General features: G+C 58.6%; 141 protein-coding genes (1 of these 141 cut by a window edge). 13 read left to right on the forward strand and 128 right to left on the reverse strand.

Going from position 1 to position 103,285, the window contains the following annotated elements:
• Positions 1-58: 58 nt before the first annotated feature.
• Complete coding sequence (locus tag ACNFIA_RS16575; protein WP_416786717.1) at positions 59-574, reverse strand: hypothetical protein; 516 nt, start codon at positions 572-574, stop codon at positions 59-61.
• 121 nt (positions 575-695) lie between these two features.
• On the opposite strand from ACNFIA_RS16575, the gene ACNFIA_RS16580 reads away from it, so the two are divergent.
• Positions 696-983 (forward strand): hypothetical protein, encoded by a 288-nt coding sequence (locus ACNFIA_RS16580; protein ID WP_416786719.1) that lies wholly within the window; start codon positions 696-698, stop codon positions 981-983.
• Positions 984-1,372: 389 nt separating this feature from the next.
• Here the strand turns inward: ACNFIA_RS16580 and ACNFIA_RS16585 are convergent, their stop codons facing one another.
• From ACNFIA_RS16585 to ACNFIA_RS16615, 7 genes are all read right to left on the reverse strand, one after another.
• Entirely contained in the window at positions 1,373-1,651 is a 279-nt protein-coding gene (locus ACNFIA_RS16585) for a hypothetical protein (protein ID WP_017519908.1), read from the reverse strand.
• A 55-nt stretch (positions 1,652-1,706) separates the two neighbouring features.
• Positions 1,707-2,453, reverse strand: a complete 747-nt coding sequence (locus ACNFIA_RS16590) for a hypothetical protein (RefSeq protein ID WP_416786721.1) — start codon at positions 2,451-2,453, stop codon at positions 1,707-1,709.
• 218 nt (positions 2,454-2,671) lie between these two features.
• Positions 2,672-2,869: a hypothetical protein gene (locus tag ACNFIA_RS16595; RefSeq protein WP_024764828.1), complete on the reverse strand. Its 198-nt coding sequence runs from the start codon at positions 2,867-2,869 to the stop codon at positions 2,672-2,674.
• Positions 2,870-2,941: 72 nt separating this feature from the next.
• Positions 2,942-3,442 (reverse strand): hypothetical protein, encoded by a 501-nt coding sequence (locus tag ACNFIA_RS16600; RefSeq protein WP_416786724.1) that lies wholly within the window; start codon positions 3,440-3,442, stop codon positions 2,942-2,944.
• A 389-nt stretch (positions 3,443-3,831) separates the two neighbouring features.
• Positions 3,832-4,107 (reverse strand): hypothetical protein, encoded by a 276-nt coding sequence (locus ACNFIA_RS16605; protein WP_416786726.1) that lies wholly within the window; start codon positions 4,105-4,107, stop codon positions 3,832-3,834.
• Between the two features lie 158 nt (positions 4,108-4,265).
• Complete coding sequence (locus ACNFIA_RS16610; RefSeq protein ID WP_017519913.1) at positions 4,266-4,862, reverse strand: glutathione binding-like protein; 597 nt, start codon at positions 4,860-4,862, stop codon at positions 4,266-4,268.
• Between the two features lie 88 nt (positions 4,863-4,950).
• A complete protein-coding gene (locus ACNFIA_RS16615) occupies positions 4,951-6,048 on the reverse strand; it encodes a hypothetical protein (protein WP_416786728.1) in 1,098 nt (365 codons plus the stop codon).
• Positions 6,049-6,199: 151 nt separating this feature from the next.
• Between ACNFIA_RS16615 and ACNFIA_RS16620 the strand changes: the two genes are divergently transcribed.
• Entirely contained in the window at positions 6,200-6,982 is a 783-nt protein-coding gene (locus ACNFIA_RS16620) for a cold-shock protein (protein ID WP_416786730.1), read from the forward strand.
• A gap of 2 nt (positions 6,983-6,984) precedes the next feature.
• Here the strand turns inward: ACNFIA_RS16620 and ACNFIA_RS16625 are convergent, their stop codons facing one another.
• The 17 genes from ACNFIA_RS16625 to ACNFIA_RS16705 form a co-directional block, all read right to left on the reverse strand.
• The gene (locus ACNFIA_RS16625) at positions 6,985-8,166 is read right to left on the reverse strand and encodes a phosphoadenosine phosphosulfate reductase family protein (protein ID WP_416786733.1); all 1,182 of its coding nucleotides are present in this window, start codon (positions 8,164-8,166) and stop codon (positions 6,985-6,987) included.
• A gap of 77 nt (positions 8,167-8,243) precedes the next feature.
• Entirely contained in the window at positions 8,244-8,843 is a 600-nt protein-coding gene (locus ACNFIA_RS16630; protein WP_416786736.1) for a hypothetical protein, read from the reverse strand.
• Positions 8,844-8,976: 133 nt separating this feature from the next.
• Positions 8,977-9,732 (reverse strand): hypothetical protein, encoded by a 756-nt coding sequence (locus ACNFIA_RS16635; RefSeq protein ID WP_416786738.1) that lies wholly within the window; start codon positions 9,730-9,732, stop codon positions 8,977-8,979.
• 88 nt (positions 9,733-9,820) lie between these two features.
• On the reverse strand, positions 9,821-10,222 hold the full coding sequence (locus ACNFIA_RS16640) for a hypothetical protein (protein ID WP_416786741.1): 402 nt from the start codon (positions 10,220-10,222) through the stop codon (positions 9,821-9,823).
• 14 nt (positions 10,223-10,236) lie between these two features.
• On the reverse strand, positions 10,237-10,524 hold the full coding sequence (locus tag ACNFIA_RS16645; protein ID WP_416786743.1) for a hypothetical protein: 288 nt from the start codon (positions 10,522-10,524) through the stop codon (positions 10,237-10,239).
• 61 nt (positions 10,525-10,585) lie between these two features.
• The gene (locus ACNFIA_RS16650) at positions 10,586-10,825 is read right to left on the reverse strand and encodes a hypothetical protein (RefSeq protein ID WP_416786745.1); all 240 of its coding nucleotides are present in this window, start codon (positions 10,823-10,825) and stop codon (positions 10,586-10,588) included.
• The gene (locus ACNFIA_RS16655; protein ID WP_416786748.1) at positions 10,822-11,418 is read right to left on the reverse strand and encodes a hypothetical protein; all 597 of its coding nucleotides are present in this window, start codon (positions 11,416-11,418) and stop codon (positions 10,822-10,824) included. Before ACNFIA_RS16655 ends, ACNFIA_RS16650 begins: the two co-directional genes overlap by 4 nt.
• Positions 11,419-11,778: 360 nt before the next feature.
• The gene (locus tag ACNFIA_RS16660) at positions 11,779-11,994 is read right to left on the reverse strand and encodes a hypothetical protein (protein ID WP_416786751.1); all 216 of its coding nucleotides are present in this window, start codon (positions 11,992-11,994) and stop codon (positions 11,779-11,781) included.
• 245 nt (positions 11,995-12,239) lie between these two features.
• On the reverse strand, positions 12,240-12,401 hold the full coding sequence (locus tag ACNFIA_RS16665) for a hypothetical protein (protein ID WP_416786753.1): 162 nt from the start codon (positions 12,399-12,401) through the stop codon (positions 12,240-12,242).
• A gap of 61 nt (positions 12,402-12,462) precedes the next feature.
• Positions 12,463-12,750 carry a hypothetical protein gene (locus ACNFIA_RS16670; protein ID WP_416786755.1) on the reverse strand — a complete coding sequence of 96 codons (288 nt, stop codon included), beginning with the start codon at positions 12,748-12,750 and terminating at the stop codon, positions 12,463-12,465.
• Positions 12,751-12,881: 131 nt separating this feature from the next.
• Complete coding sequence (locus ACNFIA_RS16675) at positions 12,882-13,073, reverse strand: hypothetical protein (protein ID WP_416786758.1); 192 nt, start codon at positions 13,071-13,073, stop codon at positions 12,882-12,884.
• A 72-nt stretch (positions 13,074-13,145) separates the two neighbouring features.
• Positions 13,146-14,504, reverse strand: a complete 1,359-nt coding sequence (locus ACNFIA_RS16680) for a hypothetical protein (RefSeq protein ID WP_416786761.1) — start codon at positions 14,502-14,504, stop codon at positions 13,146-13,148.
• A gap of 146 nt (positions 14,505-14,650) precedes the next feature.
• On the reverse strand, positions 14,651-15,091 hold the full coding sequence (locus ACNFIA_RS16685) for a DUF6283 family protein (protein ID WP_416786763.1): 441 nt from the start codon (positions 15,089-15,091) through the stop codon (positions 14,651-14,653).
• Positions 15,088-15,267: a hypothetical protein gene (locus ACNFIA_RS16690; RefSeq protein WP_416786766.1), complete on the reverse strand. Its 180-nt coding sequence runs from the start codon at positions 15,265-15,267 to the stop codon at positions 15,088-15,090. Before ACNFIA_RS16690 ends, ACNFIA_RS16685 begins: the two co-directional genes overlap by 4 nt.
• Positions 15,268-15,378: 111 nt before the next feature.
• A complete protein-coding gene (gene yejK, locus ACNFIA_RS16695; protein ID WP_416786768.1) occupies positions 15,379-16,380 on the reverse strand; it encodes a nucleoid-associated protein YejK in 1,002 nt (333 codons plus the stop codon).
• A 103-nt stretch (positions 16,381-16,483) separates the two neighbouring features.
• The gene (locus ACNFIA_RS16700; protein WP_416786770.1) at positions 16,484-17,230 is read right to left on the reverse strand and encodes a hypothetical protein; all 747 of its coding nucleotides are present in this window, start codon (positions 17,228-17,230) and stop codon (positions 16,484-16,486) included.
• A gap of 133 nt (positions 17,231-17,363) precedes the next feature.
• A complete protein-coding gene (locus tag ACNFIA_RS16705; RefSeq protein WP_416786773.1) occupies positions 17,364-17,813 on the reverse strand; it encodes a hypothetical protein in 450 nt (149 codons plus the stop codon).
• A 163-nt stretch (positions 17,814-17,976) separates the two neighbouring features.
• Here ACNFIA_RS16705 and ACNFIA_RS16710 point away from each other — a divergent pair, with 163 nt between their 5' ends.
• A complete protein-coding gene (locus ACNFIA_RS16710) occupies positions 17,977-18,279 on the forward strand; it encodes a hypothetical protein (RefSeq protein WP_017519933.1) in 303 nt (100 codons plus the stop codon).
• Positions 18,280-18,338: 59 nt separating this feature from the next.
• Here ACNFIA_RS16710 and ACNFIA_RS16715 read toward each other — a convergent pair whose 3' ends face one another.
• Together ACNFIA_RS16715 and ACNFIA_RS16720 are read right to left on the reverse strand one after the other, a co-directional pair.
• Positions 18,339-18,983: a hypothetical protein gene (locus ACNFIA_RS16715; protein WP_416786775.1), complete on the reverse strand. Its 645-nt coding sequence runs from the start codon at positions 18,981-18,983 to the stop codon at positions 18,339-18,341.
• 99 nt (positions 18,984-19,082) lie between these two features.
• A complete protein-coding gene (locus ACNFIA_RS16720; RefSeq protein ID WP_416786777.1) occupies positions 19,083-19,745 on the reverse strand; it encodes a hypothetical protein in 663 nt (220 codons plus the stop codon).
• 99 nt (positions 19,746-19,844) lie between these two features.
• Here ACNFIA_RS16720 and ACNFIA_RS16725 point away from each other — a divergent pair, with 99 nt between their 5' ends.
• Complete coding sequence (locus tag ACNFIA_RS16725; protein ID WP_416786780.1) at positions 19,845-20,033, forward strand: hypothetical protein; 189 nt, start codon at positions 19,845-19,847, stop codon at positions 20,031-20,033.
• A 63-nt stretch (positions 20,034-20,096) separates the two neighbouring features.
• On the opposite strand, the gene ACNFIA_RS16730 is transcribed toward ACNFIA_RS16725, so the two are convergent.
• The 13 genes from ACNFIA_RS16730 to ACNFIA_RS16790 form a co-directional block, all read right to left on the reverse strand.
• Positions 20,097-20,966 carry a hypothetical protein gene (locus ACNFIA_RS16730; RefSeq protein WP_416786783.1) on the reverse strand — a complete coding sequence of 290 codons (870 nt, stop codon included), beginning with the start codon at positions 20,964-20,966 and terminating at the stop codon, positions 20,097-20,099.
• Between the two features lie 184 nt (positions 20,967-21,150).
• Positions 21,151-21,489, reverse strand: a complete 339-nt coding sequence (locus tag ACNFIA_RS16735; RefSeq protein ID WP_416786785.1) for a hypothetical protein — start codon at positions 21,487-21,489, stop codon at positions 21,151-21,153.
• Between the two features lie 89 nt (positions 21,490-21,578).
• A complete protein-coding gene (locus ACNFIA_RS16740; RefSeq protein WP_416786789.1) occupies positions 21,579-23,474 on the reverse strand; it encodes an AAA family ATPase in 1,896 nt (631 codons plus the stop codon).
• Between the two features lie 103 nt (positions 23,475-23,577).
• Positions 23,578-24,252, reverse strand: a complete 675-nt coding sequence (locus ACNFIA_RS16745; RefSeq protein WP_416786792.1) for a hypothetical protein — start codon at positions 24,250-24,252, stop codon at positions 23,578-23,580.
• 94 nt (positions 24,253-24,346) lie between these two features.
• Positions 24,347-24,841, reverse strand: coding sequence for a hypothetical protein (locus tag ACNFIA_RS16750; RefSeq protein ID WP_416786794.1), 495 nt, complete (start codon positions 24,839-24,841; stop codon positions 24,347-24,349).
• Positions 24,842-24,930: 89 nt separating this feature from the next.
• Entirely contained in the window at positions 24,931-25,176 is a 246-nt protein-coding gene (locus tag ACNFIA_RS16755; protein WP_416786797.1) for a hypothetical protein, read from the reverse strand.
• Complete coding sequence (locus ACNFIA_RS16760; RefSeq protein WP_416786799.1) at positions 25,173-25,499, reverse strand: hypothetical protein; 327 nt, start codon at positions 25,497-25,499, stop codon at positions 25,173-25,175. The genes ACNFIA_RS16755 and ACNFIA_RS16760 overlap by 4 nt, the downstream gene beginning before the upstream one ends.
• A gap of 292 nt (positions 25,500-25,791) precedes the next feature.
• On the reverse strand, positions 25,792-26,262 hold the full coding sequence (locus ACNFIA_RS16765) for a hypothetical protein (RefSeq protein ID WP_416786801.1): 471 nt from the start codon (positions 26,260-26,262) through the stop codon (positions 25,792-25,794).
• A gap of 154 nt (positions 26,263-26,416) precedes the next feature.
• Positions 26,417-26,737 carry an Arc family DNA-binding protein gene (locus tag ACNFIA_RS16770; RefSeq protein WP_416786803.1) on the reverse strand — a complete coding sequence of 107 codons (321 nt, stop codon included), beginning with the start codon at positions 26,735-26,737 and terminating at the stop codon, positions 26,417-26,419.
• 143 nt (positions 26,738-26,880) lie between these two features.
• On the reverse strand, positions 26,881-27,270 hold the full coding sequence (locus ACNFIA_RS16775) for a hypothetical protein (protein WP_416786805.1): 390 nt from the start codon (positions 27,268-27,270) through the stop codon (positions 26,881-26,883).
• Between the two features lie 24 nt (positions 27,271-27,294).
• A complete protein-coding gene (locus tag ACNFIA_RS16780) occupies positions 27,295-29,112 on the reverse strand; it encodes a phosphoadenosine phosphosulfate reductase family protein (protein ID WP_416786808.1) in 1,818 nt (605 codons plus the stop codon).
• Between the two features lie 138 nt (positions 29,113-29,250).
• Entirely contained in the window at positions 29,251-29,745 is a 495-nt protein-coding gene (locus tag ACNFIA_RS16785) for a hypothetical protein (protein WP_416786810.1), read from the reverse strand.
• Positions 29,746-29,792: 47 nt separating this feature from the next.
• On the reverse strand, positions 29,793-30,452 hold the full coding sequence (locus ACNFIA_RS16790; RefSeq protein ID WP_416786812.1) for a hypothetical protein: 660 nt from the start codon (positions 30,450-30,452) through the stop codon (positions 29,793-29,795).
• A gap of 172 nt (positions 30,453-30,624) precedes the next feature.
• Between ACNFIA_RS16790 and ACNFIA_RS16795 the strand changes: the two genes are divergently transcribed.
• Positions 30,625-31,191, forward strand: a complete 567-nt coding sequence (locus ACNFIA_RS16795) for a hypothetical protein (protein WP_416786813.1) — start codon at positions 30,625-30,627, stop codon at positions 31,189-31,191.
• A gap of 256 nt (positions 31,192-31,447) precedes the next feature.
• Here the strand turns inward: ACNFIA_RS16795 and ACNFIA_RS16800 are convergent, their stop codons facing one another.
• The 21 genes from ACNFIA_RS16800 to ACNFIA_RS16900 form a co-directional block, all read right to left on the reverse strand.
• Positions 31,448-31,819 carry a hypothetical protein gene (locus tag ACNFIA_RS16800; protein WP_017519949.1) on the reverse strand — a complete coding sequence of 124 codons (372 nt, stop codon included), beginning with the start codon at positions 31,817-31,819 and terminating at the stop codon, positions 31,448-31,450.
• A 32-nt stretch (positions 31,820-31,851) separates the two neighbouring features.
• Positions 31,852-32,115, reverse strand: a complete 264-nt coding sequence (locus tag ACNFIA_RS16805; protein ID WP_416786814.1) for a hypothetical protein — start codon at positions 32,113-32,115, stop codon at positions 31,852-31,854.
• A gap of 120 nt (positions 32,116-32,235) precedes the next feature.
• A complete protein-coding gene (locus ACNFIA_RS16810; protein WP_416786817.1) occupies positions 32,236-32,547 on the reverse strand; it encodes a hypothetical protein in 312 nt (103 codons plus the stop codon).
• Between the two features lie 16 nt (positions 32,548-32,563).
• The gene (locus tag ACNFIA_RS16815; protein WP_416786819.1) at positions 32,564-33,178 is read right to left on the reverse strand and encodes a YkgJ family cysteine cluster protein; all 615 of its coding nucleotides are present in this window, start codon (positions 33,176-33,178) and stop codon (positions 32,564-32,566) included.
• Positions 33,179-33,218: 40 nt separating this feature from the next.
• The gene (locus ACNFIA_RS16820) at positions 33,219-33,458 is read right to left on the reverse strand and encodes a hypothetical protein (protein WP_017519953.1); all 240 of its coding nucleotides are present in this window, start codon (positions 33,456-33,458) and stop codon (positions 33,219-33,221) included.
• 193 nt (positions 33,459-33,651) lie between these two features.
• A complete protein-coding gene (locus ACNFIA_RS16825) occupies positions 33,652-34,068 on the reverse strand; it encodes a hypothetical protein (RefSeq protein WP_416786823.1) in 417 nt (138 codons plus the stop codon).
• Positions 34,069-34,340: 272 nt separating this feature from the next.
• Positions 34,341-35,378, reverse strand: coding sequence for a hypothetical protein (locus ACNFIA_RS16830; RefSeq protein WP_416786825.1), 1,038 nt, complete (start codon positions 35,376-35,378; stop codon positions 34,341-34,343).
• On the reverse strand, positions 35,375-35,788 hold the full coding sequence (locus ACNFIA_RS16835) for a hypothetical protein (protein ID WP_017519956.1): 414 nt from the start codon (positions 35,786-35,788) through the stop codon (positions 35,375-35,377). Before ACNFIA_RS16835 ends, ACNFIA_RS16830 begins: the two co-directional genes overlap by 4 nt.
• Before the next feature lie 91 nt (positions 35,789-35,879).
• Positions 35,880-36,497 carry a hypothetical protein gene (locus tag ACNFIA_RS16840; RefSeq protein WP_416786828.1) on the reverse strand — a complete coding sequence of 206 codons (618 nt, stop codon included), beginning with the start codon at positions 36,495-36,497 and terminating at the stop codon, positions 35,880-35,882.
• A gap of 196 nt (positions 36,498-36,693) precedes the next feature.
• Entirely contained in the window at positions 36,694-37,428 is a 735-nt protein-coding gene (locus ACNFIA_RS16845; RefSeq protein ID WP_416786831.1) for a hypothetical protein, read from the reverse strand.
• Positions 37,429-37,438: 10 nt separating this feature from the next.
• Positions 37,439-38,044 carry a hypothetical protein gene (locus tag ACNFIA_RS16850; protein WP_416786833.1) on the reverse strand — a complete coding sequence of 202 codons (606 nt, stop codon included), beginning with the start codon at positions 38,042-38,044 and terminating at the stop codon, positions 37,439-37,441.
• Positions 38,045-38,089: 45 nt separating this feature from the next.
• The gene (locus tag ACNFIA_RS16855) at positions 38,090-39,073 is read right to left on the reverse strand and encodes a hypothetical protein (RefSeq protein WP_416786836.1); all 984 of its coding nucleotides are present in this window, start codon (positions 39,071-39,073) and stop codon (positions 38,090-38,092) included.
• A 92-nt stretch (positions 39,074-39,165) separates the two neighbouring features.
• Positions 39,166-39,585: a phage protein NinX family protein gene (locus ACNFIA_RS16860; protein WP_370601883.1), complete on the reverse strand. Its 420-nt coding sequence runs from the start codon at positions 39,583-39,585 to the stop codon at positions 39,166-39,168.
• 94 nt (positions 39,586-39,679) lie between these two features.
• Positions 39,680-40,021, reverse strand: a complete 342-nt coding sequence (locus tag ACNFIA_RS16865) for a hypothetical protein (protein WP_370601884.1) — start codon at positions 40,019-40,021, stop codon at positions 39,680-39,682.
• A 299-nt stretch (positions 40,022-40,320) separates the two neighbouring features.
• The gene (locus ACNFIA_RS16870) at positions 40,321-40,815 is read right to left on the reverse strand and encodes a hypothetical protein (RefSeq protein ID WP_416786838.1); all 495 of its coding nucleotides are present in this window, start codon (positions 40,813-40,815) and stop codon (positions 40,321-40,323) included.
• 49 nt (positions 40,816-40,864) lie between these two features.
• Positions 40,865-41,356, reverse strand: a complete 492-nt coding sequence (locus tag ACNFIA_RS16875) for a hypothetical protein (protein ID WP_370601887.1) — start codon at positions 41,354-41,356, stop codon at positions 40,865-40,867.
• Positions 41,357-41,390: 34 nt separating this feature from the next.
• Positions 41,391-41,693 (reverse strand): hypothetical protein, encoded by a 303-nt coding sequence (locus ACNFIA_RS16880; RefSeq protein ID WP_416786841.1) that lies wholly within the window; start codon positions 41,691-41,693, stop codon positions 41,391-41,393.
• A 15-nt stretch (positions 41,694-41,708) separates the two neighbouring features.
• Complete coding sequence (locus ACNFIA_RS16885; protein WP_370601889.1) at positions 41,709-41,939, reverse strand: hypothetical protein; 231 nt, start codon at positions 41,937-41,939, stop codon at positions 41,709-41,711.
• Between the two features lie 176 nt (positions 41,940-42,115).
• A complete protein-coding gene (locus tag ACNFIA_RS16890) occupies positions 42,116-42,823 on the reverse strand; it encodes a hypothetical protein (RefSeq protein WP_416786844.1) in 708 nt (235 codons plus the stop codon).
• A 142-nt stretch (positions 42,824-42,965) separates the two neighbouring features.
• Positions 42,966-43,331, reverse strand: a complete 366-nt coding sequence (locus ACNFIA_RS16895) for a hypothetical protein (RefSeq protein ID WP_370601891.1) — start codon at positions 43,329-43,331, stop codon at positions 42,966-42,968.
• Positions 43,332-43,386: 55 nt separating this feature from the next.
• Positions 43,387-43,620, reverse strand: a complete 234-nt coding sequence (locus ACNFIA_RS16900; RefSeq protein WP_370601892.1) for a hypothetical protein — start codon at positions 43,618-43,620, stop codon at positions 43,387-43,389.
• A gap of 218 nt (positions 43,621-43,838) precedes the next feature.
• On the opposite strand from ACNFIA_RS16900, the gene ACNFIA_RS16905 reads away from it, so the two are divergent.
• Positions 43,839-44,540, forward strand: coding sequence for an ERCC4 domain-containing protein (locus ACNFIA_RS16905; protein WP_416786848.1), 702 nt, complete (start codon positions 43,839-43,841; stop codon positions 44,538-44,540).
• A 63-nt stretch (positions 44,541-44,603) separates the two neighbouring features.
• Here ACNFIA_RS16905 and ACNFIA_RS16910 read toward each other — a convergent pair whose 3' ends face one another.
• The 20 genes from ACNFIA_RS16910 to ACNFIA_RS17005 form a co-directional block, all read right to left on the reverse strand.
• Positions 44,604-44,783: a hypothetical protein gene (locus ACNFIA_RS16910; RefSeq protein ID WP_370601894.1), complete on the reverse strand. Its 180-nt coding sequence runs from the start codon at positions 44,781-44,783 to the stop codon at positions 44,604-44,606.
• Positions 44,784-45,340: 557 nt separating this feature from the next.
• A complete protein-coding gene (locus ACNFIA_RS16915) occupies positions 45,341-45,748 on the reverse strand; it encodes a hypothetical protein (protein WP_416786850.1) in 408 nt (135 codons plus the stop codon).
• Positions 45,749-45,763: 15 nt separating this feature from the next.
• A complete protein-coding gene (locus ACNFIA_RS16920) occupies positions 45,764-46,135 on the reverse strand; it encodes a hypothetical protein (protein ID WP_416786852.1) in 372 nt (123 codons plus the stop codon).
• A 129-nt stretch (positions 46,136-46,264) separates the two neighbouring features.
• Positions 46,265-46,558 (reverse strand): hypothetical protein, encoded by a 294-nt coding sequence (locus tag ACNFIA_RS16925; protein WP_370601898.1) that lies wholly within the window; start codon positions 46,556-46,558, stop codon positions 46,265-46,267.
• 23 nt (positions 46,559-46,581) lie between these two features.
• On the reverse strand, positions 46,582-46,791 hold the full coding sequence (locus ACNFIA_RS16930; protein WP_416786854.1) for a hypothetical protein: 210 nt from the start codon (positions 46,789-46,791) through the stop codon (positions 46,582-46,584).
• Positions 46,792-46,920: 129 nt separating this feature from the next.
• Positions 46,921-47,112: a hypothetical protein gene (locus ACNFIA_RS16935; protein WP_370601900.1), complete on the reverse strand. Its 192-nt coding sequence runs from the start codon at positions 47,110-47,112 to the stop codon at positions 46,921-46,923.
• 3 nt (positions 47,113-47,115) lie between these two features.
• A complete protein-coding gene (locus ACNFIA_RS16940; protein WP_370601901.1) occupies positions 47,116-47,409 on the reverse strand; it encodes a hypothetical protein in 294 nt (97 codons plus the stop codon).
• Between the two features lie 216 nt (positions 47,410-47,625).
• On the reverse strand, positions 47,626-48,228 hold the full coding sequence (locus tag ACNFIA_RS16945) for a hypothetical protein (protein ID WP_416786856.1): 603 nt from the start codon (positions 48,226-48,228) through the stop codon (positions 47,626-47,628).
• A gap of 87 nt (positions 48,229-48,315) precedes the next feature.
• On the reverse strand, positions 48,316-48,660 hold the full coding sequence (locus tag ACNFIA_RS16950) for a hypothetical protein (protein WP_416786859.1): 345 nt from the start codon (positions 48,658-48,660) through the stop codon (positions 48,316-48,318).
• A 25-nt stretch (positions 48,661-48,685) separates the two neighbouring features.
• A complete protein-coding gene (locus ACNFIA_RS16955) occupies positions 48,686-49,447 on the reverse strand; it encodes a GIN domain-containing protein (protein WP_416786862.1) in 762 nt (253 codons plus the stop codon).
• Positions 49,448-49,504: 57 nt separating this feature from the next.
• Positions 49,505-50,074: a hypothetical protein gene (locus ACNFIA_RS16960; RefSeq protein ID WP_416786864.1), complete on the reverse strand. Its 570-nt coding sequence runs from the start codon at positions 50,072-50,074 to the stop codon at positions 49,505-49,507.
• Positions 50,075-50,210: 136 nt separating this feature from the next.
• The gene (locus ACNFIA_RS16965; RefSeq protein ID WP_416786866.1) at positions 50,211-50,687 is read right to left on the reverse strand and encodes a hypothetical protein; all 477 of its coding nucleotides are present in this window, start codon (positions 50,685-50,687) and stop codon (positions 50,211-50,213) included.
• 89 nt (positions 50,688-50,776) lie between these two features.
• Positions 50,777-51,166: a hypothetical protein gene (locus ACNFIA_RS16970; RefSeq protein ID WP_416786868.1), complete on the reverse strand. Its 390-nt coding sequence runs from the start codon at positions 51,164-51,166 to the stop codon at positions 50,777-50,779.
• Positions 51,167-51,175: 9 nt separating this feature from the next.
• Positions 51,176-51,997 carry a DUF6094 domain-containing protein gene (locus ACNFIA_RS16975; protein ID WP_416786870.1) on the reverse strand — a complete coding sequence of 274 codons (822 nt, stop codon included), beginning with the start codon at positions 51,995-51,997 and terminating at the stop codon, positions 51,176-51,178.
• Between the two features lie 95 nt (positions 51,998-52,092).
• Positions 52,093-52,326 carry a hypothetical protein gene (locus ACNFIA_RS16980; protein WP_416786872.1) on the reverse strand — a complete coding sequence of 78 codons (234 nt, stop codon included), beginning with the start codon at positions 52,324-52,326 and terminating at the stop codon, positions 52,093-52,095.
• A 91-nt stretch (positions 52,327-52,417) separates the two neighbouring features.
• Positions 52,418-52,969: a hypothetical protein gene (locus ACNFIA_RS16985; protein ID WP_416786874.1), complete on the reverse strand. Its 552-nt coding sequence runs from the start codon at positions 52,967-52,969 to the stop codon at positions 52,418-52,420.
• A 30-nt stretch (positions 52,970-52,999) separates the two neighbouring features.
• Positions 53,000-53,239: a hypothetical protein gene (locus ACNFIA_RS16990; RefSeq protein WP_017519989.1), complete on the reverse strand. Its 240-nt coding sequence runs from the start codon at positions 53,237-53,239 to the stop codon at positions 53,000-53,002.
• Entirely contained in the window at positions 53,236-53,433 is a 198-nt protein-coding gene (locus tag ACNFIA_RS16995; RefSeq protein ID WP_017519990.1) for a hypothetical protein, read from the reverse strand. The genes ACNFIA_RS16990 and ACNFIA_RS16995 overlap by 4 nt, the downstream gene beginning before the upstream one ends.
• An 81-nt stretch (positions 53,434-53,514) precedes the next feature.
• A complete protein-coding gene (locus tag ACNFIA_RS17000; protein WP_416786877.1) occupies positions 53,515-54,513 on the reverse strand; it encodes a ParB/RepB/Spo0J family partition protein in 999 nt (332 codons plus the stop codon).
• Positions 54,514-54,698: 185 nt separating this feature from the next.
• Positions 54,699-55,055 (reverse strand): hypothetical protein, encoded by a 357-nt coding sequence (locus tag ACNFIA_RS17005; RefSeq protein WP_416786880.1) that lies wholly within the window; start codon positions 55,053-55,055, stop codon positions 54,699-54,701.
• A gap of 544 nt (positions 55,056-55,599) precedes the next feature.
• Between ACNFIA_RS17005 and ACNFIA_RS17010 the strand changes: the two genes are divergently transcribed.
• Positions 55,600-55,800 carry a hypothetical protein gene (locus ACNFIA_RS17010; protein ID WP_416786882.1) on the forward strand — a complete coding sequence of 67 codons (201 nt, stop codon included), beginning with the start codon at positions 55,600-55,602 and terminating at the stop codon, positions 55,798-55,800.
• A gap of 168 nt (positions 55,801-55,968) precedes the next feature.
• Here the strand turns inward: ACNFIA_RS17010 and orn are convergent, their stop codons facing one another.
• The 16 genes from orn to ACNFIA_RS17090 form a co-directional block, all read right to left on the reverse strand.
• Positions 55,969-56,538 (reverse strand): oligoribonuclease, encoded by a 570-nt coding sequence (gene orn, locus ACNFIA_RS17015; RefSeq protein WP_416786883.1) that lies wholly within the window; start codon positions 56,536-56,538, stop codon positions 55,969-55,971.
• A gap of 65 nt (positions 56,539-56,603) precedes the next feature.
• A complete protein-coding gene (locus ACNFIA_RS17020; RefSeq protein WP_416786885.1) occupies positions 56,604-57,452 on the reverse strand; it encodes a hypothetical protein in 849 nt (282 codons plus the stop codon).
• A gap of 5 nt (positions 57,453-57,457) precedes the next feature.
• On the reverse strand, positions 57,458-57,868 hold the full coding sequence (locus tag ACNFIA_RS17025; protein WP_416786887.1) for a hypothetical protein: 411 nt from the start codon (positions 57,866-57,868) through the stop codon (positions 57,458-57,460).
• An 83-nt stretch (positions 57,869-57,951) separates the two neighbouring features.
• Positions 57,952-59,112: a hypothetical protein gene (locus ACNFIA_RS17030; RefSeq protein WP_416786890.1), complete on the reverse strand. Its 1,161-nt coding sequence runs from the start codon at positions 59,110-59,112 to the stop codon at positions 57,952-57,954.
• A 169-nt stretch (positions 59,113-59,281) separates the two neighbouring features.
• A complete protein-coding gene (locus ACNFIA_RS17035) occupies positions 59,282-59,533 on the reverse strand; it encodes a hypothetical protein (protein ID WP_416786893.1) in 252 nt (83 codons plus the stop codon).
• Positions 59,521-59,889: a hypothetical protein gene (locus tag ACNFIA_RS17040; protein WP_416786896.1), complete on the reverse strand. Its 369-nt coding sequence runs from the start codon at positions 59,887-59,889 to the stop codon at positions 59,521-59,523. The genes ACNFIA_RS17035 and ACNFIA_RS17040 overlap by 13 nt, the downstream gene beginning before the upstream one ends.
• 46 nt (positions 59,890-59,935) lie before the next feature.
• Entirely contained in the window at positions 59,936-60,670 is a 735-nt protein-coding gene (locus tag ACNFIA_RS17045; RefSeq protein WP_416786899.1) for a hypothetical protein, read from the reverse strand.
• Between the two features lie 293 nt (positions 60,671-60,963).
• The gene (locus ACNFIA_RS17050; protein ID WP_416786901.1) at positions 60,964-61,425 is read right to left on the reverse strand and encodes a hypothetical protein; all 462 of its coding nucleotides are present in this window, start codon (positions 61,423-61,425) and stop codon (positions 60,964-60,966) included.
• Positions 61,426-61,521: 96 nt separating this feature from the next.
• Entirely contained in the window at positions 61,522-62,076 is a 555-nt protein-coding gene (locus tag ACNFIA_RS17055) for a hypothetical protein (protein ID WP_416786904.1), read from the reverse strand.
• 282 nt (positions 62,077-62,358) lie between these two features.
• Entirely contained in the window at positions 62,359-63,195 is an 837-nt protein-coding gene (locus ACNFIA_RS17060; protein WP_416786906.1) for a hypothetical protein, read from the reverse strand.
• A 76-nt stretch (positions 63,196-63,271) separates the two neighbouring features.
• Positions 63,272-63,508 (reverse strand): hypothetical protein, encoded by a 237-nt coding sequence (locus ACNFIA_RS17065; RefSeq protein ID WP_416786908.1) that lies wholly within the window; start codon positions 63,506-63,508, stop codon positions 63,272-63,274.
• A gap of 276 nt (positions 63,509-63,784) precedes the next feature.
• Positions 63,785-64,225, reverse strand: a complete 441-nt coding sequence (locus ACNFIA_RS17070) for a hypothetical protein (RefSeq protein WP_416786910.1) — start codon at positions 64,223-64,225, stop codon at positions 63,785-63,787.
• A gap of 101 nt (positions 64,226-64,326) precedes the next feature.
• Complete coding sequence (locus tag ACNFIA_RS17075; RefSeq protein ID WP_416786912.1) at positions 64,327-65,088, reverse strand: hypothetical protein; 762 nt, start codon at positions 65,086-65,088, stop codon at positions 64,327-64,329.
• 517 nt (positions 65,089-65,605) lie between these two features.
• Positions 65,606-65,893, reverse strand: coding sequence for a hypothetical protein (locus ACNFIA_RS17080; protein WP_024764874.1), 288 nt, complete (start codon positions 65,891-65,893; stop codon positions 65,606-65,608).
• Positions 65,894-65,957: 64 nt separating this feature from the next.
• A complete protein-coding gene (locus ACNFIA_RS17085; protein WP_416786914.1) occupies positions 65,958-66,710 on the reverse strand; it encodes a hypothetical protein in 753 nt (250 codons plus the stop codon).
• Positions 66,711-66,835: 125 nt separating this feature from the next.
• Positions 66,836-67,342: a hypothetical protein gene (locus ACNFIA_RS17090; RefSeq protein WP_416786917.1), complete on the reverse strand. Its 507-nt coding sequence runs from the start codon at positions 67,340-67,342 to the stop codon at positions 66,836-66,838.
• 134 nt (positions 67,343-67,476) lie between these two features.
• Here ACNFIA_RS17090 and ACNFIA_RS17095 point away from each other — a divergent pair, with 134 nt between their 5' ends.
• Entirely contained in the window at positions 67,477-68,292 is an 816-nt protein-coding gene (locus ACNFIA_RS17095; RefSeq protein WP_416786920.1) for a hypothetical protein, read from the forward strand.
• Here ACNFIA_RS17095 and ACNFIA_RS17100 read toward each other — a convergent pair.
• A complete protein-coding gene (locus ACNFIA_RS17100) occupies positions 68,272-69,396 on the reverse strand; it encodes a hypothetical protein (protein ID WP_416786922.1) in 1,125 nt (374 codons plus the stop codon). The two genes, ACNFIA_RS17095 and ACNFIA_RS17100, sit on opposite strands and share 21 nt — an antisense overlap.
• Positions 69,397-69,609: 213 nt before the next feature.
• On the opposite strand from ACNFIA_RS17100, the gene ACNFIA_RS17105 reads away from it, so the two are divergent.
• Entirely contained in the window at positions 69,610-71,145 is a 1,536-nt protein-coding gene (locus ACNFIA_RS17105; RefSeq protein ID WP_416786925.1) for a diguanylate cyclase, read from the forward strand.
• Positions 71,146-71,193: 48 nt separating this feature from the next.
• Here the strand turns inward: ACNFIA_RS17105 and ACNFIA_RS17110 are convergent, their stop codons facing one another.
• From ACNFIA_RS17110 to ACNFIA_RS17130, 5 genes are read right to left on the reverse strand one after another with little or no spacing between them, the layout of a single operon-like run.
• A complete protein-coding gene (locus ACNFIA_RS17110; RefSeq protein WP_416786928.1) occupies positions 71,194-72,420 on the reverse strand; it encodes a hypothetical protein in 1,227 nt (408 codons plus the stop codon).
• Between the two features lie 13 nt (positions 72,421-72,433).
• Complete coding sequence (locus tag ACNFIA_RS17115; RefSeq protein ID WP_024764881.1) at positions 72,434-72,943, reverse strand: hypothetical protein; 510 nt, start codon at positions 72,941-72,943, stop codon at positions 72,434-72,436.
• On the reverse strand, positions 72,936-73,253 hold the full coding sequence (locus tag ACNFIA_RS17120; protein ID WP_017520016.1) for a hypothetical protein: 318 nt from the start codon (positions 73,251-73,253) through the stop codon (positions 72,936-72,938). The genes ACNFIA_RS17115 and ACNFIA_RS17120 overlap by 8 nt, the downstream gene beginning before the upstream one ends.
• Entirely contained in the window at positions 73,246-74,619 is a 1,374-nt protein-coding gene (locus ACNFIA_RS17125; RefSeq protein WP_416786931.1) for a hypothetical protein, read from the reverse strand. The genes ACNFIA_RS17120 and ACNFIA_RS17125 overlap by 8 nt, the downstream gene beginning before the upstream one ends.
• A complete protein-coding gene (locus tag ACNFIA_RS17130; protein WP_024764883.1) occupies positions 74,601-75,329 on the reverse strand; it encodes a hypothetical protein in 729 nt (242 codons plus the stop codon). Before ACNFIA_RS17130 ends, ACNFIA_RS17125 begins: the two co-directional genes overlap by 19 nt.
• Before the next feature lie 449 nt (positions 75,330-75,778).
• On the opposite strand from ACNFIA_RS17130, the gene ACNFIA_RS17135 reads away from it, so the two are divergent.
• On the forward strand, positions 75,779-76,105 hold the full coding sequence (locus tag ACNFIA_RS17135; protein WP_024764884.1) for a hypothetical protein: 327 nt from the start codon (positions 75,779-75,781) through the stop codon (positions 76,103-76,105).
• 572 nt (positions 76,106-76,677) lie between these two features.
• Here the strand turns inward: ACNFIA_RS17135 and ACNFIA_RS17140 are convergent.
• Complete coding sequence (locus ACNFIA_RS17140; RefSeq protein WP_024764885.1) at positions 76,678-77,133, reverse strand: hypothetical protein; 456 nt, start codon at positions 77,131-77,133, stop codon at positions 76,678-76,680.
• 513 nt (positions 77,134-77,646) lie between these two features.
• On the opposite strand from ACNFIA_RS17140, the gene ACNFIA_RS17145 reads away from it, so the two are divergent.
• The 3 genes from ACNFIA_RS17145 to ACNFIA_RS17155 are packed head-to-tail and all read left to right on the forward strand — an operon-like array spanning position 77,647 to position 80,285.
• Positions 77,647-78,666 (forward strand): hypothetical protein, encoded by a 1,020-nt coding sequence (locus ACNFIA_RS17145; RefSeq protein WP_416786935.1) that lies wholly within the window; start codon positions 77,647-77,649, stop codon positions 78,664-78,666.
• A 10-nt stretch (positions 78,667-78,676) separates the two neighbouring features.
• Positions 78,677-79,726 (forward strand): ParM/StbA family protein, encoded by a 1,050-nt coding sequence (locus tag ACNFIA_RS17150; protein ID WP_024764887.1) that lies wholly within the window; start codon positions 78,677-78,679, stop codon positions 79,724-79,726.
• Between the two features lie 7 nt (positions 79,727-79,733).
• Positions 79,734-80,285, forward strand: a complete 552-nt coding sequence (locus ACNFIA_RS17155) for a hypothetical protein (protein ID WP_370601938.1) — start codon at positions 79,734-79,736, stop codon at positions 80,283-80,285.
• A gap of 77 nt (positions 80,286-80,362) precedes the next feature.
• On the opposite strand, the gene ACNFIA_RS17160 is transcribed toward ACNFIA_RS17155, so the two are convergent.
• From ACNFIA_RS17160 to ACNFIA_RS17275, 24 genes are all read right to left on the reverse strand, one after another.
• The gene (locus ACNFIA_RS17160; protein ID WP_200890650.1) at positions 80,363-80,782 is read right to left on the reverse strand and encodes a hypothetical protein; all 420 of its coding nucleotides are present in this window, start codon (positions 80,780-80,782) and stop codon (positions 80,363-80,365) included.
• A 70-nt stretch (positions 80,783-80,852) separates the two neighbouring features.
• On the reverse strand, positions 80,853-81,401 hold the full coding sequence (locus tag ACNFIA_RS17165; protein ID WP_370601939.1) for a hypothetical protein: 549 nt from the start codon (positions 81,399-81,401) through the stop codon (positions 80,853-80,855).
• On the reverse strand, positions 81,398-82,360 hold the full coding sequence (locus tag ACNFIA_RS17170; RefSeq protein ID WP_370601940.1) for a hypothetical protein: 963 nt from the start codon (positions 82,358-82,360) through the stop codon (positions 81,398-81,400). The genes ACNFIA_RS17165 and ACNFIA_RS17170 overlap by 4 nt, the downstream gene beginning before the upstream one ends.
• 105 nt (positions 82,361-82,465) lie before the next feature.
• On the reverse strand, positions 82,466-84,478 hold the full coding sequence (locus tag ACNFIA_RS17175; protein ID WP_370601941.1) for a hypothetical protein: 2,013 nt from the start codon (positions 84,476-84,478) through the stop codon (positions 82,466-82,468).
• On the reverse strand, positions 84,471-85,880 hold the full coding sequence (locus tag ACNFIA_RS17180; RefSeq protein WP_370601942.1) for a hypothetical protein: 1,410 nt from the start codon (positions 85,878-85,880) through the stop codon (positions 84,471-84,473). Before ACNFIA_RS17180 ends, ACNFIA_RS17175 begins: the two co-directional genes overlap by 8 nt.
• Positions 85,877-86,770, reverse strand: coding sequence for a TlpA family protein disulfide reductase (locus ACNFIA_RS17185; protein ID WP_370601943.1), 894 nt, complete (start codon positions 86,768-86,770; stop codon positions 85,877-85,879). Before ACNFIA_RS17185 ends, ACNFIA_RS17180 begins: the two co-directional genes overlap by 4 nt.
• An 8-nt stretch (positions 86,771-86,778) precedes the next feature.
• Positions 86,779-87,582 (reverse strand): sel1 repeat family protein, encoded by an 804-nt coding sequence (locus tag ACNFIA_RS17190; protein ID WP_416786941.1) that lies wholly within the window; start codon positions 87,580-87,582, stop codon positions 86,779-86,781.
• On the reverse strand, positions 87,554-88,264 hold the full coding sequence (locus ACNFIA_RS17195; protein ID WP_024764896.1) for a transglycosylase SLT domain-containing protein: 711 nt from the start codon (positions 88,262-88,264) through the stop codon (positions 87,554-87,556). The genes ACNFIA_RS17190 and ACNFIA_RS17195 overlap by 29 nt, the downstream gene beginning before the upstream one ends.
• On the reverse strand, positions 88,261-88,917 hold the full coding sequence (locus ACNFIA_RS17200) for a hypothetical protein (protein WP_024764897.1): 657 nt from the start codon (positions 88,915-88,917) through the stop codon (positions 88,261-88,263). Before ACNFIA_RS17200 ends, ACNFIA_RS17195 begins: the two co-directional genes overlap by 4 nt.
• Entirely contained in the window at positions 88,901-90,172 is a 1,272-nt protein-coding gene (locus ACNFIA_RS17205; RefSeq protein WP_416786943.1) for a hypothetical protein, read from the reverse strand. Before ACNFIA_RS17205 ends, ACNFIA_RS17200 begins: the two co-directional genes overlap by 17 nt.
• Position 90,173: 1 nt before the next feature.
• Positions 90,174-90,551: a hypothetical protein gene (locus tag ACNFIA_RS17210; RefSeq protein WP_017520033.1), complete on the reverse strand. Its 378-nt coding sequence runs from the start codon at positions 90,549-90,551 to the stop codon at positions 90,174-90,176.
• Complete coding sequence (locus ACNFIA_RS17215; protein WP_416786945.1) at positions 90,532-93,477, reverse strand: VirB4 family type IV secretion system protein; 2,946 nt, start codon at positions 93,475-93,477, stop codon at positions 90,532-90,534. The genes ACNFIA_RS17210 and ACNFIA_RS17215 overlap by 20 nt, the downstream gene beginning before the upstream one ends.
• Positions 93,470-93,949 (reverse strand): hypothetical protein, encoded by a 480-nt coding sequence (locus ACNFIA_RS17220; RefSeq protein WP_416786948.1) that lies wholly within the window; start codon positions 93,947-93,949, stop codon positions 93,470-93,472. Before ACNFIA_RS17220 ends, ACNFIA_RS17215 begins: the two co-directional genes overlap by 8 nt.
• Positions 93,937-94,260: a TraV family lipoprotein gene (locus ACNFIA_RS17225; protein ID WP_017520036.1), complete on the reverse strand. Its 324-nt coding sequence runs from the start codon at positions 94,258-94,260 to the stop codon at positions 93,937-93,939. The genes ACNFIA_RS17220 and ACNFIA_RS17225 overlap by 13 nt, the downstream gene beginning before the upstream one ends.
• 9 nt (positions 94,261-94,269) lie before the next feature.
• On the reverse strand, positions 94,270-95,796 hold the full coding sequence (locus ACNFIA_RS17230; RefSeq protein ID WP_416786950.1) for a conjugal transfer protein TraB: 1,527 nt from the start codon (positions 95,794-95,796) through the stop codon (positions 94,270-94,272).
• The gene (locus ACNFIA_RS17235; RefSeq protein ID WP_416787438.1) at positions 95,793-96,587 is read right to left on the reverse strand and encodes a hypothetical protein; all 795 of its coding nucleotides are present in this window, start codon (positions 96,585-96,587) and stop codon (positions 95,793-95,795) included. The genes ACNFIA_RS17230 and ACNFIA_RS17235 overlap by 4 nt, the downstream gene beginning before the upstream one ends.
• Positions 96,587-97,219 carry a hypothetical protein gene (locus ACNFIA_RS17240; protein WP_037012922.1) on the reverse strand — a complete coding sequence of 211 codons (633 nt, stop codon included), beginning with the start codon at positions 97,217-97,219 and terminating at the stop codon, positions 96,587-96,589. The genes ACNFIA_RS17235 and ACNFIA_RS17240 overlap by 1 nt, the downstream gene beginning before the upstream one ends.
• 1 nt (position 97,220) lies before the next feature.
• Positions 97,221-97,598, reverse strand: a complete 378-nt coding sequence (locus tag ACNFIA_RS17245) for a hypothetical protein (protein WP_037012921.1) — start codon at positions 97,596-97,598, stop codon at positions 97,221-97,223.
• A 2-nt stretch (positions 97,599-97,600) separates the two neighbouring features.
• A complete protein-coding gene (locus tag ACNFIA_RS17250; RefSeq protein ID WP_416786953.1) occupies positions 97,601-97,984 on the reverse strand; it encodes a hypothetical protein in 384 nt (127 codons plus the stop codon).
• Between the two features lie 3 nt (positions 97,985-97,987).
• The gene (locus tag ACNFIA_RS17255; RefSeq protein WP_370601950.1) at positions 97,988-98,338 is read right to left on the reverse strand and encodes a hypothetical protein; all 351 of its coding nucleotides are present in this window, start codon (positions 98,336-98,338) and stop codon (positions 97,988-97,990) included.
• Positions 98,339-98,439: 101 nt separating this feature from the next.
• Complete coding sequence (locus ACNFIA_RS17260) at positions 98,440-98,781, reverse strand: hypothetical protein (RefSeq protein WP_017520043.1); 342 nt, start codon at positions 98,779-98,781, stop codon at positions 98,440-98,442.
• 36 nt (positions 98,782-98,817) lie between these two features.
• Positions 98,818-100,629, reverse strand: coding sequence for a type IV secretory system conjugative DNA transfer family protein (locus ACNFIA_RS17265; protein WP_416786956.1), 1,812 nt, complete (start codon positions 100,627-100,629; stop codon positions 98,818-98,820).
• A complete protein-coding gene (locus ACNFIA_RS17270; RefSeq protein ID WP_416786958.1) occupies positions 100,604-102,814 on the reverse strand; it encodes a helix-hairpin-helix domain-containing protein in 2,211 nt (736 codons plus the stop codon). The genes ACNFIA_RS17265 and ACNFIA_RS17270 overlap by 26 nt, the downstream gene beginning before the upstream one ends.
• Positions 102,815-102,816: 2 nt before the next feature.
• On the reverse strand, positions 102,817-103,285 hold the 3' portion of the coding sequence (locus ACNFIA_RS17275) for a hypothetical protein (RefSeq protein WP_416786961.1). Its footprint extends 23 nt past the window's final position; the window shows 469 of its 492 coding nt (coding positions 24-492); its start codon lies beyond the right edge, outside the window; the stop codon is at positions 102,817-102,819.

Consider the following 103,285-nt stretch of genomic DNA (forward strand, 5'->3'; position numbering starts at 1 on the left):
TTAGGACTCAGAATTTATGACAACCCCAAATATCATTGATCTGAAATTGTCTTACAAATCAGATTAATACATGATTATTTAGGATTTCCAGGATGCCCCTGGGGTAACTAAGCTGGAAACGCTCCCTCCACATCAGCGAAAAATCAAGGGAGGCCATGCCGCCACAAACGATATCAGGCAGCACCACGAAGTCCGCCTCAGCACCTAGCAGATCCACTGCTCTACCGAACGCGACCTCGTCGAATGGACGGCCTTGCTGAAAGGCCGACCAAGCGCCGTTGTCCAAGCAGAAGGGTAAATTTTCTGTTCGCAAAACCCCTGCCGGGCTCACCAGAAGCCGCCACCCAGCCTCCCTCATTGCAGCGAGGTTCTGCTTGGTGCCGGTGCGCGACGCGTAGGAAACCATCTCCTTCCGCATTACCGGCAGTCGCTCCTCACACTCGGGTTCCATATCGGCGCTGCCGTCCATGTTGTAGTAGTCACTGTAGGCGAGCTTGGCCTGGGCGTAGCCGACACGAGTACCGTCGAGGTATGGCTTCATCCAGTTGGGCGGCGTGTAGGCGACTTCTTGCATGACCATCTCCATGAGCGAATTTCATGCACATGTTGGACAAGAATTTCTGTGCCACTAGCCGGGTATCATAGAAATTTCACCAACCGAGGAAGGCTCTCAAATGCGCTACGGGAACAGCACAATGACTACGTACTACGAGGGTGTCCAAGGTGCACAGACAGAGCCCTGCGTTGTGATTTTCAATGATTCCGAACTGAAGATTGAGTACCTGCGTAAGGGGAAGCCTTCGACCTACCGAGGTGTACTTGGGGGCGACAAGTACCAGCTCCGGTACTGGCCCGAAAGCGAAGGTTACGATGCTCAGGCTTCACTGTGCCGGCCCGACTCGGATCTCATGGATGGAGAGTGGAGTGAGGTGGAAAACGGGGTTCGTTCCAGTGGCACCTGGGAAATCGAACTGCGGGAGTGAAGGGCCGCATTCAGCGGCCCGAGCCGTGCCTTCTACGCCAGTCTTCCATGATGCGGGGTGGAATCTGGGCGAACTCCGCAAGATCCTCGATCGTGAGAGGGCGGGTGAAGCGTTTGTCCCTCCACGACTCGCTTGGCGTACTTACTGCGGCCTGCTGTGGCCTTAGCCAGTTGAGGGCTTGAGCGGCATTCTGGAATGCATGCCGGCCCGTGTAGCCCAGGGCGGGGCCAATGACGATGCTACGGATCTCAACACGATCTCTGGGTGGGATGGTGTCCAACAGCGCGATCAACGGGCCGGCGGGCCTGCAGATGCTCGGGAGACGCCCTGTCCTCCGAAACTGGGCGTACATGTGGGGGTTCCGAGCAAGCAAACGGAGGGCATCACGATCAACCATTGAGGGATGCCCCTGCTACCGGGGGAATGCCGGCAAGAACTTCGAACGTTCCTTCATGCGAGTAGACGTTGACGCTACGGCCCGTCGGGAAGGGCTCCCCCTCAAGGACAACCGCGCAGCGCCAGTTTCCACCAGAAGTGTTCAGGGTGTTCATGACGCGCCCCCGGACGACCGTCTTGAGGTGTTCCGTGGCGAGAGGGGTGAACACAACCTCGTCCATCGGTTTGACGGGACAGAGGGTCGTTACGGTGAGGCTAAGGGCAAGTTGCATGGCATGGCTCCTTTGGATTGGAGCCATGATCGTTGCGAAGGGAGCGTGCCAGAAGCTACGCCATCTCAACCGTCCAGCGCAGGTGATCCGGAATGCTGGCGATGAAAGTTTGCGCAGCTTCTGATGCCAGCCACTCCCGATGCTCGGATACCAAATTCTCCAGTTGCTCCACGTTGGTGGTTTGGATGTTGAACCAGGTATCCCAGGTGGCAGGGTCATGCGAAGCGCTTGAATTGGCCGACCCGCAATCATTACAACTCAGATTGAGCAAGGTGTAGTCGCCGTCCACCGCGTAGGTTCGGTCCCCAATCGTGATCCGCGCAGTAGGGTAGTAGCTGAGGACGGTACCGACCATTGCGACCAGCGCCGCCAGCTCGTTGAAGGCAGTGACCAGCTGGCTGGGCTTGGGGTTCGCCAACTGATTGAGCTCCAAGAAGCTATCTCGGGCCATGTTGATCAGGGATGCCGTAATGCCGGTTTCAATCGCTACGGGGTCGAAGTGTGCTGGCACCGGGGCTGCGAGCCATGCGTTCAGCATCTCAAGCTCTTCAAGCACATCTTCGTGTCCTAGGTCAGCGTCGCATGGGTAGAGGGGGTTTTCGAAGTCGAGCGAGTTTTCACGGGCTTTGATCTGGAAGAGAACCACCTGGCCAATATGCCGGTGGAATACCAGCGCATGGCCGAAGACTTCTACATAGCTCCCGATAGGCATAGTACGCAGAGTAGCCCCTACCTGTGCCTGCCTTTGAAGAAGGGTATTCCAGGCCAGGTTATAGTCGGATTTGAGTTCAGCACTGAGCATTCGTAGGACTCCAGGTGGTTTGAGACTGGCCAGGCACGGTGCCCGGTGTTGCCAAAATTTGGGGCCGCAGCGCTCGCCGACTATCAGGGGGAGGGCTTCTGAGGCTGAAACCAGTTTTATCCGGAGTGGTGCGTGCCAGAAGCACGATGAACGCTTGGATTTGGATGCGAAAAGGGGGCCTCAAGAGGCCCCCTTTGGGTGGTTTCGCGAGAGCTGTCTTAGCCTTCTTTGCGCTCGCCCTGAGCACGGTCGTCAAAGGCAGACATGCCGCCGGCGAGGAAGGCGCAGATGAGAGCTGCCACGGATGCCGCAACGATGATCGGGCCTTCTGCCCAGTGCCCGTAATTGACGGTGAAGAACTGCAGGCCGGCTGCGAGAAGTGCGAAAACGATGACGGTCAGAATGCGCAGAATCATGGTGGTGCTCCTGTTTGATTTCCACCAGTCTCAGTGGCGATCAGTTGTGCCAGAAGCACCCCAAAGAGAAATTCAGGCTGCAGGTATTGCAGAGTGGTCGAGGATACCGGCGTGGTGGATGCCCGGAGTTCCGAGTGATGCCTCCAAAAGTGCGTTGGCCTGCCGCGAGGTGTTCACCCACCAAGCTAGGGCGGTCAGCATCACGCTGTGTGCGCTGACATTGGTTTCTGAGCTGATCTCTGCAATCCGCTTCCGGATATAGGGCGTGTACCGGAGCATGAAACTGATTTTGTCGGAAGGAACTCCCGGCTCATCCGTGACCAGTGGGACCTCTTCGAGCACTGCTTTGACCGCAACTTCTTTCAGAGGGCCGGCGATCAGCTTGAGGACTGCAGTAGTCTGGGCTTGATGGTCCAGCCAGCGCTCCAGGCCCATGACGCATTCGCCATTGAGACTTCTCTTGTGCAGCTCCGCCAGCTTGGAAAGGCCTTCATGGCAATCGCTGTTTAACCGCACAGTTACCTTCGGTGCGCTCCGGGAGTTGAAGTCCGTCTCGGTGTTCAGGTCGTCCATAGAAACTCCTACATCAGTGGTTCCACGGCCAGTCATGGCCGTAGACGTACATTGTGCCCAGCAATTTGGCAGATTGCCCGCAAAATGCCGGGACTGAGAATCTGCGTCGACTCGACGGGCATAGAGCGTTGACCGTCGGTCTAGGCTACGTCAGCGAGTACCTCTTGAATTGCCTGGGCAACGCGCTGCTCTGCGAAACTGATCTTAGGCAATTGATCCCAGATGTCCTGCAGAAGTCGGATACGCGTGCTTACCAGTGAAGGCTCGGCATGTCGTGTCGTGCGCAAGTGCAGGTAGAGACAGGTGCGGAGTTCGCTTTCACTTGAGGTCCCTGCGACCAGGTTGGCGAGGGCTGCTTCAAGTACGTTGCGTGGGATCGGGACCACGGTCTAGGCCGCCGTGATCTGGTGGTTCTCCACGCGGAATCGGCCCGCTACGTTGCCGCGACCAGGGATGCGGATCAGTTCCCACGTTTCGGACTGACCGGGCTTTGCCGATTGGCATTCCGGAGTGTGGCAGCGCCCCAAGTAGTTATGGCGAGCCCCCAGAAACTCCGCAGTGACGGAGTCGGCAGTACGCCGGGTGATGTGTCGAACCTGAACAAGTTCGCCGGCGAGGTTCAGGGACGGGCCGTGCTGGGCCAGATAGGCTTCGAGTTGGGTCACAGGATCACTCCAGAAAATCAGATGAGGAAAGTCTTCCGATTGCAGGCCGAGATTCAAGCCAAGACCGTGGGCTGAAAACCCAGCAGCACGGCCAGTGGGCTAGTTGGGAAGGGGAAATCACTGCGGCCTCAAGCGAGGCCGCAGTCGGGGCAGATGGTTCAGGCCAGCTTCTGTTCCTGTTCGGTGAGGCTGGCAATGAACGCGGGTCGGCTGAACATGCGCTCGCAGTAGCCGGCCAGTCCGCGCACCTTGGTGAGGTTGATGCCGGACGATTTCACTCGCCACAGCAGAGGGGCGAGGGTGCAGTCTGCAATCGACAGGGTGTCCGACATGAAGAACTGCTTCTGCTCAAAGAGAGGGGCCAGTTCCAGCAGGGTGCTGGCCAGCTCCTTGCGGGCTTCGATGCTGCCGGCTTGGGCTGCATCCAGCAGCGGGTACAGTTCGCGGTGAATGCGGCGCGCCAGCATACGAGCATTGGCGCGGGCGGTGGTGTTCGTCGGCAGGAGTGCCGGGTGCGGATGACGTTCTTCCAGGTACTCCGCAACCATGTCTACTTCGTGCAGGGCGAGGTCGCGCTCAGCCAGCGCCGGTGCTTGCATGGTGGAACCGAACTGCGACATCAGGCGAGCGTTTGCCGGGACGGCTACGTCTAAGATGCGTGCGTCAATGGCCTTCTCCGCCAGTACGAGGCGGACGATGTGGGAGCGGTAGCAAGTGCTGTCGGAGAAGATGGTCAGGGTGTTGACGATGCTCATGGTATGCCCTCGGTGTTTGATTCGATGGGCATAGGATCAGGCTGTAAAAGGTGTGCCAGAACCACCTCTCACCATTATTTCTGCGTCATTACGGGACAGCGAGACTAGGCCGATGCCCCTTACACAGATTCACGAAGCTCCGGATCAAGGCCGCTGAGTCCCGCGCATCGACCTCAAACCCGGCCCGAACTTCGGTGCCCGATTTGCTGTACTTGATACCGATTGATTGAGCACCGACAAGACCGCGCAGCTGTTCGGGGTTGGGCCTGAAAGTGAAGCTCACATAGCCATTCCGAGTTCGGGAGAAGGGGACAGGGAACCAGCCTCCCACCTGCTTCCCGTCGGCAACAATCGTGGCTTCGTTTAGGGCCTGAGCAAGACTCGGCGAGTACCAGGCTTTGAACATGGCCGTCAGTTCAACGCCATCCCCTTCAGCGCACGCCAGCGCCAGCTTGCCGGTCCCCTGAATCCTTTCCTGCTCCCCCACAAGGGCAACGGCGCCGGCAACATCTTTGACCTGCCATTGCGCGGGTAGCGTGCCAGCGTTGACCAGCCCAAGGTCGAATGCTTCGACTGGGGTCAGGTAAGCCATGCTTCCGTTGTCTGCGGACACCATGCGCTCCATCACGCTGACGCTGATCCCCAGCGAGGTCAGGTGGTTGGCAATCATCGTGGAGACGACTTGGCCTGTTTTCAGATCGTTGGCCTGATCGCCTCCCGAGCTGATGAACTGATGCAGTCCCAGCTTCGAATCCGCTTCCAGGAAACGGAAGCGCCCACCGGCAAAGGCGAAGGGGCAGGCACTCTCGCAACGTCCCGGCAGGCGGGCAGTTCCTTGGCCTTGCCGACCCACTCTCGTTGAAAAACCTCGCTCTCGAATCAGCTGGCCCAGCTCCATTGCGGCCAGTAGATCGCCGCCGGGGGAGTCGAAGAAGACCATTCCGACACCAGCGCTATGCAGACGCCCCAGTTCCTTGAACCGGGCGACTGTCTCGCGCTCGATGTAGCCAGAGATGAACACCTCCGGATAGCTGCCAGGGTCGTCAATGCGGCTGACCGTGGCCGGAGTAAAACGATGGCCATCTCGCCTGGTGCTCTCGGTGGCGGCGACTGCGTGGATAGCGAAGGTTGCAAGCAGGAGGATGAGGATGCGATTCATGGTTTTGACTGACCGTTCGAGATGCATCCAGACTGCCGCTGTAGGGGGCGTGCCAGAAGCCCGCAGATCCTTGCACAGACCGGGCTGCTCGGAGCATCAAACCCATGCTCTGGAAACCGAAGTACGCGAAGTCGCGGTAGTATTGCCGCCTGATATTCGGGACGGAACGCGGTTCAAGATGGAAGTACAAGGACAGGGGCAGGTGAAGGGGCGCATCTCTGGTGTGGTCAGAAGTTTCATGGCCGGTAGGGGTTTCGGTTTCATCCAAGGAGAAGACGGGCGCGACTATTTCGTGCACATCAAGAGTGTCGCCGGCGGCGAGCCGCTGGTTGATGGGCAGTCCGTTGAATTCGAAGGTTCGCCCAGCCCTAAGGGGTACCGCGCAACGAATGTCACGCCAGGGGAGCTGCCTCCGCCTCCGGGGCAGGCCTACGAGTCACCCCACAACTTCATCTGGACCAAAGATTCCCAGGCCCGAGGTTTCGACACGATCTTCTTCCTGGGAACCGGCTGGGCAGAGTCGAATGATCCCAACCGTGCGCGGGAGATGCTCAAGCAAGCAAGCGAAGCGCGTGGCGGTAATGCGGTGCTCGACGTCCGCATGGAGAAGTTCAGCCGGCAACAGGGCTGTTCCAATTACTACTACACAGTTCACAGGTACCACGGCACCTATGCCAATGTTCAGCGGATCATCACGACCACTGACCAGGGGCTGATCGCACAGTCACTGAAGTGGCAGGAAGATTTCAATGTGTGGATCGACCAGCTCAACGGGAAGGGGGCCGAGGAGGAGCCGCAGGGCAGCACCAGCCTGATTCCTCCCGGTGCGATTGAGCATGGGGCCAAGATGCTGTGGAGCTGGACCATGACGATCGGGAAGATCCTGGGCCTGACCTTGGTCTTCTTCTGGAGGCAAGGGCTCAAGCTGCTGCGCAAGCAACAGCCCAAGGACGATGCCTGACCTCAGAAGGGCCAGGCGTGCTCCGAGGGATCGATCTGTTTTACGGGGATCAGCAGGCCCGAAGGAAGCTCTTCGTCGTCTAAGTCCAGTGAGCTGGACCGGCCCTTGGATGCTGCCTTGGCCATCAGCTCCTCGTAGCGAGCGATGATGCCGTGCGGGTCCCGGTAGCTGATATCCAAACCCAGCGCGCCCGCGACGGTGCCGCGGACCTCCGCCAGCAACTCGGCCTCTGCCACAGTCGGAACCGCCACCGGCCAGCCCTTCACATACCGCAAATGCTTGGGCAGGCGAGCTTCCGCAATCTGGCGGATCTCTGCCTTGCGCTTGGCATCCTCAAGCCCCTGAAGCATCTCTTCGCCCAGCAGATCCGGACGGACGTCGCCCAGCCACTTCCCCGATTGGAAAGAGAATGTCGAGGTGATTTCCAGATCGACCATCTCGCGATAAATCGCATGGTTGTCTTCGCACTGCGTTGAGGACATCAGATCCCCGGCCGAGGCTAGGACGCAGAATGAACAGCTCACCCGCGTCATTCCGTACTCGGTGTACGCTTCGTGCCTGGCCAGGCCATATGACTCAATGAACGGGATCACTTCGGCCCGTTTCATGTCGATAATGGCGTTCCAGGTTGCACCTTCCCTTCCTCTGGACACGATTTTGCTGTCCGGTTTGCTCACCGGCTGCTTAGCTCGGTTGGCACTCTCTTCACGGCGCACACCAACAACGTTGACCACGTCTTGATTGGGAAACCGTCTCTTGAGCGCGCTCGATATGGGGTTTGTTTTCTTTTCTGAGGTACAGAAGCGAAGACTGGCCGTGGACCACGGAAGAATTACCTGAACGCATTCCAGGCTCTGGTAGCGCGCGACATTCCTCCGCCAGCGTGTCAGCCAACGATCCATCATGTCGCCGTTGCCGCCACGTACGACTAGCAGTTCCCACCCGAGAAATTCGGCCATTTCTTGACACTTGGGTAGGCTCTGGAGCCACTCAACGCGACCGAGGTCAGCATGGACGGCCAGGCGTGGGCCGGTATGTCCAATCGAGTTCAGATGCTCATGAACGGCCAGTAGGCATGCCTGACTGTCCTGACCTCCACTGACACCCACGGCGACGGCCGCGTTCGCGGAAAGGAGGCGCTCGATGTCGGGGGTGGTGGAGATGAATCGGGGTTGGAAGGTCATCGCCTTTGATCCTGGCTTCGATGTGATGAAGCCAGGATCGCCGCGTTTGAGTTGTGCCAGAAGCGGTAGAGTCAGACCTATTCGTCGTTGGCCATCCGGATATCGGAGAGGTCGCGTACTGCGATGATCTCCCCCAAGGCATCCATCAGCACCAGCTGGAACTTGGTCAGTACCAGGGTGCCCTTGGTTACAGCTCGGTACCAGTTCGATTCGTCATCAGCGCGATGCACGAAGCCGTACTCTGAGGGGGCCACACTGAATCGGCCGCACTCACTGATGGTGGGGTTGCGGATCTCGAAGTCTTCATGGACGAAGAACAGGTCTTCAACGTCGCCAAAGGCCTTGAAGGTCACCTCGACAAGGGTCGGGTTGTTCAGCTGGTCGGCAACCCAGGCCTCGCCGTCGAACTCCCAACCTCGGGGGTCAATACAACTCATCTCTTCGACTGCGATCCGGCCGTCATCATCGACGGAGGCAGCATAGATCTCGCCACCCACCATGAAGTTGATCTCCTTGATCGCAGGGGCATGGGGGCAGGCCAGCAGGATGCCGCGCCCCGGCTTCGGTGCCAGGATGGCGGCATTGGCGTCCCAGAAGGTCTGGAAGCCAAGGTTATCAGCCGTGAGGGTTCTTATGGGGGCGGTAGGAGCGCTGTTTTGCGTTCTGAGGAAGGGCATGGGTAGATCCTGTCTGTGTGTCGGTCCAAACAGGATCAGCGCACCTTGGGCGTGCCAGAAGCCTTAGGCAACCAACTCGAAGTGGTGCTGATGGTCGATTCAAGGTAAAGGGGCAGAATTTGGTCGACCGTGGTTATTGCTTCCGCCTTTGCAGTGGGGACTCGCAGAGATGAATGGCCGGCATGCGTTCAGGCAGAAGAGCTCGGACCTTGCGCTGTGCGCGCCAGACCTCCGAGACCGTTTTGAGCCCGTAACTCACTTCGTGCTCGATTAGGTGCTGGGCTACACGCTCGCGCCTGGCATCCTCGCTCGGAATCGACGCCGCAATCAAATCGGTGTCGTATTTGACCATAGCCAGGTCAAACCAAGTGCAGAGGCTGAACTCGAAGCCGACATCAACAGCGCGTCCCGTCGGGAGCGCTTCGTTCCAGGCTATGCGCCGGCTTTCCCACTCTTCCTCGCTGATAGAGTCAGGTTTGTCGGTGCTGTTCTGATAGACGTAACGGCTGAACCCAACTGACTCAATGAGATCGGAAAAGGGGTCGTGATTGCTCCAGTAGGTCAACATCAGGACGTCGCCGCGGTGAGGGATGACTGAGACTGAACAGGTGAAGTCCCAGTCAAGGGTCTTGAGCGTGTCTTCTGGGTTCTGGCGGGCCTCGTCGAACCGACTGCAAACAGCTTTGGCTGACCAGTGATCCCGGTCTTCGTCGATCGGTGTGTAGTTCTCAGCGAGGTCGCGGCCGAAGACGATCTTTCGCGCCAGAACCTTGGCCACCGCTTCCTGGCTAGCACGTACAAAATCTGGACGGAGACGGACCAGTGTTGCCAGCGCTTTCTCAAGCGTGGCATTTCGCATAATCCGGCCGTGGTGAATCTTGGTGCTCATGGGCGCCTCCCTATGTGGAAGCGCCCATGTTGCTGACGGTACAGGTGTGCCACCAGCCAAAGGCCTGGGCTGAAATCCTCGCTTTCCTTCAGGCCAAGAAGTGCACCAGGAGCGCCAGCGCGGGGGTGAGCATGACTACCGATGCCACTGTCGCGACCATGCAGATCAGTCGCCAGCCCCGCACTCCAAAGGCCTTGATGAGTGCATGTCCGCGGGACTGCTGGAGTGTGTTGCTTGAGGTCATTACGGCTGAGCGGAAGAGCATGGTCAGCACCAAAAGCAGCGCATGATGGATCACCAGAAGAGCAACCCCTGCAGTAGGACTTTCAGATGCCAGCCCGGCGGCGGCGAGGAGGGCTAACAGCTGGGGGAGGCGGTCCAATAGCATGCCCAACTCCAGATTCACGGCGAAAGCGCAGGCTTGGTGTGCCATCCGCTCGATGAAGTTCCAGAAGGTCAGCGATGCGATGGCCATGACAATGATTAGCATGGTGGGCTCCAGACTCAGGCCAGCACCAGGACGCGACCTTGATCGACCGCGAAGTCGACGATCTTTCGGCCGTGGCCAGAGAGGGACATGACCGCCCAAACCTCTGCATTCGGTCTGCCGATCACTCGGGTCTTAGGAGAGGCCATTGCAACGTATTCTGCCCGCTTCGACTTGAAGGTCGCGAACAGGCTGAGTTCGCCTTCACGGCGGATATTGGAGACTGAGAAGATTCTGTGACCCACGGTCAGGGTTTTGGATGAGTCCAGGACCTGTTCGAGCTGGGTCTTGCTTGCAGTGGTCATGTTGACGTCTCGGAGAGGGGAGGCCGACGACTCCGGCTCTCCCGTGGATCAGAAGTTAAGGTCAGTTCGCCAGCGCCAGGACGTTCGCCGGCATCGTCTTCAGCAGTGATTTGCCACTCAGGTTTTTTCCGTAGTTGCAGCGGACGAAAACACCCTTCGGGCTATCCCAGTAGCGCACGACTGTGGCCTTGTTGCCGGGGAGGCTGTCGGCGTAGAAGACACGTGTTTGAACAGCCAGCCCGCGCCGAAGGAGGGTGACGTCCAGCTCCTGAATCTGCAGGGATGGATAGAGTTGGGTCATGCTGCTGCTTCCTCCGTGGTACCCACAAAGGCCGCCCAGGTGTCATGGGAGAGGGTTTTGATGTTAAGGGGGCGCCCTTCACGACTGAACGGGAAAAGTTTGTCGGGCACCAGCTTGTAGCGACTGAGGGTGATAGTGCCCTTGGTTGTGGAGATGCTGGTGCACCACCAAACCTGATGACCATCGAAGCGTGGCATCAGGTCTTCCGTGTCGTGTCCGGGGATCAACACTGCAATGCCCGGCGCAACACGGTTGTCCTTCCAAACCTCGCTCGACGACATGGCCACCAGCGGGGCCTTGAATGGCTTCCAGTTCGATGCCTTCTCCCAAACGCGGGGGAAGGTTCCGCCTGCAAGACAGGCCATCGAGTAGTGCTGATCAGAGAAGGGGCGGAAGACGCCAACCGAGGTGGTCACCTGCAGGCGCTGCAGTGCTGCGACTTCGTCCAGGCTGAAAAGCATCTTCCCCTTGATGGCGATTTCCATCGCACTGTGGAGCAGCGTGGAGCGATCGCGGTCGCCGACGGACTTTCCGATACCGCGATGTGCTGCACGCAGGAAGGCTAGGCCGGCGCTGATATCTTGTTGAGACATGTTGATCCCCTCGTTTGGATTGAGGGAATCTTCAGGGTGCCCAGCCTGTGCCAGAACCGGGCAGCGCAGAATATTCTGCTTGTCCTACTGATAGTTCAGCAGGTCGATTTGCGGATTATTCCGGTCGTGATTTGGGGTACGAAGTGGATGGCCCAGCTGGCGCTTAATCTCGGCCAGCCACGCCTTGTAAGGGGTATTGGTTCTCTCCCCCCAAGGGTATGCCTCGGTCAGAGCCTGCCGAAGTTCCTTCATGTCGTCCCGGCCTACGCGGCGGATGACGTCTGCGATGATCGGTGCTGCCTTATCTGCCCATGACATGGTTTTGCGCCCTAGGCCCGTGTTGCGGGGCTCTGATTTATTCTACTTCAGCGCTTTGTTCAGACCGTCACGCAGACAGCGTGCTTGGTCCTCATAACGTTCAGAACGGTCTAGAACTTGCCCGCTGGCATTCGTGATTTGCCAAAAACAGTCACCCGTTTCAATTTCGTCTACTAACAACTCCAACATCTGCTTGTTGTCGATCTGCACGCTATAAGAGAGCTCGAAATTTTCAACCGTTTCCTGTTCGATTCCCATGGAACTTTCCCTCAAAGAGTTAGAGTGCAGCAGCGCTTCGCATCTGCACGGGTTTCAGGTCAGGGATTAAGGGGCTGTGGGGCCATGCCCGGCGACAAAGCCCCTGAGCGTCCGGAGTGCCCAGCTTATCCAGGACCACGGCCAGCCAGGCGGCTAAAAACATGCGCGGCTTCCTCCTGGGCCTGGTTCCAGTCCGGGGTGTCGGAAGCGTCCCCACGGGGCTTTTAGTGGGCTGGCCTTGGAGCTCAGATCTTGGCGGCTTCCTCACCATTCAGCCGCTGGGCTTCCAGGGCGGCGGCGCTTTTGCTCGTATGGTCGCTGATTGCCTCCCATTGTTCGCCCTGCGGGCCGCAGTAGTAGCCGACAGTCCACAGGCCAGGCTCTGACTGAACAAAGGTGTACTCCATCGCTCTCAACTCCAGTCGGCAGGCGCAGGCTCTATGCTTTGTGACCGTCCCTTCATCGACTTCAACTCGGAACGTAGTTGCGCGAGCACTTGCATTTTTGCTCGTAGAAGGCCACTGCGTCCGCGTCGGACATATTGGTCGGGCAGGGTTGCAAGGTCTTCAGCTTGTGGATGCACGAACAGCCATCCTCGAAATACTTTCGGTTCAGCTTGAGCCGTTCTTGCTCTCTGTGCTCAAGCGACTGAGCTGCTTCAGACAGAAAGCTTTTGCCTTTGCCGAAACCAGCACCCTCCGCCAGTATCACGGTGATTTCTTCGCCTGTTGCAGTTTTCATTTCAACGAAAGCCATGGTCTTTTCTCAGATAGCTGGTGGGCAGGATAACGGCCCGGAGAGCCAACCCAGCGTGATGCTGGCATTTTTCCACATCACCAAGGGACAGTAGCGCCAAACTGACACCGAATAAGGGCGAAACAGATAGGCTATTCGACGCACACATCGAACCACTGTTCGCACTTGTCGCAATGCGTCTGGCCTGTCGCAAACAAGTAATCGCCTCCAGGCTCGAAGATCGCGCCCGAATGCGTGTCGTCGTGTCCGCAGTAAGGGCAGACTAGCTCGACGGCCGGCATTTCTATCGTCACTTTGCGGCGTTCGGTGGCTTGTTCGGTCATCGGGCTTGCTCCGGCCGGCGGTGGGTAGGTTATGCCCCTTGATCACAAGGGGCGGGTTCAGGCGGAGCGGGATTACGCTGCCAGGCCGAGAGAGACCATCTTGATAGCGTTCTCGAACTGATCCTCGATGCGTCGCAGATCGTCAGCTACAGAGCGGTCCAGGCGCTCCTCCACGAACCGCGGGAGGAAGAGACTGTAGGGCTTGCCGGGCTTCTTCGGACGCATGATCTGATTCGACTTCACGGTGATGATCCTGCCTCGCCAAGCCTCCCGGTTGAGGTGAATCTCCAGGCGCATTTTCTTCGTGAAGCCCGAGACTCCTACAACCAGTTGGCCACAGGAACTCTTGCAGAGCAGCGAGCCGAAGGTCTTGGCGTTCGCTCCCTTGCCCGGGAGGAAATCAACAACCTCAAGCTCGCAGTGCGCTTCCAGCTTGAGCTTGATCTGGTCCTTACTGGTGCCGTCAAACCACTCAGCAGACCGCTTTTTCAGGATCGTCCCTTCGAGGCCCAATTCCAGCTGCTCGACATAGTGGGCGATTGCGTCCTGCAGCGAGTAGACCAGCTTCGTCTCGATCATAGAGATGGCGCTGTTGGCGAGGGCTGCGACCTGGTCAGTCAACTCAGCAAATCGAATCTCGTATGGGGTCTCGCAACGGCCGCGTTTCTTGACGGACGAAAGCGGGATCTGGTCCCAGAGCTTGATGATCGGGCGGCAACCCAGGTCGAATTGTCCGCCCTGGATAACCGAGTTGAGCATGCCGTTGCCAACCTCGCGGGGCAGAATCTTGCCGTCGCACTCGACCAGCAGCTCACCGTGCGCCTGGCCGGTGCGGAGCTGGCTGAGACCAGCGATCAGAGCACTGAAGTCCACTGCAGGTATCGGGGTGCCAGCGCGCGTGGTCAGCGTCGCATCTTCGTCCTCGACGGTGACGTTGACGAACATCCCATCCGCTTTGATCTGCGAGTAGATCCCCCCGGCCCAGTCCCATTCGGACAGGTTCGTGTGATGCGGCAGGCTGCAGCGCATGTAGCTGAATTCAGGGATCAGGCCCGAGTGGACCTTGTTGACGCTACTTTCAGAGAACCCGGCGCGCGGGTCCTTGGAAATGATGCGCCAGAGCAGCTCGCTCGATTCGGGGTTCAGGCTGGTGAGCGCATCTGTAACGGCGGCTTTGGCCCGGTCTCCGGTGAGTTCGCGGCTTGCCAGCTGGTTGAGAAGTTCCCACGTCCCATCACCGAATTCATCCAGGCCGAAATGGTCCGCCCGGGCCGGGCGGATGCCATACGTGATGAATGGGTTGAGCATGTAGATCATGGTCCGCTGGAAGGCCTCGCTCTCGACATTGGTCTTGAGGAGCGCCAACTTGTCGTTGGTACCAGAGGTGTTCGCGATCTGCTCTAGGGCGTGGTAGATGGCGGTGCTCAGCACGTTTGGAATCTCCGGGGTGGTTACTTGAGATGTACCGGAGGCCGATCTGTGGTTCCAGCCAAGTCCGGTGGCTGGAGACCATTCTTGGCGAATCGAGGCGTGACAGAAGCGGGGCAGTAGCGTTGTAGGGCTAGGCGTGCGGATGCTCAGGAGAAGTTGTCCCGGCAGGGCTTTAGAACCGGATCTTCGGGGGCAACGCCGTTTGCTATGGCCATCTCTGCATAGCTGTTGAACAGATCGACTCCACCGTCGGACACCTTGGACAGGTCGATATTCCTGGCGATCAGGTTCATCCGTACTTTCAGGTTGTGCGCCGAACCTCGGAGAAGGAACCCCGCGCAAACAGTCGGCTTGCTGCTGCCCGTAGTGTGGCAACCAAAAGTCCGATCGCTCATGTCATACGCGGTGTGTGCCGAGAGACGAAATGCTTCAGCTGGGAACACGCCCACAGCATCGCGACGCCAAGGGCAGTCTTTACAGGGGACCTTGCAGGTGTTCTTACGGTCGCTTTTGACAGTGACCACCTGGTGGTTCCAGTCCGCATACCTTGCATCCAGAACTTCCGGTTTCGAGTCATTGCGAGTCATAGAGGCGCCGAGCGATTGGTGGGAAGAATGACGGCCGAAACCCCGGTCAGAAGTGCAAATGTTGCGGCCACCGCGTGGAAGTTCGAAGCAAAGGCTACTGGAAGGGCATTGGCCAGCCAAGTTGCCGCGAGGGCGGCGCTGCCGAGAACAGCAATGAAGAGGACGGTTAAGTGCATGGAGGGAACCCCTGACGTAGATTCCCTCCAGTATCTGCTTTGGGTGGCGTGCCGGAAGCCCGAAGCTAGGCCCCGGCGGTGTAGGGGAGGACGGGGCAGTAGGCCCCAATGTCAGGCCTTGATTTTGTCGAGCTGAGTCTTCAGTTGGGTCGGGATGTTGCGGATGATCAATATGTCGCGCTCTTTGTCCCACTCTACCTTTGACCCTAGGTGGTGGGCCTCGAAGGAGATCGCCAGCCCGTCAGCCCTGCCGGTGAAGCGCTGGAATTGCTTGATCGTCTTCTTGTCCGGGGGAATCTCCGGTGCCAGGCCGTAATCCTTGTTTCGGATGTAGTCGTAGAAGGCCTTCGGCCGCTGCTCGTCGATCAGCTCGGAGAGAGCATCCAGAACCAACGGCTCACCCAGCTTGGCTTGCGACTGCGCGTAGTCCACGAGGGTGTCGGTTTTCCAACGGGCCTCGTTTTCTGGCAGATCCTCGCTCTCGACATAGTCCGAGAAGGCCTTGAGCAAGGTGCGGGTCTCGCTCGGTGCGTCGGCCCCTTCCTGACAGCCCAGAAAATCGCGGAAGTAGTCGAAGCTGCGGCCAGTCTTCTTGATGAATGAAATGTACTGGCGCGACTTGGGGTTCTTCTGGAACTCGGAAAGGTTGATACGCGCTGCAAGATGCAGCTGGCCTACGTCCAGGTGCCGAATTGCCGTGACGTCCAGGCCCTCTGTGAGGGCCACTCCGTCGCGCTGATGCAGCAGGGCAATGACAAGGTAGTCGGTCATTCCTTGCTGGAGATGCACGAAGAGGACGTGGCCACCAGTGGTTACGACGCTCTCGTTCATGAGCTGAACCAAATGCTCGACGGCCTCATGGCTGAACGCGACGAAATCTCGGCCTCCGTCGAGGTACCCAGTCAGCCACTCACGGAACGGATAGGCGCCGGAAGGCTCGTGGAAGAAGCCCCAGCCCTTGCCGGCCTTGCCGTTGTAGGCGTCGAGGAGATCAGCAACCAGGTTGTCGGTCGCCTCGCTCTGGCACAGCAATTCATCTCGGGTCTGTAGCGACGCGGGGTTGCCGTCGGGTTTCTTGTCCACGAAGTGGACGATGCTGCATTTGATCGGCATGGGTGCCTCTTGATCAGTTCTGAGGGGCGGTTGTAGTGGGGATGACGCGTGAAGGTGCCGGCCAGATCCTAACGGGCGGATTCTGACCGGCTACCTGGGGGCGTCAGAAGTCGAAGTTGATTTCGCACACACGCTTGGCGGTAAACCGAGCGCTGGGCTGGTCGAATGCGAATTGGTTCGTCGGGATACTCAGCAGGCAGATGCTGTCGCGGAGTTCGTGTACTGAACAGATGCTGCGTTCCTCCAGCACGGCGGTGGTTGGCTCCTCTGCCTGGTTGGACACCAAAATCAGCCCCGACGATTCGAGTCGAATTTCAGGGGAGGCCTTGCAGATTGCTCCCTCGACCTCCAAAAGCAGCTTGGGCAGAACAGCAGTCCTCAGTTCAGGATGTGCGATCAGTTGGGTGAACAACGTGAACACCCCAGGGCGTTTAGGCCATCCGTGGTTGAACAGTTCGCCAGCGAGATAGACCTCCTGGCTGATTGCATCCAGGGCAACCACGAGGTCAAGGTCGCGGTATTCCGTATCAACAAAGAAGCCGTCGGCGCACAAAAGCACTTCAGGGCAGGGCGTGTCGGAAGCGCGTCTGGTCACCAGGACCTTGAAAGGGAAAGCCTGATTTCTGGAGCCGAACTCCTCGTCGATGAATTCATTGGGGCCAATACCAATGTAGGCATCCAGGCCTAACCAGCAGCTTGCCCCCAGTGTTGCCAGGCCCCTGTACCCGCTGTCGAAAACTGCTTGTGGCGAAAACGCCTCCTGCAACTTCTTTACCGCTGTGTCGGCAGACTCCTCGCCGGCGAGCAGGTAGGGGTATCCATCGAGCAGCTTGGGTGAAAAGTTGACCATCGCCTGATTCCTTTTCGGCTGGAAGGTGAGTGAAGTTTGCTCGGTCCTGGGGGGGCGACGCGGCCAAAGTGGACTGCTGAAATCCCTGAACCAAGGCGAGATTTTTCGTGGGCTGTGAGGGTGGGCTTGAAACCTAGACGGCAGTGCTGTCCAGGCGGCGCAACAGGTTCACCTGGTCTGCTCGGAATACGACAACCTCGAAGCTGCCGTCCTCATAGGTGGCGAAGATTCCGTCGTGGCCGAGATCACGGAGCCGTTCCTGAATCTCGGGGCCGAAGTGGCCGTCGGTTTCCGCCGCCTTGCGGATGAGCGCCTCTGCTTCCGCATTCGGGAAAATGGTCAGGACCAGAGGCACCGCAGGGTTGTCCAGGTCGTAGTCGTTCTCGATCGTTGCTGTGCAACGGAATGGGTTCTGCCAGGACAATTGGACTTCCCACACTGAGCCGCCGGGGCCGGCATATTGGGTGGCGCATGCCTTGTCGGCGAAGTACAGGCCCGATCCGAAGCTTCCGCGTCTCGCAGGCCTGAGCTGTGTGGTTGAGGAGGTAGTGCCGCGGTAATACAGGTCAGCTAGGTGGGTCATGCTGGGCTCCTTGTTGAGCCAACATGTTCCGACGGGATCTGGTGTGCCACGACCACCCTACGGGTTGAAAAACTTGCGAGTAGCCGGTTCTGGCACGCGGCCATGGGTTGGATAGTTACCCCATCACGTGGTCACTTCCGACCCTGCCGCTTGGAGCACCAACATGCAGAACAACAACTCCACCACTAGCCACGAACAACGCTACAGCGAACTGCTAGGATCGATCTCCTGGGAGTTCGACAACCCGCCTCCTTCGTTCGCCGAGATGAAGGCTCATGTCCAGGGCCTGCTTGAAGATGACGGGGAGCCAGCTTCGGTGGCCCGGAGCTTCAAGGATTTCAACGCCTTCTTTGCGTGGTTCGACGCTGTCACAGCGTTCGACCAGATGGATGCTGAGGAGTCCGCGGAAGATCTCCGCGTGCTGCTCGAAGTGGTGTATGAGTCGATCTGCTCTGAGAACTCCTGATCCAGAAAGAGGAAACCCGACATGCAACGGCGATGCATGTCGGGTTTTTTATTGCCTGGTCACTCCTTCGGCTCTTCATCCCCAAGGGCGGAGCCTTGGGGCTTGGGACCGCAAGTTTCCCCTTCACCACTGGTAACGAAATCGCTTTCAGCCGCCGGCAGGAGCTGGTTGGTCTCTTCAGCGTACTGGCGGATAGCTTGGTTTACATCGAGGTCAGCTGAAGCGAACAGCCTTCCACCCAGTTGCCAGCCTGGGTAAGCAACAACGCCCCCCACGAAAGCGATGACCAGCGACGTGAAAACGATCCCTCCAAACTCAGCGAAACGTCTGCCAAATCTGGCAGCGATGCTGGATGACGGTAGGAGGGAAGCGGAAGTCTTCCGTTTGAGTGCACGCTGTTCTTGAAGTGCCAGCCGAAGGCGCTCACACAGTTTTAGAGCCTCGCCTTCGACGTTGAACCAGGCGATGTTGGTGTACCCATTCTTTAGGTAGAACAAAGGGCCGCCATCAGTTGGAATCCCCTGTTCTTGTGCAACTTCGAAGTGCGCTTCACCCCCGAAGCTAGTGGCAACCCTGAAGCAGAGGCCTTCGGCATGAATTTCGATCTGGTCTTCTTCAACATCGATTCGGATGTCTTCCGCTTGGCTAAGTACCCGTTTGCCCCTGATGTAGTCCATTCGATTGCCCTGGATGTCGGAAAGCACCTAGTCTCCCGAAGCACATGCGCTGTTCAAGTCAAACACCCGTGCTGTTTTTCCAGGGCCTGGGAAAGAAAAACCCCGCCGGAGCGGGGTTTGTTTTGATCAGCTCACTTTCTTCGTGTAGTCCTGATAGCTGAAGCCTTGCACCTGCTTGAGTTGGAGTTCCAGGTGACTGACCAGCTCGGCCTTGGCACGATCAAACTGCTGCTCACGCCCTTCCAGAGGGGCTTCTCGGGACGGAACCATGTAGCCATCGACCAGGCGCTTGGCTTTCTCATGGTCGTAGCGGTTCAGGGGAGCTTGAGAGGGGGAGGTCGGTTGCTCAATTCCGGCGGTCACGTCCTGGTGGCGTTTCCACTCTGCTTCAGCGTCAGCCACCATGCGCTGGGCGTGATCCGCCGGCTTGCACTGACGGAATACCGGGCTTTCCAGCCAGCGCTCCATTTCTGCTCGATGCTCGTCCAGGTCGTCAGCGGACAACCCCTGATAGTCGCTCTGGAAAAACCAGTTGACGTCATTCAGTGCACACTCGTCGCGCCAATCATGGGTACTGAAAACATGAACCTCACCCTCATAGTCGGCGACAAACAAGAACTCGCCTTGCCCCAGGTCCGCCATGGTACCCAGCGGCATGTTCAAAAGGATCTCGGCAACCTTGAACCCAACCATCTGCATACGCTCATAAGCGATCCGTTCATCTTCATGCGAAGAGTAGCGGTTGATGGTGCGATTGAGTTCGAGGGAGTTCGGGTTGTTGGTGGTCATGCTGCGGTCCTTCGGTATGGATTCGATGGACCACAGAATCAGGGCGAAGCAGGCGTGCCAGAACCGGGATAGAGAAATATCCGTCGATCAGGCTGATCCGTGCTCCAGATCTACGAGGGCCTCAGGAAACGCAATGAGGTGCTCATGGGCAAAGGTCTCGACCCTGATATTCCCAAACGAGGAGCCGAGCTGGCGTCCGAGTTCGAATACCTCGATCAGGTTTCGAGCCCGAACGCCGACGCAGTAGCGATCAGGGCCGACGAGGCTGGGAGCCGCGCTGTCCCGTAGCCCCAGGGCGTCAAGGCGCTGGATCAGGCCCCGAGCGATGTCGTTCCCTGGCCTGAGCACTGATCAGGCTTCCTGAATCGTTACGGCAGGCACCGGCGCACCTGGCAGGTAGTGCTCCGGTCCGATCGCTGAGGGAGCAATGCGCTGAAGTGCCCACCCATCGACGAACAGCCAACCGTCCCTTTCCTCGAATGCGCCAGCGAGCAGCGATTCTCGGTAGCGAACTGCGTACGAATCGACTTCGGCACTGGTGGGTACTGCAGGTAGGCCTTTGCCCTCCCGGGTTTGAGCTTCCTTCTGGGCCTGTGCCAGTCTGATGTGAGCTGCGGAGCGGCGCATGCGGTATCGGAGCGGGTCAGTCTGATCTTCAATGCCTGGATCGATGGCAGTCAGTTTGACCTCGTCACTCAAGGCCGAGATTGCAATCTCGATGTACGACCGCCAGTGCTCGGCATGGTGACGGCACTCGAGGTCGAGCTGCGCGCTAGTTGTAATCCGGCCCGCGCCGGGGGCGTAGTGGGCAATGAGGCATGCCTGCGACTCGTCAGCCCGCATGGGTTGATGCCAATAGCGCCAGCGGAAACCCAGTTCATTCCAGCCAGGCTGAGACACGATCAGCTCCAGGGCGCTGACTCGCTCTACCACGCACCAAGGTGTCTGTTCGATCAGTACAGCATCCATCTTGGTGCCTCCCAGTTGGACCTCCAAAGCGAAGGGCCCGTCCAGGGGCGCCATGACCTTGTCAGACTCCACGGCCGCATACCAGGGGGACGAACACGAAAGTGGAGGAGGCAGCACCAGTGGTTGCTTGCCTTCCAGTAAGCGCTTGTAGAGTGCGGACTTGGCGGGGAGGTAGTTCGCCTGGCCGCCGGTCGAGGCTACGACTTCGAGATATCGCTTCCAAACCGGGCAGTCGGTGGCGGGATTTGACATTGGGAACTCCGGAGACAGGGCAATTCCTGGATGGTAACGGGCTACCGCTGCTCAACCACTTCAAACCTTACTGCCGTTTTCCCCGAGTGATCTGTCCTAATTGATGGGCCCGTGACTGATCACCTGCTGCCAATTTCAAGAGGTAATTGTTGAGAGCTATAGCGGACGTTTTGAGCTCGGTAGCTCATTGAGGTGCCACCGTGCCGAGGTGGTAGGTCTGTCTCACCTTGCGCTGGACCATGTCCATCGCTTCTTCGGCAGTCAGCGTGGGGAGGGAGGTGTCACGGTAGACGACGTGGACGCCACGCCCCACCAGAATAGCGGTGCGCCGCTCGGAATTTACCCGAAGGCAGCAGGCCTCGATCGGGAATCCGCCGGCGGCGCGACCCATCAGGGCAAAAATGCTCTTGGCGCAGTCCTCAGGTTCGGTGAAGTCAAACTCCCGCGGGATGGGTGTCGATTCGGAAGAGGCGATGACTTCGGTGGACTGTCCGAACAGCAGATGGGCGTGTTGCAGGTTCATGGCGGTGCTCCTGTTTGGCGTAGGAGTAGCATCCAATGCCTGCGGGCGTGCCAGAACCGGGCAGGGAGGATTCCCCGTCCGGCGATCGATCAGGCTACTGCTCTGGCGGGGATGGGCGCTGAAGATTGCCCAGACTCCAAGCCGAGCACCTGGTACACGTTGTCGCCGTTGATGGTCTCCTGCTCCAGCAGGGTTGCGACCAGTCGATCCAGAGCTTCGCGGTTGGATGCCATGATCGCCAACGCCCGTTGATACTCGACCTTCAGGATCGACTCTGCTTTGTCGGTGATGTCCCGGGCATCCAGTTCAATCCCATGATCCCGGAGAGCGCTCAGGCTCAGCAGGCTGTCGTTGTCGGCCATTCCGTAGCTATGCACCATGGCCAGTGCAATCCGAGTAGCCTCCTGCAGGTCGCTGGCGGCCCCGGTAGAGACCATATCAAGGACCTCTTGCTCAGCAGCACGGCCTCCCAGCGCCATCGCAATCTGGTCCTGTAGCTCGGATTTCAAATGCAGCTGCTTGTCTTCTGCCGGAAGTATGACGGTCACGCCCTGGGCAGGTCCTCGCGGCAGAATCGTGATTTTCTCGACGCGGCCAGTGCCAAGAATCGCGCCGACCAGTGCATGGCCTGCTTCATGAACGGCCACCCGCTTCCTGTCCTGCTCACTGGAAGCGCTGCGGGCCTCGATCGCCTCGCCCATCCGCTGGATCTCGATAGCCTCGATTACATGGCGCATCTCGACCTCCTGGGCACCCTCCCTTGCTGCCAGCAACGCCGCATTGTTGGAGATGAACGCGATTGCCGCCGGCGAAAGGCCCATGCTGTTCTTGGCTAGGCTGGTGTAGTCCATATCCTGGGCTGGCTTGGTACGGCCGAGGTAGAGCTTCAGAAGCTCGCTCCGGTCTTCAAGGGTGGGAAGTCCAACATGGATGGTGCGGTCGATCCGGCCCTCACGGCGCAGCGCCTTGTCGAGTGCATCCGCGTTGTTGGTCGCGGCGATCAGCATCACGCCGGCCGCCTCGCTGAAGCCATCAAGCTCAGTGAGAAACTGATTGAGAATTCTGTTGTTCTCACCGTCAGCAACCCTGGATTGCGATACCCGCGCCCCGAGGCCGTCTATTTCATCCACGAAAATGATGCAGGGCGCTTTGCGCCGGGCCTCACGGAAAAGTGCACGGACCTTCTGAATGCCCACTCCGTAGAACATGCTGCTGAACTGGCTACCGTTGGCTTCAATGAAATCCACGCCACATTCATTGGCCAGGGCCTTGGCCAATAGGGTTTTACCCACGCCAGGCGGTCCGAGGAACAACACGCCCTTCGGGGGGCGAGCATTCAAGCCTGCAAAATCCTTGGGCGCGCGCAGCCAGGCGGTCATGTCCATCAGCGTCCGTTTTGCTTCCTCACATCCGACCACGTCATCGAAACGGATCTTCTTGTTGGCTTTGCGCTTTCGGGCCGGGAGTCGCGTGCTCAACATGGGCCAGAGCATGCAGACGAAGAAGACAAGGATTGTCAGCTGCACCGCGGTGGTCAGAGAGGCGGATGCGTCAATCTCGGTCGGAAGCTCAAGCTCCTGGAGTGAGAAGGGTGGCGTCTTCTGTTCGAGACTCACATTCATGAGCAGGCGCGTGATCACGTAGAAGCCGTCCGTCACGAGGTAGGTGCCATTCTCCTTCGTCGTGACATACAGCTCTCGGCGGCCTAGGTCGATCTCCTGAACCTTCCCTTCCCGCAAGTCGCTCAGCAGCCTGTCCCAGGGCATGGGGTTCTTGGTCCACCGCGACGGGTCTTTGGCAATCTGAGCCATGATCGTGGCTGAGGCACCCTCAGCCAAAGGCGGGGCAGGTGGCGCATTCAGGTGGAAGTGGTAGATCAGGAAGGCGCCGAAGGCCGCTAGCGTGATCCCGCAGCCGGCGACGGACTGCCTGACCGACGTCTTGCGCATAGAGCGCCGAACGCGCTGGATGATGGACTCTGTCATGGGTTTCCTACGAATTCAGGCCGGAAGATGGCCGCGCTGAGCGCAACTGAACATGTACAGGTGGGTCGTTCAAGCCAAACCCACCTGTGGAATGCGTTGATGGTCAGAATCCCATGCCGAGCTGCTCGGAAAGGGTGGGCCGGGGATGTTTAGGAGCTGGCTCTTCTTGCGGTGGCGTTTCTCGCACGTAGACGGGCTCTGCCTGCAGGCCCAGTTCAACCTTGAGTTTCTGAACTGCCAGAAATGCCACGATGTAGGGGCGGGTTTGCGGGCCGTGCATGCCACGGATGCTGAGGTCCAGCCCACAAGAGCCTTTAGCGTCGGCCATCAGGTACCTGGTACCGGACTTGATCACTTGCACGAACCCACGGGCGTAGTTGTCAGCCGCGAATGCGGCCAAACGATCCACCTCGGAGAATCGGCTCGAAAGCTCATCGAATATGACCTTCAGCCGGCGTTCTGCTTCGCGCAGTTCGTCCTGCTTCGGGTCTACCCCGGCCCAGGCCAGAATCACTGCCCAGGTGCCCGATTGGGTACGGGGCAGGTGAACACCCGTCACCTGGCTGAACACCGCCTTGCCGACGTTGTTCAGGCCGTTGGCAAGCGCAGACAGGCCGTAGGCATTGCGGCTCAGAATCGACTCGGCGAATAGACGGTGGTAGTCACTGACCCTCGCGGCATGGCCTGTGCGCGAGGCCAGCTCTTGTGCGTAGAAGGCGGCGATGCCGTCGACAGTTTGCAGGTCATGGGTAGAGGGGAGTTGGAGAGCGGCGGCCATTGGTAGGTCCTTGCAGTGTTCGGAATGAACACAGGATCAGGCGCTTCGCCGCGTGCCAGAACCGTGGGTAGGTCCCACGGCTTGGCGATTTGCCTTACAGGCGCTTAACGGTCACATCCAGCTGCAGCTTCGGATCTTTGTCACCATCGGTCCCAAAACTGGCCTTGCCATCCTCATCGACTATGACGTCGCGGCCCAGAGTGTATGACCTAACGTTGGGGAGCTTGAGTTTTACTCCCAGAGTTTTAACCTCGTTTGGGGTCTGAGCCTCCGTATACAGGCCTTTGACAAACAGTTTGACATCGCCGGTCGACAGCACGCGGGCAGTGACATCAGCAGTAAACCCGAGGTTGCGGATTTCTTTCTCAACCTTTATTCCCTTCGAATTGCCGGACGCGCTGACGTCAAACTCCTTGGGTTCCGTCTTGCTGAAGTGGGCCGTCTCACCCGGACCGACTTCTTGGGTTTGAGTGCTGAGGACCTGGCCGTCTTTGCTGAACACAGCCTGGATCTGCAGGCGGTCGGTGGCATGGGCAGTAGACGCGACGCAAAGCGTTGCAGCCAGTAAGAGCGACGAAACTTTGTTCATTGAATCTCCAGTTCGAGGTTTGTTCCTGCGGTGCAGGAGGAGCTGTTCGAAGCTCCTACGAGCAGATACGGCACGCAGTCGACAAAACTTTAACGAACCTGAGAACTTTTTCCCGAGACGTCATCAGTGTGCGCGGTACTGGCGGCGCCCCGCCCTAGGAGCACAGCTAGGGCCAGCCATACCACAACTACGATCGCCAGGGTCACCATCAGCCCGACGATGCGGTCAGTGTCTTTCGCCATGTCCATGCCTGAGATCGCATAGACCCATTCACTGTGGAATCGGCCGAGGTAATACCCGAGACCGAGAAGCACAATGGTGATCAGCTGACTCATTTTTCTGCACTCTGGATCTGTATCTTCAGGAACTCGATGGCTGCATCAAATTGGCGAGTCGTGTTGCGCAAGTCGAAGCGCATCACCGAAAAGATCAGCTTGACGTCCCCGCCGAACATGCCGGAATTCGAAAGTACGTCAGCCAGGCTGGTCTCACCGGCATCCTGGGATGAACCCCAGCTGAATTCCGGATGCGAGGCAGTGAGCCAGTTAATGCTCTCCGACAGGCATTTTCCGTTTTCAATCCCTGCCTGCAGGGCCAGAAGAGTCGCGATTTGCGTTGGCAGTGGAGCTTCGGTGGTTTGTTGCCGAGAGGAGTTCATCAGAGGCATTTCCAGTGTGATGTGGTGATATGGAACGCCTATCGTAGGAATTCTGCAGCCTTGCTTCGAGCGAAGTCAGGTGGCTGAAATCCATAGCCAGAAACGGCGCGGACCGCACCGCACCGCTAGCCTGGAGATGTGAGGAGCCGAACACTGCTTAAAGTCGAGTATTCGGATTAAAGCGTTCGGCGCAGCACTCGAAGTTCGCTCTTGGCGAGAAGCCAAGAAAGACTGATCTCTGAACGTGAACACCGCTTGGCTGAGCTTCAGCACTCGCGCTACTTAACGCTACTCAATCGAGTCTGAGGAGACGTGCAGAGGCAGCATATTGCTTACCGCCGGCCTGCCAGTAGATGAACGTCTCGCTATGGCTGATATCGCTGGTAGTCGTGGACCAAGTGCGATTGCCGTCCGTTACGTTCGGATTGAACTGATCAACGACAAAATCCATGCCGATCACATCGGGGTTTTGGCCGTCTATTTTTGGATGTACCGCGACGATGAAGCCACTGCGGTAGCTGGGTTTGTCAGGCCCTCCAGACTTGAGTTCCAGATCTCGCCATTCCCCTGTGGAGCCGACGAGGGTTGTGATTGTGGGGGAGTACAGGATGGACTCCTGTTTGCCCGGGCCGATCTCCTTGATCTTCACCTCGAAGGTGGCAACGTGGTGTTTGGCAGTTTCCTGCTGGCCAATGGCTGAGCAACCTGCAAGAGTCAGCAATGCCAGCAGCGACGCGGCGGCAGTAATGCGTTTTTTCAACATGGGACTCCTTGTTCTTTCCAGGAGCGCCAACCGCTTCCTGGTACGACCCAAACCCGCGTATGGCGGGCAGTAGGAGGGGGAGCTTGCACTTTTTCTCTGGGCTCCCATTCGATGGAGCCCAGAACCTGCAAGGGCTTACCAGCAGCGTGGTAACTCAGCTGGCCTCGGCGAAACGGCCAGGCTGTGCTGTGGGATCAATCAGAACCACGAGGGCGGATTGCTGTTTCAAATCCAGCATTCGGAATCGAGCGATCAGGCGCTGCTCGTCCGAAGTCAGCTCCCCGGAAGGCTGCATCAGCGGCATGGATTTGGGAGATTCGAGGCTCAGCTCCAGCCTGGAGATAATCTCCGAGTTCATGCTGCGATGACTCCCTTTGGCGGCTTCGGCCACGCGCTCACGCATCCCGTCAGGCAGGCGAAGCACGAATTTGTCGGCGGTGCGGGAGGGGGCGAGGGGGTCTCGGAGTTTGTTCACTGAATTTCCTTTGCTCTGTCCACAGTCAAGCTCCTGAGTCACCTCAGTGCTCGCTCATGGGGTTGGTAGTCTATCGGCGGATGCCGGGCATGCGAGTCAAACAGCGCCTCTGGTTTTCCAACCCGCGCTGTTGGACCTCGCCGCTATTCCCTGATCGGATTGGTCGCATTTTCGTCTCGAATCGCCCGGCACAAGTCCAACAGCGCTTCGCGCACTTTCGGGGAGCGACCACCCCCGGAGAATGGGACGCAGAACTCCACGTCTGCCATGTCGCCGTCGTCACTGATCACCGCGACGCAGACGTCGGAGTCCCCATCCAGGATCAACCGCAGTCGGCCCTTGCCCATGTCCTCTCGGCGCTCGAAGAACTCTCCCAGGGGGAGGGGAGCTCCCTTGTCCTCGCACTGTTGCTTCAACAGCTCGCGTGCCGCTTCGATGACCTGGCCGCCGAAGAGTGTGTCAGCGAAGCGGCCGCCCTCCTCGGTGATCATGTCCGCGGCCTCTTCGATTGCCAGGCTGGTGATCAGTGCCATAGGTTCGTCCTCGATATTGGGGAGTTACAGGAATAAGGCCAGCTGGCCGACCAGGGCCGCGCGCTGCTCTTCTTCTTTTTGCTGAAATTTGGTCTGTAGGGTTTCAACCAGCGCGTGCGGGTCATGGAGGATCGGCAAGAGCCCATGGTTCCAAGCCTGATTCCCCACTCGCATGATTCGATCCCACTCGCTTAGGCTGCCCTTGTACAGGGTCACCGTGCCGAGGCCGACCAGGTAATGGACAACTCCTGCAGGGTTATCCAGGACGCTTACTCTCTCCAGCGCGTAGTCCCGGTCGAACTCCCAGAACAGGGCAGCGCCTTCCTCGTCGATTTCGAACTCTTCGCCGGTGTTGGCGTGCGCCAGGATGGTCCCGTCGCCCATTACAACGGTCGACTCACAGTCAGCTACCGCTGCATCGACGTCTCGGAAGCCTCGCCAGGCCGAGTAATACTCCTCATCGGCGAACGGGACTTCGGCGCGGAAGGACACGTCTTTTTCGGTGAACGTCGGAATCGAATCCAGGGCAGGAATCTCGTACCGTTTGCCCTGCTCGTAGACCTCTTTCCAGGTGCGAACGGCCATGAAGCTTCTTTGATATTGGTAGCGCCCCCAGAGAAGGTCCAAGGCGATGATTTGGCGCTCGTTGAGCACCTCAAAGCGTGGTGCGATACCCAGCTTACTTGCAGCGATCTCCTCGCGGACCTGAATGGTCAGGATCAACCGGAGCAGCTCCAACGTGTATTGGGGACTGTAGGCGTTGGGAAGTATCTTGATTGTCCCTTTCGACTCATCAACCGTGCGGGCTAGCCAGCAGCGCGCCGACGGATCGAAGTGGCGCGCACGCATGTAGGCTCGCAATTCCAACAGCGGTTTCATGAAGGCGTTCTTCCCGCCTTCGGCCTGCACCATGTTCTCGGCGCTGGTGTCTCGGACTCCAATTCGAGTGCAAACCCAACATCCTGTGCGGGCGCTGCACGGGGCTCGGCTCTGCTCGCGTCCAGAGATATAGGCCGTGACCATGCAATCTCCACCGTTGGCCTCACGGTAGATTTCGACCAGCTCGTCAAAGTCTGAGTAGGCCTCGATCGTCCCCGACCGAACATGCCCGATATAGGTAAAGACGTCGAAGGTGGTCCAGTCAGCGATGGGGCTCAGAACCAGTTGGCCGTCATCCATAACATCGACTGCTTCGGTGGCACTCTCCCCACGCTCGGACATCTTCGCAGCCCGCGAAGCACTCTCCTCGAACCGAGTGCCGATGATGCTGAAAAGGTTCGCGGCCTTGGCTTTCACTCCGTCTTTAGCGGCTACCCAATCGCGCACTTTTCGCTTGATTCGGTTCAGTGCCGAAACCTTCATCATCATGGAGCACTTCGTGTTCGCTCCAACCGACATGATCGTTCGCCCGGCGAGTACAGAGACGAGATAATCGTTGGACAAACTAGGGGTAGCCAACCAGACGCGGGTATCGATTCCAGTGGCCTTGCCATATGCCTCGATGGCCTTGAGCTGGCCTTTGTTGTAAATCTCCAGCACAGGGTTCTCGACCCCCGTATTTGAGTGGACCACATGCAACGTGGGCACGGCGAACCCTTCTGCTTTCAGCTCGCGCAGGGCAGTGAAGGTGAGGTTCAAGCAGCACGAAGAATCCTTCCCTCCCGAGTAGGCGAGGCAGGGATGACGACCCTCTCGAACCTGTTGCTTGATGGCTTCAACCGCAGCCTTCACCTTATCGTCAAAGGTGAGGTCCATTACGGGTACGAGAGCCGGTGCAGGCTCCGCGACGTCGAAGAGGCCGGCCTGGATGGACTGGGACAGCTTGGTCTGGGCGGTGGTCATGGCTTGGTGCTCACTGCACTGAAATCTGGAATGGGCTCAGTTTCTAAGCAGTCGCCGCGTGCCAGAACCCGGCAGGTAAAATGATCGCCGGAGCGCATCCTCTCCAACAAAGACGTCGCGCCAGCAAGTTGGATGACTTCAGTCCAGGAAGCGCCGGATCTGCGCCCACTCGTGATGCTTCTCCCTTGGCAAAGTCAGGTCCTGAGCTTCGGACTGAATCAGCTTGCCGTCGCGCATCACGAGGTCCATGCGACCGGCCAGCGCCTCCAGCAGTACATCGTGGAGGTTGCGCAGGTGAAGCGCCTCGTCCTCATCCCCATGAAGAACCGCTTTTTCACAGAGGCGCACGAAGAGCATCGCGCTGGCGACCAGTGAGAGGGCCTCCAGGCTGATCTCAAGGTCCTGCTGGCATCCGTAGCATGCCGCCACGACTTGCTGCTGATCCGGCAGCACCATGGCCACCGCTCCGTTGGTGTACTCCCTCAGCTCCCACATTCCGCCGGCGAAGCGGCCGCCCATCATGCTGTTCATCACGGTGTAGAGGTTGTTCGCGTAGTTCGCGCTTTGGCGACCGATCTTCAGGTGCAGAAAGTGGGAGGCCTGTTCGTTGGGGATGATCCGGTAATTGGACATGTCGATTCCTTGGTGGAGAGTGGCCCGGGCCGACCAGGGCCTTGCCGTCAGAACACGATCTGATGGGTCCCGATGCGCTTGGCCGAGACGACAAAGCAGGAAGGGTGGTTTTTGCTGAGGGGGTCAGGGTCTACGCCGGCGTATACACACAGCTTGCGAAGCGCTGCCTCGACGGCAATCCGCTCGTCCAGGGCGAGGATGTGCAGGACCTCGTTTTGGCTCTTCGATGTGAGCCTGCAGGTGACCGCGTAGAGGTCCCCGAAACTGTCGATGACCTCGACGTCACAGCCATCGACATCCAGCCCGTTCACGACCGGCCTGAAGGAAGCATTGAGGTCAGCTGCCAGCTTCTCGATGTAGCTTTGGTCTCCGCTGGTGACCACCACTGCCTTTTGCTCATCACCAGAGGGAGCTAAGCAGAGCTCCCAGGTCACTCCCAGCCATTCACCGGCCTCGGAAGCCTTTTCATAGAAGGGATGGTGTTCCGCCGGCAGCTGATCGGCTTTCGCGAGCTCATAGACCAGGACGTGCTCGTCGTCGGAGTAGACCGCCAGGCCGGGGGCGAGGCCAACGTCGTGCTGGATGCTCTCCAGCAGCTCCAGGTCCTGGGCGGGGTGGAGCATGCGGTGAATGATGTTGCTTGAGGCGAGATCATCACCCATTGCCAGCTTGAAGGCTTTGCGGGTGAAGGCGTGGTTGTAGGACATGATGGACCTGCGCGGTGGGCTTGATGGGCCTATTACATCTGGGCAGGAGGTGTGCCAGAACCGGTCGGGAAATGGGAACCACGCTTTGGATGGAGCCCGGTCCGCTGTCTAAATAGCCTCTTGTACAACGGCTGGTGCGCGGTGTACCGGCCAAGTGCGTTTGGGGGCCGAGATGGCGAAACCAGAAGTTGACTGGTCGGTGACAGTAAATGGCGTGGAAGTGGGGAAGGTGAACCACGAAGTGATGGAGGAAATCCGTCAGGCGGTGCGAAATAACCGGGGCACGTACCTCGCCCAACTGGAAGAGTTGTTCAAAGCCTCGATGCGGATCGCGATGCAGACCTGCAAACTTGCCCCCGCCGTGACCCTGATGCAAGTGGCGTTTGTGACGATGGCTTCTCCGCTCCAGCTCGACCTGCTCTTTCTGAACCAGGCCCCCCACTTTGTAGTCGCAACCTTCGTCACTCTTGGCTACATGACCTCGGGGGTGGCAGTTCTCGGGATGCTTGCGTTTGGCAACCAGTTCGGGTTCCAGGACCAACGAACCGTTCGAGAGATCCGTGCTGTGCGGCGTTACCTGGGCGTTCCTGCGGATGGCGAAGTGCTGCTGGAGCCGGTACCGCGACATCCTGAACCGCCAGCACGGGACTGGAAACAGATCATCCGTGATCGGGTACAGGTAGCGGTAAAGCGCGTTCTGCAGGCTAGGTTGAAGCGACGGGCGGCGGAGGAGGGGTGAGGGCCGTGATGGGCCGGGTGTCTACCTGGCCCATGTCTTCCCTAGGCATCAGGAAATCCTGACCAGGTATCCGGTCAGGGCGTTGTCGATGCAGGTTGTCTGTGTGTTGCCGGCGGCCAAAAAACACCCAGCCTTTCCATCAGGAGCTGCAGTAGGACCCAGCTTGACCCGGAGGAATCCATCACCGAATTCCGGACGAAACCGCTGCACCCAATCGCTACGGTCCTGGTCAGTGAGTTTTGGCCCCAGGGCCAGGTCAGAACAGCAGTTCACCACTTTCTCCTAATAGCTGGGCAAATTGTCTGGCTTCCAGGAGTTCGGCCTCAGACCAAGCGACCATACCAACAACCTCGCATTGCTCGATCGGTGCAATCGCACCTGCAATTCCGGTGAGGCTGAGGTGGGTTGCATCTGCGCGGACGCACCATTGCAACCTGGTGCCATCCCTTTCCCGGCAGGAATCGAACAGGATCTCCGCGATGAAGTCGTTACCGAAGTCGGGCTTTTTCTCGACCCGCCGCATGTAGCCGGAAACTCGATACCTGCCGGGTTCGGTTCCAAAGCTGTTGGTACCGTAGTGGACTATCGCGCCCACTTCGGGGGCAAGGATTGCTGTTGTTTGAGGCATGGAAGCGGCTCTATTGAAGATTTCCGCCATGCTCAGGTGGAACTGGTCGTGACACCACCCGCGCCTGCGAGCTTACTCAAGAGAGCTTGGATCGACTCCCTGGCAATGTCTTCGGCCTGCTCCAGCGCGTCCTTATGGCCCTGCTGGTAGGCTGAGCGCAGGTTCTTCGCGTTGAACTCCGGGTCAGACCGTAATCCCCGGATCGAGTTGCATAGGTCCTTGCTGAAGGTCTCGAGCAGGGCGAGGACCTCGGACGTAGGTGATGCTGGCGACTGACGAAGATGCTCGCTTTCCATGGCAATCCTCTCGGGAGCACGACAGGCAATGGTCGGTAGGGCGGGGCTTGACCCCACCTACCTATTTCAAGCTCTGATGGCGCCGTTGAAAAGCGAAAACGGGGGGCTACTTTCCCGCAATCAAGCCGCTTCGGTTGGCCTGTGGGTTTGCACCTGCTTGATTTCGGCAGTTTTTCGGGGAGTGAGAGCACGAATTCGGTTCGAGAGCCCATCGGCCTTGTCGACGTTGTAGGTCGCCGAGAAAGCAAAGAGGATCATCCCTGCCAATCCGATGTATTCGAGGATCGGCGCTGGCGCGTTGTAACCCAGGACACCGAAGCCGATTGCCGATCCAGTCAGCAGGAAAGACAGGATGTCGACCTTCGAACGTTGAACCTTGAGGTCTTCAAGGGATGCGGAGGGCTTGGTCGGTGTGGTTGGGGTTGCGTCCATTCAGTGGCTCAGTCCGTCAGAGGGTGGGGAAGAAGTACCGGATATCCTCGAGCCCGGCTTTGTGCATCTCGGCCATGTAACTGAACCAGAAATCCTGAAGATTTAGGTTCACCGCTGCCGAAAATTCTGGCGGTACCCTGGTATCGCACATGACGCTGGTGCCAGAGATGGAGAAGTGCAGCCTGCAGGCCATAGGCCGGATCGCGTAGATCGAACAACTACTGTCCTTCAGGAACGGGCATGGCTGGCGGAAATACTGCTTCGCCAGCGTTTCAGTGTCATCAGCAGCTTCCGTCGGTGAAGGGGCGCGCTTGCGGCCGGTGGCTTCAGCAATGATGTCGGCCTCGATCTCATTGATCGCAACCGAGATGTGGCAGCAGTGGCTGCAGGACTTCTGGCAAGCCGCGTGGGGTGCAATTGCGCTAGCAATGCGATCGCCGAGCTTGCGGAGCCGGATGTACTTTGCCTTGAGACTTCCCTTCTGTTCCCCGATCTCAGCCGCCATCTCGCCCACGTTGGTGATCCACGGAGCATCCTGGGCGATACGGAAAGCATTTTCCTGAGCAACAGCTTCTAGGAACTCGCGTTTCGGCAAGGTGCTCAGGTCGATCGCGGGAATCAGGTCGGTCATGGCCAGGCTGAACAGGGTACAGGGGACGGCAATCATACCCTCAGTGCTGCTGACTTCCAGAGGGGACCGAGCACTGCTCGAGGTACTTTTCAGGCGGAATCCCAGTGAGTGCGGAGAAAGTCGTTTCGATGACCACCAACTGCCGCCTCCAGCTCGCCAATGAGAATTCCAGGTCATGCAGGCCCGGGGTCCGCATTAGAGCCGCCTGGTCAAGTTCAATGAAGGTGAGCACCCGTTCCCGGGAGCGGAGAAGCTTTTCGATCTGATTCAAGTCTTGCATTGCGGGTTCGTTCCCTGGTGAAGAGGCTCCGAGTGTTGGAGATGCTGAAAATCCAGCAGGAAACGGGCCAGCGGTTTTTGGCCCGTTGTTGGGTGGCGGTGAGCGGTCCCTGATTATTGGGGTTGAAGCATGGCGCGCTTGTCTGCCACTACCTGCAGCAGAACAGGGCACGCTGCCGTGATAGGTCTGGCCGTCATTTGAAGACGTCCTCAGGGTTCCCAGCGATGATTGATAGCACGCTGCCCTCCTGACGCACCTTGGCCATGGCGACTTCTTCATAGCCCCAGATGTTGGAACGGTCGCTGATCCGCTGCGGGCCCAGGGAGGAGATCCAGATTTGCCGGCCGGTCATGACGTAGTCGCGCATGTCCTCGACCAACTGTCGGAGCGTGCCCCCGTGAGTGAAGCCTCTCCAGGCATTCCCGAAGGTGGCGGGGTGGGTATACACCCGAGCTTTGGAGTAGTGATCGTGGAACCACACCTTGCCCCGGTGATCCAGCTCCAGCCTGGCGGTGGTGTCGGATTTCTGGTCGTAGAAGAAGCGCCGGCCGTGCCGGGCGATCACTTGGATAAGTTGGTTTGCATGCTCTACGCGTTCGGCCTTGCTCATCTGTTCACCTCCTGTGGTGGGATTTGGGAGGTGACATCGTCAGCTTGGGGATAGCATGCCACCAGCATTTAGCCGATGAAGACTATGCCTATGGTGTGGGTATTCAAGCGAAGTCGGGGGGCTGTGTTTCTAAGTGTATAGCCGGCCAGCCGTAGTTTGAGGTCGGGACGCGGACACTTCAGTTTACTTTCTTCCAGCCATTAAAAAGCCCGCTTCCAAGACGCGGGCTTTTGCTTTGAGACTCCATCCACTCCTCACTCGGCTGTGGTGTCTCAGGCTGTAGGTTTCTTCTGCTCGGCCACGATGCGATCGAGGTCGCTGTACATGCGATCCAGGGCCCGCATTTCGTGTTCCCAGTAGGAGCGGTCGTCACGATCAGGGGCCAAGCTCACTGGCTCGAGCTCAATGAGACGCTCAAACGCGGCGCGCCAGCTTCGACGATGACTCAGCAGGTTGTCCGGAATCACCAGCACCCCATTCTTGATCTGGGACGCGAGATAGAGTGCGTTGGAGCCGACGGGCACTACCTGGCGGCCGTAATCCGTGAGAGTGCAGAACGAGGCATGATTGCCGCGACCGCACTTCGCCACAGGCTCCACACCTTGAATGGCCTCTGAGTCGGTTTCGCTGAGCTGGTACTGCAGTTGAGCCACTGAGTCACGAAGCTCCCGGATCTCCATTTCCATCCCGCCACACTGCAGGCGGAGGTCCGTATTCTCTTTCGCCACGGCCTCCCGCAAGTCGTCCGCCGGCAGGCAGTAGACGGTACGGGCTTCGTACCCCTTGGCTTGAGATCGCTCAGCCTCCTCTTTACTGCAGTCCTCCCAGGGTTCATCAGCGTCTTCGCGCCACTGGTGGATCGGCTGGGAGGAAGGCGTGCCGATGAGCGCCAGCAGCTCGGCTTCGCGTTGGTTCCAGAATGCCCGGTCGCTGTCATAGCGGTAGTCGGAGGTGGAAAGCTTCAGCTCTGCAGCGTAAACGGCCTTGACGGCGTCTTCGTAGCGCACGTATTGGCCAGTGCTGGCGGCCGTAACCCCAGTGCCTCCTTCCACCAGGTCGAAGCGCTGGATGAGATCCAGGCTCGACGGGGCATCGTGGGCGAGCAGGTCGCCCGGACGTTCGGCGAAGGTGAGCAGATGCACGATCGCATGGTTGAACTCGTGATCGATGTCCGCGTCTTCGCATTGGGTACCAGCGCTCAGGCACTCCTGCAGCATCTCAACCACTTCCTGACGCACTTTCGGGGACCACGCTCTCGAATCGGCCGCGAAGCGATTCGGTTTCGACTGGGTTGGTGCAATGGTGGTCATGCTGTGTGCTCCGCGACCTGGGCGAAGTGCTCTTCAGTCAAGACAACCGCCTGGACCTTTTCGATCAGGTAGAAGTCCGGTGGGCAGTGGCGCCGCGCCCACTCCTGCAATGGTTTCAGGAGCTCGCCCAGTTCGGCTTTGGCTTCTTCGCAGGGCTCGGGATAGCCGTCCACGTGCTCGCCGCAATCGCTACCCTCGGCCTCCTCCTGCATGTGCATCAGCAGGTCATCTACGTCGGGGAGAAAGCCAGCCGGGTCCGGATAGGACTTCTCGCCGCGGTAGACGGTTGCTCCCACCTTCAGGTGCTTATTGCCCTTGATGACGGCCGCAAGGGTCTGGTCGCTCCAGTCCTCACTATCGGTGCTCCAGGTTTCTTCGCCATCGCGGGGGTCACGGTACTTGTCAGTCATGGTCGATCAGATCTCCTTGGGAAGCTCGCCTGGCCAGTAGAACACCTGGACTAGCCGCGCCCTGTTCAAGTCTTAGGTCCTAAATTCAGGTTCAGCGCTGCAAGTTGTCGATCTCTTGCACGCCGAACTCCACCAGCTTGTTCTGGAGAGTCCTGGGCGCTACTTCACCGAGCTCATCCGGGTTGAAGATGGCAACGGCGAAGCCCTTGTCGCGAAGCATGCCAACGGTCTGGTGCGTGGTTTGCAGGCGTTCCGCAACCTGGATGCTGACGTGTTTGTTGTCGACCACCGCCGGGGTGTCGCCGGTGATGCCGCCATTGCCGATCATCGTGTCGATCGCATGGCTGAGTTGGGCTCCGAGCTGGCTCTCGGTAACGCGGGGGCTGCCACGCTCGCCGTCATTGACGTCGACGGTGCCGCTGATCACAGCGATGAACTGGAGCTGGCGCACACCGGGAACGCCCTCCGGCACAGACACGGCGGCCGGCATGCTGGCGCTGGCCGGAACCAGGGTGTCATCGAGCAGGGACTGGATCTCACTGTGTACCCACTGCCAGTAGCCGGAGATGGTCTCGTCTGCTCCTACAGCGGTGATCCAGTCCTCGCGGGTGAAGGTGGGATGCTGACCGCCCCCAGCCGGGCTGAACTTAGCCTCCAGCTGGTCGGCAGTCAGGTTGATGTCTTGGTTCGAGATGCTGTGCAGTTGCATTGAAGAGAGCCTCGTTGGTTGTTGATGAGGCACATCTTCTGAGCGGCACAACGGTGCCAGAACCAGGGGAAGCAAATTCAGTTCAGGCCCGATTTTCCAGGCTAGAGATGGACGGGAAAGCCATAGGACGCCGGCACGAAATGACTCGACGATGGAGCTAATCACCGGCTGACCGGTTGATCAATTCACACGCTGATCAGCCAGGCGTTTTGGACATCCCGGCTGGGTAATACAGCCATTTTTGATGGGGCGCCGCGACCTGCTGAATGAGGATGCGAGTCCGTCGCTTGTCTAAAACTTTGACGGCGCCGAAGTGTTTTTGCGAAGGCTCCCGGAACCACAGTTGTTGGCCCTTTTGAATCTCGCGCATGCTCAGCGGCTTTTCGCCGGTTGATAGTAGTCCAGACAGCCTGTTCAAGCCTTCCTGGCTTGCCCTGATTGGGCGCAGATCAATGTTGAACATCATGCACTGATCATGAAGCGCGGCCCTGATTTTCTCGCCTTCTCCACTGGCATGGATGCGGTCGAGGATGGCGTAGAACTCCTGGTTGTGCACTGAACCATCGTAGCGGCGGCCCAGAATGACCTGGACAAAATGGCCAAACTCATGCGCCACGGTGTGAGCGAGGATGTTCAGCAGGGTCAACTCACCGCCGTAGTAGCGACGCTCATGGAGTTCTCGGGAGGTGAGCCAATTACACATCGTCTCAGGGTCAGACTTGCTGACCACCATCTGCTTGCCGTACGTAATCGTCATGCTGGCGTCATTGGCAGTAGCACGCCGATGTTTGAGGTATGTGTGCTTACCGCTACCTACACGAAAATCCAGATCAGCCGTGGGGTTGTGCTTGGTTGCCCAACTTCTTCGGGGCTTCCACAGAACTTCATCTGTGACCTTGCACATTGCATTGGCGACAATTCGGGGATTCATGCACGGATTCCTAGAACTTGATGTGTGTAGGAGCATCGACCAGTTTGAATCGGTACGAAATGACAGTGCCGCGCTCGATGCCTCCCCAGGCCACGATCTGCTCTGAGGGCTGGTCCGGCACTACCAACGTCCGCATAAGCAGAGTGAGTTCTTTCGCAGCATCCAGCAGCCACAGAGGCACGTAGTCCGGTTGAGGTCGGACAGCATCGACAAAGAGTAGGTAGGCGCGGTGAAGCTCGACGCTGTATGCGAGGCCGACATACTTTTGCCCGATCAGCCAGTGCATGCACACCAACTCGTAGCGCTCACTGTCCGCGCCGATACCATCCCCGAGGGCGTGCCGATAATCGGTCAGCATCGTCTCAGCTTCCGTCTGCGCGTCAGCCATCGGACTTTTGCCCTTGCCGCTGGAAGTGATGTTTCGCCGTTGGATGTCGGCGTCGAGATCCTCAGCGACTTTGATCCCCCATTCCACCCACTCCCGGCGCTGCCAGTAGCAGGGCTCATCATCAACCGGCGGCCTGACTTCGTACTGACGGCCGCGGTTAACTGAGCGCATTGCGCCGATCAGCTCCTTCACTTTCTCCCGCGAAACAAGCACCAGGTCGTTGCTCATTGTCCAAGTCTCCTTAGGGAGTGACTAGGATAACGACCGGCCGGGCTAACATCGGCCCAAAACGGGGGGCTCTGTTGCCGCGGCGGCTTGATTACGTGCGGAGGCCCGCCGCTTCGGGTCGGGAATGTCCCGCCATCCATTGGGCAGAAGGCAGCGCAAATCGTATCCAAGAACGAACAGACCAGCTTCGAATGCGTGGCACCGTTCGCCAATGTCCAGATCCGGTCCGCCGTACCAGTTTGTTTTCTGAAGCACGGCCCGAATGATCCAGCCGAGGATCAGCTGGCGCTGGGCCCAGAGATGTGGGCTTTGATAGCTCAGCTGGGGCGTTCCCTTGTAGCCCATGCTGAGCAGCGCAGGATTGCGGATCTGCCGTAGGTGCTCTGCATTCGCATCGTCCAGGCCTGGCCCCCAAGCGAAGCACCGGTGGTTTGCAGTGCCGACGCCCTGCCCTTCGGGACTAGCCCTGTAGAGGTGGTAGAGCATCGCGATCGCTGCACCGACACGGCCGTCATAGATCGGGGAACCATCCGCGCAAAGCAAGGCGTGCACCTTCGTCATGCCGGAGTTGAACTTGTAGAAGACAGTCTTGCTCAGCTCCCTGAGCCTCTGGGGGCCGGCAGGGTTCAGCAGCGCAGCACGTACCGTGAGGTAATCCACCAGTTGGTTTTGGCGTTGCAGGCCTTCTAGGAAATCTTTCGAGGCAGGGACACCGCCCCAATCAAGAATCGCGGAGCAGACTTCCAGTGTTTTCAGGTCATTCCCGGCTTGAACTGCAGCGCGAAGATCAGCTCGGTACCCTTTGAGCAGGGCGGAGACTGTTGCCCAATCCCCTTTCCATTGGTACTTCGCCGTGACCGCTTCAATCCCTTGGACGCTCTCGTCAATTTGCTGAGGGACGAAGGGGCTCCGCCGAAAAATCAGGTGCGCCTGAATGGTGGGGAGAGTCTTGATCAGCCAGGTGACGAATTGCTCGATGTCAGGCTGAGCGAGGAATTCTGTTTGGTTGAAGTCTGATCGCCGTTTCATGTCCGATCCTTGGATGAGAAGCGGGGAGGGTACTCCCTAGCATGCCAGCCGGCGAGGGGCTTCCGCCGTCGAAAGCCCGTTCTCAGTTTTGGTTACGACGCTAGCAACTGCGGGACCTGAACGACCTGGCCCAACTCTTTCGCGACGATTGCGCGGCAGGCAGCAACTTTGATGCCCTTGTAAGTCTGAAAGCTCGTCCCCGAATCGAAGCAATGTGCACTTCCCCAGAACTCGGGTTGACCGCTCGCGTCTCCAGATTCGTGATTGCCCAACACAACGGATCGCTTCTCAATGAGCGGGCCAAGCTGGCTCCAGTTAGTCGAGGGGCTGTATTGAACGCCAATCTTGGCCATCTGCCCACCCGGTGAATCATCCCAGACCCAATAGCCTCCGTTCGCATTGTTGCCGAACCCCATCGGATCGTACCGAATCGGTAGCTCTTCAATCGTGGCTATCACCCAGTCCAGTGCCGGGCCAATCAAGGCATCGGTTTGCACTTCAACCATAGTCATCGTCGTCTTCCCGTGTGGTCATAAATGGATTCGACCCTGAATGGCCGTGGGAAGATTTGACGACACGTTGGTGCGTGCCACCATCAGTCGTCGGTCAATACCACTCTGTGGTGCCGTCCTTCTGCCGGCGCTCCCCGGAGTGTGCTTCTCGGTGCCAACCTTCGGGGCGGGTTTCGTAATCCTCCCAGTCCTCCAGGGCGCAGAAGGTGGCCATTCGGTCGCTGTAGCACCAGCGCCGGGAATAGCTCTGGCAGGTGAGGTCAGCAATGATCGCGTAGGTGAACATGAACTTCATGACTCCAGCGACTCGACCGCAAGGGAAGCGCTTCGCTTCGAGCAGGAAGCCCGTGGCTTTCATCCCCTCGATCTCGGCATCGGTAGGAGGCGGCAGGCTGGTGGGGTGACTCCCCAGCACGGTCTTGGGCTGTACTCTCATTGCAGTCAGACCCCCAAACCGAGAGCCCGGCGTGCTACCTGCAGGCCACACCCAGTCTCCGCGCGATACTTCCGGATGGCCTCAATCGACTGCCCGGCCTCAATTAGCTTCTTGCACTCGTCCATCAGGGCGGCGGGGATTGTCATTCCGTTAGGGCCGATGGTGTCCATGCTGTGGTCCTCAATCTGGAGTTGGTTTCGACCTTGAATGGCCGTCAGAGGATTTGAATGCCCGGTGGAGTGTGCCACCAGCGCTGATGCCAGGTATCCGCAAGAGCTGCACTGGCACCCATCATGCCTCTAGGTGGCCTCGGCGTCGGTGATGTCTTTGCACTTCCGAGCAGCTGCTGCCAGCTTGCGCTCGATGCTGGTGCCGTTGGAGTCGGCCCAGTCTTTGAAGCTGAATTGTGGGTCAAGGCGACCCAGGATCTTGGCCGCGGCCGCGCAGGCCTTCAGTGTTTTCTCGTACGCAACCAGAGGGATGCACTGCAGATCTTCCTGGCCGGCACGGAACACACTCAAGCGGGCGGTACGCCGAGAGGAACCATCCTGCTCACGTTCGCTGACCACACGGCAGCGGCGGGCGGCGTCGGCAAGCGCTCGTTCGATGCTGTAGCCGGTGGGGCCTTCCTCCCAGTCCTTGAAGGCCAAAGTCGGGTCGATCCGCTTGAAGGCTTCCAAGGCCGAAGAACAGGCCTCAACGCTCGCTTCGAAGTCCTCGGCGGAAACGCAAGTGATATCAGCTGCACCGCTGCACACTTCAATGCGGCGTGCTTTCTGAGGTTTTCGGGCCATCCAGTCAGTCCTCTTCATCCGTCCTTGTGAATGTCAGCCTCATAGTGAATCACAGCGCTGCTTGGGCAAACTGCAGAGCTGCAGTGGTGACCAGGCGCTCAGCTTCCTGAAAGTGGTCGCCAGCAGTGGTGTACTCGGCACAGGTGAGCGCCAGCCGTTCTAGCTCGCTCCCGGCTGCGAGCAGGCCGGTCCTGCGCCAGGACAGAAGCTCGCCGGCGAGCTGGCGAACATACAGCTTCGCAATGTCCTCGGCTCGCCGACTGCTTTCCTGCTTCAGGGCTCGATCCAGATCAGCGAGGATGACCTCGTTGTCTATGGGAGTGAATTTGCGACTGGTGAAGACCTTCAGGATGTCGTCGGAGCTGGGCATCTCGCCGTGGTTGATGTTGATCGTGGCCATGCCACCAATTTGGGCGGTGGCGTTCAAGAACGCCACTTTGGCCACGACATCGTTGCCCTGGTAGTCCTCGGCGAGCGTCCCGTACGCGAAGCGCTGGCCCACCAGAGGGGCCTTAATCGAGTGGAAAATGCTGATGTGCATGCCTTTCTCCTTGATGGGCCATGCCAGGCCCGGATTATCGCCTACGGGATGCCTGGAACGCCTGTGCTTTCTGGTCAAACTCATCGCATGCAGCTGCATCCGCGGGGGAGTAGTGGTACTCATCCCAACCGCCTGGATTGGCCCCTTTCCAACTCTCTTCCGCTGCTTCGAGTGTCAGGTGACCGGTGGAGACCCAGTTGAAGTCCTTACCGTATTCCACATCCCACTCCGGGTCGAAGTCATCATCGTCAGTATCGACCTCCCAGAATTCGTAGAAGGCGCGGTTCCATGTGCCGTCTTTGGACTGCCAGATAATGTTTTTCCGGTTGAACGACATAGGGCAGGCTCCGGGTTATAGGGTACGGTGGACTTGGAACGCCGGCGCGGCCAGCTTATGGCCTTCCGGGACCGGAGTGACGGACACGTCGCCCCGGTTGCAACTGATCTTCACCAGGGCTCCAACCTGATCCTGGGCATAGACCGAGTGCCCAGACGACATAGCGGCAACGAAGCGCATGTTGCCGGTGAGCAGGCGATAACCGAGGGCGGTGAGCTGTTCGAGGTGAGAAGGCTTGGCACTCATGGGATTCTCCTGGCAAGTGCTCGTTTCTGATGTGGCCATGTTCGAGCCGTACCGTGCGTGCCACCACCAGGCCCAGGGTGTATTTTTCGTCTGAAGCTGGTTGGTTTTCAGGCTTTAAGTGCGGAGGTGAAGCGGGCGGAGCGCCGGCCGCTGTTTTGGCGGACGGCGCTGCAGGCTCAGATGAGGACTTCGTGGATGCCGTTGTGAGTGCAGGCCTCGGCTTTGTAGCCGGCGGCAAGGAGAGCTTTAGCCAGAGTGCTTGCGTTGGAAGGGGTGTTCACCTGAATTGCCGCTCGCTTGACGGCGGTTTGCACCCGCACTCCGTGCAGCTTAATGCCCAGCACCTTGCAGGCCGATTCGATGCACTGCTGGAACTCAGGACTCTGAGCGGGCTTGTCGATCAGCTTGGCAGCTTGGGCGAACTGGTATTCCTTGACGGCGCCGTCGAAGTCCACCGGCGTATCGAACGGCACGTTGTAGAGTTCGAGCGGAACGTGGCCGGCCCAGGTGGATTCGAATACGTCCGGGACGTCCTCTCCGAAGACACTCCAGACGACAGCCAGGCAGTAGCCGTGAAGGGGATCAGCAACGCAGAAAGTCGGGTAGGTCACCACGGCGTCGGTGAAGGCCTGACGGATTGCAGACTTTTTCGGCAGGGTCACAAGCCAGTAGCCGTTTCCGGCATCCTGAGTTGAGAGGCGCAGGCGGATGACCTCCGGCCAGATGTCATTGAGCCGGGTGAGCGGGCTGAAAGACTTGCCGCGATAGCGGATTTCGCCTTCCCAGAAGTCGAAGGGTGCCCAGTCCGGATCTTCACTGAAGTTGCCCAGCGCCAGCGCGACGTAGAAGTTGAGAAGGTTCCCCTGAAGAGCCAAGGATTTCATGCGTGCATCCAAGTTCGTTGAGATGCACCCATGATCAGATCCGATCGGGTGTGCCAGAACCAGGTCATCTGGTCTTCTGGCTAAAAGGTTGCGCGGATTCTGAGGTCCGAATATCCGGTATCAACCAGGGCGCCGATGGGCGTTAGACGACTTCAGCCACCAGATACTGAGATTCGGACTCGAAAAGGCCCACGACAATGTCACGCCCTTCCCGGGCCATCCGATGGGCATCGATGTAGTAGCCGAAGCGCTGAGCCATACCTGGGTTTTGGGACCAGGACCTCGTAATTACGTCAGCGCCTTCGCTGCAGTCGACTAGAAACTCATCGGTGTCTGGCTGGTGTACGAGGAACCCCAGGAAAGGCGAGCCAGGCGGTATACCGAGCTCGTCCCGGATGTCATCAAGAGTCCGCTCTACCAGGCCCAACTCTGCGGCCGCTTTGTGCTTCGCAGCGATGGACTGGGCTACACGTTCTTCCAGGGTGCCGCGGTTCTTGGCTTGTCCCATCAGATTCCTTCCTTGTCTCTGAAATGTGTTCGAGCTTGCGGGGTGGAGCCCGCAGTCACTTCGTTGCCTTGTCGATCGCGAAGCCGTCCCGCACCCACGTATAGATCCGGTACAGCGTAGAGGGGACAAAGTAGGTGACGAGGGCAATGGCGGCCACGATGACCCATCCACCAGATTTAATGCGCACGAAACCATCTGTTTCGATGGCAACCCAAAGCACCCAGCATGCGGCTACCACTATCCCCAGGATGATGCAGACTCTGCGCACCCCTTCAGGTAGTCGTTTCATTTTCCAATCCTCGTCCTTGATTTGTCATTCGGGTGTAGCCGCCCCATAGGATCGGTTCGGGCTGCGTGATTCGGATTCTAACTGAGTTGTCGGACCTGCACCCTAGCCCCACCGAGTCAACCATTCTCGGCCCCGGGAAACGGAATGGCCACTCTGCCTGGCGGTTGAGCTGGTAGCCGGTATATTGAGACTCAAAGCCTACTGATTCAGGTAATGCAATGGTCAAGGTCTACGTCGACGCGCGCGAAATCGCCTCGCGCATCCCAGATGCCCTGCGTGAGCTGGGGGCAGAGGTGGAGATCGTGAACTTGGAGGTGGGCGACTACGTCCTGAGTGCTGACCTGGTGGTGGAGCGTAAGACCGCGATCGACTTTTGCGTGAGTGTCATGGATGGGCGCTTCATCAACCAGTCCGGAAAAATGGACCTGAACTTCAAGCGCAAGCTCTGGCTGATCGAAGGGGACGTGTTTGCGGTGCGCAGCAAGATCGCGCCCGAAGCACTGGAGGGGGCGTTGAGCTACCTCGCGGTTGTCCTGCAGCAGACAGTCCTTTGGTACAAGGGCAGCAGCAGAGCCGCGGCGATGATCTACAGGCTCGCCAAGCATGAACAAGATGGATTGGGCTACATCCCAGCGACACGCAAAGGGAAAGTGCCCCCCGGCGTCGGCCAGTCTCTGTTCACCCTGGAAGGACTCAACGGCTGTGGCCCGGTCGCCGCGCGTAAATTGCTCGATCACTTCCGCTCCGTGCATGCGGTAATGAACGCCTCGGTTGAGGAGCTGTGCGCAGTGAAGGGCATCGGCCCGAAGAAGGCCCAGGCCATACACGACGGGATTCACTTCCGGGTTCCGGAGGGCGAGTCGATTGAGGACCAACCATCGTTGCTGGCCGATCCCCCGGCCACCGAACCACTGGTCTGATGAAGACCTGACCCCAAAAGCAAAAGGCCCCGCTTCGCGGGGCCTTGCATGAGGGGGATAGTTCTACACGTCATCCCCGGTGACGAATCCCGTGAAGAACTCCAGCCAAAGCCCGGCGTTGTCGTCCCCCAGCACCAGGGGATAGTGCTCGGGGTTCTCCGCATGCGATTTGCGATACTGGGCAGCGAAAGCCTCAAGGTCCTGCTTCATCTCTTCTACAAACTGGTCGAGGCTCTGTGCCATGTTGGTACCTGTAGTCCTTCTGGAGTCATCGCCAGGTTCAGCTGGCGCTGGGGTGCATGGGAGAGTGGCCTGCTGACACCTGCCGGCGCGATGTGCCGCCGCTGCGAGGGCGCGTCTTGCGCTGTCCCAGCCTCATCCTTGGGGCCGTGTCCGCGGACGGGGCTACCGGGTTCCGGTCAAGCCACTCTCCAATGAGTCCATCTTGTTTCGATAATGGCGAACCTTATTCAGCTCAGAAAGCAGGTCTAGAACAGTCGAGGCTAGGTGGTCTTTCCCTGGACAGTGGTCAACTGTCTGTTGATGCGCCTGCAAGGCCACGTCAGCGACCTTTATTGCCTCCCATGCTGCATTGCTTGCACTCGAACTGTGTTGCTCCAAGGCCTCCTCTCTCAGTCTTACTGCGAGATTGCGCAGCGCCTTGGCGTCTCTTTCCAACACTGGTATCAGCCCGCGAGGTGATCGAACAGGTAGCACCTGCATGTGCTGCCAGCCCACACCCAGTTGCCCGGCAACCTGATCTTGAGCCAGCAGCGCGCGTGAAAGTCTGAAGATCCTTGTCATTGCTCCGCACCAATCAATAACGGCAGACTCAGCTGCCAGTTGGCCACCGCCTCATCTAGGATCTGCGCTGCTTCCTCGTCGTCGGCGTCACAGCCGCGGCCGGCACCCAGCGCCTCGGCGTTCATCTGCTTCAAAGCCTCCTCGCCGGCGTTGGTACCGCTCATCCTGTCGATCGCCAGCCAGGCCTCAAGGTCCTTATCAGCTAGGAACCGGTAGGGGTCGACCACCAGGCCGCAGGAGAAAGTGAAATCCTCGTTCTGGATCAGCGCGCGGCAGTTTCGATCATCGCCCAGGGCCATGCCCAGGTCGCAGACCTGAGCGACACAGCACAGTCCACATCCGTTGCAGGGGTCACCCTCAACCGGTTTGTCCAGGACTACGGCGTCAATCAGTTGCCAGCGCATGTGCAGTTCGAACCCTCAGTTCGGGAACCAGATGGAGAAGATGATCATTATGGGCAGAATCCCAAGGGCAGTGGATGTCATCGACGCAGCATCTGCATCTCCGGGCAGCTCAGGCAAATTCAGGCCATCTTTTACGACTGCAAGGCAGAACACATTCAGCAGGACCATGACTACCAGCACCAGGCCGCCGGCTGCAATCCAGCGGAGCCGGGCCTGCTCAAGACTGACTCCGCGGCTATAAGCCACAGTGCCGTCGAGGATGGGAGGTTCAAATGCCTGGAAGTCGCCAGTCATGGCGAGCGTGACCAGCGCGAAAGAGCAGAAGGCCGCGATCACCAGACCGGAGATGGCCAAGCCGATAGCCGGGGCAGAAACGGGTAGCTTCATCTTGAACAACCTTGAGGTTGCAGTGGGCGGGGGCATGGGAGAGTGGCCGGCACTGCCAGGCACTCTCCGATACCCCCCGGAAGGGGTAACGGGCCTGCTGCGGGGACCCCGGCAGGCGCGGGTGATGATTTAGCTGGGTATGGCCTGCAGCTCGTTGAGCTTGGCCATCTCCTTGTCGATCGACTTTCCGTTCTTCTTCCGCCAGGCGATCTTCATCTTGTAGAGATCGATCAAGCCGGCGTGGGTGCAGCGGTAGTAGTCGCCGGAATCATCGGAGCCGCATTTTTCGAGATGGCCCAGGGCGACCCGCTCCTCGACGATTCCGTCCAGATCACTGAACCGAGCAGCCTCCATCGGTGCGACGTGGAGTGGACGCTCCAGGCTGGCCAGCCAGAGGACCTTTTCAGCGTTGAATTTGGCCATTTATCGTCTCCTGGGCCTGTGGGTTATGCCGGGGTGCAGTGGGAGATTTCCACGCAGCCGGAGATGCCTTCCAGGAACACAACGGCGGTGTGGCCTTCCAGAACCTGAGCCGGGGTGGTCGTGACGGTGCGCTTCGGCTCAGCGCCCTTGAACGAGCGGTAATCCACCGAAACGCCTACCTGGTTGGCGCTGTTCCACTTTTCGACTTCCATGGCGGGGTTGGGGCGGGGCATGTTCAGTTCTCCTATTCGGTTTCGGTGTTGGCAGTAGCGGACAGCACGCTGTTTGGCCGTTATGCGCCGACGCCTGCGTGCTCTCCGGTAATGCCAGGGTTTCCCCCTGCTGCAGCAGGGGGAGGGGCTTCACCACTTCTCGACCAGTTCGCCGGTCACTGCGATGCGCCAGGTGTAGCGCTGGCCATGTTTCTCATGGTCGGGAGGGCAGCTGTAGGTGACGCTACCGTTTTGGTTCAAGCTGCGTGGCTTGGTCATGCGTCCGCAGATCGGGCACTCGAGCGACGGATAGTCGTTCTTAGTTTCAACCGTAGTGGTCATCGCTTACTCCGTGTCAGCCAGAGGGGTTGGCCCCTTCGCTTCGGCCAGCCACTGACGGAGGGTGCCGACGAAGACGCCGGGCTTGTCTTCCTCCTGCCAGGGCTTGTCGAGCAGGTCGCCTACCACTTCGACGCACTCGTCGATTTCGTCTTCTTCGACTTCGTGGATGTCGCAGTGCAGCTGGCGCGCTTCCGCCTCGTCGCCGGCAGCGTAGTAACAGGTGTCGTTGATCAGGTAACAGCGCAGGGCCAGGGCCTTCACGACCGGCTGGCCGTCCAACGTCAGTTGTTCCATCATGGTTCTCCTTTGGGTCGCCCCTTTCGGAGCTGGATAGTCTCTGAGCCGCGGGTTATTCGGTCCCGGCGATGATCGCGCGGGCCCAAGCGCGGGCTGCGTGGAACGAGTAGCCCCTGGCCGGCTCGTCTGCAAAACCGCCGTAGCGCCAGCCTCGTACGTGGTGGAGTAGGGTTTGTGCGGCTTCGCTCATGTCAGTGCCCCCTGGCGTGTGCTTGGTTAGCAGGACTCGCCTCGGAGCAGGCCGTCTTCGCCAAACTCCGATGCACCGTCACCACCATTAAATTCGCCATCCAGGTGTGCCAGAACCAGTCCGGCACGCGGGAGGAGTCCAACGAGAACGCCCATGCCTTCATGCGCGGCCCCGCTGGGGTCGTAATTCGAGTTGTTCTTGGTTCGGGCGTCTTGCTGCCCGGCCTGATAACCGGAGATGTAGGTGCTGCGCAGTCGCTCGTAAATCGCGATGCGAACTTGGTCGCCAACGGCGCAGTCACCGCTATCCGGTCGGCGCTTCTTCGCGAACGTGTTCCAGAGACTGATCAAGCCAGGCTCGGTGAAGGTAGAGACCGACTTTTTGCAACTCGGACAGGCGGCCTTGAGGAATTTGCCGAGGGTATTGCTCTCATGGGTAACCTCGGGAGGTCGCTGCTCCCCGCAGCGGCACAGGTTGTAGGTCGGCGGTGCGGTGAGAACCGCAATCTCCGCCAATGCTGCGGACAGCTCCTGCTCGGCCTTGTGAAGACGAGCTTCCAGGTCGGCAAGGGTGGCCTGGGTGGTGGCAGACTCCGGGGAGGGGGAGGCTTGTTCCTGCTTGTTGCTCATCTGGTCGGTTCCTGTGACTGAGGTTGATGTGGTCTGGTGCTGCGTGACCACATCTTCGTCTCGTCTAGCTGTGCCAGAAGCCCAGCCTCAACTGGCTTGCGGAGCGCTCTGCTGACCCAGCGCGAACCACTGTTGAGCGACGTCGTAGGATTCGCCGTCAACTCCGTGGCGATCCCAGAGATGATGGAAGTCCGTCTTGGCCGGCATCGCTTGTGCAGCCAGAGCTGCCGCGTTGATCGTCGACTCAGCCACACCCAGGGAGGCAACGTTGCCGGTGTACTCAGCACACAATTTCGCGAGCTGGCGCACCTTCCCGCCAGGGAGCAGGATGGAGGTCTCTTTCCAGGAAAGAAGCTCGGCCGCGCACTCGCTCAGGTGCAGCTTGGCGAATTGGTTGGCACGTTCACGAGCATCGAGAAGTTGAGAGTTCATGGTGCTGATCCTTGTTGGCCGAGGATTACTTGAATTTGATCTTGCCGGAGCCGGCTACACGGTGATCGCGCTGTGCCGGGTTGCCGTAGATCACGATGTCGCCGGAGCCCGCCACGCGCGCACGTGCTGATTGGCTGGCGGATGCTTTGATGTCGCCAGAACCTGCGACGCTGAGGTCTACCGCTGCTGCAGCTAGGTCACGCGCATCGACATCGCCAGAGCCGGCGATGTCGACTTCCAGGTTGTGGACGGTGCCTTGCACAGTCACGTCTCCCGAGCCCTTGACGCTGACCTCGAACTCTTCCTGCTGCAGGCCATACAGGCTGATGTCGCCGCTGCCTTTGACTCGGACCTGGGGCGCAATCGGCAGGCTGATAGCCACCAGAACGCGACCTGCACTGGTGGAGTTGCCTCCGACATTGATGGAGCCCTTAGGCCCGTTGAATTGGATGTGAATCCCGCCGACGTGGATGTCTCGGCCAACCACGATGTTGCCGTTGCCAGAGACATTGATGTTCCCGCCGCCGGCAATGATCACGTTACCTTCCCGCTCGATGATCAGTTTGTCGCCCGAGATGCTGGTCAGGACCCGCTCCACCGCCTCTTTCGTTTCGCCGGCCACTACCAGTCGCGGGGTCTCGTCGCGAAAGAAAACGACATCTACAGCGCCCTTGATGTCGAGTTTCTTCACCTGAGTAATCGGCCGGGAGTCCTTGACGTAGTCCTTGGCGCGGTCCCATTCGGTCCCTTTGGCTTCGGGTGCAAATTCGGTGAGAGGGTTGGTCATGAAGAGCTCCTTCTACGGCTCTATAGGTGCTGTGGCTTGAGTTCGTATGGGAGATGATCAGGCCGATGCGGGCGTGCCAGAAGCGGCCACCTCGTGGTCCATCAACAGGATTGCCCCTTCCTCAGGACACTCATCGTGGTAGGCGTACAGGCCCGTCTCCGGAAAATCGGCGTCCATCTCATGGGGCTCGATTACCAGTGTCTGCTCAAGCTGGTCAGGGGTACCGTCTGGAGCCAGGAACTCCAGTGCGTTCTGCAGTTGGTAGCCGTTCATTACCAGGCTTGGTCCTTGGAACGGCTCAGCATCCACGTCGTCTGCATCGAACGCGGCCATGCCCTGGGTTGGCAGTGGCTGAGCCGGTTCATGGTCGACCAGGAAAATGGCGATATCGTGGGGGTGTCTCTCGTGGCGCGCGTACAGACCGGACTCCGTGCAGCGAAATTCCTGCTTGGCGTCGTGCAGCTCGATCACCAGACGGTGGGGCAACTGCTCCGGAGTGCAGCCCGGGGCCAGAAACTCCAGTGCATTGCGGAGTTCGTATCCGTTGATTGCTAGGCCAGAGGCCTGCGAACGCGGTGTTGCCACGGCCTGGGCCCCGGCTTTCGAAGGTGACGGGATGAACGACATGTTGGCTCCACTTGATTGGGGGTGGGCGCTGCGGTGCCACGTGCGACCCGGTTAGCGCTGAGGATGATTTTCTCGCCGCTGAATTTTGGGTACCAACCAAACCAGCCCCCTACGATCCCGGGGGCTGGGTGATCGGTCAGAACTTGCAGGGGACGTCGACGAGCACTGCGGCGCTGATGTGGCTGAGGGTGTCGAGGTAGTTCTCGCCCATCCAACCGCCGATGCAGCTGTTGAATGCGTCGCCGTCGAAGTCGAAGGGCTCGGCCTCGGCAATGGTTCCGTCGCGACTGAGCCCCAGGCCGATAAGATCGCCGTTATCGGTGAGGTAGGCGTAGTGGTAGTCGTCCAGGCGCAGGGCCTTGTCCGGATTGCCGGTAAGGATGCGGCGGTATTCCGCGAGACAGCTCTTGAAGGTGTAAACCTGTACCTTGAGTTCGCGGAAAATCTGGACCACCTGCTCGCTGGTCAGGCCGAGGTCCTCGTCTCCATTCTTGAACCACCAGCGCTCGAATGCGTCTTCATCGGCGAAGTCGTGTATTACTTGGAGGTAGAGGTCCAGAGTCTCGAGAACGCCGACTTTGGCATTTACCAAGGGATCAGTTGTGATGGTCATAGTGGACTCCTTTATTCGATGGAGCCCAGCGTAGAGGTAGAGGGGGCGTGCCAGAACCAAGTAGGGAACAATCTGGGCTGATGCCCAGGTCAGCGCCTGTTGAACAGTAGTTTGAGCTGGCGCTTGATCCTTCCCAAGATTCCGATCTGGCCGGTGCTGCGATTCCACTGGCCTTGACCCAGATACGTTTCGAGCACCAGGTGCGGTTCAGCGCGCACCCGGAAGAGAAAGGCACTGATGGTGCGGCAGTGGTGGCATACCCCGTGGCCATCAATCATCACTACGTTGGGCAGCACCTGGTTCCAGCTTCCCCTGAAGTCCTGATTTCGGATCTCGCTCTGGCAGCAGCTGCATCGCGGCCGCACCGTCCTGAGCTCGAATCCTGATGGGAATGTGAAGGGGAGGTGGTCAGCGATCACCTCTCCGGCCTGGAACTGGGCAATCATCGCCTGCAGCTTGTCCTGGGAAACCTTGGTCATCACCAATCCTCACGCTGCCAGCATGTCGAGCTGCTCCGGCTTGGCGTAGCGGCCGGGGGCGGTGCGGCGGGCTGTCATCTGGCACACCTTGCGCACCTGGGCCTTCCAGTTCGGATTTTCGGTAGGGCGGCGATCTGCGACGTAGGAGTAGATCTGCTCCAGGGACGCCTCACCGTCGAACAGGTCAAGCGCATCAGCGACGATGGCGCGCCAGGTCGACGGGCCCTGCTTCATTGCCTCGTGGATGTCCTTGGGCAGGCTCTGCAGGTACGCCAGCTCGTGATAGAGGCTAAGGCCGACCATCAGCCGCTGCTGGTCCTTGGTGAAGGTCACGAATGCCAGGGGGTACTTGAGCCCGTCGTAGAGGTTCCGAGGCAGCATTTCCTGCTGAATGGCCCAAAGCTCGTTGTAGCGGCACACGCGCGCCGCGGTCTGCAGGAAGTAACAGGGCAGAACGAAGCCCACTTGGCCGTTATCCATCAGCATGCCGTGCACGCGATCGAGCAGGCGCTCGATGAACTTGGTCTGGAAGGGTGGGTTGCCCAGGACCAGAGTGGGCCGCTCCTCGACCTCGATGTCGAAGAAGTCGCCGGTGACCACTCTCCGGCCAGTCAGCTCGCGTGCTTGCTGGGCCAGGCTCGGGTCGATCTCAATCCCCATTGCAGGGACATGAGCCGGGATTGCCTGGAGGAACCGGCCAGGCCCACAGGTCGGTTCTACCACGAAGTCGGTACCGGTGAGGTGGCTGAAGTTTTTCCGGACGATTGCTGCTGCAGCCCAGGCGGGCGTCGGATACTGGCCGAGGTCGATCTGGGTGATGTCGTTGCTCATGGGGTGAGTCCTGGTCCGTGATTTTCTGGACTCAGGATCAGGGCATGTCACCAGTGCCACCACCGGGCGAGAGAGCGCCGGGGTTTACAAAGTTGTCATGACAGCAGGATGCCCAACTGCAAGCGGAACGAGATCAGCAACCAGACGACTACGAAAAATGCGAGCGCCAAGCCGGTCCAGCTGAAGGCCAGGTACCCAATTTCCCAGCTTGGCCGGATGCGTTTCGCCTGCCGGAACGTCAGAACAGCCAGGACCATCGCCCCCCCGTTCAGCCCAAGGTTCCACCACGCTCCATCCGTCGAGAGTAGGAATTTGATGAAGTCCAACATGTAGCACCCAATGCGTTCGATGGGAGCTGAGGCTGATTGCGTCAAGCGAGGGTTTCAAGTCAAAACCCCGGCCGCGAATTCCAACCTGGTGCTATCGCGAGCGGAGGTCGTGATTCTGGAAGAGTGCTGACAGTGCATTGATTGCAAGATCAAGCTGGCGCTCGTCTGCTCCAGGTCCAGCAAGCTCCCGTACCTGTTCCTTGAAGGTAAGGGGCACAGCAGCTTCATTTCCAGCCTCGACATGCGCCAGGCGGTTCTCCAGAGCTTCGAGGACATGCTTCAGCGCCTGAAGCTGGCGCTCATCGTCTGCACGGGAGGGCGAATCCCAAACATCCTCACTGAAGAGGTATTTGTTCGCCTCCGAAGACATGGGCTGACCGATGCGCTGGGCGTGGAGGAATGCTTCGCGCCGGTTCAAGTAGGTACCGTCGGCCAGGTAGAAGCCCTGCGCTACCCCGGCGCTCCCAATGGGCAGATCCAGGCCAAGGACCTCGTGACCGTACTGGATGCAGTGAGTGTGTCTGTTGGGCCTGGGCAGGGCGACCATTACGTCCCCCTTGATCATGGCCACACCGATGATGGGGAGGTCATTATCGGGGAGCTGCCCCACGGGAAGTTCGGACGCCTTCGGCTGTTCTGCCACAACGGTGGCTCCTGGAGTGGGGAGGGGTTACTAGCTCAATGCGGCCTGGAGGGCGGCGACGGCCTCTTCGTACAGTTCTTTCCGCCAGTATCGACCAGAGTAGTGCTTGCGCTGCCTGACCCTTGCCATGCCCAGCTCGTAGCCGCGGAGAGTCTCACTGACGGTAACGAAGCCTTTGTGCCCGCCCTGGCCGACAGCGGTGATGATCACCCCAAAGGATTCATCAGCTTCGGCCGACCAACCTTCAGGGAGGGTGATGGGTAGGTTCATTTCCGGTCTCCGGCATTAGCGATAATTCGCAGGCAGTGTTTACAGGTCACCTCATCGTTATTCAAGGTGACTTTTCGCATGTATCCGCACTTGGTGCCACGCAGGCCCCAGGTGTGATAAGCCTTGGCGATGGCCACCGGCATCGCTCGCTCCGGATCAAAGCTGTAGGCATGGACTTTTGAGGCCTGGGCCATAAGTGGATTCCTTTCTGAGGGGATGGAGTCTGAATAGCGCCCCCAGTCCTCTGGGGGCGGTTGTCTCGTGCTGGCGCTTGATCAGCCAACTTTAACTGCTGGCGCAGTGTCGCCCTGGGACGATTTGAACACGGCGCGCAGGTTGGCCAGAGCCTTTGCCAGTTCCGGGAGATCCAGGTCAGCGCTGGTCAGGGTCAGTTCCAGCTTCACGCTCTCCGGAGCGCTAGCCATGAACGGCAGAGCCTTCTCCAGCTGATCGGCCAGCTGTGCCAGAACCGGGGCAGCGACGCTGATGTCCTTGCGGCCGTACAGAGCAGACGGCGCGGCGAGGGTCTTCGGGGTGATCTTGTCGGAACCGTTGCGCTGCGCTTGGGCGAGTTGCTCCTGCATGTGCACGACGGTGTCCTGGCCTGTGGCCTTGCAGTGGCGCTCAGCGTTGAGGGCGGTAGTCACCGAAGCCTGCCCATTGGCGACCATCTCTTGCACCTCCGGAGCGACCTTGAGGAGGTCCAACATCTTGCGCACGTGGGGTTCTTTGCGGCGGATTGCCTTGGCTACGCCCGCCACTGTGAAGCCGTGATCTTCGATCAGCTCGCGGTAGGTGTTGGCGAGGTCAAGCGGAGAGACCTGTACCTGTTGGTTGCTTACCAGCTGGCGCACGAGTTCGCTGGCGCGGCCACCTTCAACCTGGTTGACCCACACGCGCTTGATATCGGCGCCTTCAGAGATTGCCAGGGTCAGACCTGCGTAGCGGGTGAAGCCGGTCACCACGCGCAGCTTGCCGTTCTCAGCGACGACACCCATCGGCTCGACGTAATCGCCGGCGGCGTAGGAGTCGGCGAAACCACGCACCGCCTCTTGGTCGAACTCGCTGCGGATGGCTTCGTCGATGTTGCACACCAGGAGGCCGCAGGGCATTTCGAAGGCATTGTTGCGCTTCGGCTCCAGGTCCAGGCCCATCTGGCCGCTGGTGATCATCTTTTTGGCAGTGTCGTGAATGCTGCGCAGGGAGTTGCAGCCAGCCAGGGCGGTCATGGCGATATCGGAGATCATGTTGCTGGCGATGGTCTTGGTGGTCATGGCGGTGTCGCTCCTGTTCGGTTGATGTGGTCAGTTTCGGGGTGACCGACGCGTGCCAGAACCGGCGCCGGATGATTTTTTGGTGGGCCAATGTCTCCTGCGATCACACTCTTTCACCCCCAAACGTAGGGGCCGGAAATGCAGAAGGCCCGCGCGGTGGCGGGCCTTCGTGGAGCGCGCTGTGGTCAGCGCAGGAACAGGCGGCGGGCGTAGCTCTGGTCGATGCTCTTGTTGACCGCGGCCAAGAAGGCCGGGATTTTCTCCGCGATCTGCTCACTGGTCATGCCCTCCGGCACGTTCAGCCAGTCGGTGCTGAGGACGTTGTCACCCTCGCTGATGTAGTTGCCTACCAGCTGGAAGCCGGACGAGCGCGGTTCCAGGCTCAGCGATGCGGTCTTGGTGCCGACGATGGTTTCAACCTCCAGACGGGCCACCACGCAGCAAATTTCCATGTCCTGTTGGCTGGCTGCTGCCCAGCCATTTGCTACCAGGTTGGCGGCGATGACTTGCTTGGCGGTGAAGTATGCGGGGGTGAATTGCATGGAGGCTTCCTTCTGTGGAGTAGTTCGGTTTCGATGAGGCCATCATCTCCCGCTCTAATGCGTGCCAGAACCATCCAACCGAAAACGTCACTCCAGTCATGTGCCCGCTAGCCTCCACGCACACAACCCCTGATTTCTTGAAATGCCCGCTTTTGGGATTCCAGCCGGGCGCATTCGGCTGGGCCAGCGTGGGGCGTGCGGTATGCTCGGTTTGGTATATGCATGAGCTGCAGACGATCAGTCCCGAAGCTCTGCCCCCAACACTGATCAACTTGGAGTAAACCGCATGGCAACCCCTTCAGCAGCCAACAGGCGCCCTGAAGGTACGGCTGGTCGCCCGCTTGACAGTGCCGAGCCGTTACCGAGTAAGAAATACACATGTCATGGGCTGCGATATGCACTCAGCGTTGCATGGCACCTTGTCACGGGTAAACTCACCGTCCGGCTCGCAATCTATGCTTTGCGAACCAGGCCCATAGCTGTTGCTGGTAAAGGCGGAACGTGGGTTATCGACCCGGACTTCACCCCCTGAGGACCCCTCACGATGTCCCACACAAAGTACATTCTGCTCGTGACTGGCGCAGCCCTTTTCCTCAGCTTGCTGCTCAAACTCTACACCTTGGTCACAGCAAGTCTTAGCTCGCTGCCGTGGTTGCCGTACGCTGCATTCCCGGCCTTCATTGTCTTCGTTGCAATCTCACTCCACATTGGCGGCGTGGTGCCGGTCGATCGGACGAAGAAGTGATCCCGTGGCTCATCCTGCTGCTCCCGAAAGCCGCCTCATGGCGGCTTTCTCATTCCCTCCTGATGGATCGGCAAACGTGAGCGGCAGAAAGGCTACCGCCTGCGCGGGTTGGTGTAGGGATTTTTCATCCGAACACCAATTCCGCGGTGGCGGACCATCAGTGCGGGATCATCCTGCGAGGAGCGGCGCGAGCAGGTCGCGGTAGGTGCGGGCTTCCGCTACCGATTCCAGGATGTCATCCAACGCTCGGTGGCTTTTCCGCTTCACCGGCTCGAACTCGGAGCTGATTGTCTTGAGGAATTCCTTCACTGCGCTGATATCGAGATTTCGGTAGTGAAGGTGAGCGTTCAAGTCCGGTAGCTGGGCTTCAAGGAACATGCGGTCGAACTGGATACCGCTTCCGCATAGGGGAGAGGCCTTGGCCAACACTCCGTGCTCCGCCAGGAAGGACAGGATCTGCTGCTGGGCCTCGGCAAGATCGATCTTGGACGCCGCGACGTCGGCGAACAGCCCGTTGCTAGTGTGCATCCGACGTACCACCTCATCGCAGAGGGGCAGGATCACTTCCAGATCGTGGTGGACTACCACACAGAGCTGCGCCAGCACGTCAAAGCGCTCATCGGTGATCACCACGCCAAGCTCGAGGATGCGGTGCTGGTACACCATCTTGCGATGCAACTCGGTGAAGCCAGTCGACTCAAGGTCCAGCCATACCAGCCGGCGCGGGGCGATGCTCATGGGACGCTCCTGATTTGTGGGCATGGAGGCATTGTCCTCGGCTGGTGCGGTGCCACCAGCAGACGTCAGGTCGTAGGCCAGGTCCCCAACGACTGCTTCAGGTACTGGACGAAGTGCGTGTCGTGCAGATGCTTCAAATCCGATTCCCAGTCGTCAATTGCAGCCCCGAAGTTCCCGGGCTTGCGCTTGGCGTTCCGGCACAGCGCGGCGATGGTGTTGGCCATCTTCAGAAGCCGCACCAGGCCGCCTGGAGCACCCCACTCGCGAAGATAGGTTGCAGAGAAGGGGGTTTCGTTCAGGTCTGATATCAGGAGCTGGTCCAGTATCCGCAGCCGAGTGTGCAGCGGGGCTCCGCTTTGCCCTACGTGGTACCCGTGATGCGCCAACATGCCGGCGGTGACCCACTCAGCGTCGAACAGAGCGCCCAGGCCAACCGGCGCGTCGGTGCGGGGCCATTTCAGGTAGTCCAGCAGATAGGCCCGCCAGTCCGCGGCCACGGGTTCGATGGCCTGCTGGATACGCTCTAGGGTGTCCAGGGTGATGATGAGCTTCGTGGCCTCGAGCCGCTTGTATACGGTTGGGCTGATCAGCAGCCGCCGCGCGCGCTCTTCGTCGTATGGCGCATTGTCACGACCAAACTTGCCATCATCTTTGAACGTCACCGGCAGGAACAGGATGAAGTAGCGCCTCAGCAGGCTGACCTCTGTCGCATTACTGGCGAGCGTGCAGAGGTTGGTCATTGCTCCCCAGTCCCCGGCTCTGCACTGCTTCAGGACCTGGTCGAAGTGAGCCTCCAGAAGGCATCCAACGGCATGTATTCCGTCCTTCAGGCACCCGACACTCTTCACTACCTGAAAGGCCCTGAGGTCGTTGCTCAGTCCCTTGCCCGGGTTCAAGCCGGGGAGCTTGCTCATAACGGCTACTGCGCCGGCGCGGACTTCTTGCGACCGCGCCAGGTGAAGAATGGGCCAAAGAGGGCCAGGATCGCAGTCACGCCCAACAACGCAACAGCTGCAGGCTTGCCGCCGGTAAGGCGGTAATCGTCGGGGCTGTAGGAGAACGGGAAGGCGCCCGCAGGCAAGCGGATATACACGGACCCGGAGCCGTTGGGCTGCAGCCACCAGCTGTGGTCGAGATTGGCCTCCAGTCGACCCTCCACGCGGCATCCATCATCGAACGGGAGCTGCAGGGCAACACAGGCTTCCTTGTCAAGGACCATCACTTGGGCTTTTTCGTAGACCTGGAGGGATTGGGCGACTTGGATACCCCCCCAGACAACAAGTAGCGGCCAGGCGACGGCGATGACCAATCCGAAAATGCTGTTGCGCAAGGTTTCACTCCTGAATCTGTGTTTTGGATGATAGGGCGGCCGGCGCACCCTGGAAATGGAACGGGGGCCGAGGCCCCCGTCATTCATCCCCGGATGTCTGCCGGGAAGTATTGCGGCAACTGGCACCCCGGCTCGCCGGCGATGCAGATTGAGCTGCCCTTGTCCATGTAGTCCTCATGGGTACCAGCACCTATGAAGGCCGAACCATCGCCATGACAGTTCACGCCGTCGTCACCCTCGTCAGCGCAGTAGGCCGGCTGGCCTTCCCATTGAAAGATCACGATCTTGTCTGGACCGTAGTTGCCTGCCCGGGTGAGCTGAGCTGGCCGGATGGCCGGGCCAGCGGTGTGGCCATCGCCAACAGCCTGGTCATCGGAGGGCAATCCGGAACTTGGCTGTTGCGGAGCTGCGGATTGGGGCTGGGCACCGTTCTGTTGGGCTGCGTGGTATGCCTCGGCTTGAGCCAGGGCGTCAGCCTCGGCCTTGTTGAATTGCTCGTCGTGCCCTCGCAGGTACTCTTCAGTCGAGATGGCAGCGCCGCTGCGCTCTTTTGCTTGCTCGTCAGGAGTTTTGGAGCCCGAGCCCATGAAATCGCTGTTGGCGTACGGATCAGCGACAGGCTTCGGGGCGACGCCGGCGATGTCACGCTGCTTAGCGCGTTCACGCTCCTCCGCAGCAGCCAGGTACGCATTGAAGAGACCTTTCATCTTCTGTACTGACTCCGGGCCAGCCTGACCAGACTTCTCGAAAAGCGCGTACAGGTGAACTTGGTCCTGCAGGTTTTCCAGCATGTCGTAGGTGTGCTTGCCGTCGGTGATCTGCATGCCAAGCACGCCGTTCACCATCGCCCAGGACTTGAGGAAGCGCTTCGGAATCACAGTGAAGATGAGCTTCAGCTGCAGGCCATCGCCAGCGTCTGCGACAGCCTCCACTACGGCCAGACCAGTGGCCATCGAAGTCTTGATGGCCACTGGGTCCTGCGAATACCGGATCTCTACATTGGAGAGCAGCTTGTTGTTCTCCAGTGCATCCTCGAGCTCCATTGAGGTGTCGATCCCGGTGGATCGCAGGGCCCGGCCGATGCGTTCATCGTCTTGCCCTCGGTAGCCTGTGAACGGAATCAGGTCTTCGGGGGTGACCTCTTCTACAGCGTTCAACGCGTTGTTGGTGAACAGGTAGAAGGGGATGTAGATGCCCATCGAGAAGATGGTGAGGGTGAGCCAAATCTGGAAGAGCTTGCGCATGCGTCGTCCTTGATCGTTGGTTTGCGTGGGAGGGAGCATATCCGACAGGGCTGGCGTAGTGCCATCCAGACCAAAGGCGACCGTTTGGTCCGGACGACTAAGGCTCAGCCTCAAGGGCGATGGTTGTCGGATGGTCGGCGGCCACTTGATCTCTGGTCCGGGCCCGAATCTAGGCGTTGAAACGCCGGGCAGCAGAACGCAGTCGCTGGGCTGCACGGGTCGGATGGTCACCGACGGCGCTCCACTCTCGATGCCACCAGGCAATGATCTCGCCGGCAGCTTTGGCCGTCGGCGCCGATGTTACGGCCCGGACCTCCGCCGCGACGGCTTGCCACCAGCTAGAGCCTTCTGCGTCTTTGACGTCAGGATCGATCGCCGCGCGGTAGATGGCCTTTACTTGCTCCAGGCTCAGTTCGGGCATTTGGTCTCCTCCAACTGGACCTGCAGGTACTTCACCATTGGGAGTTCGTGCTTGCCGTACCTGTCGTACTCGGCCAGGCGGGCGGAGATGAAGCCGGAGAGGGCCTCCTGCCAATCTCGGCTGCTGACTGAATACGCATACTCCTCGTAGAACCGAACGATATCCCGGTGCTGGGTATGCCCATAGGTGCAGCTGATGTCGCGGGCGACCTCAGGGGATGTGCCGAGCTCAACCAGCCCACTCTCCAGGTCAGCCGGGAAGGTGGTTTGACGAACCCAACTCAGCGCATTGAAGAAGTGCGGGCCGATCCGGAGAGTTTGCTGGGGCTGGCGCACCTGTGTTGCCTGTGAGGTCATCTTCTGGTTCCTGTTATTGGGGTTGGTTTACGCAGCTTGCTGGCGCTCAGTACGCCGAATGGATCTGGCCTTCGTTGGCGTGTACGTCCAGGGGAACAATGGAGAGAGGCGGGTAGGGGCCTTTCTTGCCCTCAAGCGCTCTCCGCACCGGGGCGGTGTCGCCTACGCCGTAGTTCAGCCAGCAGCTTTGCGCGCTGTTGCGGCTGTAGGAGGTCTGGAAGTCGCACTGCACCAGGAAGTTGCCGATGTACGAGGTCTTGTTCGGGGTGAGCCTGAATGGGGCCGAGAACTTGGGCGAGGTGTAGGTGGCGTATTGCTCCTCGGTGTAAGTCACCGGGCCTGAGCTGCAGGTCGACCTGGAGGTGGAGTAGTAGCTATCCGAGCGTTTGCCGTCCGACTCTCCCGAGTAAGTGCATTCGTTCCGGTACTCCCCCGTCGGAACCTGAACGTCGTGGCTGAAATACTGCAGTTCGAACTGATACAGCTCGTAATCCCGCGGTGTCAGCGGCAACACAAACGTGCCGTCGTTCTTGAACCCATTCCGGATCGTGATCTCTACCGCGTGGGTCTTGGTTGCCGCATCTCGGAAACGAAGAGTCAGGCGTTGCCCATGCGGATCTCCGAGCTTCCCGTCGAAGCCGGCTGTACCTACGGCGTAGGTGGGCGGGTCACTCTCGCGGAGCTGGTACCAGCTGGAGATATTGTCCTGAGCGGTGCTGGTGCAACCCGACACCAGCAATGCGGCTGCGGCCGCTGCACAACCACGAAGAACGTTGGTCATGAAAGTCCCTATGCATTCTTGGATGGACGAACCGCATCGCCGCGGCGTGGCCGGCAGGGCGATGCAACTGTCGAGGGTCGTACCACAGCGCGCTAACCGATCCTGAAGGATTCCAGGCCCGTTCCACCCTAGGAATGGAGCCTCGCGCCGGGCCGTGAGCCAGGTGAGGGACAAGCGCCCCTGCTCCTTGGGCATTGTCCAACGGCTATCGCGCCGATACAGCTGAGACAAGCAAATGGCCATTAGTTCCCGACCCGCCCATGCTACTACCCTCCAGCACCGTCAGGGGGCGCCTACGCGGCTTGCTGGCGCTTGGCTTTGCGAGCAGCGATGCGCTGCTGGATACGCTCCCGGGCGGCCAGCATTTCCTCTCCGGTGGTCGGCAGAGACAGCTTGATCTGGTTGATCCGATGCAGCTCGTGATCGTGCATCCAGTCCATCACCGACTCGAGAGTGCCGACGTCCTGGTATGTGCGTGCACCGCCCAGGCCGAGGACACCGCGGCAGCCGTAACGCTGGCGTTGCTCTGCTACATCGGAGATTGCTCGCATCTCGGTCAGCATCTCGTCGAACGTCCGGCGCGCCCTCATGTGCTCGCGGATCTCCAGACTGCAGACTGCCAGCAATGGGTCATCCAGGGCGACCACGGCATCCGGAAGCAGGCCGGGCGGACACATGGGCAGGCTAGGCCAGAGGCTGGCGGCCGGCGCACTGAAGTCGAGGGCGAACTGTGCGGGTGCGGTGATGAGTTGCATGTGAGTACCTCCTGAAGTGATGAGGGAATTGTCTGGCCAGGCGGGCCGTGCCAGAACCGCTGGCCACACCTCACTGCCTGATCCGGGTTCCTTACCTCAACACTCCCAGTCAGCGGCCATGTCGGCGAGGCCCACATGCCCTTGCTTGGCCTGGTATTCAGCGAGCACTGCGGCACCTGCTGCCTCCGGGGCGAGGCGATCGCTCCATGCCCCCATCAAGGCGCGAGGTTGGCTGTAGGAAACCACGCCGGCGTCTTCCAACGATCCACCCAGCTGCTCCGCGATGTACTGATCCACCGCGACAAGCCATTTGGTGTAGGGCAGCTCCAGAGGCTTCACCGGGGCCAGCCAATCGGCCTGGATGCTGCCGATGAACCCTTTGTGGAAGTTCTCGTAGTAGGCCTCGGTGTAGTGTTCGTGGGCCATGTTGTACTGGTCCGCCAGGTGCGGTACGAACTGCAGAATCACTGGAGCGTGAGGGCCGTAGTGGCGGAGCTTCAGGACGTCGTTGGATGCCAGATCGTGCACCGCATCGATGGCCGCCTGCTCGGCTTGTTCGGCCTGCTCCTCGCACCCTTCAGTGCGTGCGAGGACGATGTACTTGCCCCACAAGAGGCGAGCGGCGAGTGCTTCTTCGAAGGCTGCGTTCATGGGATGGCTCCAAGACAGTTCGTTTGCGATGGAGCCATCTTCTGGTGGACCTGGGCGTGCCAGAACCACCACTACGGGGGGAGGCACCTGGGGTACTTGCCGTCCACGGGCGATCAAGTCGTATCGTAGGGGCTGGATTCCAGCCTGGAGCTGTTCGCCATCAGGCCGGTTTGTCGTGGCGGTGGCCGTGTTGCTCCATTGCGCCCCGAAAAAAGGAACCGAACTCGAACTCCGGGTCGGCGCCGATCTTCGGGTGCGAATTCGGAGCCAACCTTACGCAGTTCAGAACGGAATGTCGGTCAGAACGGCGTCGCACATGGCGACAATTACCTCGTGTGCCGAGGAGTAGCTTGGTACTCGAAGCCATATCGCGCAGACGGCCGCCACTTCTGTGACGTGCGAACCGCCCTGCCTACGCAGTTGCACCTCGACGGTGCTGTACCACCAGTCACCGCGCGCCAAGGCATCAACTTGCGCCGGCCCGGCCTGGAGTGTCCCGTGGCTGGTCTCAATCTGCTCCCCGGTGTCGGGCTTGAAGCTCACATCGAAGATTCCGCCCTGGTACGCCACCCGAAAGACCTTTGACTCATCCCGGCTAAAGCTTCGTAACAGTTCCCGGGCTTCGTCACTGCCCAGGTTGAGCCAGTCGGCAGGGTCGCGACCTTGGCTTGGATAATCCACTTCCCCTGAACTACCTGCTCTTACCGCCTGCGGCGGCTCGGCATGAACAAGGTCAGGCGAACTTTCCATCAGGCGCTCGATCTGCGCCTTCCGCTCACGGGTTATGTGCCGGCCCGCGAGCAGCTCCTTAGCTACAGCAATAGCGGTTCGTCCTTTCGGGTCGATGCGGCCTTTGTGCGACAGGAGTATGGACTCGGCTGTTGCTCGGACCAGTGCCTCCGCGTCCGCGAGCCATTCTTCGGGACTCTTCGCAGTGCTGAAGAGTTTCTTTCCGGCTTCCAAACACTGGCTTTCGGTATGGAGTGCCGCCGGCGCGATGCCAAGGCGGCCGGCAATGGCCTTCCGGAAGGGCTCTTGGGAGGGCATCGAATCGAGTGGGACACCACATGTGTCCTGGAACTGAAGGTGGGGTTTGAAGCTGAGGATCTTGCCGGTCATCTTCGGCGGCTCCTATGAGATGGAAGCCGCCATTCTCTTGGCTGGAGGGTTGTGCCAGAACCAGAGGGCTATGCCCTCAGGATTCGCTGTCTGGGTGGTAGTTGGGACTCAGCTTCCGCCCCTCTGCCGTTGCCATCCAGTAAGGTGCGCGCGTTTCGCGCTCTACGAGCTTCATCCGGGTCAGGGCCGTCATGGTGTCGACATTGCACACGCGATTGCCGTTGATCTCGACAGCCGCGCCGTGGGAGACGCGGGCTCCCCATCCCTGACTGAGCCAGAGCATCACTCGTTGCTGAGCTGGACTGAGTTTCATCGAAGTCTCCATCACGTCTGGAATTCAGGCGTTCAATAGGGGGGAGATATCGAAGTGGTCCGCTGCATACGCTGCGTTGCAGTCCCACAAGAGTTTCCCTTCACGGTAGAAGAAAGCCCGATCGCCCTGGACCAGCATTTCGCATTTGGGCCAGATCTGTGAGTGACCATTTGAGGCCGCTCCGATCAGCGTAGCCTCTCTGCACTCTGCGATGTACTTCCCGTCATCGAGCTTTGCCTCTTCGATTCGTGAACGCTTGGCCAAGGTCTCATCTCCTCAATTGGCTGAAGAGCTGGCCGCAAGGCCGTTCTTAAAGGTCAGACGTAGATGGCCAGTTTGACCTTGGCTAGTAGATGGCTGCTCACGTTGAGCGTTGCTCAAGCGCACCGAACGCCCATCCTCTAGCAGCCAACCCTCCCACTTAAAGGCGTAGGAATTCGGAACAGCGCCTTCAACCACTTGGCCAAAGAACTGCGACTCCATCGGGACTACCTGATCCTTCGTGACCACGCACTTAATGGGGCTCCCAATAGTTAGCACTCCCCCCTTATTAGCGACGTCTTCGTCGAGTGTTTTGATGCTTGGATACGGGGTGCACTCGATCACAGAGCCTGCAGGGATGTTCACCTGCTGATCGGCGCAGGCATTGCTCGCTGAGACCGCTGCCAGCAGCAGCGCAATATAGGGCCAGTTCATGTGTCGTTTCTGCTTGATCATGGGACTCAACTGCTTCTCTTCCTAGGAACTAGGGCCGATCTTCAATGCCATCGTAACGAGGGATGTGATTGGCTCAACCATCGGCCGGCGTTTTGGGGCTTTCACTCCGAAGCCCGCACCTTCTCTTTCTTCACCTTCTGCGACACTTCGCCGGCCACCCCAGCGGTCACCACGCCAGCGCCTGGCGCGATGTTGGTCACCGTGGAAGTGACAGTGGTGGAGATGTTGCGGGTATAGGCGTCGATTGGCACGCCGGCGCGCATGTGAGCCGAAACCACCTGCGGAGTTACGACCGTACGGGTCACCGTGCTGCTGATGGTACGGAATAGGTTCCCCAGGGCGGAAACGATCGAGATGATGGTCAGCGCGGCGAAGGGGATGGACAGCCACATGACGCTCATCTTGAACAGGGCGTTCTGCGTGGTCAGGCCGTTGAGGGTGCGGCAGTAGAAGATCGTCGCAACCAGATAGCAACCGGCAAGGCCAGCTATGACTGCTGGGTCCCGAACATTGAGCGCGAACCGGGCGATCAGCAGCCCGTAGATCACCGCACTGGCGAGAACATCCGGCAACAAGCACTTGAGGCCTTCCAGGGCTCTCCCGATGTTGTAGATCACGAAACCGAGGACGATGATCCAGCCAATGACCGGAATGACGCCCAAAGCCATGACCAGGAAGGAGAGCAGGATGCCCCCGATGATGTTGTGGTGAAGGTCATTCTTGATCAGGAAGTACACGAAGTACACGAACGAGAGAAGGACGATCGAGGCGATAGACACGCCGGCGATTTCAGGCGGGAGGAAGAAGCTTGGACCTCCTACAGCAAGCATGAGGGCCAAGCACAGGTATCCACTTTTGTTCATTGACGGTCATCCGTGAGGGAGAAAGCAGCGGGCGCGCTTCTTCAGGGTATTGGTTGGTGATTGGTGGGTGATGCTAATAATCTGCCATCATCGCTGTCGAGCAGCGGTTGCATCCGGCAGTGTTCGGCACGGTTCCCCAAGTAGTCGGCGAATTCTGGCAAAAGATGACTCGCCGCAGATGTTCGGCCGTGATCGGTGCGTGATCGCATTGACCTGGGCCAGCAGAGCTCTACCCGCATCGGTGAGCACATACGCACTCATGGACCCGTACTGAGGGGAGCAGTGGCCATTCTCTTTCCGCACCAGGCCTCGGGAAGTGAGCGTTTCACACGCCTGCGTTGCGGCGCGCCGGCGGGCAGGTAGATACGTCCAGTTACGGCCGACCTTCCAGAGGGGTGACTCATCGTCCCGGAGATAGCGGAGCGGTCCGAGCGAGCGCAGCACGATGAATTCGTGAAGGCTCAGTCGCGGGGAAGGGGTGGAAGGTGCATGTTGGGTCTGCATGGTCGGTTCCTGATCACTTCACCGGATGACCTTGGGCCGCGGCTTTCGCTCGGGCGAGTTGGATGTGAGGAGCCACACGCTCGGCCTCGAGGTCCATGAAGATCACTTCGTCAGGCATCGACTTCACGTGGTTGATGATGTAGCGACACGGTGACTTCTGGTTGATCACATCAAAAATCGACTGCCGATCCCGTCCCTCCACTTGCTTGAGAAGGCGCTTTCCAGTTTTCACAACGGCAGCGTCGGTCCTGTGGATGGTGGCGGCCAGGGCCAGATTGAGGATGATGTCGATGGGGCGCACAGGGAGCCTCTGGGTCGGATTGCCGGATGCCCGGATGGTAACGGGCCGCCGGCGTAGGTCAGGGTCAAATTGCGGGGCTGGAATCTGGGAGGCGTGCAGGCGCTGGCACCGCCGCCCCTTGCTCCGCGAAGAACTCTGCGATGGCATCCTCACACTCGATGGCATGCGGGCCTGCCCAATCGCGAACCCAGTCCGGGGCCAGCCGGGCCAGGCGAAGTGTGTCGGACTCATCGCTGTCGTCGGTGAGGCGCAGCGCCTGGTCGCGGCCCATCGCCAGAATCTCCTCTGTTACGTCGATCTGGATGGGGCCGGGGTCAACGGCAATTGCATAGTCGTTCTGCCAGGCCTGCGGGTGGAAGGTCACCAGCAACCGACGTTCCGATGCTGGCGCTTGTTCGGCTTGTACCTCGGCCTCTGCGGCCTTCCAGCGCCACAGCGACGGCACTTGCTCGAGCAGAAGGATCACTTCACGGCCCTGGGACTGCTCGTTGTGGCTGTAAGCGCTACAGATCAGGTCGAGCACTTCCAGGTCCAGCGTCTCGGCCGCAGCACACAGTTGATCGCTGCTTTCCGTCACTAATTGGGGGTGCAGCTGCACCACTTCATCCAGGGAGCCGAGGTAGGCCTTGAGTGCATCATCGGCCTCCAGGCGCGGGGCGAGCTGGCACAGGTACTGCTGGAGGGCCTTGCGCTTGGTCTCGAAGAACAGAGGTCCAATCAGCGCGTCCATCACCGGCTCACCCAATGGGTAGTCGGCGTAGACCAGGCACCAGGGGTGGTCATGCTGCTGGGAGGTGGGTTGTAGAGTTTGGGTCATGGTCCGCTCCGGTGTGAGTTGATGGAGGCCATGATCAGTCGAGGTGGGGCGTGCCAGAAGCGGGTGGGGGAGCCAGGCCCGGCAGGATGGATCGGCAACCTGCCGGCCTGGCCGAACGACATTCGTTAGAGGGATACACCTCGCAGCTGAGTGTTCAGGATCAGTTCCAGGTCATCGCCGTACAGCTGGCGCAGGGTTTCCTGGGTCTTCTCAGAGTAGGGAGCGAGAACTACGCGGAAGGTCTCCGCCACGTCCCCCTTGATGCGGAACAGTGTGTTGCTCTTCAGCAGGCCCTTGGCCTTATTGAACCACTCCACCTCGTCTGCCATCTGCGGCAGCGCCTGCTCCAGGTACTCGATGTCGTTGTCGGCATCGATGCGCCGGGCTGCTTCAGCGTTGAGCTTGTAGCCCTGCTGCTTCAGCGCACCGGCCAACGCCTTCACCTGGCTTTGATCGAGACCGATGGACAGGGGGTGATCCTCTCCGGGGTCTTGGATGGTGCCGAGACGCTTCCCGTTGAGATACACGATGCAGGACCAGGCGATGCCTTGGGGAAGCTCCTGCATGTTGAGATCCCGCAGGCGAATGCGCGCCGCGGAGATCGCGTTCAGATTGCTGAGCATGGTTTCCATGGTGAGATGCCTCTGTGATTGATGGCATCCCAATCCTCATGGCCGATTTCGCGTGCCAGAATCACCCCCCAATGCAATCTGCTGGAGATGCTCCTCAAGGCAACTCCGAGCCACCCCGATCAGGAGTAGTCACCGTGCTGGAAGTGGAATCCGAACGTGCGATTGGAGAAGTGCCACGTCATGACACGACGAGCACTTCAGTCCTGATCGTCGGGGACAGAAACGACAGGGAGTGTGAGGTTGCAGTCCTCCTCGTCACTCGACGAGAGGTGGTGACAGCGGACGGGGCGTCCCTAGAGATCACCTATCAGGCGATCAGCAACAACTCCCCCTTCAATGGGAGTGGTGGCCTGACCGCCGGCGTAAACAGAGTGAGCAATCCCCCGAAGGCATCGCTCGGTGGGGCTGATGGGCACGGCAGGAGGTTTATTCACGTTTCGCCCGATGCGCTCCAGGGACACCGGGTAGGCACGTATCTCCTCGCCGCCGCTGCCCAGTTCCTGCGCCAATTCCCAACCGCGGTGGTCAACTCGATCTCGCTCAGTGAAACCGAGGCTGAAGGTGACAACCTGATCCGAAGGAACAGGGGGTACGACCAGATGGGGTTCATCTTCGACTACAGCGATCCCGAACAACGGACCGGACGCTCACGCCCGATGCCGGCCAGTGACCTGAAGGTGGTCAACACCTGGGAGAAGAACATTTCGGAGATGACGGTGCCCGAGTACATCAAGCACTTGCGTGCACAGGTGCAGCTTCACCTGGACGGCCAGGCTAACGCTGAGGGGGCAAGGGACCGACTAGCAGCCGAACTGGCGGCCGCCCGGCAGTCCCCTCTCCTGTGGGGTTTGCGCACCTTCATGTCGAAGCCCACGACCCTTTTGGGGGTTGCTGGGGTGCTAATCGGGCTCTGGGGTCTCTACGAGGCTCTAGGCGGCATGCCCGTTTGACCCCTCGTAACCGTCGGTGAATTCGTCGAACGCATCACCACGGCCCCGCGCAGGGGCTTGCTGGGCCATTTCCGTCCTGAGCAACAGGATCTTCTCGAACGCTGCGTTCTCGGCGTCATGGTACGAAGGCCAGGTCGGCTCTGCTTTGCCCAATTCCATATCCAGGGCTAGGACGAAGTTCGCCAGCTCGAATCCGTCCCGAAGTGCATGGCGATCGCCAATCTCATGCCAGTCTCCCAGGTCGATCACCAGCTTTGCCCCCTTGCGTTTGGGGGTGGCGCTTCGGTCTGCTTGCCTGACTCTGCGGGTAATGGTCGCTTGATGGTAGGACGGGAGCCCGTCCAGGACCGAAGCCAGGGTCTGAATTCGAGCGAACCGTGACTGCCAGGCATCGCGCGACGCCTGAGCCTGCGCCAGGTCCCGTTCTGCTGCCCGGCGCTCGAACTCCGCCGGCGGCATCAGTCCGCTCTGTACCTGTTTCAGCCAGCGCTGGTCCTCCAAGGGGAGATAACCAGGCCGGGTGGAGAGCAGCACGGTCAACAACAGGGATTCGTGACCATGTTGCCTGAGGTGAGCGTAGAGGTCAGCGACGGTAGCTGTTGGGCTCAGCACCCAATCAGGGTCCAGCGCTGCAATTTCGGATCGAATCCTCCGGCAGGTCTGTTGCGTATCCTCCAGGCATGAAACCAGAAGATCGGGCTTGAATTCCCCTGCCTGGAAGGTGAGCGGTAGCCGGGCCACGCGGTAGGGAAGGGCGTCTGCCTTGAGGGCTGGCGCGGTCAGCTTCATCCCGCCTGGGAAAGTGAGGCTATAGCGGTTGCCGAGCCTGTTTTTAAGCACCTGGTCAAACGCTTTCGCCTCGACCTGAATCTGGCGAATCCAAGGCGCCACGGCAAAGCAGCGGTCGAAGCTATCGAACTGGCGCTTGGTGTATGAGCCTGTGCGACCTTCGGGGATGATGAACCACCCGGCTTGTACGGCCTCGACCACGGCACGGACTGACGCGGGCGTAGCGTCATCGCATACGCCCTTGCTGGCTAGCAGCCGGCGTGCGGCCTGTAGGCATTCCGGGTTGGTCAGCGCTTCGCGATTGATCTGATGCATTTCGAGTCCTCCGTCATGCATTCATCCTCTCGCGTGTATTCGAGTGCCAGAACCACCCGCCATTCCTTGAACTGCCTGATGACGAAACCCGACATTGCGCCACGGCTTTGAGTCGCCTTCAGTCTGAATCGCCACAGCACTGCGGGTTCAGGTACGGACCTTCGGATTCGGGGCACTCCCTGGACACTATTAGGGCGAGGAGACCCTCCCCTGATGATCAGTTCCGTAAACCATGCCCTACAGACGTCCTGGTGGTTACAGGTGCGGCCGAGGCCGACGCTTCGCCATCTGGATGTCCTTCGCCAGATCCTGGCCAACGCGGTGCACGCCCTCTCTGGCATTGCCGGCGGGGCGGACTATGCAGCCAGTGTTCGAGGGCTACTCGCCGTAACCAATCGAGCGTCCTCGCTCTCTGACGCCGTAATCTCCGAGGTCGATTGCATGATGGAAGAACTTCAAACCATAAGCCGTAGAGCGAATGACACATTGGCCAAGGGCAAAGGACCAGCTGCCCTTTTCGTTCCTGGTTTTGGTGACCGGTCGCAGGATTTGGCCCGCGGACTCCAGGCAATGGGGGCGAATGTGCTGGCGCTGGGGGTTGGAATGCAGATCAAACCCGAAGATCGGGAGGCAATTCGACGCTCAAGCATGATTCTGGTCGGCTCTGGGTTGCTTGGTGATTCCGAGGGCCTGGCCTTCGTTGAATCCCTCGTTGCAGCTTCAGAGGCAGATGCCTTGGTGGTGCTGGTTGCCGAGAGTGGAGCCCTATCCTTCGAGCAGCGCCGGGTAGCCACGGTGTTGGGCCAGGTTCGAATCCTTTCCCAGGATGACGATATCCGTCAGCTCAGAAGCCTGTTCAGGAGTAGGAACCGTGATATCGAGATTGAGGGGTATCGGGTGCTGCTGCTCGATGACTCCAGAACTGACGCTTACGTCGCTCAGAAGATCATGACCGAGGCAGGGCTGGTGGTTGAGCACATCCAGCACCCAAGTCAGGTACTGGACGCGATCAGCAGGTTCCGGCCGGACGTGCTTGTCAGTGACTTCCACATGCCGGACGCGAATGGTGACGTTGTAGCCTCAATCATCCGGCAGGATCGGGACGTGACCATCCCCATCATCTTCCTCAGCCGGGAATCGAATGCTGAGCGTCAACTGCTGGCGCTGTCGAGAGGGGCTGATGGCTTCGTGCAGAAGCCATTGAAGCGCGACGCCTTCATTCGGGCGCTGAAGTCGATTGTCAGCCGATCTAAGGCTGTCGAGTCGAGGATGCGGCGTGATCCCCTGACGAACCTCCTGAACCACGGCCAATTCATGACGTCGGCCGGAGCTGTCCTCACCGAGGGTCGCCCAAGCTCCTTGGTCCTCATCGACATCGACCACTTCAAGACGGTCAACGACACCTTTGGGCACCCAATCGGTGATCGGGTCCTTGTGGGCCTGGCTGAGGTGCTGTCCGATTCGCTTCGCTCCGAAGACCACGTCGGCCGCATCGGGGGAGAGGAGTTTGCCATCGCGATGGTCGGCGCGAACCAGGAACAGTCGAAGAGTGTGGTGGACAGGCTGCGGACGGTTTTCACGTCGATTCAGTTCCAGGCCGAAGATGGGAGCTCGTTCAGCTGCTCGTTCAGCGCCGGCGTGTCCGACCTCCGCAACTCGGTGAAAGAGTCGATCCGATTCGCTGACGAGGCGCTGTACACAGCAAAACGGAATGGTCGGGACCGGGTGGAGGTTTCCCCCGGTAGCTGACCACCAAAAGAAAAGCCCCGCATTGCGGGGCTTTTTTGTTTCCGTCGATCAGGCCTGGAGTGTGGAGTTTCGAGTTGGGAATTCACGCACATTGTCGCGCACAGGTTGCGGCTCAACATCCAATGCCGAAGATTCGATCCCTACATCCTCATCGACGGGTTCAGCCTCGTGAATCAGTCCCAGAAGGGCTCGCTCCATCATCTCATCGGTATCGAACTCGGCAACCGGGAAATCGAGCGGCATCTCGACCTTCTCCAGCAGGTGCTTGAGGTCCCCGTGGGTCAGGCAGGGCTGGATACGCATCAGCCTGACGAGTTGCAGGATGGTTTCCTTGTTCATTTCGGCTGCGGCAAGGCACCGAGACCAGACGTTTTTGCGGATCATGCCAAGGCGCGCTGCCTTGAGTGTGGCCTCCGCTTCGCTCGCCGGAGCCAGGAAGGCATGGCGGCCGTCACCAAGCATCAGGAACTTCACCGCCAGGTCGTCGAAGCTCTGCAGGTCATCGAAGGCCGCCTCACTTGAAGTGCCTCGGATGACATGTTCCGCCGCACTGCCGATAAGGAGCATGTGCATGCGCCAGTTGATGAACTGGCTGGTGGCGATCAGGTTCATGTCCGAGAAGATTTTCGCGGTCCGTGCGTTGAGATCGAGGTCAGCAAAGAACTCGCCATCGATCAGGCAATTGCTGCCCTTGTAGGCAATGATCCGGCCAGCTTGGTGCATGGCCAGGCGAGTGGTGTCGGCCATTGTCACTTGAAATGCCGGCCGTTGAGCTGGGGTCTGCGCAAAATTGGCAGGGAGTGCAAGCGAGTTCGACATGCCAGAAATCGGATCGGTTTCGGGTTTTGCCTCCTGCTTGTTGGATGTTGCCCAGTACGCCATCCCGAGAATGGCGACAACCAAAACGGCAGAGATGCTGTACCCGAGGTTGTCCAGGACAGTTCGATAGACCCCAGCTGCACCAACGAAGACTGCCAGACAACCCGACGCGGTTGCCCAAACGAAGGTCAGACCCCGGGAAAATCCGTCGCTCATCGACTTGCCCAGACTGCCTTGCTCGGACTTGACGATCGCGGCTACCAGGAAGCCGAAGGCGATTACGGTGGAGAGGACGATGGCAGCCGTCGTTGCTGTCTCAACCAGCTCGCTCGGTCGGTCGTTATAGGTGAACAGCGCCACGACGTAGAGACCTACAACCAGGCACGACAGAAAGAACGGGGGCACCCAACCCGGCAGTAGCCGGGTGGCCTCCTTGAGATTGCTCATGCTGCTCATCGTCACTCCTCACTTACGCTTCTGCGGCGGCCGGTTCGGCGGCTGGGGTGGGTTTCTTGTCCGCGGCGGGGGCTGGCTTCTGCTGCGATTTGGATTGCGCAGCTGCAGCTGCAGGTTGCGGCTGCTTCGCGGCCCCGATTTGACCTTGCGCTTGCGGGCTCGCCTTTTTCTTGCGCTTTTGCTTGCCCGGCTTCGACTTGGCCGGTGCTACCTGCTGCACCTTTTCTTTGGCATCAGCTTTCTGAGCGGCACGGATGGCCTGGCGAGGAGCAGTGCGAGTCAGATCCAGGTCAATTCGGACCTCACGCATTTCGGCCTCGAATTGGGCTACCGCGCGCTCCCAGCGCTCGGAAGCCTCATTGGCCCGGCGGCGGGTATCGGGGCCAGCCATTTTCATCGCCAGAATCGAGGTATCGATCCGGGAGGCCTGGATTGCCAGTCCCACAAGGGTCGCAGTACGTTCCCCGGTGATTCGAACTTCCTTGGTGGGAACCTTGATTTCAGTGCTGCGTGTGTCAGCCATTGTTATCACCTTGATTGCTTGGGCCAAAATAGCGGAGGAAGCCCCAGTGCGAAGTGCGCTGGATGCAGGAGTTGAAAAATGCCTCGAGGTCGCGCGAGTGCTTGAGGTAAGAAGCGGTGTCGTCAGGCACCAGCGCTCCCCACACGTCAACCCAGATCAGATGCCCCACTTTGTGCGGCAAGTAGCAGACCTCCACGTGCCGATACTCTGGAGTCCTGAGAAAAATCTTCCCGACCCACAGAATCAGAGTGACCAGGATGATCAGCGTGAGGATCTGTCGAACGGGGCTGCTTGCTTTTCCTTCAGCCATGGATTGTTTCCTGTGTGAGCGTGATTCGAATTCCAGTCCGTTTCAGGACCAGGTCCAACGCTTCAGCTACTTCCACACCACCGTTGATGAAGGTGTTCAGAAGGCGGACTGCTGCGGTGTCCTGCGAGATACCAACGCCCAGGGTCAGACTCCAGTCCAGCCAGTGTTTGGCTGAGACAGGGGAGAGGAGGGGAACCAGGGCGTGAATTTTTCTAATGCCGGCGACGTTGGGTGGAGACTCCATCGAGTACGCATGGCACATGCGGGCCAGGAACTGGCCGGCATTCATTCGATTGTCGATGAGGCTCGCGAATACAGCCGTCTTACCCGCCTTGCGTAGAGCATCTGGATCGTCCATGCCTTCGCCGAGCGGAATAATGGAGGTCACGATCCCGGCAGATTCGCAGTTCCTGATCGTGGTGAGACCGCCGTCGTAGCCAGCAGCGTCCCCATCAACCATATGCGCGAGTTCGGTAACCCCTTCGCTGGCGAGGTGAGCCGCTTGTGCGGCATTGACCGAACTCTGGCCGATAGCAGTGCCCCAGAACCCCATGAACTGGATCGACCATCCGTCAAAGGTTCCCTCTACCGCGATCAGCGGACCTGGCTTCCTCATGCTGAACAGGTAGGGGACGTCTTTCTTCAGGCTGTCAGCAAAACGGTACTTCTTATTCCACTGGTCACCCTTACCCGCGGGAAGGCGACCCCATAACCGTACGTCACCGTCGGGGTGAGGCCAGTAACCGATCACCCGATTATTCATCGCGCGCCGGTACTTGGAATGGTCATGCTCTTCGACCAGGACATAGCCCTTGGCAATGGCAACGTCCTTGGAAATTCCACGCTCCTCGAGAAGGCTCATGACCTCCTCGGCTGTGGTATAGGCACCGAGCCGCATCGTTGCCATCTGGTCGTCAGAAAAGCCACGATCGCTCTGTAGATCCTGAAGGAGCTTTGGATACTTGCGCGCGAGGAGCTGAGTCACCTGGATGATGGCGCGGCCAGGGGTAAGGGCGGCCGGGGCGTTGTTGTGGACCACGCCCTCGGGGTTACTGCTGGAAGGAGGCTCTACACGAGCTAGTTGGCACAGCCGCTCAACAATCTCTTTCCTGGAGTACCCGGAGGCCTCCATGACATCCCAAAGGGATGTCTGCTTCCCACACTTGTTCTTTCGTGGGCAATGGATGAGGTGGGAACCTGGCAGGTGGAACGCCTCGTGCTTATTACAGGCAGGGCATACGAGGCGATACGAGCCAGACGTCTGCAACTTCGTCGGCTTCAGATGGTCGAGTAGGCCTTCCGCCACCGCATCAATCTCGGGGTAGACCTTTTCGTGTAGGAACTCGGTTATTGACTGGCGCTGCATTCCGCCACTCCTGCCACCGATCGGATGAAATCGGTCGAGGCACCTACTTCAGCGGCGATCTCTTCCAGCTTGCGCTTCAAACCGCGGCGTACTTTCCAGGTCTGTCGGTTGGAGAGGTTCAGAATCTCTGCGATGGATACAGAGCACTGGTTCTCAATGACGGCAAGACGAAGGATGTGGTGCTCGCGGGATGTGAGGCGGTGGCGGATCTGCTCAATGTAGCGGTGACAGGTCTGGCCAGTCTCATCAGGGAGGAGGGTACCGTCAGCTAGGAACTGAGGTGCGTACTCCAGCGCTTCAGAGAACTGAGCAGAGGCGAAGTGGTAGTCGGACTCCATCGAGTGCGACCGCGGCCCAAGGTCAGAAACGAGGTCACCCATATTGATAGCTGTGCTACCGGGGATTTCCTCGAACACCGAACCTATGCCTTCACAGCGGATGTAGGCCAGCGCAGCCCCGATGACAAAGGTGGCACGGCGATGAGGTTCGACATCCTTGTGATGCTTGAGCGCGGACACAACGGCCTTGTGCAAGCCGATGTGCAGGATGGACAGGATCTCGTCGTCGCTCAGGCTGGCGCGCAGCTTGGAGCGGACTTCGGCAATCCACTGTTGTCGTGACTCGGGATGGCAGACGATCTTCCACGGATCGACCTGCAGGAACTCGTCATGAGTCATCCCGGTCAGCCAATTATTGCGCTGAGAGCGCATGGCCCCTCCTCCGGCGAGAAAAGCCGGTCCTAAGCGTCGCGGTGTCGGACTCCGACACCGCAACAGTCTCCAATCGACACTTCGTCGACTGGCCCCCCCCTCAACTGGTGAGCGCAGCTTTTCTAGCTGTCGCCTTCACCCACTCCGATGGCCATCCGTAGATTGTCCCTCGGTAGTTCGACGCGATTTTATGGGTCAAGAAAAGGACAGGCAACCCAAAAAAACAGGCTGAAATCCCGCGAAATAGGCGGGTCCGAGCCTGATTTGGGGACAAGCACGCCTACTTTGTGTGAGGTGGGTCAAAAGCCAAAAGTGGCGCAACGCCAGTATCCATCGGGGTTTTGACGCCTGGAATTCGACGGGGTGTTCAACAAAAGATTTACCGATCCCTGGAAAACATGAGATGCGGCGTTATGGTCACCACATCAGCAAAATGGAGAACAAAACAGATGATCGGTGTACTCAGCGACGCAATGGCAGCTGTCGTCGCCCATGACAACGCGAATTCGAAGCGTATAAGGGGGTGGGTTGCCGACCGGGTCGAGGGGATGCCGGCGCTGGTCTCTCTGGTTTACCAGGACAGCGGAGAGGTGCTCGGGGAGGTCGTTTGGATGGACAGCACCGGAGTCGCAGACCTGGAACTGGTGGTCTGCTACCTCAACAATCGGATTGGGGTTGGCGCCCAGACCATCGATGCGCTGAAGAATCTCTACTGCAGCGGCCGCCCCATTGACGTAACAGGTGTAGCTACTCGCCCTGCTCTCACCATGCACTGAATGCTGCCTATATAAAGAGTGCCTTCAGATGTAGTGGGTGAATAGCCGTGAGGAGGGCGGCTTGAGCAGAACTGCCTGATCGTGGGGCAGGAAAGCCAAGACTAGAAGTCTAGGGCATCTCGTCACTTCGGGTTGGGCAGTCATGCTGATGCACCAATCTCGCGCCAACCGCCATTGAAGCGTTCGCATGACAACGCTACCAACGCTGGCTATGTGGCTCCATTCTCAGAAGGCTGTACGGAAGCGGAGACAGTGCTCTGCCGTACGGGTTACTACTTGCTCGGGCGGTGAGCCATATGCGCTCCGACCCCAGCACCTCGCGCACTTCATGCCAGGCCTTGTACTGGCACCTGCATAGAGTTTCTTTTCCCTCCAGGAGTGCCAATGGTGCAGAGCTTCGACATCGACCAGGTCTACAGAAGTCTCCGCTCTCGATCCAACCGCAGCCATTGATGAGCGCAGGCCTCGCTGAGATCTCGACGAACGACGCTGCGTGTTTGAACGGCGAGGTCAAGATCTCCCAACGATTCCCCACCTTCAGCTGGCTTCATGGCAGCACCCGCGGTGAATGTTTACAACTGCTGTGGCTGCAGCATCACGGTGACGGCCAGGTCGCTACAAAGGTCGGCCACTACTGCTGCATAGGGAGAGAGAGGAGTGCAGAGGGGCAGGATGAGTGCAGCGGGGGTAGTTCTGCTGATCTCGTTCACCACCTCGATGAGTTGGCTGCTCTTCAATCCTGCGGGTATCTCAAACCGCTCCAACCTCATCCCTTCCAGGAGGGGTAGTGCCCTGGGCTGGGATTGAAATCCCACACCATCCAGAGACCCGCCAACGAGCACCAGTGCAATTGGCTTCTGGCGATCGATCCCGGCTCGAAAGTGATCAAGAGTCTGCTGCAGCCAATAAGGCCTTCTGTTTGCTTCCTGGCCGTCTGGAGGGAGTGTGGACTTAGCGAGTTTGGACAGCGTCTGCCGAGATATGCCCAGGTAGCGCGCTGATTGGGTCGTGTTCAGCCGGTTTTGCATTTTTACTTCGTCGGATGATTGTTGATTTTGTAAAACCACGCGGGAAACCAAAAATCATGGAGTTCCGCATAAATACATTAGACGGGGTTTTATGGGAAAATCCAGGAACGCGAATTTCTGGAAAATTGGCGCTCCTGTTTTTCTCCCGTCCATTTCGATTTACCAAATTAACCAAAAAAGCATGCATACGGTAGTCAAAGTGCTGATTCGGTATTTGCGCCATTCCAGGCTGCGGAACCAAGGGGCTTTGTTCGGCGCAATAAGGGATTCCAACGCCACCACACGGCTATCTGCGGCAGAAAGGGGGATTTCTCCGGGGATTCAGAGTGCAAGGTGGCAATGTAGAAACGGAGCATTGAGCGGCCCTATTCGGCGACTAGCGGGGACTGACGGGGTTGGTAGGGAATCGCAACGGCGGATATGGGGATGCTTGGGTTGCCAACGGCTAGATGAGGTGTCCCAAAAGCCCTCAACGTTACGAAATGGACGGAAAACGGCGATCGAGGTGAGGTTGTGAAGAAAGAAGTCAGGGATAGCCTCTCAAAGGACTTCGTACAGCAGCTCGAAAGGGCGCTGGCAGCGCGCGAAGAAACACTCAACTCGATCGAGCAGCAAGTCCTAACGATGGCTGCAGTGGCCAGCGATCTACTGATGGGCCTGGAGATCGAGCTCTCTCATTTTCCGCTCACCATTGGGGAAAAGACCTACTCCACTTTTTGGAAGTGGAGTCCTGCGAAAAGGTCTGCTGGATCACTGCGCCTCTACTTGAAGTGCAATGACTACGAGACTGGGAGGTTGGCTAGCCGGCGAATGGTGATTCAGCCAAGCGCGCCGGGAGACGTCGGGCCAATCCTTGAGGACCTCTTGGGTAAGCGACAGTCTGGTCATCTCCTTCGAATGATCAGCGAGTTTCTTGATCACTCGGATCGAGCTAGCCGCTGGGCTCACCAGCTCGCCGGAGCTGAGACCATTCGTACAGAAGAGTTTGGGTCAGTGATCAGTGCCTGGGTCGGGTTACTAGCCGAAAACGCAGCGCCTGCTGCAACCCGTCTGAGAGAACTGATCACCAGGTTCAATGCAGTCGATGACGAACTTCGGCATGCCGTTTTCGAGTTCAACGAGTCGAGTCAGCCTGTACGATACGGGTCGATTATCTGCAGGCCGGATGTGTCTCCAAGCGATCCGCTTGGGCCAACTGAGCCTGTTTTCCGAGTTGTTACCTACTTCAATCGGGCGACTGGAAAACGGCAGACCACGCCGATCGCTGAGTACAAACGCGGCCATATCCTCAGGGAGTTGAGAGCGTCACTGACTACAAAGCTTGGAAGAGAACCAGAACCCGCTGAGGTTGAAGGGGCTCTGCAGGGGCAACGTCGGAGGTCGACGTCCCCCTGGATTACCAGGGAGGTCATCTCCCACTGCTACCTCGGTAAGCACAGCAGCAACATTCTTCGGCAACAGAAAAATATCGCAGCGTTTATGGAAGAGTGGCTCGCTCTTCGCGGGCAATTCCAAGCGCTGTTGGAACCATGAGGGGATGTACATGACGATGAAACTCGAACAGCTGATTGCCATTGACCTGGGCAATGGTTCGACCTCCTACAAAGCAGGAAACGGAAAGGAGGGAGAGTTTCCTTCCCTCGTTGCGTCTTACACGGGGACAGGGTTGGGTGGGGCTCTGAGTAAGGATGCTTTTCAAACCAAGAATGGACGCAAGTACCTGGTCGGCGATGACTGCCGAGAGGAAGGGGCTCGTTCGCGAAGCACCGACTCGAGCTTCTACAAGTCGGATGAGATCCGAGTCCTCTTTCTGAAGGTCCTCAAGGATGTGGGGATCAAAAATCCTGTCATCGTCACAGGCCTTCCCACCGAGTTCGTGAACACTCACTCGGCTGACTTTGAACGTGACCTGAAAGCCTGGGCCCGTGAAGATGGCTATCAACCCGAGATGGTGAAGGTTCTGCCTCAGTTTGCAGGGCCATGGTTCGATCCGGACCTCCTCGATGAGGAAGGTAAACCGATCGACACCACTGCGATGAGTAAGGGCCGGTGGGGAATCATTGATATCGGCTACGGCACCATTGATGGAGGTGGATTCAACAATGGCCGGGTAAGCGATACACGCTACGGTGAGTCCAGCGGTGTCTCGGACATTCACAAGGACATTTACACGTCGCTCAGCAACCCGGAGCAATTGAATGACCTGATCGCGAAGAAGGGCGCGAAGCTGCCGAAGGGTTTCACCCTCGACAGCCAGATCAATGAGTACACGATGGATGTCTGGCTTCGTGAAGGACACTTCATGTGGCGTGGCACCAAGATCGACATGGAGCCCATCAGCCTCCCAGCTTGCACGAACTTTGCTGATCAGGTCATTCCGCGTTTCATCAAGCACCTCTGGGGGTCGACCGACTTCCTGAGCGGGATGGTCGCTGCCGGCGGCGGGGCAACCATTCTGAGATCCCACATGAAGCGCCACATCACCTGCCCGATCTACTGCGCCAAAGACCCGGACAAGTCTGTGGTCCGGGGCTACTACCGGTACATGATCCTTCAATACTTCAAAGAGCATGCTGTGGTCCGGCAAGGGTGACCGGTAGATGGAGAAGGTAGAGATTCGAGCTGCCCTTACGCCGGGCCACCATGACGCGCTGATCGAGGCCCTGGGGCAGCACAGCCGAAAGTCTGGAAATCAGATGGTGTTCAGCATCTCGGAGGCATGCCTAAGCCTCTGGCCGGTTACTCTGACGGACTACACTCCGCCGGCGCACACTGATCAGCAGTTGGTTAAGGTCAAGATGACCCTTCGAAGCGATCAGTACCCTGACCTCTATAACCGCTACAAGAGCTTGGGTCAGGGAATCCGAGGCATCGTATTCCTCAACATGCTGAACCGACACATGGCCCTGAGCATCGGGGCACCTGAAGAGGTCATGAAAGCCATGACCGACTACGCCAACGGCCGGAGACCGGTGGCTGACAACGGCACTGCAGCATCACCTCTTGGCCAGCACGGCGATAGCGTTCAATCCCGAGTTGAACCGATTGAGCCGGCTCCTGATCAGGAACCGCCGCAGCAGCCCGCAATCGTCTCTCCTGCTCAACCAATGTTTGTGCCTGACCCAATGGCTGACATGGACTTCGGCCTCTGACCTAAGCCCCAAAGAAAAAGGCTATCCCGGGTGACCTGGATAGCCTTTTTCTTTATTGGTTGTTGTGACCTGTGGGACTAGTCGGGGAGGTGTACCCAGAAAAGGCCATCAGCTCGGACCGAGACGCGGAAGCTCGGCCGGTGCACACCAAACCATGCTAGTGCGTAGTTGAAGAACCCAGCGTTGTCGGCGGAGATCGGCGGATTGCTCCCATCAACTCCACGGAGAGTCATGTCGACCAGAGGCGAAGCCGACGAGCCCCCCAGAAGTACGTCAAAGGTCAGAGTTTCCCGGGGCCTTGCAACTGCCGCGGTGGCGACCAGGTCAACGAACGTGGCCATCGGTAGCGCCTGGAACGATGCACCGACAGTAAGCTTGGCTACCATCCGCGATACGAAGGGATTTGCGGAAGAGGTCCACTCCTCAACCATCTCGTTGACTGAGAACGCGTCGTCCTGCTGTAGATAGCTCGTGTCAGTATCGTAGTCGTCATGCATGTGGTTGCTGCGCATCGCTGTCACCAAAATTTGTTCGTTGCCGGTAGTGGCACACACTCAAGCTCGTAACCTATGCGGATCGAACCAACGCCTTCCGGTACACCTTCATGTTTGAGAACCAACCATCCGCAACTTTCCTGATCTCACCAACACAGAGCTCACCGGCTTGCGCCTGATGAATCTCTTCGTTGAATGTGCCAAAAACTGGAAGCGGATGGACGCCATGAATCGCAAGGGTCTCCCGGACAGTGTTTGCGGTGTCCTCGTCCAAGCCAGGCAGCACGTCGATGGCCTGAAAAATGGCAGCCTCTGTCTCGCTAGAATCCACCGGTGCTGCAAAGGGGAGGCTCATCTTCTGTACGACCCTTCCTGGGTATGCTTCCAGCACCTTTGGTTGAAGCTGAGCCACCTGGTTCACTCTGGAGATTACCGCCTCCGGAGTAATGGACCAGGGGCGAGGAGAAGAAACTTCTTCTGCAAGGGTGACTACCTCAACAGCATAAGGGAGCAGAGCTTCGGGCGAACCGCTCAGAGATCGGCGAACGAGGTTTCCCTGCAGGTCGAGGATGAAGGCAGCAATCAACTGTCCTCGATCCTCGAAGAAAAGTTCACCGATCAAAGAGCCGTCCCCTGTAGTGACTGCATTGCCTTTTTCATCTCCTCAATCGCTACCTGTTCTGCACTGCTGCCATGGTAAACAGCGGCCGGGAATTGAATGTATGGATTCCGTTGAAGGCCCTCGAGTTTGATGTCATCGAGGTCGGTGCCAAAGGTTTCTGCAACCCCACGAAGAATATTTGCCCACCCGGCATCATTGCCAGCCTGCGGAAGCCACGCTCTCACTACCTCGTTGTTCGGGTTGACCAGGAAGATCATGGTCGGCCACCAATCGTAGAACTCGGCCTTCTCACCATCACCAGATCCGAAGCCCTTTGACTTTGCAACGTACAGAGCAGCTTTCCCCATGCCGTCTTCAGTGAAAAGGGTGTAGGGCCTGGTCCATTCCATGAAAGTCTTGCCTTGGCCAGACTCTGCTTTGAAACGGGCCGCCGGCGAGTAGAAATACCGATCGACGCAATTGATGAATCCTTGTCCACACTTTGCACCGTCGAAGGTCATTCCAACGCCCAAGCTGCGCTCAGCTTTTTTCTTCGTCATGGCCGGCATGAGGCTGTAATTGAGGTAGTTGTACTTGAGATGGAACCCATTCTGCTCCAGAGCTTTCTTCGTCTCGAAGAGGGCATTGCCTTCTCGGATTGCTCGGTTGTGGGCATCCTCGATGCCAGTCGAGCCAGCTATAGTGGACTTAGCGTCGGAGTAAGAGTTCGACACTACCCAAAGAGTCCAGTCCTTGGATTTCCAGTCGTTGACCTCGCGAACCCGGAATTCAGTGCCATACAGTGCTTCAGGGTTTTTGGCATGCACCATCTCGTAAACGAAAGAGGCCGGCATTTCGAACTTCGGCGTGCCTTCGACAAAGCCGTTAGAGGCCAGCCCATTACCACCAGTGGGTTTACTGTCTCCGCACGCCGCAAGGACGCTGAGACTGACAACGAGTGCGATCGGCATGGACTTCATTTGAGTTGACCTCCTAGCTTCGGATGCGGACCTTTATACCGGCTCAAAATCGGATTTCAACCAAGTAAAACGTCAGAAGGCCCCTTCCGGGGCCTTCTTCATTTCTCAGATGAGGTCGTCAAGGGACGACCTACCAGGTTTTGGCGTGCTTGAGCCAGATGGTGGAGTAGGTGCCTTTTTGGGCGTAGGGATCTGAATCGGCATCTTAGGTGCACCGCGAGCAGCCGACTGCGCCCCTGGAGAAACTCCAGCCAGATTGTTCGTCGCAGCGGCGTTAGACGCTTGGACTTTTGCAAGGGCAGCACTACCACCAGTTGCTCCGCCAGCGACATTTGAAGCCCCTCCTGCTGCTGCACCCGCGATTGAGCTGGTACCACCACTCAGTACCTTGCCACCGACCTTGATGAGCGACCCAGCTATAGCCAGCCCTGTTGCGGCAATTCCAGTAGCGGCACCACCAGGGTTGAATCCGCTCATGCTCTTCACGTCATCCCAGAGCAGGATTTTCGCAAAGATCAGCTCTACAACAGTCAATCCCATGAAAACGACATATTGGCCGGAACCCGCAGATATAAGAAGCGCTTGGTTTTCAGCATAGTTGCCCATGTTGTATCCCTGAAGCGCCTCGTTATTGACGGCAAGCATAGTAGAAGCCATGGTCAAACAGAGGTCGTTGATGAAAACCACGATAAAACAGAAAGCAACAATTTTGACAGTTGTTAGCAGTACGCGAAGAGATGTGAGAGCCGCGATGATGCAAACTAATGGGAATGCAATCAGCATTAGCGCTGCCAACATGGCGCAACCATTTATCATCATCGGAATTTTGTAAATTAGCATCCATTCCTTGAACTTCATTCCGAGATCCTGCAGCTCCGTGTAAGAGCTGTTGAGGACTCGATCTGTCAAGTTGTTGTTTGACATTTCGTCGCCGTTGTAAATCTTCCCCCCATAAGTTGCGAGGGTAGAGCGCCCCGATTTTTTCTGTGCAGCCGCACTTTGCAGGTCATCCAGCATGATCATGGCGGCATCATTACCATCACGCATCCGGGACGTTCGCTCAAAAGCAGGAGCGTACTTGTTAACGGCTGCATGGAAATTTCGCTGCGCTGTATCGATCATCAGGAACATGTCTTTACAGTTGCTTGGGTAAAAGTTTTGGATTCCACCGTCAGGAGGCGCTTCTTTAAATCCTTTGTTCAGATAGTGACGATACTTGGAGTCAGCCGCGTTTAACAGGGCAGGTTCATTACCTGAATCAGCCTCAGGGAACAGTTTTTTTGCCCAATAAGTTTCCGACGGGACCTGATATCCTGCTGGGGGGGTCGTCTGGCCGTCATAGGGGTTCTTGTCAACGGGGATCTTTTCGAGCATTGCCAACCCTCGTTGAGTCCCCTCTTTTACTTTTGAAGCCCCGTCTCGATCGAACAGCGTCGCATGTACAGGGTCACTAGCGTACTCAGGATTATCACCAGTGATTTTGTCTACAAATGAGCGAGAGTCCTCGAACTCAATCTCAGGGGCTCCAATACCCGTTGAACCGAAGAAACCAACGTATCGACCAGCCTCCACAGCGTCTGCGTTATCACCATTGGCCTCGATGAATGCAGGTTGGCACTTGGCTAGATAGTCGGCGTACATTGGATAAACGGGACTATCTATAAAGCGCTTTAACGTATTTTGATCTGTGACGTGATAGGCTCTGGAAAAAGCCTCTTTGTTAAGTTGAGATCCGTTAATGGAGTCTAGATTCTTTTTGAATACCGTGTAGATATTGCCAATGATGGTAAGTGTCCAACCGGCGCCGTTTGCCAACTTCACGCTTCCGGCGGCTCCTGGAAATGAGAAGTTGTTTATGGAAAGCAGGAGATAGATCAAACATGCTCCAGTAATCCCCGCAACGGTTGACCGTAGCTTGTCATCAGGCGCTTGAAACATTCGTACGCCGGACCAGGCAATTGCAATCGTCCCCAAGATGCTGCCAGCGGTTATGGCCAGTACATAATGGTAAGCCTGCCACATGCTGAGGTAATGACCTACTAAGTCGGCAAAATTCCCATTTACCAACTTTAGAAAGTCATAGTCTTTTATGGAGTCAGCGACTTCTGCGTTAGCCATTGGTCAGTGCCTTGGCGGTATCCATGATCAGCTTGCTTCTCTCCTGTTCATGCTTGATTTTGTTTTGCAGCATTTCATATTCCTTACGAAGAGAAGAAAGAGCCATGGTGTATCGGGCAGTATCGCTTTCAGTGAAAGCTTGCTCGTCTGGTTGATTCGAAAGGCCGGTCATCACGCCCATTTCAAGCTTGGAGATGATTTCATCGAGCTCTTTCATCATTGCAAGTGTTGCAAGGTTTCTTTGAGATTGAGCGAACATGGCCGGATTCTTGCGACCAAGGTCGCGCATCATTAGAAACTCAGGCTCTGTTACAACCACGCCAGCGCGATTTACAAGTTGCTTATAGGCGTCACTTTGATCGAACGTTTTGGGATCGGCCTGATACACATTTGTGTACAGGTCAAGGTACTCGCCAGTAAGTTTCTTGGCCTCATCTTCAAGGCTGATCGTGCGTGGAATTACTGTTCTTGCATCCTCCTCGGTACTGTAGGACGGGAGGAGTCCGGAGAACTTTTTGATGTCCTCACAACCCATCTCGGATGCGGCTAATACCAAGGCGGTTTTTCCATCCTCGGCACTACCGCCGCAACTCTTGCTTGGAAGCCCGGCAGTGTTCGAGCCGGACCCCGAACCAGACCCGGAACCACTGCCACCACCAGAAGAGCCAGAACCTGAGGTTCCGCCACTGGATGAACTGCTGCCCGAGCCTTTGACGCCAATCAGGCCGCCTGACTTTCCAGCAACACCGCTCATCAACGACGTCGCGCGGCTCGTGATCTTGTTCTTGGTCTCTTTCATCCGGGTGATGAGACTGCTGGTTATACCGTCACCAGACATACACTTCGGTGACTTGTAACCCTCTTCCACGGTGCAGTCTGCCTCTGCAACGACCTGCAGGTTCTCCTCATAGGCCTTGTCCGCGCGCTGGCGCACACCGCTACAGGTGAGGTTCGAAAGATCAAGGCCGAACTGACCAACTGAGTTGAGTTCGTCGATGACGGACTTCACGGTAGGCTGACTGTACGCAAGGTACATGATGGCCAGGGATGGAGCGTTCTGGATGAACTGCTCAACCATGTTGCCGTACTGGCCCATCTGGCCATCGAGCACCGTGCCCAGATTCAGACCATCACAGCCGACACCTACCTGGGTGGAGCCGTAGGCGCCAACGATGAACTGCTGCTTGTCTTGGAAAGGGGTGAAAGTGTCGAAACTTGTACTGCCACCTCGACCAGCCTTGTTGACAGCGCTACCGCTCACCTTTGCACCAAACAAGCCGGTGACGTCATCCATTCGACGACCCCAGGGCGTATCGGTAGTGTCTTCAACGGCGAGAGCTGTAGTGACGCTACCGGAGAGGGCACATCCGATGAAGAAGACGGTCAGTTTATTGAGTTTCATTTGGCGTCCTTCTTCGCAACGGTGTTGTTCTTCACGTAGGTCATGGCCATCAGTCGCCCTTCGAGCTGATTCAAAGTCCGGTTGCCCACCAGCGTCTCTCGCCGGCTGACCTTCATGTTGTCGATCCAGGTGATCGGCCAGGCCGTGATCCCCATTTTGGTGACGTTGTCTTGCTCTGCTTTGGTGAGCATCCGGCCAGTGAGACCGCGGCCTGTAACCTTCTCTGCAAAGACCTGCGCGTCACGATCCAGCTGGAAGATTTTTACTTTCAACTTCGGGTACTTCTGGACCAGACGGCTGAGGGTTGCCAATTGTCGATCGCAGACCGGGCAGGTGGATTCGGTGAACACACTGATGCTCAGAGAGTCCGTATCGATCGGTTTCACCGCGGCCGACTGCTCCATTGCAGCATCGAGTCCTTTGATGTTCTGCAAATCGCCGCGCTGCCACATCGCCATCTGATAGAGATCGGCTGCTTGCTTGTACTGTCCCCAGGTCTGGTCCATGTATGTGACCAGCTCGTTAGCAGCTTGCGGGGTTTGCTCCAGCTGCAGCTTGATCACTGCGCTTGGCGTGCCAGGCTGGAAGTTGAACTCGAGCCCGTTGTTGTTGGTGATGCGCAGCGGCGCATTGGGGTTCTTCTTGGCGTTGCGATTGAGCTCGGTGCAGTTCTTCATCCACTCCATGTGTTGGCAGTCGAGGATGTTCGGCAGCTTGTCCAGCTCTGCGTTTTCACGGTCCCGGGTGTTCTGGTTCACCTTGTCCAGAGCTGCGGTTAGGGCATCGCTCAGGACATCCTGACCAGAGGGAACGTTGGACATCACAGTGTTGGCGTTGAAGATGAACCCGCCGGCGATGAAGGCGAGCCCGATTTTGAGCTTCTGATTCATGGATGACCTCAGTTCAGGATCGATGTCAGATCGGCGAGCAGCGATGCAGGGTTATTCAACACCCGTGGCTTACCGTCCTTGGGAATGAGGACCAGTGCCGGGGTACTGCGCACTCCGAACTCACTGGCAATTCGGCCGCCCAGATCGGGTTGAAACCCCTGCGTCGGTAGCTGGCTGGACTGCTGGTTGAAGACTTTTCTCGGGTCCCATGCTTCCTGATCGACGATCACGAAGAACTGGGTTTCCACTCGCTCTCCGAACCTGGCTTGTGCTTGATCTGCCAAATAGCGGATGTTCTTCACCGCATCGGAGCTGTCTGCTACGAAGGCTTTGATCGTGACGTCTGCAGCGACGTCGCGAAGGGGCTCCACAAAGCGGCCGAGTTGCTTCTTCATTGCTTCGGCCTGACGCCTGGCGGCTTCCATGTCTTGAGGAACTGGGAGGCCGCTCAATCCTGCGATAGAGGGGAGAGCACCCGGCGTCGACGCAGCCAGCGTTTTCTCGACTTGGATCAGCATGGCCTCGCTTCCCTTATGGCCCCGCTTTGCGGCGGCTTCGAAGAATGTCTTGGCGCGCTGCAGATGATCAGGTGTGTCGGTCGCCCGCATCATCATCATGCCCAGGTGGTACATCGCAGTGACATTGCCGGCTTTGGCCTCTGGGAACAGGAGATTCCAGGCCTTCTGGTTCTCACCCTTGAGCATGAGCACAAGGCCCTCACCAACACGCTGATCCTCTGAAGGACCTTTATCAGCAGCATGGATTGAGGCGCTGAGCAGCAGGCTACTTAGCAGCAACGGCAATACCCGCACGGGCTTTCTCCTTCTGGTAGATCGGCATGAACTTCGCCATGTAGGCATCGCGATATCGCTTGGTTTTCGAGTGGTAGTAGCCAACGGCCTGGAGGTCTGAGCCGTACTGCTTCTTGAGCTCTGCAAGATGGCTGGCCGCGTAACTGAGGTTGAACGCTGGATCGAGCCATTGCTGAACGCTCCCCTTACCTTTTCCATGGAAGCGATAGCTGATCTGCGCAATCCCTAGATCTGTGTTGAGCAACCAAATCCTGCGCACTCGGAACTGGCCGTCCAGGACTTCCTTGCTGTCATCTGCTCGCTGTTGCAGCGCCCGGAACCCCTGCATCTGACGGCTTTGCTGGTAGCTGGATGCGAAGCTCTGCGCAGCGCGCTCTGTGGGGAAGAATCGGCGGATTGGCTTGGCGTCTTTCTCGGGGATGATCTTCACCAGCCAGGGCGCCGTAGTGAGCGCCCATAGTGCGTTTACGGCCTGGTCTTTAGTGCTGAACCAGAAGCCTTCCCCATCGACGTTGAACACCCAGGGGCTCTTCTTCGACTCTTTTTGCACCAGGGCCCTGAAGACGATGCGATCAGCACCATATCTCAGGGCTACAGAGTCAATGAGCGGGTCGTAGTTGAAGTCATCAGCGGCAGCCAGAGAGGCAAAAGACAACGTAATGGCGAAGAGGGCACCTCTCATCCGCGTACGTCCTCGATGGTGGTGAAGTGACGTTTGCGCAACCACTCCAGCGCCTTACTCCGATCGCGAGCACATGCATCAAGCCGGCGGAATGCCTCTGGGTGCGGGTCGACAGAAGAGGTACCCAAGAACTTGTGGGTCAACTCGTGATGGATGATGTAGCGAATGACGAAGACTGGAGCCCCTTGGCCTGCAGACTTCGAGAGGATCGGGTGGACCAGAAGAAACTCGTCCCCATCCACCATCTCAATGCTGCCGGGCGCCACGTAAATCGTGTCATCGCAGACCCGATTCACTTTCTTGGCGACATCCGGCCAGGTCGGGTCTTTAAGAAGGGTCAGAACCTTTACGTAGAGCAGGGCAGCATCTCGGGGACCATCCGGAGAGAACTGCGCGAGCAGTTCCTTTGCTGTCTTGAGGTCCTTCTTATGGAACGCTTCGACACCCAGTTTCAGATCAGCCAATTCCGTAGGCTGAAGACTCTGGATATCGGTAACCGGCTCGGGAGACTCACACGCGCTGGGGATACCCCAGCGCGGGCGGATTTCGATAGAGCCGCCGAAATAGGCGCGATTAACTTCATCAGCCAGGCGCTCCAGATTGATTTGCTCATCTGAAGAGACCTGTAGCAGGACGTTAGATCGAACACCCATTCATTGCGCTCCAATATTTATGAGCGACTTGACCGTTCTTGTCTTGAAGGTCCAGGCGATCGCCCACGATTGACACTCGATACCCATCGAGGAAGTCGCCTTGACCGACCATGTCTTCACTGCCACCGCGGACGATGAATGCATGTGCGACGCAGGTGGAGCAGTTGCGAGCAGCTTCAGCGATAGCCTTCACACAGATCCTCGGCCGAGCGTTGGTAGCAGCAACAGGGGAAGCCTTTGCTCTCGGCTGTTGCGTCTTAACCGTAGCCTTGGCTACAACTCGATGCTGGACCGGGGCCGGCTTTACCTGCTTGGATTGCGCTTCCTTCAGGTCGGCCTCGACCTTGTTGAGCTTCTTCTCCAATGCAGCGATTTGTTCCGCTTGCGCGGCCACTTCGGCATTTGTTTTCGCCAAGGCCGCCTGCTCCACAGGCGATTCCTTTCCTGCCCCACTATCCGGGTTGGGAGGAGTGGTTCCAGTGAAAACGGGGGGCTGATTTCCAGGGGCAGGTTCAGAGGGTTTCGGCACTTCGGCATGACTTGCAGTCGGAGCTGGGCCACCGAACGGATTCGCCTGTTCACTTTGTCCTGGAGTGAAGGGCTCGGAGGTTTCGGCTGCCAGATTCGGTGATGCACCAGCATGATCAGCTGGAGTGCTCAATGGCTGATCCGCGCCCCCGAATGCTGCCGGCGGGGTGGGCTGCTCCGGTGCTTGTTGGAAAGGCACAGCAGCTTCAGCCATAGGTTCCTGGCTGTGTCCGGAGGTAGCGCCAGGGCCAGCAAGAGGGAGGGACAGGTCTTCTTTTTGAGCAGATGCATGTTCAGGCTCACCAGCAGGCTCAGTGCCGAATGCCATCCCTTCCTCTGTCGATGGCGTCGATTGCTGAGCCGCCTCTGTTGTCGCAGGCGTCGGCTTTTCGCTCGGGGAGTCCATCTGCCCCTTGGCGAAGATGACCACCGCAACCAGGAGAATGCCACCGATCAGCTTCTGCCCCTTGGTGAGCTTGTCTATCGGGTTGGTCTTCTTCGGGGGTTGAGCTGCCGCCTCCTCCGGGAGAGGCTCATTTGGTTCATCGATGTCGTCGAGTCCATCGGACCGCGGAGGTAGTTCGTCGTCGGCCCCGCCGAGTTCAATCGTTGGCTCGGCCGTGCGATCGGCCGCTTCCTGGCCTTGTTTCTTGCGACCGAGATTCCCCACGCCGGCGGTGATCTTGCCCACGAGGTCCGTCAGGGAAGGTTTGTCTTCTTTGCTCATCTTATTGTCCCAATACCGGCAGATAGGTAGGTGCTTCTTCCGTCCAACGCCCGGGGGCGATCTGGACGCATTCCTTGTGGCTCGGAACAAGCATTCCGTTCTGAACCCGTGCGGGAATCTCGACCCCGCACTCAATCATTGGCGGGTCCCAGGTGAAGCGGTCGCGCGCGCGCATCTTGCCCTTCAGGTCGGTGAGGACCTGAGTGACACCTTCTTCATAGGCGCGGCGTTCGAGTTCGGTCTGGGGGGTGTAAAGGGGCTTAATCGGTTTGGCCTGCTCTGCGACGATGCTTTCGCGCGGTTCGTACTTGGACGAACAGGCTGCGATAGAGGCGAATGCGGCCACAGCCGCCAGAGTTTTAAGCAGCTTGGTTGACATTGTATCGAGCACCATAGGGGTGAGTTTTTGCCAGTTCGGAGATTGCTTTCTGCCGAGCCTTGGATTCGGAAATAGAGAGGTTCTTGACGATCTCCTGGGTCTTGCGCTCACGCATGGTGTAATCGTCCGGATGCGAAGACGCGATCCAGAGCGCCATGGGGCTGGCGAACAGGCGGAATACGCCGCTGTAGTATTCGCTCTTGGTCGTCCGCATCCTGTAGAACACCTCGCTGTAGAGCGGGGGAAGGGATGCGAGCGAGCGCCACAGATCGATCTCTTCGTTCGTAAAGGCCAGATGCTGCTGAGCGACGTCGTAGTCGGACTGAGAGCAGGCCAGGAAGAAGTAGTGCGACGTGTTCTCGAGGATGCCATCCTGCGAGTCACCCGTCCCAGACGTTTCGGCGTTGATCAGCTTGACGAAGTCCTTGACGGTCTGGGAGATCAGAAGGCACCCCGCACCGTAACGACGGAGCTCCCGATAGAAACTGGAGAGTGCCGATGCCGCGGTTGGATCAGACAGGGTTGCCCATGCTTCATCGACCGCAACGATCTTTTTCCGATTCCGATCGAGCTTGAATTTGCAGTAGAGGTCGATCTGACGGAACAGGGCCAGCGTGACAACCGGCAATGCAGGCGACTTGGCCATCCGTTGTGTTTCGAGGACGGTGAAGTCGTTGTCCCACTGCACCTGCAGGAACCCATCGAACAGCGCAGCGAAAGGCCCCGAGCCGTAGTACAGCGTCAGTGCCTGCGCCAGCGTCTCGCCGCTCTGTTCGGTGAACTTCGTCTTGATCAGGTACGGAATGAAGTCGCGGAAACGCGGCTCGTCCTTCGGGCGGGTTGCAATCCAGTCGGTGTAGAACTCGTTCAGCGCCTGGTACAGCAAAGGCACTGTCACGGGAGTGATAACGGAAGTTTTGGCCTGCTCCGAGGAGCTCGACGTGATCATCATCACCAACATGCGGGCGATGAAGAACATGTCCTCCAGAGACGGCATAACGGCTTGGCCGTTCTCATCGGTACCGATCCAGAAGGGATTGATGCAGATCGGGTTGATGGTTCTGCCGGTAATGGGCTCTTTGAATGGCTCGGTCGCCAGCCGGATGTAGTTCCCGTCTAGGACCAGACAAAGGCTTTCGTAGGAGTCGCCCTTGTCGATAATCCATACCTTCGGGCGGTACTTCACCCGCAACGCCATGAGGAGGTTGTTGAAGGTGAAGGACTTACCAGTACCTGTTGAACCACAGATCAGGCTGTGTGCCGTGTTGGTCATCTTGCCCCAGAGATCTAGGTAGATCGGCTGGCCGGCACGATTGTTCATCAGGATCGCCGGGTCGGCGCATCCTTGGTATTCCACGAAGAACGGGCAAAGGTGGCTGAGAGATTCGGTGAGGTGCGGTGTGTCTCGCCGGAACAGCTTCATGCTGCTCTGACGGAAGTTCAGCGGCATGCTGTTTCGAACGGCAGCGTCACCACGGTGAGCTTCCTTGTGGCCAACGCGCCAGAGTCGGTTTTCCAGCTGCATGGCCTGGTCGTCGACCTGGTGTTCCACAAACCCCATCAGGTTGATATGGAGTGAAACGTCGAAGAACTGCTCCCGGTTAGCTCCGTTTTCAGCGCTGATCTTGGACTTCACTTTCTCCAGGTCGATACGTTGCTGAGCAAGCAAGTCCTTGTCGCCGATCTTCATCGCCTCCTTGCCCGACTGCATCCGCCCGCGTGCCCACAGACGGCCCATCATCGCTACCGGAGAGGGAACGCTCCAGTTGATGGTGACCAGGGACTCGCTCTCGATACCGGACATCGCGACCTGCAGCATTCCAGGGAAGCTGCTCAAGGGTTTGCCCAACGCGGAAACGGGGCGGATGTAGTAGGGGACGCCCGAATCATGGATGGTCCAGCCCTTTTCCTCAGTCTCGACCGAAGCGAACAGCGGTGCGTCGTTGAGCGCCTCACGATTCGGGATGGTGTTGGGATTCTTCAGGCAGTCGAGTATCGGAAGGTCAGGGCGATACCTGGGGGGCTCGACCTTGAAAGACCTGACTGGATTGAACAGTTGGTACTGCCAGTTGATCAGGCCCTGGCCGTTGAGGGAGGCTGGGGAGAATCCGAAAGCTGCCAGAGCCTGGCCAATCTCATGGCAAAGCTGACCGAATTTCTTCGCATGCTTGGTGTACTCCCGATGCGCGAGCTTGTTCGCGTCGATCAGGCCCATCGAGGCGAGAGCACTTTTCGCTGTGTTATCGATGAATTTGCCGAACAGGTACTCGGGGCTCCAGAGCAGGACGAGATAGAAGTCCGTGACGTAGGGATAACGACCCTGGCTGACTTCGCGTTGGATTTCCTCCGTGACGTTGGACTTCACGTCCTCGTCTTCCTCAGCCCAAGGGTTGCCGCCCAGCAGTAGCTGACGCACATTCCCGCGGAGCTGCTCGTCATCGATCTCTGCGAGCGCGTCCTCACGCATCTTTTCGATCGTCTGATCCGAGAGCTTGGTGAAAAACCCATCGGGGGAGCCGGCTGCTTGAATCTGGCGATCGACGATGGAGTTGGCGATCTCGGCCGCAAACTCGTCATCCTCAGCATTGATATTCGCGCGGTAGATTCCGAGCACTTCGCGGATATCACGATGAGTGTGTCGGATGAACTGACCAGCAGAACCAGCTGGGTACTTGTTCAGAACGTCGCCTAGACCACGGCTCAGCTGCCATAGGTCGGCGTTGTTGAGGAGTGACGCATCCATCCCGCGCAGCTTCCAGATCTTCGCGAAACGGCCATCGATGGTGTGGAAATAGCTGCCATGACGCTCGTACAGGAACGCATCCGAAAGCAGCTGAATAGGCATTCCGCCCTGGTATCCCCGGCGCGCCAAGCCCGCCAGCTCAGAGTCATAGAGATGCAGGTCGTTGTGTTGGGACTTAGCCATCAATAGCCCCCTTCAGCGTTGCAGTGATCACCCTGCTTTCTGGGTACACAGTCACGCGCGCGCCACTCACGCGGGTGAGGTACTCAGCGATATCCCGAAGCGAGTTCGGGTGAGTGTTGATCTTGATGACCTGGTTCTGATTGACCTGAGGGTCGAAGTGGGGGTCATAGCCAGATGCTGCAGCCGAGAGGCGAACGATCTCGCCAAGAGTCAGGTCCTGGTTTTTGAACAGCTGAGCCCAAGGGATCTGGTCGCCTTCAATCAGCTGGCGCTTGGTGGTGCTGTTCTTCTTCTTGAAGATTTCGCGGTACAGAGCCACATCTGGCTGGAATACCGTGAGGTCTTGGCCGGAGCCAAGGATCATCTTGGTGTGGTGTTCGCGGATGGCGTCCTTGTACATCTGGGGGAACGCCTCGGCGAAAGCCGGCCCGGTAACCACCAGAAGAGCGAAGGCGACGGTTAGTTTGCCCACTCTGCTTCCTCCACGATGATGTAGTCCCAGCGGCCGCCATGCTTGACCCCGGATTTGGAGTCGGCGTAGGGCACGACCCAGACGGGCGCTACCACGTCAGGATTTCGGATGGGGAAGTAGGGCTCGCTGGAGCCAAGTTCCGGGCGAGCCCGAAGGCCTTGACGGAGCAGGGCGACGGTGTCGCGGCTGGCGCTGCCATGTACGGCATCGTAGATCTGGTCCATCGATGCGCTGTTCTTGAAGGGCTCATCAGTAGAGCAACCAGTGAGGGTCAGAGCCGCTGCTGCCAGCAGGAGGAAGCGAAGATTCATGGCTGGTTCCTAGATGAGGGTGTCGTACATGCCAGGGTCGATCTCAAACGGTTCAGCGGGCTTGAGCACGCGGAACGTCTGGTCGGTGACAAAGCGGAGCTTGATGCCGGGCTCAACGATGACGGTGTCCACCGCTGCGTTGGCTTCCCGCTCGAAGCGCTCGGAAATCTTCTTGAACATCCCAGCGATGCCTTCGTTTACGGCGGCTTTGGTGGAGTCACCAGTGAGCTGGCGGGTAACCGAGCTGGTGCCGTTTTCGACTGAGCTGTTGGTGGTGAACTCTGATTGGCTCAGGGTCGATGCGTAGGCAGCAGCAGCTGCAGCTGCAGACTGCAGGGCCAGGGTGCGGCCTGAAGCTTTATCGAGGCGGCCATACACGTCTTGTTCGTTGTCACGGGTATCGACGATGTAACCAGTGGCCGGAACAGTCTGAGCACCGCCAGTCTCATCCCAGTAGGAGAGCTGCTCGATCCGGATCGTTGCGCGACCAGTGTTCGAGCTGGAGTTGCGATTGCCCGAGCAGAGGCCCATCAGGTGGATGGTGCCCAAGTCGCGTTCAGCGCCGTTTGGGCCTTTGAAGATTCCACGTACAGGAAGGACCACAGGGCGCGCGGGGATCTTGCCTTCCTCAGAGGAGCCCGGTGCGTTGGCGCCGATAGGGCATGCCACGCCGTGCAAGGTCGTAACCTCGACGAATGAGAAGGCGGGCACTTCGTACGTTTCACGCGGGGCTTGGCCTGGCATCGAAACGTTGACTGTTTCTGCTGCCGGCATCGGGTCAGGTCGAGGTTGCCGACCCTGCATCTTGGCGAGAGTCGCGTCGGTGCTGTTGTACGTGTTCACGCCCTGACGTTGGATGCCATTCGTCTCGGGGGCGGTCATGTTGGCGAAGAGCTGTTGCTCAGTGTCTGCAGTAGAACCTGCTCCGCCACCGCTTTTTCCAGTGAATTGCTGGCCGCCGGAGTCCCCATTGTTGAGCAGGAAATAGTTCGGGCCGTAGTTCGGGCCGCTACGGTTCGCAGCCGGAACCGCCGGCAACGGTGGCGCCATCGAGAAGTCTTCGAGGTTCAACCCTCCATCTTTCGACTCTGGAGGCAGGGGCATTGGCGAGCCGTGGTCAAGTTTGTTGACGCCGTTGTAAACGCCATCCACTTGATCCTTGCGCAACTGAGCGATTTCCTCGCTGAGGGCTCTGATCTCGTTGTTCGACTTTTGCTCTGCGTTGCGTTGCTCAGAGGCAAATTTTTCCTTCAACGCCTGGCGGTCATCGTCGCCACGTTTGATCCTGTCCTCAAGGGTCTCGATCTTCTTCGCAAATTGAGTCAGGGCCGCATCTTTATCCTGGATGGTGATCGAGTTGATCTTGTCTCCGCCCAACTCAATGGCTTGAGGTTTGTCAACCGAAGCAGACCCTTTCGATTCACTTGGACCGCCCATGAAGTTCATTGCAACAGCGAGCGCCCCGACGCCTGCAACTATGTACAGTCCACGCTGTTTAGTAATGACATTCTTCTTCTGATCGTTATCGGCGCTCACTGGACTTTCTCCGAGACGATGAACAGAAGACCGCGGTGCGACTCACCATAGACTTCAGTGATGTATTCCGGGGAGGGGCCGAGGATTCGGGAAGAAGGGAGCATCGAAACTTGGCGCGCAATGCCAAGGGCCTCTTTAACAGCCTTGTTGCCATAGTCGATTTGATCGATGGCTACTTTGGTCGCCGTGCGGCCGTTGTTGATTACCTCGTAAGTAGTACCGATGTACTTGGGGCCGACGACTTGAGAGCGAAGTTTGAATTCCAGGGAGCCCTGACGAAATACGACACGATCAGCCTCGGACAGTCGGGAAAAATCCTGCTCGCGATACCCGGACGGTAACTTGCCGTCATACAAATAGTTCATCAGGCCCTTCACTCGACCTTTCGAGTCACGCGCCATAGCAGAACGATCAGGGATTGGTTGTCCGCTGATCGTTACTTGGCTGTCTGCACAGCCAGGCCGAGTGATGAGTTTGAGGATATAGGTCTGCTTGGATGGGCCATCCACGTATGCAAGCCCGGTGTAGAGGGGGTCTGTAGCCTGGAATGCCAACTTGTTCTTGATCGGGGATGGGTAAAAATCCATCCCTTGTGTCACTTCTAGGTAAATACCATCCAGATAAGGCTCAGGGAACAGAACCTCAGCACGCTGGGTGTCGTTGGATATGAAAACCTCAACCGGCGTGTTGTTGTATACGACGGTCCTTGGGTTCCGATTGCACTTTTCGTCTGCGGCAAACGCTGTCGTTGTAACTGCAGCGATGATAGCCGCAGCTAAGAGTTGCTTCATCAATCCGAAATCTCCTGGATGTCGAAGTCATCAGCCACTACAGCCCACTCATAGTATTTAGAGGGTTTGACCGGCTTGATGAGGATCTTCACATTGTACTTAGTCTTCCTGAAGACCTGGTTCAAAGTGGCCCTGTTGCGTTCCGCTTTGAAGGAAACAATGTAACCCTGGGGGCTAACTTCGACTTGATACGGAGAGGATTTTGTGAATACCTGGGTGATCTGTTGTTCTACAGACTGGTTAGCAACAATCTTCAGTTCGTCTTCTTTAAGCGCCCGGAGTCGAGGCGACATCATGCGGAGCGATTCTTCAGCGTTGGTGCGCGCCGACTGCGGAGTGAAGTTGTAATAGTTGTCCAGGAAGACCGCTACGAACGCGATGATATGGCGCTGCGGAATTTGTCGTTCACTGATAAAGACCCCGTCTGCGTTCGGGAATCCATACATGATCCGCTCGCTCTGCAGAATTCGATTCGTTTCCTGGAGGGATCGATTCATGTTGATCAGAACAACGATAACAACCGCCAATACGGCTGCCACAGCAATGAGCGTAATAATTGCTCGCCCAGCCCGGAGCTCACTTGCGCCGAGCAGGTTGAATTGTTTCAGCGGTGGGCCGTATTGCTCGCTCATGTTAGGGCTCGTATCGATTGCAGTAGGAAGGGGCGGGGATCAGTCCGAACTCGATCCAGATTCGTGCGCTTAGGCGTCCCAGCTTCCCTATCGCTTTCTGAACGGCCGGAAAATCGCTGGTCATGACGTAGAGGTCGCCGACTAAAGTGGAGGCCTTCAGGGCCAAAAAGCCCTGAGGCTGATTCCGGGTTAGGCGCTTGAAGAGCCACAGGCAGAAGAACGCGATCGCGAATGCCCAGAGGTTTTCGCCGGTTGTCTTGCTGACGATCACCAGCGGGAACATGAACGCCAGCAAGTCCTCCTGAGTCAGGCCGCCGAAGTTCACCGGGGAGGTTGCAAAGGCATAAGTCGATGACTCACCTGTGACTCTCAAGTGCATTTTTATTTGCTCCCAGTGGAGGCACCGGTCATGTCGAAACCGGCCAGGTTGCCCGCCTTGATCACGATGGTTTCGCCGAACAGGCAGATCAGAACCACCAGGACAAAGACCCACCAACCACGCGCCCCGGCGAAGAGTACGGAGATCAGCAGCATGCCCAGCCCTGCCCACAGGCCATAGCTAGCGATCAGTCGCCACCAACCCAGGAAGCTGTTGTTCGACTGCTTGGCGATTTCCTTGTCGGGAGCGAAGTCGCCGTCGAATGCCGCCATGGCAATCTCGGGCATCGCGATCATGAAGGCGGCAACCGCCAGGGCGAGGACCGCCAACGCGAAGCGTTTCAGATCCTCCGTTTTCAGTTGCGGCGCGAGGCCAGTCATTTGCATTGGTCAGTCTCCGACTCGAGTTGGTGTGAAAAACAGGCCATCGGGGGTAACGGAGTGATACCGGAGGCGTTTTTGCTCCGGCTGAAGCACTACGTTGATGGTCTCTTCCACGGGCCTGACCTGGCTGAGCATCCTTACGAGATCAAGTCCGGGAAGTGGGGCGCTGGCTTCGGCCTTTTTCAGTTCGTCCTGAGCCATGCGAAGGTTTTGCGCAGCGAGGGACAGGTGCTCAATGGCACGCTGGTATCGCGGGTCGCGCTGATCGATTACGTACGGGTCGGAGTCGGCAGCTGCATGCTGGGCCGTCATAGCCAGCAGGCAACCAACTCCCAAAGCCCAAGCGTGAACATTCATAAAGGGCCCTCCTTTCCCCAATAGTGGAAAGTGAGTGCCCCTTTTCTTGGGCTCCGGGTACGGCCGGCGTTGCACCGGCCATCAGCAGGGGAGGATAGGGGTCAGGAGGGACGCTTTTCTTGGAAAATTTGGCTCAGCCAGCGTCTGGTCCGATGGAACTGAGCCAGGACTACCTTGCCCAGGAAGCCGAACAGCTGAACGGTAACCAACGACAGTACGATCTGGATGTAGTTGAACACCGTGCGGATGAAGGCGTTGATGATCAGAGAAGTCAGCCCTCTAGTGGGCTGGAACGCCAACCCAAGCGTGATGATCACCCCGCCGATCGCCAGATATGCAGGCCAGCCGATTCGCTGGACGTGGAACTGAGTGATGTCCAGGAACCAGCTCCAGATGACGGTGAAGTCCCAATCCCAGTTCCGAAGCTTGTCTTGCCAGTTCATTGGCTCACCTCATTGGTCGAGTTTCGCATGCTAAATTCAGCCTCCAGTCATCAGGTTCAGAATTGCCTTGTTCTTCTCGTGGAAGCGTTGCCAGGCATTCACGCCCGATTTAGCCCGCCGCGGACGGCGGACTAGTCGCATGTCTTTGAAGTGCACGTTCGGGAAGGTGTTGCGCACCAGAGGCATCCGAACGCGATAGGTGCCAGACTTCGCCACGATGATCCCGTCGCCCTGGTCCAGAGATGCGAAGTCCTCCGGTTGCAGGATGTCCTCACGCGTAGCCTTGAATCCGGTACTGGAGCTGGAGCCCTCCGAATCGTTTGTGTAGAGGCCGGACTGCTCCGAGGCGTAGCTTTGCCCTGTGCTGCTGCCTGACGATTCCTGGACGAAGCGTTTGATCATGGTGCCCGCCAGCTTCACCGCGAACTCCCTTGTCTGCGCGTCCCTGATGTCGCAGTAGAGATGCGTCCAGCAGTTGCCCAGTACCATCTCCACAAAGGCTGGGGAAATGTTCTGCAGGAAGCCGACACCCTGGAAGGCGATGATGATCGGGACGTTTGCCGATCGAGCGAGCTGGAACAGCGAAACCTGGCTCTCGTCCATGAAGGACGGGTATTCGTCGAAGATTGCCGGACACATCATCAACGGCTTTTCTTTGGAGAGCTGGATCTCGCCGATCGCCCGGGCCAGGTCCGAGATGAACAGTTTGCCGAACAGCTCCACACCGTCCTTGTCGGCCAACGACGACATGGACAGCACGACGACCTTGTTTTGAAGGATCGCTTCCTTGAGATCGACATCGGGGCTGTAGGTGTTGACGATGCTGGAGTATTCGCTGTGTGCAAATGCCGAGAGCTTGGAGACCAGACCCTGCAGAAGTTGCTTGTAGCCCTTCAGGTTCCAGGCCGCATTTTGCTCATCGAACCAGAAGCGCAGGTAGCTGTGCAGCCACTCCACGCCGTCGTTGTGATAGATCGAGTCGGAGGTCCGAATGGCGCGTATGAAACTGAGAAGAAGGTCGAAGTCGCTCAAGACTGCGATGATGTCCTTGATGTGGAACACCGGTTCCCCGGGCTGTAGCTTCAAGGCGAGTACCGCGGCGGTCAGCGAGTAGCGCGCGATGTCAGTCCAGAATTCTTCCTTCGAGTTCGCTTGGAGCTTCATCGCGGTGGAGATGGTGGCGCGCACACCGCCCGAGAAGAACGGGTTGTAGGAGTGCGACATTTCCGGGAACTCGAAGTTGATGATCTGGAGCTCATCAAGCCGGCCAGCGGCTTCCATCATCCCGTAGATCGAGCCAGAGAAATCAGAGTCTGACTTCGCTTCGATTAGCAGAAGGCCTGCCCCTTTTTTTATCTGTTGTTGGATGATTGCCAGCAGCAGTTCGGTCTTGCCGGTCCCGGTCGCAGCCAGCAGCGCTACATGGCGCGTCATGATGTCATCGGACAGCATGAAGGGGATCATCGAGGGGTAGGTCTCGATCAGCTCGCGCCGGATATCGTCGGCCGTAGCGATGCCCTTGGAGGTGGTGATGGCGTCCACCCGGTCCTTCCACTCTGTCCAGGGGATGGTCTTACCCAGGAACGTTGACCGCCTGAAATCGCAGTCCGGAATTGGAGCTTCGGTGTAGCCAGAATCCCAAACGTCGGTTGTCGAGGACTCAGCTTCCTTCCTGTCGAGCATGAGCGACCAGATTGCACAGCCAGCGGCGATGGCAATCGTCAGTGGTAGCGGCATGAACGGGATAGCGGCCCCAACCAACGGCAAGCTGATCGCAATATTCCGCCGGCGCTGGATCTCCGCGTGTTCCGCGGCGAGCGCCTCAAGGCGTGCTGATTTGATCGACATCTGGGTTCATCCGTTTGATGAGGAGGGACCGCGCCTGTGTTGGCTCACGCTCCGTGTATCCAGTGAGCAGCCCATCGAGGGCGCCCACGATCAGAAGAGTGGTCCTGGCGCTGTTGAGGAGAGTGGAGAGGAGGGTGGAGTTGATTAGTGCTTGCTGACCTTCCCTGACCACGAGGACAACGACCTCATATACCCGGCCACGGAACAGCTTGGGTGTCATCACTGCCCCCTGAAACACGTCGAGGCGCTGCGCCAGGTTTAGACGGAACTGGTTCCCGAGGCGGTCGACTGCATCGAGTCGCTCAGGGTTGAGGTCTGCCGCTGTGAAGACAGAGAACGGCGGGTGGTTCGTACTTGCTACTGACTGCCTTACTACGAACGGCAATCCCTTGAACAACCCTTTCCCGTGAAACTCAACCAGCCGATCCTCGCCGGTGAACTCACGAGCAATTGCGGCCGCCATCGGCCCTAGCAGGTCCTCTCCGGCGTTACCCCGCGCTGAAGGTGCTACCACCCTAATGTCCTGCAGCGGGTCAATCTCAAGCTGTTGCGCGAACTCTCTCAGAACCAGCGGCAGGGTTTCGTTCAGGAGGGCGGTAGGCACCGGCAACCACGAAATTGCTTGGCACGGGTCGAAGCTCTCACTGTTTGCTTTGAGTGTGCCGCTCCAGATGCGGCGAGAGGCCTCGCGCTGATGTGTCCTCGCTGACAGCCAGAAGCTGGCCTGGAACGTGCGCGAAGGGCCCGCTTGTGCGATCTCTGCAAACGGTTGGCCAATGGAGTGTGCGGGTAGGTCTTTCACGGCACCCATCATGTAAACCCGACTGGTCTCCGGCACTGCGCGGAGGATGTTCACCATCTCCTCAATGCCCAGAGAATCCGCGCCAGCAATGATGAGCACGTCGGCGTTGATCGGCCGCTTCCCATGCTGCGCCGGCACACCGGTTTTCGGGTCGATACCGATCAGCGCTGAGTAGGTGAAAACGAGCGTGTCGTCGGTGATAAGGCGACTGACCTCGTCGGCCATCTCGGTGGTATAGGCGGAGTACACAGCGTCGGCGCCGAAACCAGTCAGGAAGAGGTCTAGACCCCGGATCACTGTCATCTGGTCGTCGAGGGTTTCGCACTGGACCAGAGCGAATCGCTCACTCAACAACGAACGAAGCCCTGCGGACAGGCTTTTGGTCGCTTGTGCGTCGAGCCCCAGCGGCTTGAGCAGCTTCGCGGCCATCTTCTCCGTCGGGACCAGGTCCTCAAGGTCGGAGGAGCCAAGGCCGGCCCATTTCTGTACCAAGGTGGCAAGTGACTTCTCCGCGTCATGAAGGCTGAGCAGCTGGAGTTGTCCATTGCTGGCGTGCACGACTTTTGCCATCGCAAGATCGGTTACCGCTTGGGCGATGAGTGGCCTGATCTCATCCTTCGTCAGCCGCAGCATCTTCATGACCGCCTCGATCAGAGGGCGTCCTTCGACGTAGCTGTGCCCAAGCCAGGCCTCTCGGCGTAGCACGCCAATCACTGCCCCCTTTACCGCTGATACGGTGTTGCTGGTCACCCCGAAGCGTTTGGCCAGGTTCTGCGCTGAAGAGAAGAGGATGTCCTCGAAATGGACATATAGGAGGTAGGGGTCCTCCTTCAGCACCTCACTGAGGTTTGCTGCATAGCCCAGCCGCCGCTGCAGGGTAGCCAGCTTGGCCGGGGGGATGCCTTCGACATCAATGTGAGCCAGAGCGAGTTGCTCGCTGCGCTGGGTTGCCCAGGCCTGGCCGAGGGCTTGGGCTTCCGGAACCGAGATGCCGGCCTCAACGAGGCGGGAAGGCGACTGGTCCAGAATTGGAATCAGGTTCTCGCCGAAATGCTGGACTGCCTTGCTTGTAACGCTGCGGGGAACCTTTGTCAGATCGCTGAGATATCCAACCAAGGATTCGACCTTGGCCGGTGGCATGGAAGTGAATTGGCTGACATCGAAATCAGCCCCGTCCAGGTCAGGAACCCGTTTCCCGTAGAGGATGTAATCCTCATAGAGGATGGCATTGCCGAAGTTGCCCGTGGCGGTAAATGAGGTGTTGTCGTCCCGTCTGAACGTGCATACCGACCACGGGCCGGCGGGGTCACGGAAAATAATATCGACGAGAGTGCCGCGTTCGCGGTTGAGGGACTCAGCCCCATTATCCTGCTGTGGTGTCATGCTCATCCGCTTGGTTGTGCGCGGCCGCTGTTCATGGTCCGCACGCTCTTATGGACGCCGTTGAAGCTTCGCGCGATCTGGTTCGCCAGGTCCGTGCGGATGGCTGCTGCTTCGCTCACCAGCCCTGGGTACAGGCGCGTCAGCCCAACGAAAATGTCGAAGTCCACCAGCAAATCCACCGCCGGCAGTACCTGCTCAGCGATTACCAGGGACTCGTCGTAGGCCTGGACTGCCTCCATTCCATTGAACAACCCCGTCGGGTCAGTGAAGAGGAAAGGGCGGAGCTGGCGCAGGACCTGGTTCCTGGCATGCTCAATTTTGGGAAGCAGTTGGCCTTCGGCGACGCGAACCTCTTGTCGGCTTTTGCAGCTGAAAAGCATGCCCGAGGCCTTGGCCAGGAAGTGGGGGAGGGAGGTGTTAATTGTCGCGGGCCAGGTACTCCCGTCGACCAAGAACGCCTTCGCGTCCGGA

It is taken from the genome of Pseudomonas sp. NY15437 (assembly GCF_048068435.1).
In the GTDB taxonomy this organism is placed as follows: domain Bacteria; phylum Pseudomonadota; class Gammaproteobacteria; order Pseudomonadales; family Pseudomonadaceae; genus Pseudomonas; species Pseudomonas nitroreducens_B.

What these genes read in the sequence shown, in the direction of transcription:
- ACNFIA_RS16575 (WP_416786717.1), bottom strand. Translation starts at nt 574, where the DNA reads ATGCAAGAAGTCGCCTACACGCCGCCCAACTGGATGAAGCCATACCTC.
- ACNFIA_RS16580 (WP_416786719.1), top strand. Translation starts at nt 696, where the DNA reads ATGACTACGTACTACGAGGGTGTCCAAGGTGCACAGACAGAGCCCTGC.
- ACNFIA_RS16585 (WP_017519908.1), bottom strand. Translation starts at nt 1,651, where the DNA reads ATGCAACTTGCCCTTAGCCTCACCGTAACGACCCTCTGTCCCGTCAAA.
- ACNFIA_RS16590 (WP_416786721.1), bottom strand. Translation starts at nt 2,453, where the DNA reads ATGCTCAGTGCTGAACTCAAATCCGACTATAACCTGGCCTGGAATACC.
- ACNFIA_RS16595 (WP_024764828.1), bottom strand. Translation starts at nt 2,869, where the DNA reads ATGATTCTGCGCATTCTGACCGTCATCGTTTTCGCACTTCTCGCAGCC.
- ACNFIA_RS16600 (WP_416786724.1), bottom strand. Translation starts at nt 3,442, where the DNA reads ATGGACGACCTGAACACCGAGACGGACTTCAACTCCCGGAGCGCACCG.
- ACNFIA_RS16610 (WP_017519913.1), bottom strand. Translation starts at nt 4,862, where the DNA reads ATGAGCATCGTCAACACCCTGACCATCTTCTCCGACAGCACTTGCTAC.
- ACNFIA_RS16615 (WP_416786728.1), bottom strand. Translation starts at nt 6,048, where the DNA reads ATGCATCTCGAACGGTCAGTCAAAACCATGAATCGCATCCTCATCCTC.
- ACNFIA_RS16620 (WP_416786730.1), top strand. Translation starts at nt 6,200, where the DNA reads ATGGAAGTACAAGGACAGGGGCAGGTGAAGGGGCGCATCTCTGGTGTG.
- ACNFIA_RS16625 (WP_416786733.1), bottom strand. Translation starts at nt 8,166, where the DNA reads ATGACCTTCCAACCCCGATTCATCTCCACCACCCCCGACATCGAGCGC.
- ACNFIA_RS16630 (WP_416786736.1), bottom strand. Translation starts at nt 8,843, where the DNA reads ATGCCCTTCCTCAGAACGCAAAACAGCGCTCCTACCGCCCCCATAAGA.
- ACNFIA_RS16635 (WP_416786738.1), bottom strand. Translation starts at nt 9,732, where the DNA reads ATGAGCACCAAGATTCACCACGGCCGGATTATGCGAAATGCCACGCTT.
- ACNFIA_RS16640 (WP_416786741.1), bottom strand. Translation starts at nt 10,222, where the DNA reads ATGCTAATCATTGTCATGGCCATCGCATCGCTGACCTTCTGGAACTTC.
- ACNFIA_RS16645 (WP_416786743.1), bottom strand. Translation starts at nt 10,524, where the DNA reads ATGACCACTGCAAGCAAGACCCAGCTCGAACAGGTCCTGGACTCATCC.
- ACNFIA_RS16650 (WP_416786745.1), bottom strand. Translation starts at nt 10,825, where the DNA reads ATGACCCAACTCTATCCATCCCTGCAGATTCAGGAGCTGGACGTCACC.
- ACNFIA_RS16655 (WP_416786748.1), bottom strand. Translation starts at nt 11,418, where the DNA reads ATGTCTCAACAAGATATCAGCGCCGGCCTAGCCTTCCTGCGTGCAGCA.
- ACNFIA_RS16660 (WP_416786751.1), bottom strand. Translation starts at nt 11,994, where the DNA reads ATGGGAATCGAACAGGAAACGGTTGAAAATTTCGAGCTCTCTTATAGC.
- ACNFIA_RS16665 (WP_416786753.1), bottom strand. Translation starts at nt 12,401, where the DNA reads ATGGAGTACACCTTTGTTCAGTCAGAGCCTGGCCTGTGGACTGTCGGC.
- ACNFIA_RS16670 (WP_416786755.1), bottom strand. Translation starts at nt 12,750, where the DNA reads ATGGCTTTCGTTGAAATGAAAACTGCAACAGGCGAAGAAATCACCGTG.
- ACNFIA_RS16675 (WP_416786758.1), bottom strand. Translation starts at nt 13,073, where the DNA reads ATGACCGAACAAGCCACCGAACGCCGCAAAGTGACGATAGAAATGCCG.
- ACNFIA_RS16685 (WP_416786763.1), bottom strand. Translation starts at nt 15,091, where the DNA reads ATGACTCGCAATGACTCGAAACCGGAAGTTCTGGATGCAAGGTATGCG.
- ACNFIA_RS16690 (WP_416786766.1), bottom strand. Translation starts at nt 15,267, where the DNA reads ATGCACTTAACCGTCCTCTTCATTGCTGTTCTCGGCAGCGCCGCCCTC.
- yejK (WP_416786768.1), bottom strand. Translation starts at nt 16,380, where the DNA reads ATGCCGATCAAATGCAGCATCGTCCACTTCGTGGACAAGAAACCCGAC.
- ACNFIA_RS16700 (WP_416786770.1), bottom strand. Translation starts at nt 17,230, where the DNA reads ATGGTCAACTTTTCACCCAAGCTGCTCGATGGATACCCCTACCTGCTC.
- ACNFIA_RS16705 (WP_416786773.1), bottom strand. Translation starts at nt 17,813, where the DNA reads ATGACCCACCTAGCTGACCTGTATTACCGCGGCACTACCTCCTCAACC.
- ACNFIA_RS16710 (WP_017519933.1), top strand. Translation starts at nt 17,977, where the DNA reads ATGCAGAACAACAACTCCACCACTAGCCACGAACAACGCTACAGCGAA.
- ACNFIA_RS16720 (WP_416786777.1), bottom strand. Translation starts at nt 19,745, where the DNA reads ATGACCACCAACAACCCGAACTCCCTCGAACTCAATCGCACCATCAAC.
- ACNFIA_RS16730 (WP_416786783.1), bottom strand. Translation starts at nt 20,966, where the DNA reads ATGTCAAATCCCGCCACCGACTGCCCGGTTTGGAAGCGATATCTCGAA.
- ACNFIA_RS16735 (WP_416786785.1), bottom strand. Translation starts at nt 21,489, where the DNA reads ATGAACCTGCAACACGCCCATCTGCTGTTCGGACAGTCCACCGAAGTC.
- ACNFIA_RS16740 (WP_416786789.1), bottom strand. Translation starts at nt 23,474, where the DNA reads ATGACAGAGTCCATCATCCAGCGCGTTCGGCGCTCTATGCGCAAGACG.
- ACNFIA_RS16745 (WP_416786792.1), bottom strand. Translation starts at nt 24,252, where the DNA reads ATGGCCGCCGCTCTCCAACTCCCCTCTACCCATGACCTGCAAACTGTC.
- ACNFIA_RS16750 (WP_416786794.1), bottom strand. Translation starts at nt 24,841, where the DNA reads ATGAACAAAGTTTCGTCGCTCTTACTGGCTGCAACGCTTTGCGTCGCG.
- ACNFIA_RS16755 (WP_416786797.1), bottom strand. Translation starts at nt 25,176, where the DNA reads ATGAGTCAGCTGATCACCATTGTGCTTCTCGGTCTCGGGTATTACCTC.
- ACNFIA_RS16760 (WP_416786799.1), bottom strand. Translation starts at nt 25,499, where the DNA reads ATGAACTCCTCTCGGCAACAAACCACCGAAGCTCCACTGCCAACGCAA.
- ACNFIA_RS16765 (WP_416786801.1), bottom strand. Translation starts at nt 26,262, where the DNA reads ATGTTGAAAAAACGCATTACTGCCGCCGCGTCGCTGCTGGCATTGCTG.
- ACNFIA_RS16775 (WP_416786805.1), bottom strand. Translation starts at nt 27,270, where the DNA reads ATGGCACTGATCACCAGCCTGGCAATCGAAGAGGCCGCGGACATGATC.
- ACNFIA_RS16780 (WP_416786808.1), bottom strand. Translation starts at nt 29,112, where the DNA reads ATGACCACCGCCCAGACCAAGCTGTCCCAGTCCATCCAGGCCGGCCTC.
- ACNFIA_RS16785 (WP_416786810.1), bottom strand. Translation starts at nt 29,745, where the DNA reads ATGTCCAATTACCGGATCATCCCCAACGAACAGGCCTCCCACTTTCTG.
- ACNFIA_RS16790 (WP_416786812.1), bottom strand. Translation starts at nt 30,452, where the DNA reads ATGTCCTACAACCACGCCTTCACCCGCAAAGCCTTCAAGCTGGCAATG.
- ACNFIA_RS16795 (WP_416786813.1), top strand. Translation starts at nt 30,625, where the DNA reads ATGGCGAAACCAGAAGTTGACTGGTCGGTGACAGTAAATGGCGTGGAA.
- ACNFIA_RS16800 (WP_017519949.1), bottom strand. Translation starts at nt 31,819, where the DNA reads ATGCCTCAAACAACAGCAATCCTTGCCCCCGAAGTGGGCGCGATAGTC.
- ACNFIA_RS16805 (WP_416786814.1), bottom strand. Translation starts at nt 32,115, where the DNA reads ATGGAAAGCGAGCATCTTCGTCAGTCGCCAGCATCACCTACGTCCGAG.
- ACNFIA_RS16810 (WP_416786817.1), bottom strand. Translation starts at nt 32,547, where the DNA reads ATGGACGCAACCCCAACCACACCGACCAAGCCCTCCGCATCCCTTGAA.
- ACNFIA_RS16815 (WP_416786819.1), bottom strand. Translation starts at nt 33,178, where the DNA reads ATGACCGACCTGATTCCCGCGATCGACCTGAGCACCTTGCCGAAACGC.
- ACNFIA_RS16820 (WP_017519953.1), bottom strand. Translation starts at nt 33,458, where the DNA reads ATGCAAGACTTGAATCAGATCGAAAAGCTTCTCCGCTCCCGGGAACGG.
- ACNFIA_RS16825 (WP_416786823.1), bottom strand. Translation starts at nt 34,068, where the DNA reads ATGAGCAAGGCCGAACGCGTAGAGCATGCAAACCAACTTATCCAAGTG.
- ACNFIA_RS16830 (WP_416786825.1), bottom strand. Translation starts at nt 35,378, where the DNA reads ATGACCACCATTGCACCAACCCAGTCGAAACCGAATCGCTTCGCGGCC.
- ACNFIA_RS16835 (WP_017519956.1), bottom strand. Translation starts at nt 35,788, where the DNA reads ATGACTGACAAGTACCGTGACCCCCGCGATGGCGAAGAAACCTGGAGC.
- ACNFIA_RS16840 (WP_416786828.1), bottom strand. Translation starts at nt 36,497, where the DNA reads ATGCAACTGCACAGCATCTCGAACCAAGACATCAACCTGACTGCCGAC.
- ACNFIA_RS16845 (WP_416786831.1), bottom strand. Translation starts at nt 37,428, where the DNA reads ATGAATCCCCGAATTGTCGCCAATGCAATGTGCAAGGTCACAGATGAA.
- ACNFIA_RS16850 (WP_416786833.1), bottom strand. Translation starts at nt 38,044, where the DNA reads ATGAGCAACGACCTGGTGCTTGTTTCGCGGGAGAAAGTGAAGGAGCTG.
- ACNFIA_RS16855 (WP_416786836.1), bottom strand. Translation starts at nt 39,073, where the DNA reads ATGAAACGGCGATCAGACTTCAACCAAACAGAATTCCTCGCTCAGCCT.
- ACNFIA_RS16860 (WP_370601883.1), bottom strand. Translation starts at nt 39,585, where the DNA reads ATGACTATGGTTGAAGTGCAAACCGATGCCTTGATTGGCCCGGCACTG.
- ACNFIA_RS16865 (WP_370601884.1), bottom strand. Translation starts at nt 40,021, where the DNA reads ATGAGAGTACAGCCCAAGACCGTGCTGGGGAGTCACCCCACCAGCCTG.
- ACNFIA_RS16870 (WP_416786838.1), bottom strand. Translation starts at nt 40,815, where the DNA reads ATGGCCCGAAAACCTCAGAAAGCACGCCGCATTGAAGTGTGCAGCGGT.
- ACNFIA_RS16875 (WP_370601887.1), bottom strand. Translation starts at nt 41,356, where the DNA reads ATGCACATCAGCATTTTCCACTCGATTAAGGCCCCTCTGGTGGGCCAG.
- ACNFIA_RS16880 (WP_416786841.1), bottom strand. Translation starts at nt 41,693, where the DNA reads ATGTCGTTCAACCGGAAAAACATTATCTGGCAGTCCAAAGACGGCACA.
- ACNFIA_RS16885 (WP_370601889.1), bottom strand. Translation starts at nt 41,939, where the DNA reads ATGAGTGCCAAGCCTTCTCACCTCGAACAGCTCACCGCCCTCGGTTAT.
- ACNFIA_RS16890 (WP_416786844.1), bottom strand. Translation starts at nt 42,823, where the DNA reads ATGAAATCCTTGGCTCTTCAGGGGAACCTTCTCAACTTCTACGTCGCG.
- ACNFIA_RS16895 (WP_370601891.1), bottom strand. Translation starts at nt 43,331, where the DNA reads ATGGGACAAGCCAAGAACCGCGGCACCCTGGAAGAACGTGTAGCCCAG.
- ACNFIA_RS16900 (WP_370601892.1), bottom strand. Translation starts at nt 43,620, where the DNA reads ATGAAACGACTACCTGAAGGGGTGCGCAGAGTCTGCATCATCCTGGGG.
- ACNFIA_RS16905 (WP_416786848.1), top strand. Translation starts at nt 43,839, where the DNA reads ATGGTCAAGGTCTACGTCGACGCGCGCGAAATCGCCTCGCGCATCCCA.
- ACNFIA_RS16910 (WP_370601894.1), bottom strand. Translation starts at nt 44,783, where the DNA reads ATGGCACAGAGCCTCGACCAGTTTGTAGAAGAGATGAAGCAGGACCTT.
- ACNFIA_RS16915 (WP_416786850.1), bottom strand. Translation starts at nt 45,748, where the DNA reads ATGCGCTGGCAACTGATTGACGCCGTAGTCCTGGACAAACCGGTTGAG.
- ACNFIA_RS16920 (WP_416786852.1), bottom strand. Translation starts at nt 46,135, where the DNA reads ATGAAGCTACCCGTTTCTGCCCCGGCTATCGGCTTGGCCATCTCCGGT.
- ACNFIA_RS16925 (WP_370601898.1), bottom strand. Translation starts at nt 46,558, where the DNA reads ATGGCCAAATTCAACGCTGAAAAGGTCCTCTGGCTGGCCAGCCTGGAG.
- ACNFIA_RS16930 (WP_416786854.1), bottom strand. Translation starts at nt 46,791, where the DNA reads ATGCCCCGCCCCAACCCCGCCATGGAAGTCGAAAAGTGGAACAGCGCC.
- ACNFIA_RS16935 (WP_370601900.1), bottom strand. Translation starts at nt 47,112, where the DNA reads ATGACCACTACGGTTGAAACTAAGAACGACTATCCGTCGCTCGAGTGC.
- ACNFIA_RS16940 (WP_370601901.1), bottom strand. Translation starts at nt 47,409, where the DNA reads ATGATGGAACAACTGACGTTGGACGGCCAGCCGGTCGTGAAGGCCCTG.
- ACNFIA_RS16945 (WP_416786856.1), bottom strand. Translation starts at nt 48,228, where the DNA reads ATGAGCAACAAGCAGGAACAAGCCTCCCCCTCCCCGGAGTCTGCCACC.
- ACNFIA_RS16950 (WP_416786859.1), bottom strand. Translation starts at nt 48,660, where the DNA reads ATGAACTCTCAACTTCTCGATGCTCGTGAACGTGCCAACCAATTCGCC.
- ACNFIA_RS16955 (WP_416786862.1), bottom strand. Translation starts at nt 49,447, where the DNA reads ATGACCAACCCTCTCACCGAATTTGCACCCGAAGCCAAAGGGACCGAA.
- ACNFIA_RS16960 (WP_416786864.1), bottom strand. Translation starts at nt 50,074, where the DNA reads ATGTCGTTCATCCCGTCACCTTCGAAAGCCGGGGCCCAGGCCGTGGCA.
- ACNFIA_RS16965 (WP_416786866.1), bottom strand. Translation starts at nt 50,687, where the DNA reads ATGACCATCACAACTGATCCCTTGGTAAATGCCAAAGTCGGCGTTCTC.
- ACNFIA_RS16970 (WP_416786868.1), bottom strand. Translation starts at nt 51,166, where the DNA reads ATGACCAAGGTTTCCCAGGACAAGCTGCAGGCGATGATTGCCCAGTTC.
- ACNFIA_RS16975 (WP_416786870.1), bottom strand. Translation starts at nt 51,997, where the DNA reads ATGAGCAACGACATCACCCAGATCGACCTCGGCCAGTATCCGACGCCC.
- ACNFIA_RS16980 (WP_416786872.1), bottom strand. Translation starts at nt 52,326, where the DNA reads ATGTTGGACTTCATCAAATTCCTACTCTCGACGGATGGAGCGTGGTGG.
- ACNFIA_RS16990 (WP_017519989.1), bottom strand. Translation starts at nt 53,239, where the DNA reads ATGAACCTACCCATCACCCTCCCTGAAGGTTGGTCGGCCGAAGCTGAT.
- ACNFIA_RS16995 (WP_017519990.1), bottom strand. Translation starts at nt 53,433, where the DNA reads ATGGCCCAGGCCTCAAAAGTCCATGCCTACAGCTTTGATCCGGAGCGA.
- ACNFIA_RS17000 (WP_416786877.1), bottom strand. Translation starts at nt 54,513, where the DNA reads ATGACCACCAAGACCATCGCCAGCAACATGATCTCCGATATCGCCATG.
- ACNFIA_RS17005 (WP_416786880.1), bottom strand. Translation starts at nt 55,055, where the DNA reads ATGCAATTCACCCCCGCATACTTCACCGCCAAGCAAGTCATCGCCGCC.
- ACNFIA_RS17010 (WP_416786882.1), top strand. Translation starts at nt 55,600, where the DNA reads ATGTCCCACACAAAGTACATTCTGCTCGTGACTGGCGCAGCCCTTTTC.
- orn (WP_416786883.1), bottom strand. Translation starts at nt 56,538, where the DNA reads ATGAGCATCGCCCCGCGCCGGCTGGTATGGCTGGACCTTGAGTCGACT.
- ACNFIA_RS17020 (WP_416786885.1), bottom strand. Translation starts at nt 57,452, where the DNA reads ATGAGCAAGCTCCCCGGCTTGAACCCGGGCAAGGGACTGAGCAACGAC.
- ACNFIA_RS17030 (WP_416786890.1), bottom strand. Translation starts at nt 59,112, where the DNA reads ATGCGCAAGCTCTTCCAGATTTGGCTCACCCTCACCATCTTCTCGATG.
- ACNFIA_RS17035 (WP_416786893.1), bottom strand. Translation starts at nt 59,533, where the DNA reads ATGCCCGAACTGAGCCTGGAGCAAGTAAAGGCCATCTACCGCGCGGCG.
- ACNFIA_RS17040 (WP_416786896.1), bottom strand. Translation starts at nt 59,889, where the DNA reads ATGACCTCACAGGCAACACAGGTGCGCCAGCCCCAGCAAACTCTCCGG.
- ACNFIA_RS17045 (WP_416786899.1), bottom strand. Translation starts at nt 60,670, where the DNA reads ATGACCAACGTTCTTCGTGGTTGTGCAGCGGCCGCAGCCGCATTGCTG.
- ACNFIA_RS17050 (WP_416786901.1), bottom strand. Translation starts at nt 61,425, where the DNA reads ATGCAACTCATCACCGCACCCGCACAGTTCGCCCTCGACTTCAGTGCG.
- ACNFIA_RS17055 (WP_416786904.1), bottom strand. Translation starts at nt 62,076, where the DNA reads ATGAACGCAGCCTTCGAAGAAGCACTCGCCGCTCGCCTCTTGTGGGGC.
- ACNFIA_RS17060 (WP_416786906.1), bottom strand. Translation starts at nt 63,195, where the DNA reads ATGACCGGCAAGATCCTCAGCTTCAAACCCCACCTTCAGTTCCAGGAC.
- ACNFIA_RS17065 (WP_416786908.1), bottom strand. Translation starts at nt 63,508, where the DNA reads ATGAAACTCAGTCCAGCTCAGCAACGAGTGATGCTCTGGCTCAGTCAG.
- ACNFIA_RS17070 (WP_416786910.1), bottom strand. Translation starts at nt 64,225, where the DNA reads ATGATCAAGCAGAAACGACACATGAACTGGCCCTATATTGCGCTGCTG.
- ACNFIA_RS17075 (WP_416786912.1), bottom strand. Translation starts at nt 65,088, where the DNA reads ATGAACAAAAGTGGATACCTGTGCTTGGCCCTCATGCTTGCTGTAGGA.
- ACNFIA_RS17085 (WP_416786914.1), bottom strand. Translation starts at nt 66,710, where the DNA reads ATGACCCAAACTCTACAACCCACCTCCCAGCAGCATGACCACCCCTGG.
- ACNFIA_RS17090 (WP_416786917.1), bottom strand. Translation starts at nt 67,342, where the DNA reads ATGGAAACCATGCTCAGCAATCTGAACGCGATCTCCGCGGCGCGCATT.
- ACNFIA_RS17100 (WP_416786922.1), bottom strand. Translation starts at nt 69,396, where the DNA reads ATGCATCAGATCAATCGCGAAGCGCTGACCAACCCGGAATGCCTACAG.
- ACNFIA_RS17105 (WP_416786925.1), top strand. Translation starts at nt 69,610, where the DNA reads ATGATCAGTTCCGTAAACCATGCCCTACAGACGTCCTGGTGGTTACAG.
- ACNFIA_RS17110 (WP_416786928.1), bottom strand. Translation starts at nt 72,420, where the DNA reads ATGAGCAGCATGAGCAATCTCAAGGAGGCCACCCGGCTACTGCCGGGT.
- ACNFIA_RS17115 (WP_024764881.1), bottom strand. Translation starts at nt 72,943, where the DNA reads ATGGCTGACACACGCAGCACTGAAATCAAGGTTCCCACCAAGGAAGTT.
- ACNFIA_RS17120 (WP_017520016.1), bottom strand. Translation starts at nt 73,253, where the DNA reads ATGGCTGAAGGAAAAGCAAGCAGCCCCGTTCGACAGATCCTCACGCTG.
- ACNFIA_RS17125 (WP_416786931.1), bottom strand. Translation starts at nt 74,619, where the DNA reads ATGCAGCGCCAGTCAATAACCGAGTTCCTACACGAAAAGGTCTACCCC.
- ACNFIA_RS17130 (WP_024764883.1), bottom strand. Translation starts at nt 75,329, where the DNA reads ATGCGCTCTCAGCGCAATAATTGGCTGACCGGGATGACTCATGACGAG.
- ACNFIA_RS17135 (WP_024764884.1), top strand. Translation starts at nt 75,779, where the DNA reads ATGATCGGTGTACTCAGCGACGCAATGGCAGCTGTCGTCGCCCATGAC.
- ACNFIA_RS17140 (WP_024764885.1), bottom strand. Translation starts at nt 77,133, where the DNA reads ATGCAAAACCGGCTGAACACGACCCAATCAGCGCGCTACCTGGGCATA.
- ACNFIA_RS17150 (WP_024764887.1), top strand. Translation starts at nt 78,677, where the DNA reads ATGACGATGAAACTCGAACAGCTGATTGCCATTGACCTGGGCAATGGT.
- ACNFIA_RS17155 (WP_370601938.1), top strand. Translation starts at nt 79,734, where the DNA reads ATGGAGAAGGTAGAGATTCGAGCTGCCCTTACGCCGGGCCACCATGAC.
- ACNFIA_RS17160 (WP_200890650.1), bottom strand. Translation starts at nt 80,782, where the DNA reads ATGCATGACGACTACGATACTGACACGAGCTATCTACAGCAGGACGAC.
- ACNFIA_RS17170 (WP_370601940.1), bottom strand. Translation starts at nt 82,360, where the DNA reads ATGAAGTCCATGCCGATCGCACTCGTTGTCAGTCTCAGCGTCCTTGCG.
- ACNFIA_RS17175 (WP_370601941.1), bottom strand. Translation starts at nt 84,478, where the DNA reads ATGGCTAACGCAGAAGTCGCTGACTCCATAAAAGACTATGACTTTCTA.
- ACNFIA_RS17180 (WP_370601942.1), bottom strand. Translation starts at nt 85,880, where the DNA reads ATGAAACTCAATAAACTGACCGTCTTCTTCATCGGATGTGCCCTCTCC.
- ACNFIA_RS17185 (WP_370601943.1), bottom strand. Translation starts at nt 86,770, where the DNA reads ATGAATCAGAAGCTCAAAATCGGGCTCGCCTTCATCGCCGGCGGGTTC.
- ACNFIA_RS17195 (WP_024764896.1), bottom strand. Translation starts at nt 88,264, where the DNA reads ATGAGAGGTGCCCTCTTCGCCATTACGTTGTCTTTTGCCTCTCTGGCT.
- ACNFIA_RS17200 (WP_024764897.1), bottom strand. Translation starts at nt 88,917, where the DNA reads ATGGGTGTTCGATCTAACGTCCTGCTACAGGTCTCTTCAGATGAGCAA.
- ACNFIA_RS17205 (WP_416786943.1), bottom strand. Translation starts at nt 90,172, where the DNA reads ATGAGCAAAGAAGACAAACCTTCCCTGACGGACCTCGTGGGCAAGATC.
- ACNFIA_RS17210 (WP_017520033.1), bottom strand. Translation starts at nt 90,551, where the DNA reads ATGTCAACCAAGCTGCTTAAAACTCTGGCGGCTGTGGCCGCATTCGCC.
- ACNFIA_RS17215 (WP_416786945.1), bottom strand. Translation starts at nt 93,477, where the DNA reads ATGGCTAAGTCCCAACACAACGACCTGCATCTCTATGACTCTGAGCTG.
- ACNFIA_RS17225 (WP_017520036.1), bottom strand. Translation starts at nt 94,260, where the DNA reads ATGAATCTTCGCTTCCTCCTGCTGGCAGCAGCGGCTCTGACCCTCACT.
- ACNFIA_RS17235 (WP_416787438.1), bottom strand. Translation starts at nt 96,587, where the DNA reads ATGAAGCAACTCTTAGCTGCGGCTATCATCGCTGCAGTTACAACGACA.
- ACNFIA_RS17240 (WP_037012922.1), bottom strand. Translation starts at nt 97,219, where the DNA reads ATGAGCGAGCAATACGGCCCACCGCTGAAACAATTCAACCTGCTCGGC.
- ACNFIA_RS17245 (WP_037012921.1), bottom strand. Translation starts at nt 97,598, where the DNA reads ATGCACTTGAGAGTCACAGGTGAGTCATCGACTTATGCCTTTGCAACC.
- ACNFIA_RS17250 (WP_416786953.1), bottom strand. Translation starts at nt 97,984, where the DNA reads ATGCAAATGACTGGCCTCGCGCCGCAACTGAAAACGGAGGATCTGAAA.
- ACNFIA_RS17255 (WP_370601950.1), bottom strand. Translation starts at nt 98,338, where the DNA reads ATGAATGTTCACGCTTGGGCTTTGGGAGTTGGTTGCCTGCTGGCTATG.
- ACNFIA_RS17260 (WP_017520043.1), bottom strand. Translation starts at nt 98,781, where the DNA reads ATGAACTGGCAAGACAAGCTTCGGAACTGGGATTGGGACTTCACCGTC.
- ACNFIA_RS17265 (WP_416786956.1), bottom strand. Translation starts at nt 100,629, where the DNA reads ATGTCGATCAAATCAGCACGCCTTGAGGCGCTCGCCGCGGAACACGCG.
- ACNFIA_RS17270 (WP_416786958.1), bottom strand. Translation starts at nt 102,814, where the DNA reads ATGACACCACAGCAGGATAATGGGGCTGAGTCCCTCAACCGCGAACGC.